The sequence below is a fragment of the Agrobacterium sp. 16-172Ci genome, from assembly GCF_053522725.1.
The window spans coordinates 170041-281466 of the sequence record NZ_JBNWBW010000003.1; the positions used below are offsets into that span (position 1 = coordinate 170041).

Consider the following 111426-nt stretch of genomic DNA (forward strand, 5'->3'; position numbering starts at 1 on the left):
CATGAGGCTTTTCTCATGAAGATTGCCCCACCCTCTTTTCCGGCCTCGTGGAATATCGAGGCCGCGAAACCTATTGCCGATACGCCGGCCGGGGTGGTTTACGAGCTTACGCGCGGCGCCGGTTCCCTCGCCGTCGCCAAGGTTCTGAAACAGAGAGTACTGAAGGACAGCCTTCGCGGCGCGGATTTCATTAAATGGCGCGCCGGCATCGGCTGCGTGGAGCTGCTCGACCGCTCCGACGATATTCTGCTGATGGAACATGCCGGCACGGAGACCCTGCGCGACGTGCTGTTTCGCGACGGCAACGACGATGCCACCACGGAAATCGCCGCCGATGTCCTGCTCAAATATCACCAGCCATCGCAGCAGCCGCCGCCCTCAAGCCTGCTGGCGCTGCCGCTCTATTTTGAGAGCCTGTTCCGCAAGGCCGAACAGGACCGTACTGACGGCGTGGACAGCCCTTATATAGAGGGAGCCGCGCTGGCGCAGGCACTGATCGACCGGCAGCGAGATATCAAGCCGCTGCACGGCGATCTGCATCACGAGAACATCATGCGCAGTGAACGCGGCTGGATCATCATCGACCCGGCCGGCCTGATCGGCGATGCGGCGCTCGATGTCGCCAATATGTTCTCCAATCCGCTTGACCGTTTCGACCTCACCCGCAGCGAGGCGCGCATCGCCTCCATGGCGGCGATTTTTGCGAAGGCTCTGCAGCGGGACGAACGGCTATTGCTGCAATACGCCTTTGCCTATGGCTGTCTTTCTGCCGCGTGGCATGAAGAGGACGGCAATGCGGAGGAACGCGACAACGAACTCGCCGTCGCGGCCACCATCAAAACGGTGCTCGGACAGTTCTAAGCCGCTTCAATCCCTGACTTCGACCGCAACGGGCGCCGGATATTCGCCGATGAAACCGCGCCAATGGGCGACGGCGAAACCAAGCACGATCAGCGCCATGCCCTGATGAGCGAGCGCGACATGAATATCTACATGCATGAGCAGCGTGGTGATGCCGAGCGCCGCCTGAATGGAGACGAGCACGAAGAACAGCACCGCGCGGCGGGCATGCGGTGTATTAGGCAAGGCGCGGGCCATAGACACCATATGCCATAGCGTGGCGGCAAACAGCGTATAGGCGCCGAGGCGGTGGACGAATTGCACCGTCTTGGGGTTCTCGAAGAGGTTGATCCACCAGGGCTGTTGCAGGAAGAGATCGCCCGGCACCAGCGAGCCGTCCATCAGCGGCCAGGTATTATAGGAGAGGCCGGCATTCAGCCCCGCTACCAATGCGCCGAGATAGATCTGGAAGAGACAGAGCACCGTCAGCAGCGCGGCAAAACCCCTGCCCGTCTTTTCGTCGGCGGCATCAGGCGAATGATGCGACAGCCCGCGCAATATCCAAATGCAGCCCGCAAAGATGAGGCAGGCGATGGTCAGATGTGTGGCAAGGCGATATTGCGAGACATCCGTGCGGTTAACGAGGCCGGAGGACACCATCCACCAGCCGATGAAGCCCTGAAAGCCGCCAAGCGCCAGAAGGCCGACCAACGGCAGGCGCAGGCGCTTTTCGACGCGACCGGTGAGCCAGAAGAAGGCGAGCGGCAAAGCGAAGATGACGCCGATGGTGCGGGCAAGCAGTCGATGCGCCCATTCCCACCAGAAAATCGTCTTGAATTCGTCGAGCGACATGCCCTTGTTGATTTCCTGATATTGGGGAATGCGCTTGTAGAGCTGGAATTCCTCTTCCCATTCGGCGACTGAAAGCGGCGGAATGGCGCCGTGGATCGGCTTCCACTCGGTAATCGACAGGCCGGATTCGGTAAGCCGCGTGGCGCCGCCGACGAGGACCAGACAGAAGAGCGTGAAAAGCACGACGCGCAGCCAGATGCGCAGCAGGCGGCGGTCCTTCTCCTGTTTCTGCAGGGCAGCCTCCACCACCATTTCCGCAGAACCATTTGCCATCGTCATGCCGCTCGAACGCATCTTTCAGGTCTCCCTCATACAGTCATGTTGATTAGGCCCAACCGGCACCACAAAACAAGGCCTCAGGGTTTGCGGCATCCGGTCGCGGCGCTATAGTCCCGCAAAGATATTCAATGACGGAAGACTTCATGCACCCTCGCCTCAGATCGTTCATCGGCACCATCGTCATCATCTGCCTCGTCGTCGTTTACGCCGTGGTGGCGACGGCCATTGCATCGGCGGCGCTGGCGCAATCGCCCTGGTGGGTGCATCTCGCTTATTTCGTGCTGACCGGAATCTTGTGGGTTCTGCCGGCGATGCTGATCATCAAATGGATGGCCGGACCCAAAAAGCAGGGTTAAGCGCCGGCCATTGCATGACACCCTGAGGTCGCAATTTTATAAACCGATTGTTTGCCGCTCAGCGATATAGTCCGACCGAAACAACCGGAGAGAGTGGATGGCGGCTGAGGGGCCGGTCTTTATCAGCGAGGAGCAAGCACCAGCCGCCGTGCAAAACGAGCGGCGGAGTGCTGATCGTCTGTTGATCGATCTGGTCGATGACGCCTCCACCATCCGCTCCGACTGGGAGCGATTGGAAAACGACCCGCTCAATTCGCTGCATCAGGGTTTCGGCTGGTGTTCCATCTGGGCGCAGACGCAGGACAGCGCGCTCCTGACGCTTCGCGGCCGTCAGGGCGGCAAGACGATCTTTCTGCTGCCGCTCGAAATCGTACTGGAAGGCGGCATCCGCAAGGCGCGTTTTCCCGGCGGCCGTTTCAACAATATCAATACGGGGCTTTTCGACCCCTCCTTTGCCGAACAGGCCGGACAGGAAATCGCAGCAGCGATTGCCCGCGAGGCGCGCAAGCTGCTGCATGGCCGGGCGGATATTTTGGCTTTGCAGAACATACCGCTGACGTGGCGCAACAGGACCAATCCCCTCTCGCATCTTGCTTCCGTCGAAAACCAGAATCCGGCCTTCCAGCTTCCCCTGTTCGAAAGCTTCGAAGCCACGCTCCGGCAGGTCAATGCCAAGAGGCGACGGAAGAAATTCCGCATCCAGAGCCGAAGGGCAGAGGAAATGGGCGGTTACAGCCATGTGATCGCACGGTCGCCACAGGAAAAGTGCGAATTGCTGCAGGCGTTTTTCCGCCAGAAGGCCGCCCGTTTCGCCTCGCAGGGCATTCCGGATGTGTTTCGGGATCAATCGGTGCGGGATTTCTTCTACGATCTGGCCAATTTTCCCGAGACGGGCACGGACAGTCTGCTGGAACTGCATGCCATTCGCCTGCATGGCGAAAGCGATGGCGTCATTGCCGCGATAGCAGGCCTTTCGCGCAAGCAGGATCACATCATCTGCCAGTTCGGTTCGATCGATGAATCCGTTTCGGAACTCAGCCCCGGTGAATTGCTGTTCTGGCTGATGATCGAACGGGCATGTGGCGAAAAGGCGGCGATCTTCGATTTCGGCGTCGGCGACCAGCTTTATAAGCGCAGCTGGTGCCCGCTTTTCACCGTGCAACACGATATATTCCTGCCGGTGACGTTGAAGGGTCGTGTTGCGGCCTCGGCCTATGTCGCCATCGCCCGGACAAAAAGCCTGATCAAATCCAATCCCGCGCTTTATGCGCTCATTCAGCGTTTTCGCGCTGGACGCTCGAAGTTGGACACTGCCACCGACTGAGCAGTTTTTTTGCCGCGTCTCAGGCCGCGCTCAGATGGTCCGGCTTGCGCATGCCGGTCATCGGCAATGCCTGTTCATAGCCCTCAGCAACCAGTTCACCGAGCGTCTTTTCCAGCAATTCGCTATCCTTACCGGGAACCGAGACGATGATTTCCGCCGGCAGGTTGCGCAGCATTTTCCCGAGGCTCGAAATCTGCACCGCGCCGCATTCGACGAGGACGGTATCATAAGCGTCGGAGAGCGCGCCGAGGATCATCGTCAGACGGTCTATCGCGCGCATGGCCTCACGCGGCTGCGCATTGCCGCGCGGCACGATATGGGCGTCGGACAGGCGGTCGCCGTGAATGGTTTCACCGAAGGCGGCCGCGCCCGCCAGAAGGTCCATGACACCGGGAAGCCCGGCTTCCGGCGCCATCAACCGCGTCGGACAGGCTGACGCCGTCATGTCGACGAGAACGACCGAACGGCCCATTTCGGACAAAGCACGCGCCAGCATGACGGACGTGGTCGAGCCGCTATCACCGGCCGGCGACACGATTGCGGCGACCGGTTTGGCAAGGCGGGTGGCCAGGAAACCTGCGACCGCGTCGATGGAGAAATCGTCATCGGTATCGATTGCCTCCTCTTTCGCAGCCGTGACATCTTCCACCGGCAAGGCCGGCATGGCAGCAGCAGCGACGGCCGGTGCATGCCGTTCTTCCTCTTCGGCAACGGGCTGGTATGCCGCGACCGGCATGGTCCGCGCAGCAGGCTGCACGGTTTCAGGGCGCGCCGCTACAGGCTGTTCCGGCACATCCGTTGTCTTGTCCGGATCGGCTGGAGCACGCGGAGGAGAAGGCGGATCGGAGAGCGGCGGAACCTGATTCCTGCCCATCGGTTTCAAGGCCCGGCCGGTGAAAAGCTCCACCAGCATGACGACGATGCAGGACAGCAGAAACGCCGCCAGCGTCACGACGATGGTGATGGCGCCGGTCTTCGGGAAATAGGGTTCACGCGGCTCCACCGCCGTCGAGATGACGCGTGCATCGGCTGGCGTGGAATCCACCGAGCCGGCGCGCGACGTCGCTTCGCGATAGCGGGCAAGATAGGTTTCCAGAAGCTGCCTTTGCGCCGAGGCTTCCCGCTCCAGATCGTTGAGGCCGACCTGCTGTTCGCCCGCCCGCACGCTTTCCGATTTCAGCATGTTCAGCTGCTGGACCAGCTGTCGCTCCCGCAGGCGCGAAACATTGGCCTCGTTTTCGAGACTTGCCAGCACCTTGCGGGTCTCTTCCTGAATCTGCCGCTGTATGCCGTCGAGCTGGTTGCGCAGCGCGCGGATGCGTGGATGGCCTTCCAGCAGCGAGGACGAGAGATCGGAAATCTGGCTGCGGATGGTCGTTTCGTTTTCCTTCAGCCTCTGGATCGTCGGGGAACCGACGACATCGGGAAAAGTATCGAGCGGGCGGCCGCTTGCAAGCGCGCTGCGCACGCCTTCCGCCCGCGCCTCCGCATTGGCGCGCTCTCCGCGGATACGGCCGAGTTCGGTGGAGATATCGCTGAGCTGGCGGGTGGCGAGCGTTTCGCCCTGCCCCGCCGAGAGAAGATCGGAGGAGGCGCGGTAATCCGCGACCTTCCTGTCGGCCTCGCGCACCTTTTCGCGCAGATTGGCGATTTCCGGCTCCAGCCAGCGCGCCGCTTCCGTGCTTGTATCCAGCTTCGCGCCGCTTTGCAGGGCGATATAGGCCTTCATCATCTCATTGGGGATGGCGGCGGCCAGCTTGGGGTCCTGCGAGGAAAATTCGACCGTGATGACGCGCGAGCTTTCGACCTGATAGACCTGCAGCTTTTCCCGGAAGGCGCTCAGCACCCGCTCTTCGGGCAGCACCTGAAGCGGGTCCTTCTTGACGCCGACGGCGACCAGGAGCTGCGAGATGAGCGAAGGATGGGCCTCCGGATCGAACTCATCCAGCTCGTAAAGCTTCATGTCTTTGGCGACCTGCTTGATGAGGTCGACCGATTGCAGGATCTGCACCTGGCTGGAAACGGTCAATTCGTCGAGCACGGGTTCGGCGGGCGCATTGGACTGCTGCGAGGCACCGAAGGAGGCCGCGCGGGATTCGATAAGCACGCGCGCCTCGCCCTTGTAGGCGGGCGACATCATGCTTGAGATCACGAAGGCGGCGCCCCCGGCAAGAAGCGTGATTGCCGCGATCCGGCCCTTGCGCTGCCAAATGGCCGCGACAAGCTGCGCAAGATCGATATCCACATCCCTGTCGTCAATGCGATCGCCGTTCATGCGGGCTCCGTAACCGAGACAAACCTCGGGCGCTCAAATATAGATGGTCAATTTTCGCGAAGTTTAAGTCTTGCCGGTAACACAACAGTTAATCCCTGCGAATCCGACGAAATAAAGCCGATATTACCAACGCTCGCGCCGGTCGTTTACCGCACATTAACCCTAACAGAACGATAAGAATGATCAAAGTTCGACTCGGAGCCAGATGAGATGCCGCTCGCCGGATCACGACATGTCACCGCACTGACGCTCGCCGTTCTGACGGCCCTTTCCGGCTGCGCGGCATATCAACCCGCTCCGAGGTCGTTCAACGAAGCCGCCCTGCAGCCCTATCATGTCGATAGCGGCGACAGGCTGCGCATCAACGTGTTCGAGCAGGCCGGGCTGACCAACACCTATACGGTCGATCAGGCCGGTTATGTCGCCTTCCCGCTCGTCGGCCAGGTTCCGGCACGCGGCAAGACCCTGCCGCAGCTCGAAGCCGCCATCGCCGCCAAACTGCGCCAGGGTTATCTTCGCGATCCGGACGTGACGATCGAGATCGACCGTTATCGCCCGGTCTTCATCATGGGCGAAGTCGGCCGTCCCGGCCAATATTCCTATGTGCCGGGCATGACCGTGCAAAACGCCATCGCCATTGCCGGCGGCTTCACCCCGCGCGCCAATCAGGCCGATGTCGACATTACCCGCAAGATCAATGCCGAGGTGATGACCGGCCGGATCGGTATCACCGCCCCCATTCTGGCCGGCGATACCGTCTATGTGCGTGAACGCTTCTTCTGAAAACGGAGTGGCGAACGTGTCGGATGACGGCCCTCCCCTGCGCATCATTCACTGCTTCCGCTCCCCGGTGGGCGGTGTCTTCCGCCATGTGCGCGACCTCATCGAAGAACATGTGAAACAGGGCCACAAGGTCGGCATCGTTTGCGACAGCTCCACCGGCGGCGCGCATGAGGAACGGCTTTTCGCACAGATCACCCCGATGCTGGAGCTTGGCCTCACCCGCCTGCCCATCCGGCGGTCAATCAGTCCCGGCGACCTCATGGCGCTGTGGAAATCCTACAAGCACATCAAAAGTTTGCGGCCGGACATTCTGCACGGGCACAGCGCCAAGGGTGGCGCTCTTGCCCGACTGATCGGCTCACTCCTGCGGGCGAACAGGTATCGCGTAGCCCGCCTCTATTCACCACATGGCGGCAGCCTGCATTACGCCAGAAACAGCCTCAAAGGGCAGCTTTTCCTGCGGCTGGAGCGGTTTCAGGAACATTTCACCGATGCGCTCTGTTTCGTCTGCAATTTCGAGCAGGCGACTTACGAGGCCAAGGTCGGCAGGCCGCGCACCCGCACCGCGATGATCTATAACGGCGTGCAGGAAAGCGAGTTCGAAACCGTGCCTGCCCGCGAAGATGCCGCCCGTTTTCTCTATATCGGCATGTTGCGCGACCTCAAGGGACCGGACGTCTTCATCAAGGCATTTGCAAAAATGGAACGCAGCATCGGCCAGCCGATGACCGGCGTGATCGTCGGCGACGGACCGGACAGGGACAAATATGCCGCGATGATCGACAAAGCCGGGCTTTCCCGACGGATTTCCATGCATGCGGCCATGCCCGCCAGGCAGGCCTTCGAACTGGCAACGACAGTGGTAGTGCCGTCGCGCGCCGAAGCCATGCCCTATATCGTGCTCGAAGCGCTTGCGGCGGGAAAAACGGTCATCGCCTCGCATGTCGGCGGCATTCCCGAAGTCCTTGGAAAAGACAGCGAGGCGCTCGTGCCGGCTGGCGACGCCGATGCGCTGGCACGGATCATGGTCAAGGATGCCGAGGATGCCGGCTGGGCGCAGCGGATCATGCCTCGCCCGGACAGCTTCAAGGCGAAATTTTCAACCCCGGTCATGGCGGATGAGATGATGAAACTCTATCGCGACCTGTTATCGACCTGATAGTCATTTCAAAAACACGATTTTTAATTGTATATTCCGGCCGTCCTGTAGAAACTCATCATAAACGTTTCTTAGCATGTTTCGGCTAGTTTTCTGCTCGTAGAGCGCCGCGTGTCCGTTCGGATGCACGAAGGGCGCTCTACCACTTTGAGGTTGCGCATCGTTCCGGTCGAAAATCCAATGCGATTTTAAGGCCGATGCGCTGGAGGGTGCGGACCAAGGCAATGACCAAGACTGACAAGGACAGGCTGCAATTCGATCTGGCGTCATTGCGCAAGAAGCTCTCCGACCATGAAGCCGGCGGGGCTTCGGCCTCCGAAACCGTCGTTCTCAATCCGCTTGCTCGGCAGATCGCCAACCAGCTTCGCGCCGGCAACCATTCGCCCAACATGGTGATCGGGCAATTGCGGCTTCTGGAATTCACGATGCTCGTCGTCATCGCCGCCATCGTCAACGGCATCGCAGCCGATCGCGGTCTCGAAACCTTTCTGTCGGTTTTCGGCGGCGGCGTGCTGGGGGCGGCGCTCTGCGTGTTTCTGTTGCAGGCCGGTGATTGCTATCAGCTTCCGACACTGCGCACGCCGCTGAAGATGTTCGCCCGCATTCAGGGCGCAGTGTGCCTCTCCTTCGTGGGAATTGCCTGTTTCCTTCTCCTCTTCTTTCCCGATGCGCTGCATTCCTGGCAGGCCTTCGGCATCTGGTATGCAACGGGTGCGGTGGCGATCTTCGCCGGGCGGCTGATCCTCGGCTTCGCCATTCGCCACTGGGGCCGTAACGGCGTCATGGAACGCCGTGCCGTCATCGTCGGCGGCGGCGATACCGCCAAGGACCTTATCCGCTCGCTGGAGCAGCAGTCCGATAACGATATCCGCATCTGCGGTATCTTCGATGACCGGAAAAGCGCCCGTTCTCCCGAGGTTGTCGCCGGCTATCCCAAGCTCGGCACCTTTGCGGAGCTGGTGGAATTTGCCCGCCTGACGAAGCTGGACATGCTGATCATCGCCCTGCCGCTCAGCGCCGAGGCGCGCATTCTCCAGCTTCTGCGCAAGCTGTGGGTGCTGCCGGTCGATATCCGCATTGCGGCGCATGCCAATAAATTGCGTTTCCGCCCCCGCGCCTATTCCCATGTCGGCAAGGTGCCGATGCTCGATGTGTTCGACAAGCCGATCCGCGACTGGGATTCGGTGGCGAAACGGGTGTTCGACATCACCTTCAGCCTCATCGGCATCGCCCTTTTATGGCCGGTGATGGTGGGCGCGGGAATTGCCGTGAAAACAACCTCGAAAGGCCCGGTCCTTTTCAAGCAGAAGCGCCACGGCTTCAACAATGAGACCATCAACGTCTGGAAGTTCCGTTCCATGTATACGGAACTCAGCGATCCGACCGCGAAAAAGGCCGTGACGAAGAACGACCCGCGCGTCACGCCCGTCGGCCGCTTCCTGCGCAAATCCTCGATGGACGAACTGCCGCAGCTTTTCAACGTTCTTTATGGCGATCTTTCGCTCGTCGGGCCGCGTCCGCATGCCGTTCATGCCCAGACGGGCGACCTTAAATATACCGAGGTGGTGGAGCACTATTTCGCGCGCCACAAGGTCAAGCCCGGTGTTACCGGCTGGGCGCAGATCAACGGCTGGCGCGGCGAGATCGACCATGGCGACAAAATCAAGTTCCGTACCGAATACGATCTCTATTACATCGAGAACTGGTCGCTGTTCCTCGATCTGAAAATCCTGTTCCTCACGCCGATACGGTTGCTGAAATCGGAAAACGCCTATTGACCCACACCGGCTACCAGCACGCACCGGATTTCGACGCGCCGCTGGCCGCCATGCGGCTCGTCGGTTCGTTCTTCATCGCATTCGGCGTGTTCCTTTCCGGTTTCGTCATTTCCGAGCCGGCGCCCTATGAGCTGATGATGGTGGGACAGGTGGCCCTGTGGTTCCTGCTCGGCCTTCGCCTTTCACGCACCGTCGTCCTGCTTCTGTGCCTGCTGCTTGCCTTCAATGTCGGCGGTTATCTTTCGCTCACCACCATGGCCGATCTGGACGAGGGGCCGCTTTATCTCGCCGTCTCGACCTTTCTGGCGCTGACCTCGGTTTTTTATGCGGCGATCGTCGAGGACAAATACCAGCGGCTGCTTTTGATTTTCCGGGCCTGGCTTGCGGCGGCGCTCATCACCGCCCTGCTCGGCATCATCGGATATTTCCACGCCATTCCGGGTTTCGAGGTCTTCACCCTTTACGACCGCGCCAAGGGCGCCTTTCAGGACCCGAACGTTTTCGGTCCCTTTCTGGTGACGCCCTCGCTTTACCTCATTTACGGCCTTCTCACCGGCAAGGCGATGCATGCGCCCTGGCGGATCGCCGGGCTGCTCATCCTGTCGCTTGCTGTGTTCCTGTCGTTCTCGCGCGCGGCCTGGGGCCTGTTTCTGTTCGCCACCATCCTCCTCGTCTTCGTGATGCTGCTGAAGGAGCGCACGGCCGCGTTTCGCCTGAAGATACTCGTGCTGTTTCTTGTCGCCGCCGGGCTGATGGTCGCGGCGGTCATCATCGCGCTGCAGTTCAAGCAGGTGGCGGATCTGTTCTCCAGCCGCGCTTCGGCGGTGCAATCTTATGACGGCGGCCATCTCGGGCGTTTTGCCCGCCACTATCTCGGCTTCCTGCTCGCCATGGAACACCCGCTCGGCATCGGCCCCATGGTGTTCGACAATATCTTTCCCGCCGCCGAACATAATATCTGGCTGAAGAGCCTGACGACGCATGGCTGGTTCGGTTTCGTGATCTATCTCGTGTTGATCTGCTGGACCATCGCCGCCGGTTTCAGGCACCTGCTGCGACCACGGCCCTGGCAGCCGTTTCTCATCATTTCCTGGGTAACCTTCGTCGGGCATGTAATGATCGGCGCCGTCATCGATACCGACCACTGGCGACACTTCTTCCTGCTGCTCGGCATATTGTGGGGATGCATGGCGCTTGAAAAACGCGAAAGCCTGCGCCGCCGCACGCGTGCCGCATAAACCGCTTACCCTTACGGAACCTTACGCCATTTCATGCGTTTAGCCCCGGATTCTGATTGTCAAACGGGGAGACATCTTAATGACGCAGACCAATAATCTCTATCTCATTATCGGCGCACTCATCGTGGTCATCGCAGGCCTTGGCGTCTATGTCTGGCACGAGGAAAGCAAGCCGAAGGGGATCGAGATGAATATCGGCCCGAACGGCGTCTCCGTTCAGGAGAACTGATCCGCAAGCGTCGCGCAAAGTCCGGCCATTAGGACCGGGTGCATCCCAAGCCGAACACGGCAGGGATTCGCCCGGTCTTCTTATGAGAGGAGACGAAAGGCGGGAGCGATGCCCGCCGAGCCGGTTCGGTACGAATGATGCGTATCGCCCGATCAAGGAAACAGCTAGCGCAATGGTCTCCTCCATCGACCTGTCCACACGCCTCACCGCCACCAGACTGGCCCTCAAGGCCATCAAGGAGCAGGAAGACAATTCCGCCGTCACATCCTCCTCCACAACGCGGACGTCTCTCCTCGATTCCTACGGGCTGGACACCACCTCCTCCTCGTCTTCCACCAACACGCGGCTCACGCAGCTTCTGGCGCAATATGCCCAGACCTCGAACGAGGATACGCAGACCGACGACACGGATACCCAGCTTTCTTCCGGCGATATTACCACGGCCGATTTCATGAAGGAGCTGAAGGAGACGCTGGAAGAACTGACCGCAGATCCGGACAAGGCTTCGCAGGCCAAGGCCATGCTGGAGGCTTTGACGGCCGGCACGCTGACCGTCTCCGATCCCGCCGAGGGTGCGCAAATAAAGGCCTGGGATGTGGCCTCCGATAAAGAAACCACCTCCAGGCCGGCCACGGATATCGCCATGACGGGATGGAGCGACTTTCTGAAAGACCATCTCAAACGCGACGGCTCGGCCTATGCGAGAAGCGAGACCGGCGCCTATGTCGATACCGTTTCCGGCGACAACGCGTTTTTCGGCAGTGTCGGCAGCCGCTATTATTATCTCACCTGGCCGCAGGCGAAAAACGGCACTTTGACCGTATAAGCTGAATTCCCCGATGCCCGAGCGGATGGCCGCGACATGGAAAATGCCGCAGCCTCGCTTTCAACGTCTGCTCAGACGGCAGGTGCGGCAGCCGTTTCGGCTCCGCCGGAAAGCGCCTTCTGCAACTGCGCTTCCTGCGCCGGCGACAGCGACGTCTTGATGACCCGCCCGCGCAGGCCTTCGAATTCCGCCAGCACCTTTTCCGGCTGCACCTTGCGGATCAGCACGAACAGCGCTGAAGAACCGTTGGGAATGGTCTCGCCGAGCGATTTGATGAAATCGTCGTCGATGCCGAAATCCGTTAGCGAACCCGCAAGAGCCCCCGTGCCGGCACCGATCGCGCCGCCGATGGCAAATCCCGCCAGTGGATTGAGGAAAAGCAGGCCGACGAGGCCGCCCCAGAGACCGCCGGACAGGAAACCGGAGCTTGCGCCGATCGCCGTCAGATTGACGCTTTGTTTCAGATGCACCTTGCCATCTTCATCGCGAACGACAACCACGGCATCTTCCAGATCGACCAGATATTCCTTTTTAAGGCCTGCAAGCTTCAGAAGCACCCTGTCGGCCACTTCCGTTCCGTCAAAACCAACAACGACGAGTTCGGACATAGTTCGTCTCCCTGAGTTTCAATTCCGCTGCGATTGAACGCCGAAGCGGGCGGCTTGTTCCGGCAATGATGGAAAGGGGATGTGTCATGCGTTTGACGGCCGCCCATCCGGGCTGCTTAGCCCTCTCTAGGCCATCCACACCCTTTGCTCCTTTTTTTATGAAAAGACCATTTTCCGCTTGCGCCCTAACAGGCTTATATATAAACGGCTTTCAGGTTCGGAGCGTAGCGCAGCCCGGTAGCGCACTTGACTGGGGGTCAAGGGGTCGTGGGTTCGAATCCCGCCGCTCCGACCATTAAAATCAGATAGATAGCCAGTTCCCCCAGAGCTGGCTATATTTGTTTCAGCTATCTGGTAACCTGCGCCATGCGCGAATTTAAAAGCCCGGATTGGGCTATGCGTTTGTCCAGGCCTGAGAATGAGGTGTGCCGAGATGGCCAAAAAAACGAAGATAGAACACTCAGAATTCTCGGGCGAGTTTGAAGACGACGGCATCACGGTTCTGGTTGATATCTACCGGCCCGCTGGCACCCAGCAGGACTGGACGCTCGAAGTCATCAGCGAGCATGACGATGTCACCACCTGGGACGAACCCTTCGCGACCGACAAAGATGCCTGGGAAGAATTCCTGGCAACGTGTGAGAAGGACGGGATTCGCAGCTTTCTGGATGGCGAAGAACCGTTTTTTCACTAACGTTCAATTCCGCAGTGCCGGACTGTAAAGGGCGACGCCCATTGCGTTGTTGACTCTCTGCTAAAATTAGAACATTTAGTGAACAAAAGAGAGGTCATCCACTATGTCCGACGCTGAAAAAACCACCCCCATACGGCCTGACGACATAGCCGGATATGTCATCCAGTGTCACGACGGCGATGCAAAGGCAGCTGTCGAAGCCCTTCTCGGCGAAATCGAGCATCTGCAGGAACAGCTTTCCCTGGCGGTCGCCATTATGGGAAGGGGATATACGCGCGGATGGACGCCGCTGGACGGGATTGGGCGCTGATAAGCCCTGTCATTGCACCAGACCGGAGAAGCCGATAACTTCCCGCAGATAGCGAACCTTCACTGCCAATCGTCGCGAGGTGTTGAATGGATATCGATGAAGAGAAAATCGATGACACGGTGCTTGCACTGTTATGGCTGACCCTTCACAACGACTACTACGCTTGGAAGGGGCATGACTGGGATGTGCTGGAGCGTTTGCACCAGAAGGGCATGATCGATAACCCTGTCAATAAATCGAAGTCGCTAGGGCTGACGCATGAAGGGCGTCAGCGTTCGGAGGCGTTGTTTCGGCAACTCTTTACGCGACAGTGATCGAGTTAAGTCGCCGTCACGCAGTATCGCCTGACAGATTGGAATGGCCGCAGCTTTTCTGAGGCGATGCCGAGTTCACCCGGCATCGTGGTACGTGATTTACCCGATCATGAATCGTATACTATTGAGAGTTGGGACTGGCGCAGCAATCAGCCCTTGTCCGCCAGCTGACCGATTTCGCGGTCGATCAGGTAAAGCGCATTGGGGCCGTCGCCGATCAGCTCGATCTTGCCGAGTATGGTGCGGCAAAGGCTGTCTTCCTCATGCTGCTCATCCACGAACCATTGCAGGAATGAGGTTGTGGCGTGGTCTTTTTCCACTTGGGCAAGATCGACTGCCGCGTTGATGGCGGCGGTGACGCGGGATTCGTGCTCCGTCACGATGCTGAACAGCCCCTTGATGTCGTTTGCCGTGACCTGCGGCGCCGGCAGTTCGGAAAAGGTGACGCGTGCGCCAAGATCGTTCAGAAAGCCGAAGATGCGGTGCATGTGCTCCAGCTCTTCCGCCGCATGGCCGAGCAGGAATTTATAGCAACCGTCGAGATTCCGTTCCGCCGCCCATGCGGCCGCCTGAAGATAGGCGTGGTGGGCGCGCAGCTCGCCATTGAGGAGATCGTTCAGCGTCGTTTCGATAACTTTGTTTGCCATGGTTTCATCCTTGGTTTCGGGGTTGAAGAAGCGGATTTGCGGTGCGGATTGGCGCGGCCTGAAAGGCGGGGCGTTATTGTGCGGGCGTCACCTGCCCGAGCGCCGTCTCCAGCCTTTCGCTCTTCATGACGAGCTTGGGCCGCAGCTTCTCGGCCTTTTGTCTGACGGCTTCGAGATTGACGGGCTTGCCGACCTGAATGATGCCGATCATCGCCATCATCAGATGCGGCGGGCAATAATAGAGATAGACGCCCTCCTTCTCGACAGTGACGGTGAAGGCCTCATCGAGCTTGCTTTTCCAAGGGCTAACGCCTTCCGGAACCGCATAGGACTGCACATAGTGGCTGGAATTTTGCGGCACGAAGGTAATGGTGTCGCCCGGCTCCGCCTTCACGTATGAAGGCTCGAACACCATGCCGCCATCCTTGCCGTAATTGAGCATCAGTATCTTGTGTTCGGCGGCAAGGGATGGCGTGACGGGCAGGATTACGGCCAAAGCCGTGGCAAGCGTCATCAAAAATCGTTTCATGCAATTATTCCTTCAAGGGTTTTGAAATGTTCGAGCGGCGGGTCGCCCGTTGGCTGGATGACGGGATTGCCGCGCCGGTCGCGCAACACCTCCACGGCAACGCCATAGGTCTCGGAAATGAGCTTCGGGGTGACGATATCGCCCGGTGCGCCTGCCGCCTTCAGCGCGCCATCCGAAATCACCAGCAGCTTGTCGGCATATTGGCAGGCGAGATTGAGATCATGCAGCACGACAAGCGTCACCCGGCCATTGACGCGGGTTTCCTGCCGCACCAGATCGAGAAGCGCCACCTGATGCTTGAGGTCCAGCGCGCTGACAGGCTCATCGAGCAGCATCGCCTGCGGTTCACGCATCAGAACCTGCGCAAAAAGCGCCATCTGCCGTTGCCCGCCGCTGAGCGAGGCGATCTCCCTGCCCGCCAGATGGGCTATTCCGGCCTGATGCAGGCGTGTCATCGCCAGATCGAGCGTTTCGTCGTCGATATGAAGCGAAAGCCGGCCGAAGCGGCCGAGCGCCACCACCTCCAGCACACTGAGCGCTATATCGGCGGCCGTGTCCTGCGGCATATAGGCGAAACGATCCCGCCATTCCCTTCTGTGCCGCCCTGCCCTTTCCCCGGCCTGAAGGCGACGATCACCGAGGCTGATCGCGCCTGCAGCGAGCGGCAGGTCGCCGAAGATCGCTCTGAGAAGCGTCGTCTTACCTGTGCCGTTCGGGCCGATGACGGCGTGGATTTGCCCGGGCTCCAGGCGTGCCGAGAGGTCTCTCACAATAACCTGCCCGCCCCGTTCGACGGAAATATTATCCAGAACCATCATCGGCCGCGCCTCTTCGGAGCGAAAATCAGCCACAGGAGAAACGGCACGCCGACAATGGCGGTGACGATGCCGACCGGGAACAGAGCGCCGGGAATGATCGATTTGGAGAGAATCGAGGCTGCCGAAAGCATCAGCGCGCCGCTCAGTACCGACATCGGCAAAAAGAAGCGCTGATCCTCGCCCACCGTCATACGGGCGATATGCGGCGCGACCAGCCCGATGAAACCGATGACCCCGACAAAACTCGTTGCCGTCGCTGTCATGATGGCGACGATGATGAGAACCTTCATGCGCAGCAGGCGCACATTGATGCCGAGGCTGGCTGCCCGCATTTCCCCCATCCTCAGCGCCGTCAGTTTCCAGCAATCCGCCATGAGCAGGGCGCAGCAGAAAGCGGTGACGGCGGCTGTCAAACCAAGCGTTGGCCAGGTCGCCTTGGTCAGGCTGCCGAACAGCCAGAAAAGAATCTGCTGCGACAGTTCCGGCGAGGACAGGAACTGGATGAGCGACAGCAGCGACTGAAACAGGAAAAGAAGCGCGATGCCGCCGAGAATGATGGTTTCGGCCGTCATCTGCCGCATGGAGGCCAGCATGAAGAGAAAGAGCGCGGCGAACATGGAAAAGACGAAAGCGCCGAGCGGAACGGCAATCATGGCATCCAGCCCGAGACCGCCGAGCGAAAGCACCAGCGCGGCGCCAAAGCCCGCCGCAGCCGCCATGCCGAGCGTATAGGGGCTCGCCATGGGATTATTCAGCAAGGTCTGCATCTGCGCGCCGCCGGCGCCGAGCGCCGCTCCAACGGCGAGCGCCATCAGCGCCATGGGCAGGCGAAGGCCGCGCACGATGGAATCGGTCATCGCCGCCCGTTCGCCAAGGCCGGTCAGCGACTTCACCACTTCAGCGGGCGACAGCAGCGAGGGACCGGTGGCGATATCGAGAACGAGGCTCACCGCCATCAGCACGAAAAAGACCAAGACGACGCGCCAGCGACGACGTTCACGCAGCCGGTGCGCACCGATGGCTTCGGCATTGCGGGCGGCAATTGTCATGGAAAACCTGTTTGAAAAAGACGGTGAAAAACGGACGCCGTGCCGTGGCGTCCGCGGAATTTAACCTTCAGCGGCAAGCAAATATGCTTTTCCGCCGCCGGCCACAGAACCATCAATCCTTGACGGCGATGGCAAAGGTGCCTTCAGGCGTGACCGGCAGGTACTTCCTGTAATAGCCGAGATAGTTGGCGATCGGATCGACATCCTTGAACTGCTCGGGATAAAGCTGCTTGGCGATATATTGCACCATGGCGAAATCGGAGAGTGTGCGCGACGCCCCCTGATAGACACCGAACAGTTGACCGTTCTTGATGGCCGGCACTTCACTCCAGCCCTGACGGGTTTCGAAGGCCTTAAGCTTTTCGCGGGCATCCGCTGCCTTCACCGCCTGCCCCATCGGCAGCGCCGCGGGGTTCTTGTTGTTTTCACGGCCGGAAATAAAGATGGCGTCGGGCTTCGAAGCCAGAACCTGCTCGGGATTGATCGGTCCCCACCACTCAACGAAAGGTGCTGCGATATTGTCGCCGCCAGCGGCGGTGGACATGGCGCCCCACATGTTCTTGCCATAGGTGAAGGAATATTCGGCCGGTCCCTTATTGCCGAATTCGACATAGACCTTCGGTTTCGGCTGACCGGATTTCGCCACCCGTTCGGCGACATCCTTCAGAGAACCGGCGTAGAATTCCGCAATTTCCTTGCCGCGCTGCTGCTGGCCGGTGAGTTCGCCGAAAAGCCGGGTGGAGGCGACGTGGCGCTCGACCGTCTGGGCGTTGTAGTCGACGACAACGACGGGAATGCCCTCTTCTTCCAGACGGTCGGCATCGAGACCGAGCGCCTTGTATTGCCAATCCGCCAGAATCACCAGATCGGGATTGAGGCTCAGAACTTTTTCGACTGAGAAGGTCTGGGCTTCGACTTCGCCGACATCGGCAATATCCGCAAGCGAGGCGCGGTGAGCGAGATGCATTTTCCAGTTGGCGGGAACCCAGCCTTCCCACGCTTCGCGGGAAATGCCGACAACGGAATCATAGGCCTTTTCGCCACCCACCGCCATGTAGTCCTCGAAATAGAAACCGAGAACGACGCGTTTTGCAGGAAGATCAACCTTCACCTCGCGTCCGATGACGTCGGTGATGGTCTTCTCTGCAGCGGTGGCGGAAGGTGCGATAAAGAAAACGGATAAGAACGATGCGGCAAGGCCGCCGATAAATGTTTTGCGGGTCATGATGCGATCCAGAAGTTGAAACAATGCCGCTCTATAAAAGGTGACACTACGAGTCAACTTAAATCGCTAGATCACATAAGTTGCTAATATAAAAATGAAAATTGTCATTTCCGGTAAAATGCACACCGGGAAATATCCGCCGGGCGGCGGCGATAGATGCTGCGCCGCCGCGCCCTCAGCCGGCCAAGATCTCTGGGTTGCGCCCGTCCCGATAACCTCCGTCATCCAGACAGGACGCAAGATCCCGTTCAGATCATTGAAGTGTGCCCTGTGGGAAATGCGCCCGAGCCGACTTCAGAACTCGTTGGAGGCGATGGCGAAATCGTCGATGACAGGCATCTTTTCCGCGTTCTCCCAAGTCCGGTCCATGGCGTAAGTTTCCGAGAGATAGGGAATGCCGATATGGCCGAAGCGGAAGGAAAGCTGGCTTTCCGCCTGTTCCTCATCAAGCTTTGCCACGCGGCTGAGATAGAGCGCGGTGGCGAGGCCTGTCCTGTCCGCCCCGGCCTTGCAATGAATGAGAATTGGCTTCGGCGCATCGCGCATGATGGCGACCAGCTCGTTGACCCTGTTCATGTCAAGCTCCTGGCTTGCCGACATGCCGAAATCGATATGATTAAGTCCCAGTTCGCGGGCGGTTTCGACCTCATCGCGATACCAGGCCTTGGATTCGTTCGCGCCGCGCAGATTGATGACCGTCCTGATACCATGGTCTTTGGTATAGCGGACGAGTTGCTCATTGCTCGGCTGGTTGGAGCGATAAAGCTGCCCCGCGACAACCTCGTGAAAATTGCCCAGGAGCTGAATGGCGTAGAGGTAACCGCCTGCGGCAAGCACAGCAATACCCATGCCCCAAAAGGAGCACTTCCAAAATCTTCGCATAATAAAACGGTTCCCTCATTCGACGAGAGAACCGATACAGACGGATTCTGACAGTAAGCTGAAAGTTATGCGACAGTATTGTAAGAGTAGAAAATTTGCGCTTGATCAACGCACGAAAACGTAAACCGCATAGACCGCGATGAGCGCGGCGGCGGCTGCCGCGGTGATGGCGCCAAGGCGTTTTTCGATGAAATGACGCACCGATTCCCCGTATTTCTGCAGCAATCCGGCAAGGATGAAAAAGCGCGCGCCGCGCGTGACGACGGCCGAAAGAATGAACAGGCCAAGGCTGATATTGGCCGCGCCGGAGAGGATAGTCACGACCTTGATCGGCGGCAGATGCGCGAGCCCCGATGTCACCAGCAGGAGAACGATGGTTTCGTAGTCAACGGAGTTCTTCAGATGCTCGAAGCTGTCGAGCTTGCCGTAAAATTCGAGAATGGGCCGCGCGATGCTTTCAAAGGCATAGTGGCCGAGGAACCAGCCGGCGATTCCGCCAAAAACCGAGGCGACAGTTGCCACGAGCGCATAAAACATCGCCTTTTTCGGCCTGGCCAGCACCATGGGCAGGAAAAGCACATCGGCAGGCACAACGAAGATGGAGCTTTCCACGAAAGCCACGATTGCCAGCCACCACACGGCGGTTTTGCGCGCGGCGAGCGCCATCGTCCAGGCATAGATGTTTTTCAGCATGTCGTGTCCCCGGGGAAGAGTGTTGCGGAGTGAAGGAAGGCGGGAGCAAAGGCATATCGGCGGTGATTCATGCGGTTGCCGACGGGCCGGAGAGACCGGCCCCGAATGAGGATTAGAGACAACGCAAGAGAATGGCAAATGTTGGAAAATTTATTTTTGCATCGCAAAAAATCATAAAGACGAGCATTTCCAGCCCTCACCGCAAGCCGGTTGTTGCAATGCGAAATTTCAGCCTGTGGTAGATGAACTCGCCTTTTTGCTGTAGAATAAGAGGTGGAGGAAAGAGGAGGAAGTTATCATGGACTATGTAAACTTCGTTACATCGATCAATCCGGTCATACTTGTCATTCTGCTGGTGGTTCTTCTTGCAGGCGCCTACAGTAGCTGGGTTTCGCACTAATCCAAGCGAACCACGCGACCAAATGAGATGAGGCTCTTTTTCTATCGGCGATAGGCATCGGGCCGGATGGATGTTATCAATCCCGGAGTTAAACAACTTCCGGGAAGCCGCATGACGAACGAATTCGCATTTACTGATACGTCTGAAAAGCTGAGCACGACGCTTGAGAAGCTGATAGGAAAGCTGCAGGGTCAGACGATCACGTTGCGCGAGTTGATGGAAGCGATCGGCGAACAGGGCCTTTTGCTCATCTGCGCAATCGCCTCCCTGCCCTTTCTCATCCCGGTTTCCATTCCCGGCGTCAGCACGGTCTTTGGTGCGGCGATCATTCTTGTCAGCCTGGCAATCACCCTCAACCGCCTGCCATGGCTGCCGGCAAAAATCCTCGACCGGCAGATGGAGACGGCAAAGCTCGTTCCCGCCCTTCAAAAAGGCGTCGCCATTGTCTCCAAGCTCGACGGTTTCATTCGCCCGCGCATTCCCGCGCTGACGACCGGCATCATCGCCAACCGCATAAACGGACTTGCGCTGATGACGGCGGGCGTATTGCTGATGATGCCGCTCGGCTTCATTCCCTTCTCCAACACCCTCCCAGGCGTTGCGATCCTGCTTTTTTCGGCAGGGATGATTCAGAGGGATGGCGTCACCGTGCTCGGCGGCTACCTGTTTCTGGGGCTGACGGCGATTTATTTCGCAGCGCTCGCCTATGCGGCCTTCTGGGCCGGCCAGGGCATCAGCAGTTCCATCGGCGCATAAGACCTATTGCCGGTCGCCATTGCGGGTGTCGCGGCGGTTCTGCCGCGATGCCCACCAGACCGCCAGCCGTCGCCGCTGGCGGCGAACCGCCGGCAGATCGTGGGAAAGCACGACGAGACCGAGCGGAACCATCCAGAAGCCGAGAACGGGCAGGAAACCCAGCGTTCCGCCCACCACCAGCGCCGAGCCCGTCGCAATCCTGCCGACACGCGAACGCGGCATGGCAAAGCTCCATTTTCCGACATGGAGGCGGTGCGTTCTGTGGTCGATACCGAATTTCATTCCATCCTGCCCTTTTGCATCTGGCCTGTGGATAATTTTTTCACCGGCGATAAGCCCGGAAAATCGGGACTCTGGAGGGATAAAACAAGAGGAATGCGTTTTTTTTGAAAAAACCGCTTGGCAAATCGGAAAAGCATTTGTATTACCCCGCTCACACCGCGCCAAGCGGTGGACGTTCCCTGGTAGCTCAGCGGTAGAGCATTCGACTGTTAATCGACAGGTCGCCGGTTCGAATCCGGCCCGGGGAGCCATTTCTCTCAAAAACATGTTTTGAAGAGCGAAGTGCAGCTGCAATTCGCCCCTTTCTTCTGGGGGATTGTCGTGACTTCCCCATCATCCTACGCCAAACGATCAGTTCTTTTTGACCGCCCGCTTCGTCGCCTTCGTGGCGTTGGTAAGCGCCGGAGGATCGCTTGCCGGAAAACTCTCCTCAAGGCTCTCGGTGAGATCGTCTTCCTTGTTCTTATCCGTAGATTTCCGCTCTTTCTCAAGCGATTTTACCGCGGGTGATTTGGCATTTGCCGGAGTTGCCTTTTTCGCTGGCGTCTTCTTCGCAGGCGCCTTCGCGGCAGCAGCCTTCTTCACGCCATTTCCGCTTTTGGACTTCGCCGCTTCCGCATGTGCGGAAAGCTCCCGTTCCGCCTCGATCCAGTGTCTTTCATGGTGCCCGTCGGGTCTTCCTTCCCTCTCCCATATTGCGCGCGCTTTTTCACGGATTGCGGCTTCGCGGTCATGGCTCATAACGGACCTCCCTTTTTACGTTGCACCGGTTTTGATTGTGCCATTGAAAAAACAAAAAAAGCCAGAGTTAGTTCCGCTTTGACCTGCGACGAATGAGCATTTCCGCGAGAAACGGAACCGTCATCGGCCGCCGATCGTTTGGCCTGCAGAAACCAGCAGGAGATCGCTTCATGACCACCCCGCAGAAGCCGAAAACCGAACCGCTTGATATTGAGGACGATGATGTCGCGCGGTTCGAAACAGACAGCGAGCTGAAAGCCAAAGATGTCGAGATTTACCCGGACGAGAGCGTGAGCCTGCGTGCGCGCCGGCAGGCCGCAAGGCAGCACGAGGACGCCTTCATCGTCGCCATAGACCTTGAGGACGACGACCAGCGCGACGCAGCACCTGGCACCAGAGAGCAGCCTTAGGCCCAAACATGGAAAAGGCGGGTCAAAGCCCGCCTTTATCGAAAAAATGCCGTCAAAAATGTCAGGAGATTTATCGGCGGACCGAAACGATGGCCTTGCGGTTGAAGTTCGACACCTGCACCCGGCCGGACTGGTTGCCGCCGAGGATTTGGGCGGTCTTGCCGCTCATGCTCTTCAAAATGCCGGCGTGGTAACCACGGCCGTTGCGAATGACGACGACATCGCCGGGCTTGGCCTGACTGACGGGCACTGCATAACCGAAGGATGTCCAGGACTTCGCAAATCCATAGGATTTGGGAGATTGCCGGCCGGCCTTGCTGGCGACCGCATGCAGGAAAAGGCCGCACCATGGGGTGCTGCGGGGATTTGCGCCAAGAATGTTCTTGAGGCTCTTGTTGTTCTTGGACTCATGCAGTCCGGTGTATTTTTCTGCCTGGTTCAGCATGCCGGCAGAGGCCGATGCAACGACTGTAAAAGACAAGGCAACCGATAGAATTAACGCGGATACTCTCAAACGTCTCGCCCTTATGTTAGAGGGCGCCCGTGTATTGTGACAATTTAGCGACAATTTGACGAGAAATGGGCAGAAATCAGACGCCTATTCATGTGCGCTGATCTGTCATTGCTTCAAAACAGGCTGCCCTGCGCCTCGTCAGTGCGGCTGCGGCCGGCATTTTCGAGATCCAGCATACGCAATTTGGTGGTGGTTCCGCCCGGTGCGGAGAAGCCGCCAAGCCTGCCGCCGGCGGCGAGAACCCGGTGGCAGGGAATGATCAGCGGCACCGGATTTTTCGCCATGGCCTGACCGACATCGCGGGCCTTTTCCATGCCGAGACCGAGGGTCTTTACGATGCCGCCATAGGTCGTCGTGTCACCCCAGCCGATCTGCCGCGCAACGGCGTAAACATCGAGGAAAAAACGCTCCTGCCCGGCGAGATCGAGTTCGACGGCGGTAAAATCGATCTCCTCGCCGCCGAAATAACGGGTGATCATCGCAATCACCTCACGCATGCGTGTTTCGGGAACGGCGATTGAGGCGGATGGCAGGCGCTTCTGGAGAAGTTTTTCGGTCTCGCCGGCATCAGAGCCGGGCAATTGCAGACGCACGATGCCCCGCCCCGCCCATGCGAGACCGCAATGGCCGAGGGCTGTGGGAAAAACAATATAGCCGTAGTGGTTGCTCATTGCCGTCGCTCATCCGCTTTTTCGCATGCACGATGCCATATCCCGCATTCGAAACAACCCGTTTCCTGCTCCTCAACAAACAAGGCCACCCGTTTTTGGCGGGTGGCCTTATACACATCAGTTCCGAAAATCCGTTCAGGACGCGATTTTGCCCGGCTCTTCCACAAGGCACCGTGCCTGCCGGCTGGCGGCAACGAAGGCCGTGCGGGCAATTTCCCCCGCCACGTCGCCCATCAGCGAGGCGCGGCACAGGCGCAGCGCCTGTTCATGCACCTTGTCGCCACGCTCAGGCCATTCGTGCTGGAGAAAATCGAAGGCTTCGTAAACGCCATTGAAAATACGGGGAGCACCGTTTTCAAGGGAGATGGTAACGGGCTTTTCCCACTTAACGTCATTCAGCAACATTGATTGCACTTCCATGCTCTATTAACCCGCGACAAACGCCGGCTCCTCCAGTTGGTTCCCTTTATCAGCGGTTTCAAGGGCGAAAAAATAACCCTCGAAAAACCATGCCCTCCATCTTTCCATTCTAGCCGATTTGCGGAACAAAGCGTTTCAACACTCGTTCAAGCGGAAGTGAACCGGGTCCTTTCATGCCGACAACAGCCTCCCCCGCCATCGTCTGGTTCCGCAAGGACCTGCGCCTTTCGGACAACCTCGCTTTGCTTGCCGCCGTGGAGCATGGCGGCCCCGTCATCCCCGTCTATATCAGGGAAAAATCATGCGGCCCGCTGGGCGGCGCACAGGAATGGTGGCTTTACCACTCCCTCACGTCCCTTACCGCTGCACTGGAAAAAATCGGCAGCCGCCTCGTGCTTCTGAGCGGCGACGCCGGCGAGACATTGCGCCATCTGATATCCGAAACCGGTGCAGAGGCGGTATTCTGGAACCGCCGATACGATCCTGCCGGCATGGCGACGGACAAGGCGCTGAAACAGACGCTTCGGGATGACGGCCTGACGGTCCGCAGCTTTTCCGGCCATCTGCTGCATGAACCATCGAGGCTGCAGACGAAATCCGGCGGTCCATACCGGGTCTATACGCCTTTCTGGCGGGCGCTGGAGGGCGGCGAGGAGCCACATGCGCCGGCGGATGCGCCGAAGGGTCTCAAGGCGCCGAAGACGTGGCCAAAATCGGAAAAGCCTGGCGATTGGAAACTGTTACCCACCAAGCCCGACTGGGCGAAACACTTCAGCGACATCTGGTCTCCCGGCGAAGGCGGGGCGCGGGAGAAACTCGACGATTTCATCGATGGCGCTTTGAAGGGTTATGAAGAAGGCCGCGATTTTCCGGCAAAGCACGCCACCTCTCTGCTTTCGCCGCATCTGGCGTCCGGCGAAATATCGCCTTCTACCGTCTGGCACGCGACGAAGGGGCTTTCCCGCCATATCGCCTCCAACGATATCAGCCGTTTTCGCAAGGAAATCGTCTGGCGGGAATTCTGCTATCACCTGCTGTTTCATTTTCCCGAACTCGATGAAAAGAACTGGAACGACAGTTTCGACGCCTTCCGCTGGCGAGACGATGAAAAATCCTTCACGGCGTGGACCCGCGGGATGACGGGATATCCGATCGTCGATGCCGGCATGCGGCAATTGTGGAAACACGGCACCATGCACAACCGGGTGCGCATGATCGTAGCCTCCTTCCTCATCAAACATCTGCTGATCGACTGGCGGAAGGGTGAGAAATGGTTCCGCGACACGCTTGTCGATGCGGACCCGGCCTCCAACGCAGCCAACTGGCAATGGGTGGCGGGATCAGGCGCGGACGCCTCGCCGTTTTTCCGCATCTTCAACCCCATATTGCAGGGCGAAAAATTCGACGCCGATGGCGATTATGTGCGCCATTTCGTGCCGGAGCTGGAAAAGCTTGAGCGAAAATACATACACAAGCCGTTCGAAGCGCCGAAAGAGGCCTTGAAGAAGGCGGGCATCGAACTTGGCAAGACCTATCCGCTGCCGATTGTCGACCATGGAAAAGCACGGGAAAGAGCGCTTGCGGCCTATGCCGACGTCAAGAAGAACGCATAAAATTGGGTATCGGCAAAATTTTGCGTGGCTAAGCCAAAGCCGGGAAGATAATTTCTTGCCTTGAAGCGGTTGTAACGGGACATAACGGCACCTAATTTCCGCTCAGACAAGAAGGCTCAATCATGACCATTCACTCCTCTGCGCTCAGTGCTATCGGCAACACGCCGCTCATCCGTCTGAAAGCCGCCTCTGAAGCGACGGGGTGTGAAATCCTCGGCAAGGCGGAATTCCTCAATCCCGGGCAATCGGTGAAGGATCGCGCCGCACTCTACATTATCCGCGATGCCGAGCGGCGCGGTCAGCTGCGACCGGGCGGCACCATTGTGGAGGGTACTGCGGGCAATACCGGCATCGGTCTTTCGCTGGTCGCCAATGCACTCGGTTACAAGACGGTCATCGTCATTCCCGAAACGCAGAGCCAGGAAAAGAAAGACGCGCTGAAACTTCTCGGCGCGAAGCTGGTCGAAGTTCCGGCCGCCCCCTATTCCAACCCGAACAATTACGTGAAGGTTTCCGGCCGGCTGGCAAAACAGCTTGCCGCGACGGATGAAAACGGCGCGATCTGGGCCAACCAGTTCGACAACATCGCCAACCGTCAGGCCCATATCGAAACGACGGCCCCCGAAATCTGGGACCAGACGGACGGCAAGGTCGATGGCTTCATCTGCTCGGTCGGTTCCGGCGGAACGCTTGCGGGCGTGGCCGATGGCCTGCGCGACTTCAACCCCGACATCAAGATCGGCCTTGCCGATCCCGAGGGTGCGGCTCTCTATGAATTTTACAAGCACGGCGTGCTGAAATCCGAAGGCTCGTCCATCACCGAAGGCATCGGACAGGGGCGCATCACCGCCAATCTGGAAGGTTTTACGCCTGACTTCTCCTATAGGATTTCGGATGCGGAAGCGCTGCCGGTGCTGTTCGATCTGGTGACGAAGGAAGGGCTTTGCCTTGGCGGCTCCTCCGGCATCAACATTGCCGGCGCAATCCGCCTTGCCCGCGAGCTTGGTCCGGGGCATACAATCGTGACGATACTGTGCGACTACGGCAATCGTTATCAGTCGAAGCTGTTCAACCCGGATTTCCTGCGCTCAAAGGGGCTTCCCATTCCGCAGTGGCTGGCGACGAAAAGCGAGATTGCGGTTCCGTACGAAACCGTTTGAGGACATGCCGAAATGCCTGTGAATGCCCTGTTCCGTGACGATTTTTATCTTTCCACCGCAGAAGCGATCGTCACGGCGGTGCATGAGGATGGCGGCATAGAACTGGACCAGACATGCTTTTACGCCACCTCCGGCGGCCAACCCGGTGATAGCGGTTTTCTCGAGCGGGCCGATGGTTCACGCATCGAACTCGGTATCACCAAAAACGGCGCCGACAAGAGCGTGATCATCCATGTGCCGCTCGAAGGCCAGCCTTCTCCTGAAGTCGGCGAAAAACTCACCCTGCATGTGGACTGGCCGCGTCGCTACAAGCTGATGAGGATGCACACCGCCTGCCATCTGCTCTCCGTCGTCTGCCAGTGGCCGATCACCGGAGCCGCCGTCGGCGAGGATGAATCGCGTGTCGATTTCGACATGTCCGAGACCATCGACAAGGACGAAGTCACGGCAAAGCTTATGGAGCTGGTGAAAGCCAACCATCCCGTCTTCCTGCAATGGATCACCGACGAGGAGCTGCAGGCCAATCCGGGCATCGTCAAATCCAAGAATGTGCGCCCGCCAATGGGCCTTGGCCGGGTCAGCCTCGTCTGCATCGGCGAAAATTCCAGCATCGACAGCCAGCCCTGCGGCGGCACCCATGTTTCCGAAACGCAGGAAGTGGGCGATATTCACATTGCCAAGATAGAAAAGAAAGGCAAGGAGAACAGGCGGTTCCGCATTCGTTTCGGCGCGCCTGAAGCTGTTGCCTGAGATTGGGAGAAACATCGTGAGCACGGATAAGAGCCGTTTCGTCGTTTCGGCGGACTGGGTGGAAAAACAGCTCGGCACGGCCGGGTTTCGTGTCGTTGATGCCTCCTGGTATCTGCCGGCGCACAAGCGCAACGGCGCGGAAGAATATGCGGCGGGTCACCTGCCCGGTGCGGTATTCTTCGATCAGGACAAGATCGCCGATCATACCACCGGCCTGCCGCATTCCCTGCCCTCGCCGGAATTCTTCGCGGAACAGGCCGGTGCGCTTGGCCTCAGCGACACCGATACGATCGTGGTTTACGATGGCCCCGGCTTCTTTTCCGCGCCACGCGTATGGTGGATGCTGCGGGTGATGGGCGTGCGCAAGGCCTATGTGCTGGATGGCGGCCTCGATGGCTGGAAACGCGAAGGCCGCCCGCTCGAAACCGGCACGCCGGAAATCGAGCCGGCAACCTTTACGCCTGATTTCAACGAGAAGCGCGTGACCTCGCTTGACGCCATGCGCGGCATTGTCGACAGCGGCGAAAAACAGATTGCCGACGCCCGTGGCGCCGGACGCTTTACCGGCGACGAGGCCGAGCCGCGTGCTGGCATGCGCTCCGGCCACATGCCCGGCGCGCGCAGCCTGCCCGCGACAGCCTTTTCCGAAAACGGCCACTTCAAGGACCTCACCGCCATCCGCAAGATGGTGACCGATGCCGGCATCGATCTTTCGAAGCCCGTCGTCACCAGTTGCGGCTCGGGCGTCACCGCCGCCGTTATTACGCTTGCGCTGGAATCGCTCGGTCACAAGGATAATTCGCTTTACGACGGCTCATGGTCGGAATGGGGCGGATTGCAGGATACGCCGGTGGTTACCGGTCCGGCAGACGCAATCCCCACATTGTCGCACGGACCGCTGAAGGCGCATGTGACGCAGCTGGAAATGACGGCTCCGCCCAAGGTCAGCCTGCCGATCCCGGTCAACATCCAGACGGCGCTGATGCGGGTCAACAATATTCCCCTGCATTTCTACCGCTATCTCTACTGGCGGGTGGGGAAACGCTGGCACTGGCAAAAGCGCATGCGCATGAGCGATGCGGAGCTTTCCGCCATTCTGCGCGATCCGAAAAACAGCGTTACGGTTCTTTATATGAACGGTGCGCCCGCCGGTTTCTTCGAACTGAACAAGGCGAGCGACGAGGTGACCGAGCTTTCCTATTTCGGGCTGCTCGAAGAGGCGATCGGTGCAGGCGTCGGCAAGTGGTTCCTGTTGCAGGCGCTTTACGCCGCCTGGCAGGACAATCCACAACGGGTGACGGTGACCACCAACACGCTCGACCATCCGCGCGCGCTGCAGCTTTACCAGATGATGGGCTTTTCGCCCGTCGGCACCTATGAGGCCTGGGTGGAGCCGCTTGCCGATACCGAGCTTCTGGAGATATCGCTGCGCAACTGAGTAGCGCCCTTGAGAGCAGCGCTTGCCATTCTCCGATAAGGAGTGCGTGAGGGAAATGTCAGCGCAGGAACCGCTGCGCAATGTTGGTGGGGATACCTTTAACGGCGCAGCATTCATGCCCTGTCGATAATCAGATGGGTAGCGCCCTCGCCCGCAACGGTCCCGGTACAGCGGTAACCGAGCGCGGGCAGGTCCATCCCCTCGAACAAATGTTCACCCTTGCCGAGAAAAACCGGCGCCAGCGCCAGATGCAGCTCATCGATCATGCCCGCCGCCATATATTGCCGGATGGTCGAAACGCCGCCGCCGATGCGGACATCCCTTCCATTTGCCGCCTTCAGCGCCATGTCGAGCGCCGCCTCGATACCGTCGGTCACGAAATGGAATACGGTGCCGCCCTTCATCTCGAAGGACGGGCGCGCATGGTGCGTCATGACGAAAACTGGAACGTGATATGGCGGCTCTTCGCCCCACCAGCCCTTCCAGTTTTCATCCGGCCATGCGCCGCGCACCGGCCCGAACATGTTGCGCCCTAAAATCCAGGCGCCGATATTTTCGAAGCTCTTTTCGGAAAAATCCTCGTCCGTCCCGGTCGAGCCGCCGTCCTTGCCGAACATGCGATGAAAGGTGCGGGTCTTGAAAGCCCATTGGTGCAGCTCCTCGCCGTTCACACCCAGCGGGTTCTGCAGGCTCTGGTCTGGGCCCGCGCCGTATCCGTCAAGCGAGATGGCGAAATTGCGAACGACAACCTTTGGCACGGCACTCTCCTCCCATATCGGGAAGCCAGATTGCCAGCGTTCGGCAATCCGGCTTCAGATTTCCCGTTCCAGATTAGCGGCGGCCGTCGGGATTTGCCCGCCGGCAGCGCCCTTGTCTTCCGTGACGGTGTTTAACAGGTGATCGGCAATCAGTTCCGCCTGGAACTTGCCGAGTTCATAGCAATAGGTGATCTCGCGCTTTTCCGCCGACCAGTAGACGTCGGGACGGCCGCAGGACTTGGCCGTCAGCCTGACGTCCCCCTTCAAGCCATAGCCGCTAAAACTGCGGCTGATGAGATCGAGAACCTTCGATTCCTTGATCATGATGGCGTAGGGCTCAAGCTCCGGGTCGCGCGGCGGCACGTAGCTGACGGAGAATCTGGAAGGGGTCTGGCTGCGGTGGGGGCTCAGAAAATTCTCCCAGGCCGAAGCAACGCCCGGATAGGCGGCGGCGCATTTGTCGAATTCGGCATTGTTGAGCCCCATCATGGCGGCCAGATCGCCATAACCGTCCTTGTCACGGCCGACCATCAGGCAGGCCATGTTGCGATCTCGGCTCCTGTCGGGCACCAGCGCGGAGAAGACCGGGGCTTCATGCTCAGGCAAGGTCTCCGCCTCACGCGCCAGATACCAGCTGTCCGTGGCATTGACGAGCGCGGTGTCGAGCCATTCCTCGTTGGCCTGGAGGATGAGCGTGCCAGCCAGTTGATCGGCCGGCGCCTGCACACTTGCCGTGTCCGCCGTTCCGAAATCCGAGATCAGCATGCGCGCGCCCTCGTGATAAAGCGAGAAGATCGCATTGCCGATGACGAAATTGACCGCCTGCTGAAGCTGTTCGTCGGACAGGCCATCGAGACCGGAAGCGACCTGCGCCTCGGCCTCAAGCGGAGCCGTCAATGAAACGAAAGCCAGCGGAACGGCGGCCAGAAAACGACGGAACATAAAATCAGACCTTCCGGGAACGAGGAGCGTCACTGATTCCCGAAGCTAACGAGTCACGCAATGGGCTGGTTGCATCGCCTGTCAAGAATCGGGTGGATAGTGATCCGTTTCGGGACCATAGCTGCAAAGAAGCAACGCCGAACCCAACCCAGGAGGTCTCCGTCATGACCGATCTCGTTTTCACTGCAATGCCGGCTAAGGAAGCCGAAGCCTACCGGGCGGGAGCCGCCGACGCCTATGGCAATCCGCCGGAGAGAGCCGTTTCTCCCGGCGGCATGCCCTGCCGCCACTGCCTTTCCCAGATCGGGGAAGGCGAAGGGATGCTGATCCTCGCCTACCGGCCCTTTCCCTCGCTGCAGCCCTATGCGGAAACAGGCCCGGTGTTTCTGCATGCCGACGCCTGTGAGCGCTATCCGCAGACGCAGGCCATTCCGCCGATGCTGGACAGCCCCGATTATATCGTGCGCGGTTATGGAGCCGATGGCCGCATCGTCTACGGCACCGGCGCGGTGACGGCCACAGGCGAGATCGTTTCGCGCGCGCGGCACCTTCTGGAGCGCGCGGATGTCGCTTATGTGCATGTGCGCTCCGCCCGCAATAATTGCTATCAGTGCCGTATCGACACAGCATAATCGGCAATTACATGCAATTTTAAGAGAAGAACTAAACGGCTCTCAAGTTTTTCGCGCCATGATGCAGGTATCGGAAACAATTGATTTGAGCAGCAAAATGACAAACAACCTTAATATGGCGACCCGGACCGCGCCCCGCAGCAAGACCAGGATTTTTGCGACCGTGCATTATTTCAGCCAGTCGACCAGAGGGCGTGTGGTCGATCTTTCCGCCACCGGAATGGCGCTCGAGCTGGATGGACCTTTCGCCGCCGCCAAGGGCAGCCGGGTCAAGGTGCAGAGTGAGGATCTCGGCTTCATCGAGGGCGTCGTGCAATGGCAGCACATGAACCGCCTCGGCCTGCAGCTCAAGCTTTCCACCAACACGCTGGCGCAGCTTTCCTCCTATTTCCGCTTCTTCCACGAAGAAGTGAAACCGACGCTGGCCCGCTGATCTAAAGCGCAGCAATGCAAAGAACGTAGGATGCGCATTCTCCGGTGCGGCGACACCTGCGCCGCACGCCCGTGATAAAAAATTTATCAAACGGTTGAAAACCGGTCCATCTGTCACGGGCCTGTCATTTTGGTGATGGACTCCTCTGCGATTGCTTCTACCCTGTCATTTTTTCAAGACAGAGCAAGCTTCATCCGAAGGAGTTCCCATGTCGTCGCTTCTCGCTCTCCACCCCATTACCCGGCGTTCGCTTCTGGGCGGCATCGCAGCCTCCTCGGCGCTGGTGATGCTGCACCCTTTTGCTGCGCGTGCGGCGGCCAACCAGGCGCATCTGCGCATCATGGAAACGACCGATATCCATGTTCACGTCTTTCCCTATGATTATTACGCCGACAAGCCGAACGACACGATGGGACTGGCGCGCACGGCCTCGATCATAGACACCATCCGCGCCGAAGCCGGAAACTCGATGCTGGTGGACAATGGCGACTTCCTGCAGGGCAACCCGCTCGGCGACTATATCGCCTATGAGCGCGGCATGAAGGCCGGCGACAAGCACCCCGTGATCAACGCCATGAACGTGCTGGGTTACGATTGCGGCACGCTCGGCAACCACGAATTCAATTACGGTCTCGACTATATGTCGAACACGCTGGCGGGTGCGGGTTTCCCTTACGTCTGCGCCAACCTCACCAAGGGCCAGCTTGCTTCCGATCCGAAGAACGACGAGCTGTTTTTCAAGCCCTATGTCATTCTGGAAAAGCAGATCCGCGACGGCGGCGGCGTGACGAGCCCTGTCAAGGTCGGCATCATCGGCTTCGTGCCGCCGCAGATCATGATGTGGGATTCCAAGAACCTCGAGGGCAAGGCGCAGACGCGCGATATCGTCGAGGCGGCAAAAGCCTGGGTTCCAGTCATGAAGGAGGAAGGTGCGGATATCGTCATCGCCCTTTCCCATTCCGGTATCGACGGCAAGGGCCAGACCGAGCGCATGGAAAACGCCTCGCTTTATCTGGCGGGTGTCGAAGGCATCGACGCGATCTTCACCGGCCACCAGCATCTGGTCTTCCCCGGTCCGAAGACCTGGGACGGCATTGAGGGTGCGGATGCCGTCAAGGGCACGCTGATGGGCAAGCCGGCGGTAATGGCCGGTTTCTGGGGCTCGCATATGGGCCTCATCGACCTGCTGCTCGAAAAGGACGGCAAGAGCTGGAAGATCGTCGACTTCACCTCCGAAGCCCGGCCGATCTACCACCGCGACGAAAACCGCAAGGTCGTCGCCGATTTCACGGACAAGGCGGAAGTTCTCGCCGCCGCCAAGGCCGATCACGAGGCGGCCCTCGCCTATGTGCGCCGTCCCGTCGGCAAGACCTCCGCGCCGCTCTATTCCTATTTCGCGCTGGTGGCCGACGATCCTTCCGTACAGATCGTCTCCAATGCCCAGACCTGGTACATCAAGGACATGCTGAAGGAAGGGCAATATAAGGATCTGCCCGTGCTTTCGGCGGCAGCCCCCTTCAAGTCCGGCGGTCGCGGCGGTGCGGATTATTATACCGATGTCCCCGCCGGTGACATCGCCATCAAGAACGTCGCCGATCTCTACCTCTACCCCAACACGGTGCAGGCGGTGCTGATCAACGGTGCGCAGGTAAAGAACTGGCTGGAAATGTCGGCCGGCATGTTCAATACGGTCGAGGCCGGCGCAAAGGATGCGCCGCTGCTGAATGCGGATTTCCCGTCCTATAATTTCGATGTCATCGACGGCGTGACCTATCAGATCGACATTTCCAAACCGGCGAAATTCGACAAGGATGGCAAGGCCATCAACCCGGACAGCAACCGCATCGTCAACCTGCAATTTGAAGGCAAGCCGATCGATCCCGAGCAGAAATTCGTGGTGGCGACCAATAATTACCGCGCCAGCGGCGGCGGTAAATTCCCCGATATCGCCGGCGACAAGGTGATCTTCGTGGCCCCCGATACCAACCGCGACGTGATCGTGCGCTATATCATCGATCAGGGCACCATCAACCCGTCTGCGGATGCCAACTGGTCCTTCGCGCCGGTGGCCAATACCACGGCGATCTTCGAAACCGGCCCCAGGGGCCGCCACTACGCGGCCGATATCAAGGGCGCAAAGATCGAGGATGCCGGGGACGGCGCGGAAGGTTTCGCGAAGTTCCGTCTGGTTCTTTGAGGGCTGCGGCCTTTCGGCTGTTGGCGGCAGGGGGAAGCTCTGCCGTCATCCTTGGGCTTGTCCCAAGGATCTAACCACGTCGAATTAAATCAATCCGTAGCAGATCCTCGGGACAAGCCCGAGGATAACGCCGAGTTTGGTCGAAACTATCGGCACTACCGAGGGCTATCCCCTCAATCGCGTCCACCGAGCGCTCGCAGCAGAAGCGGCAGTTCCAATGGCGGTTTCTGCTCTATGCGCCGATAATCGCTGCCATCGCGGTTGCGGCGGATAAGCCTCAGGCCGACCATGTCGCGCCTCAGCATGGCCGCATCCCCGAACAGGTGCAGACTATCCAGAAAGCTGCTGAATTCGCGCTCGGAAAAGCCCCGCCCGGCGGGAATTTTCGCCCATAGATACCAGAGGCACAGTTCCTGCTGCGCGCGGCGGGCCGGCCATTGCATCAGCCGGCCGGCAGCGTCGAAGACACGAACGGTCTTCAGCACCCTGCCCTCATTGGCTGCCGGCAGCATCTCTGGCCGGGATGGTCCGCTGTCATCGGATGGCTCGCGCGAGGCTCGCAAATGCTGGAAATTTCGGAACCCGGCAGCCCGGCTCAGAAGATTGAGCATCTCTACATGGCTTGGCTTTCGGTCCAGCCTGCCGATCTGTTCGCGGACGGATTTGGCGAAAGTCGAGAGGTCTGCGATATCAATGGAAAGGATCGAACGTGGCATGACTTACCCTCAAGTGCCATTCCGAAAAGGTGTCGCTGATCGCCGGCTTCCGACATGGCACGGGATAAGTGCTGTCAAACTTTAAGAATGCAGGTTTAGCTTCCCTTGCGGGACGGCGATGCCTCGGTGAACTGCTGACCGTGGTTTAGGTATAGGCAGGCGACCCGCCCACGTCAATTGGCCTTGCTGGCATAGCGCCGAGGTTGCCGCGCGTTTCTTCTCCCCGCCTTGGAAAAGGTGGCCCCGCTCGGTCCAGACATAGTTAGACAATGTCACTCAGCGGCGACAGAAATGCTCCTCTGCTTGTGTGCCGCAAGCATCCCGTTGAAATCCTTGTGGTTCGGGCAGGCAGAGAGGCGTTGCTGAAATGCTTCGGCAAGCCATTGGCCGGCGGGGCCGGCGGGTGAATCGACCCGCCGCAGCGCAAAGAGCGGATATTCGCCCTGTTCATAGGCCTCGAGTTCAAGCGCCTTGAGGCTGCCATTGGTGATGTCGTTACGAACGATCGATGCGGGCAGGCCGCCCCAGCCCAGACCGCCCTTGATGAGCTGGTATTTTGTGGCGATGTCGCTGACCCGCCATGTCTTGTAAGAAAGCACATTGAAATCGCGGCCCTTGGTCAGGCCGGATGCATCGGTTACGACAAGCTGAACCTCCTCGCGCACATCGGCAAGACCCAGCGGCCGCTCGATCTGCGCCAGCGGGTGATCCGACGCGACGACCGGCAACATGAAGGAATGGCCGACCTTTTCGACGACGAGTTCGTCGTCCTGGCGCAGCATCGCCCCGCCAATGCCGATACCTGCCTTGCGGGAGAGCACCATCTCCATGACCATGCCCAGCTCGCCGACATTGAGGCTGAGGGTGACGGTTGGGAATTGCTGGCGAAAATCCCGCAGCACGGCCACCATGGCCTCCGCCGGCACCATGGTGCTGATGGCGACCGAGAGTTCCGCCTCAAGCCCCTGCTTCAGCCCCTTGGCGCGGGCGCGCATCTCCTGCAGGCCGGCGACGATGCGCCTTGCATCCTCCAGCATGGCGCGGCCTTCATCCGTCAGCTTCGGCTGACGCACGCCGCTGCGCTCGAACAGCGTCACTTCAAGCTGCGCCTCGAGATTGGCGATGGTGTAGCTGACCACCGACTGGGCGCGATTGAGCGCCCGTGACGCGGCGGAAAAACTGCCGGTCTCGGCAACCGTCAAAAACACCTGCAATTGATCGAGGGTCGGGTTCGCGTCCATGTCCCATCCATTTCATCGATAGATTGCTTCCACATTATCACAGTTTTCTTGATGGCAGTAATTTTTCATATAGAGCGCAAAGGAAGGGCATCGTGCTCTCCCGCCCTCCCAAGGCGCCCGTCAATTCATCGCATATGCAAGGAAAGACCATGTCCAACATTCTTCTCATCACCTCCAGCCCGCGTGGCGACGAATCGGTTTCCAACAAGTTTGCCGGTGAACTCGCAAACAAGCTGAAGGCCAAGTCGGCTTCCAACACCCTTGTCCACCGCGATCTCGCTGCTGACCCGATCCCGCATCTCGACACCGTCAAGACCGCCGCCATCCGCAAGGCGCCCGACCAGCGCACCGCCGAAGAAGCGGTTGCCGCCGATTATTCCGACAAGCTGGTGACCGAGCTTCTCGCCGCCGACACCGTCGTCATCGGCACCGGCCTTATCAATTTCAACATTTATTCCGGCCTGAAGTCGTGGATCGACAATGTCGCCCGCGCCGGCCAGACCTTCAAATACACCGAAACCGGCCCGGTCGGCCTCGCCACTGGCAAGAAGGTCTACATCGTTCTGGCTGCGGCCGGCGTTTACTCCGAAGGCCCGGCGGTCTCGATGAACCATGCCGTTCCTTACCTGAAGACCGTTCTCGGCTTCATGGGCATGACCGATGTGGAAGTCATCTATGTCGAAGGCCTGGCATTCGGTCCGGAAGCCGTCGAAAAGGCTGTGGCTGCCGCTGAAGCCAAGGTTGCCGAGCTGGCGCAGGCCGCCTGAGGCCTTTGAATGTCTGGGCGATGCCGGCCAGGGTTGCCGGTATCAGCCGACCCACATTCCGTAACGGCCGTGGACCTGGTCCCGGCCGTTATTTTTTGCCGCATAGAGCCGCGCATCGGCCTCCGATAGGAGCGCGCGGAAAAGCTGTCCATCCTCGAAAGCGGTGGCGACGCCGATACTGACGGTCAGCGGCGAACCGTCCGGTCGCTGCAGGTCCGCAAGGATCGCTGCCCGAAGATTGTTCGAAAATGCCAGCGCCGTTTCATGCGCCATTGCCGGCAGGAGGACAACGAATTCCTCACCGCCAAAGCGGTAGAGATGGCCCAGCGGCTGCACCGCGCGCTTCAGGACGGCGGCGAATTCCCGCAAGATATCATCGCCCTGCAGGTGTCCGAACGTATCGTTGACGGTCTTGAAATGATCGATATCGACAATCAGCACGCTGACCGGCCGCTTTTTCTCCAGGCACTCCACGACGACGGAGGGCGCATCGAGCTCCATGCGGGCGCGGTCCGATACGCCCGTCAACATATCGCGTCCGGAGCGGGACAGAAGCTCCTCGTAACGTTCCCTGAAGGTGAGATCGTTAAAGACATCGGCAACGCTGCGGCGTGTCAGAAAGCGGCCCTTGGCCGATGTCAGCCAGAGATAGGTGGCAAACAGCAGCGAATAGATGCCGACTGCCGCCATCTTCGCCTTCCAGCCATCGTAAAAGACATCGAGAGGGGCGTTGAACAACAATCGCAGCGCCCCATAAAAACCCGCCTGATCGAAGCTCAGGATAACGACACCGCAGATCGCAAAGCGCAGTACGATATGGCGCTGCAAATAACGCCCCAGTTTTTCGTAAAACAGGATGATGGCGATGGCGTCGATATAAAGCAGGCTGGTTCCCCAAACCATCAGCACGCCCATGTCATCCAGAAATGCGGTGCTGACCGACTGCCCGGGAACGATCGCCACCGTCTGATGGAAACGGATGATCTGCGCCATGATGACGGTCACTATATTGCCGAGAAACAGGCCGTAGATCGGCTGTCGAACGACCGCCGCGTCCTCCCGCATATAGAGCATGAGGATCATCATCAGCTTGCCGGCAAAAAGGATCGAGGAGCCGGGCGATGCCACACCGAAAGGCAGCTGCACGTAAAATACGGCCGCCAGGTAGGTTTCCAGAAAATGCATGACGCCCAGCGCGGTGAGAAAAACACCGATGCCGAGAATATGCCGGTAATGAAGGAATGCCGTCATTACCGCGAAATAGACGACGGCTTCCGTCAGAAAGAGGGCGAGATTTGCCCATTGCATCGGCGCATGCCTTACCTATACGCGCCGCGCGGCGTCAGTGGCGCGTGGCTTCACATTTTGAGGAGGATAGGCCGAAGCAAACAACGGAATCTTAATATCCGAGGCAAGAAAGCGTCATCATTTTCCTGGGAAAAGCGAAGCGCCGTTCTGGTCGATGATGAGCTTTGCCTTGCGGATCGTGAACTCAACCGCATCATCCATGCTGGTGAAGACGTCGGCGCGCACGAATTCATGCACCAGCACTTCATCGCCGGCCTTTTTTTCGATGCGGCCCGCCAGGCGGAACTGGCCGCCTTCCTTGATCGGCGTCGCATAGATCAGATAGTCGCCATGCGCATGCGGCTCCGCCTGGGCGACCTTCTGCGGCGCGTCGGAGGACGGCTGGCCGGAGCCGAAGGCCGAGAGGATTTTGGAAAAAAACGATGCCATGGCTTTCACTCCCTCAATCTATGTCAGTTTTGAAGGGCGGAGACGATCCGCCCTTCCCTGCCTCTTCCGATCAGATGATCAGGTTCGACAGGATGTCGTTTTCGGTGATGTCCTCATAACCGAGACCAGCGGCTTCGAAACGTTCCAGCAGGCCGGCGAAATTCTCCTTCGCGCTGGTTTCGATACCGATCAGGATCGAACCGAAATTGCGGGCCGATTTCTTCAGATATTCGAAACGGGCGATATCGTCGTCCGGGCCGAGCAGGTTGAGGAAATCGCGCAGCGCGCCGGGGCGCTGCGGCAAGCGAAGAATGAAGTATTTCTTCACGCCCGTATAACGCATGGCGCGTTCCTTCACATCCGGCAGGCGCTCGAAATCGAAGTTGCCACCGGAAACCACGGCGATGACCGTCTTGCCTTCCAGCCTCTCGCGGCCGAGCTTTTCCAGCGCGGTAATTGCCAGCGCGCCGGCCGGCTCCAGCACCACGCCTTCGAGATTCAGCATCTCGATGATCGTCACGCAGATGGCGTTTTCCGGGATGAGCATGACCTGCTCGGCCGGAAAATCCTTCAGGGCCTTGAAGTTCAGGTCGCCGATGCGGGCGACGGCGGCGCCGTCGACGAAATTATCGACCTTGTTCAGCGTCACCGGTTCGCCGCGTTCAAGGCTTTTCTTCAGGCTCGGCGCCCCTTCCGGCTCGCAGAACACGAAGTTCTCCTTGCGGACCGTGCCGGCCAGAAAGCCCGATAGACCGGCAGAAAGACCGCCGCCGCCAACGGGCATGACGACGATATCCGGCTTCGTGCCTTCCGGAAGCTGATCCATGATTTCCGCGGCGACCGTCGCCTGGCCTTCGATGATGTCCTCATGGTCGAAGGGCGGCACCATGTAGCCGTCATTGTCCTCAACATATTTGCGGGCGGCGGCATAACACTGGTCGAATATATCGCCCACCAGACGGATGCTGATGAATTCGCCGCCGAAGATGCGGGTCTTTTCGATCTTCTGCTGCGGTGTCGTCACCGGCATGAAAACAACGCCTTGAACACCGAAATGACGGCAGGCGAAAGCAAAGCCCTGCGCATGGTTTCCGGCTGAAGCGCAGACGAAAACCTTGCCTTTGCCGGCCTTGGCCACCGCCTTGCGCAGGAAGTTGAATGCGCCTCTAATCTTGTAGGAACGAACCGGGGACAGATCCTCACGCTTCAGCCAAATCGACGCGCCATATCGACGGCTGAGATGTTCATTCAACTGCAACGGCGTTTCCGGGAATATTTCCCGCACTTCTCGCCGCGCTGCTTCCACAAGCTGCTTGTCCACGATAGTCAATCCATTGAAATTCATAATGGCACCCGCTATGCCATAGGAAGACGTCCGAGACAAAGACTCATTTCAGCGCGGCAACAAACTCCGGGTTTCATTTCTTGAACAGCAACCTTCTGCGCTCGGTCATATATGTGGCGTCCATCTTCGGGCTTTACATGGCGACGGCCATGTTCCTGCCGGCGCTCACCGATCTTTATTACGGCAATGACGACTGGATGGTGTTTGCGCTGTCGGGTTTCATGTGCGGGGGCTTTGCGCTTGCCTGTGCGCTGGCGACGCGCGGTCCGATTGCGGCCTTCAACAAACGTTTCGGCTTTCTGCTCGTCAACCTGCTCTGGCTGGTGTTTTCCATTGTCGGCGCGGTTCCGCTTTACCTGTCCGAACTCAACCTGACGCTCGGCCAGGCGCTGTTCGAATCCGTTTCCGCGATTACGACGACGGGGTCTACAGCCATTGCCGGTCTCGACAACGCGCCGCAGGGCATCCTTCTGTGGCGTTCTCTGCTATGCTGGCTTGGCGGTATCGGTATCGTGGCGCTTGGCCTCTTCATTCTGCCGCTGCTGCGTGTCGGCGGCATGACCTTCTTCCGCATGGAATCTTCCGACACCGGCAACGACCGGCCTTTTGCGCGGCTCGCGAGCTTCACCCGGGCTTTTGTGGCCATTTACATCATCATGACGCTTGCCTGTACCATCGCTTACGATTTTGCCGGCATGTCGCATTTCGATGCGCTGAACCATGCCATGTCGACGGTCGCGACCGGCGGTTTTTCCACCCATGACGCGTCTTTTGCCTATTTCAACAATACGGCGCTGCTGTGGATCGCCACCATCTTTCTGATCTTCGGCAGCCTGCCCTTCTCCGTCATGATCCTGCTTGCGGTGCGCCGCCGGCTGGAGACTCTGCGCGACCCGCAGATCGCCGTTTTCCTCGGTTATCTCTGTGCAATCTCGATTGCGGTTGGCGTCTACCATCATTTCAGGAACGGTGTGCCGCTGGATGACGCGCTCAGCCATTCCTTCTTCAATATGACCTCGATCCTTTCGACCGGCGGCTTTGCCAGCGACGACTATACGCTCTGGGGGCCTTTCGTCGTCGTCGTCGCCTTTTTCGCCACCTTCATCGGTGGCTGTTCCGGCTCGACGGCGGGCGGTATCAAGGCCTATCGTTTTCTCATCATGTTCAACGTGGTGCGCGCCGGGCTGAAGAAGCTGATCTATCCGAACGCGGTCTATTCGGTGCGTTACGGCCAGCAGGTGGTCGATCCCGATACGATCCGGACGATCTTCCTGTTCGTCAGCTGCTTCATCGCGCTGTGGATCGCCGGCAGCCTTGCCATGAGCCTTATGGGTTACGATTTCCTGACTGCCACCTCGGCCGTTGCGACCTCGCTCGCCAATGTCGGACCCGGCATCGGCCCGATCATCGGCCCGGCAGGCAATTTCTCCACAATCAGCGATCCCGCGCTTTATCTCCTCTCGGTCCTGATGCTGCTCGGACGTCTGGAAATCCTGACGGTTCTGGTGCTGCTGATGCCGATCTTCTGGCGCAGCTGATGTCGTGGCATACTTGTTGAGCGCCGGCGAATAAAGCGCTTGACCTTCCCACGTTGGAATAGTCCAGGCTCCTCCTGTTAGAATTCCAAACCATGGAGAACCGCCTATGTGCACCGCTCACCAGCATCATGCCGAAACCACCACGGCACCGGTTGATGCAGACCTTTCTTTTCACGTTGAAGACATGACCTGCGGTCACTGCGCCGGAGTGATCAAGGGCGCGATCGAAAAGACCGTTCCCGGCGCTGCCGTGCATGCCGATCCGGCAAGCCGCACGGTTGTGGTTGGCGGCGTCTCCGATGCAGCACGTATTGCCGAAATCATCACCGCTGCAGGCTATACGCCCGAAGCACGCGCCTGATCCGAAGAGATACCGGCGGCGCTTCATCGCTGCGGCCGCCGGATCGCCCCATCTGCCCCGCTTCACGCTGCATTATGTGACGGGTTTTGGACGGCATCCGTCCCTCTTTCCTCCCCGATGGCGAACGCCCTATCCCTTTCAATCAGGGATGACGGAGGAGATTTTTCCAATTTAATGAAGCGAATCATCCACATGCCGTCACACCGGCCTTGTGAACCTGTCTGTTCCCCTCCTCCGTCATTTCGACCTTGAGCCGGAACCAGCCGACGTGCGTATGTACGGCGGGAAGATTCCTTTCAGCCCAAGGACTTGGGCTGGCTGGATTCCGGCTCAGGGCCGGAATGACGGAGGAGAGGTTCAAGGGCCTTATCGCAAGAAAGACCCGGCTCTTGCGAGCCGGGTCCCTCTCAATCAGCACCATCGCACCAACTTACTTCGTCGCCAGATCCTTGGTCATGACAAAATAGTTCAGCGGATGCGGCTTGTAGTTTTCGAGCTTTGCCGAATAGGCATCGAACACGGTCTCATGGATGAGGAAGACGGAGACGGCTTCGTCATAAATCTTCTTCGCCGCTTCGCCGTAAATGGCGTAACGCTTGGTGGGTTCGCCCGCCGAATAGGCGGATTTGATCAGCTTGTCCGTCTCCGCATTGCAATAGTGCGAGATATTGTAGCTGCCGCCGCAGGTATAGTCGGCATTCAGGAAACCGGCCGGTTCGGCGACATCGGTGGCGTAACCGCGAGACAGCAGCGCCATGTCGAAGTTGCCGGCCAGCATGTCGGGCTCAATGGCGCTGTAATCGGCAACGCGAACATCGACCTTGATGCCGATTTCCTGCAACTGCGCCTGGATGATCGCCGCGACGTCCTTGAGTTCGGTCTTTGCGGTATAGGCAAGGAGCGTCACCTTCAGGCTGCCGGGTGCAACGCCGGCCTCTTTCAGAAGGTCCTTGGCTTTTTCCACGTCATAAGCGGGTTTGGTTTCCTTTGCAGCCCACGGTTCGCCGGCCGCAAAAGGCATGGTCGCGCCCTTGACCACGCCTTCATAGATACTCTCGGCGATACCACCCGTATCGATGGCGGCCTGGATCGCCTGGCGCACCTTGATATTGTTGAAAGGCGGCTTTGAATTGTTCAGCAGCAACTCGGTGATACGCGGCGACGGGATTGGCGCAACCTTGACGCCATCGGTGGATTCGATAGTCTTGACCGTCCATGGCGGCACGAGCCGCGAAACCTGCGCTTCCCCGGTTCGGACCTGGGTGGCGCGTGTGTCGGCATCGGGCACGAAATTGACACGGCCGCCGGAAAGTTTCGGCATGCCGTCCCAATAGTCGTGATTGGCCGTCAGAACCATATGCTGGCTGGGATCGACCTCGGTGATCTTGAAAGGTCCGGTGCAGGTTCCGATCGGATCGACCTTGCCGTCCTTATAGGCGGATGGAGCGAGGATGGAGGTGGCGGGGCTTGCCATTTGCGCCGGCAGCAGCACGGAGGGTTCGATCGTCGTAATCTTCACCACATCATCGCCGCCAGCTTCGACGGCGGCAATCAGCTTCGGAGAGAAGGCACGGGCGGGCACGGGTGCTTTCAGGAGATTGCTGAGTGCATTGACCGCGGCCTTGGCATCGAGCGGTTCGCCGTTCTGGAACTTGACGCCCTTGCGCAGCTTGAATTCCCACACCTTGGGATCAGACTGCTTCCAGGACTCGGCAAGGCTTGGCTCCAGCTTCATGTCATAACCGACACGCACCAAGCTTTCGAAACAACCCGCACGCGAGCCGAGATAGGCGTCGTCGGAAGCCATCTGCCAGCCGGTCTTCACACCGAAATTATCGTCGTAGGTAATCGTGGCGGCCTCTGCCGCATGCGTTCCAAACGAAACCACAATGGCGCATGACGCCAAAAGTGCGTGCTTCATCATAGAAGATTCCCCTTTTATTTTTGATGACAACGCTCACAATTCGTATATTTTCACGAAATTTCACTCAATCACTACAAAGTCAATAAGAATACCCTATGGATATCTCTCGATTATCCATTCGAATATTATCTATTTTACGTTTTGTACTCGGAATTTTATTCCGATATTAATCCGTAAACACACAATTCATCTGTTTTTACGGCAACAGAAAACTGTAACTGCGTTGTCCGTCAGCCCCATTCCCGCCAGCGATGGCAGCGCGCGAAATGCTCGCCGGAAACGCCTTCCAGAACGGGTTCCACCTCGCCGCATATCTCGGTCGCATATTTGCAGCGGGTGTGGAATTTGCAGCCGTTCGGAGGATTGAGAGGGCTCGGCAGATCGCCGTCCAGAAGCATCTCCGGTGCATATAACCCCGTCTCGTCCAGCATCGACGATGCTATGAGAGCCTTGGTATAGGGGTGCTTCGGCGCCCGGAAAAGCTCCTCCCGGTCGGCGATTTCAACGACACGTCCGAGATACATCACCGCGATGCGATCGCAGAGATAACGCACTACGCGCAGATCGTGGGAAATCATCAGAACCGTCAAACCGTGACGGCGCTTCATGTCCATCAGAAGGTTCAGGATCTGCGTGCGCATTGAGGCGTCGAGCGCCGATGTCGGTTCGTCGCAGACAAGGAAGCTCGGATTGAGAAGCAGCGCGCGGCCGATGACGACGCGCTGCAACTGGCCGCCGGAACACTGGCTCGGATACCGATCGTAAAAAGAGCCGTCGAGGCCGACCTCTTCCAGCATCCGGAAAACCCGGGCCGTGCGCTCCTCGCGCGTGCCGATGCCATGCTGGGCAAGCGGCGCTTCCATGCTCTGGCCGATACGCATGCGGGGATCGAGTGCGGAATAAGGGTCCTGAAACACCAGTTGCACGACCCGGCGCATACGCCGAAGCGCCTCGCCCTGCATGTGCAGCATATCGTTCTGCCCAATGCTGACCTCGCCTTTCGTTGCGTGGGTCAGCCGCGTAATCAGCCCGGCAACCGTGCTTTTGCCGCATCCGGATTCACCGACGAGACCAAGCACTTCCCCCTCGCCGATCGTCAGGGAAACATCGTCGACGGATTTCACCACACGGTGACCGAGACCCGATATGGGATAATATTTGCAAAGGTTTTTCGCGACCACGAAGGGTCGCTTGCTGTTTTCCGCCGATGGCGGGGTCTGTGTCGTCGCTGTCGCTAGCATCGTCGCCCTCCCTCAGCAGACCGTGTGACTGGCATGGTCGTGGCTGGCATGATCGTGGTTGGCATGGTCGTGGCCGACCGCCCAGCACCGCGCCTTGCGTCCTTCGGGCAAGGCATTCAGATCCGGTTCCGAGGCCATGCAGCGGCCTCTCATGCCTGCCGAATTGGCAAGCGCGCAGCGCGGATGAAACCGGCAGCCGCAGGACATGTCATGGGCCTGCGCACTGGAGCCGGGGATCGTCAGCAGCTGCCCCTCGCTGTCGGTGGTCAAAAGCGAACAGCTGATGAGCGCCCTGGTATAGGGGTGCTGCGGCGCCTTGAGGATCGCCTGGGTCGGCCCCTCCTCGACGATGCGGCCGGCATACATGACCGCGATCCGGTCCGCGAAGGCGGCGACGACCGAGAGGTCATGAGTGATGAGCAGCGTGGCAAGCCGGCGCTTGCGGCGCTCGTCGTCGAGCAGTCGCAGGATTTGTGCCTGAACGGTGACATCAAGCGCCGTCGTCGGTTCGTCGGCGATCAGAAGCTGCGGATTGCCGGAGAGTGCGGCCGCAATCATCACACGTTGCGCCATGCCGCCGGAAAGCTCGTGCGCGAAGCACTGCGCCCGCGCCGATGGATCGGGAATGCCGACATCCGACAGAAGGCCGACGACCCGGTTAAGTGCGGCGTGCCGGCTCATTTTACGGTGGATCCAGAGCGGCTCGGCCACCTGCGTCCTCACCCGGCTGGTCGGGTCGAGCATGGCCTGCGGCTGCTGGAACAGCATGCTGATATCTGCGCCGCGCAGCGCATCGAGTTCGGAGGATGAAAGAGCGAGAATATCGCGACCGGCAAAGGAAATGCGGCCGGAATTGATTTCCGCGCCATGCGGCAAAAGCCGCATCAGTGACAGCGCCGTCATGCTCTTGCCCGACCCGGATTCGCCGACGAGAGCGACGACTTCTCCGGCGTTGACGGAAAGCGTCAGGCCCGAAATAACAAACTTGCGGCCATTTTGCGCCGGCACGGAAACGTGCAGGTCCTCTATCTCCAGAAGCGGTGCGCATTCAGGGGACATGGCCGTATTGGCAAGCGTTTGTCCTTCGATATTCATAAGAGTTCCCCTTATTTTTATTGAATCGGAGGCATTGCGTATTCTTCATGCGGCTTCAGACGATATTACTCTCCTTCCGGTTCCGTTGCGTCATCTATGTTTGACGTTGTCAAATCGACCATTGCCCGTTGGCAGGCGTCAATGACCGTTGGTTTTCTTCGTTTCCAGGTTCAGGCCATGGCCGATCCACGTCACGCTGAGCGCCGCCAGGAAAATCGCCAGACCCGGTGCAATGACGAGAACGGGCATCCGTTCCGCATAAGCCTGCGCATCGGCCAGCATCAGCGCCCAGTCGGCGGCCGGCGGCTGTACGCCAAGGCCCAGAAACGACAATCCGCCCACCGTTATCAGCTTGTGGCCAAAGCGCAGGAACGCCACGGCCGCGATGGGCCAGATCGTGTTGGGAATGATATGCCGGAAGATGATGAAGCGCCGTGTGCAGCCGAGCACCTCTGCCGCGCGGATATATTCGCGGGAATTGATCGACAGCGTCAGCCCCCGCGCCAGCCGCGCAAAAGGTGTCCAGCCAACGATGGTCAGCGATGCGATCAGCGTGCCATATCCCGGACCGAAGATTGCGACGAGGAAAATCGCGATCACCACGTCCGGTATGGCGATGAGCAGGTCCACGATGCGCATCAGCACTTCGTCGAGGATGCCGCGGCTGCGGCCGCTGATGATGCCGATGAAGGTTCCGATCACCACCGACAGAATGACGGTGATGGCGGCAATCGTGACCGTGAAGCGGCCGCCGATCAACAGCCGGCTCAAGACATCGCGCCCGAGATGGTCCGTCCCAAGCCAATAGGCAGCGCTCGGCGCATTCAGCCTGAGCCGAAGGCTCTGCTTTGCCGGATCATAGGGCGAAATCCACGGCGCGATCACCAGCAGGAGGATGATGACGAGAAAAATCGCCGATCCCGCATAGAAGGTCCAGTGCCGGCGGCGGATGAAATCCGTGAAGCGGGCGAGGTTCGAAGGGCGCTTGGGCGTGGTCATCGGCATGGCGGCGGCAGACGCGCTCGGGAAATGGCTAATGGTCATGGTGAGCTCGCATTGCTGGATTGATCAGGACATAAAAGCTGTCGGCGAGGGTATTGATCAGGATGGAGAGCGCCACGATGCAGATGAAACCGCCCTGCAGCATCGGAATATCGCGATTGACCACGGCGTCGTAGAGAAGCCGGCCCATGCCGGGAATGGCGAAGATCACTTCCACCACCACAGATCCGCCAAGCAGGCCGGCAAGCCACAGGGCGAAGAAGGTGACCACCGGCAGCGAGCCGTTGCGGATGCCGTGACGCATGACCGTGCCATGCATGCCGAGACCGCGGCTGCGGGCCGCGGTGATATAGGGCGCGCGCAGAACCTCGGCCATTGCCGCGCGCGTCACCTGGGTGAAATAGGCAAGCGGCCGCAGCGTCAGGGTCAGCGCTGGAAGCACCAGCGAACGCCAGCTATCCCACCCGGCCGAGGGCAACCAGCCGAGATAGAGCGCGAAGACCAGCGCCGACATGGGCGCAAACCAGTATTCGGGCGTTGCAACGAAGGTCTGGATCATCAGCGTCGCGAAATTGTCCAGCCGACCGCCGGGACGCATCGCCGCCAGGGTGCCGAGCGGCAGCGCGACGGCCACCGCGACCGCCAGCGCCGTCAGCGCCAGCGTCACCGACACCCAGAGCGACCGCAAAAGCTCGGCGGCGACCGGCTGGCTGCTGGTGAAGGAAAAACCGAGATCGCCCCGCAGCGCGCCCGACAACCATGCGAAATATTGCACATAGAGCGGGCGGTCCAGTCCGAGGCTGACCCTGAGCGCCTCGACCGCGTGAGGATCGAGCGCCGTATCGCGCATGCGCGACATGAGAATGGTGCGGGCCGGATCGCCGCCCGCCATATAGGGCAAAAGAAACGCGATGACGGACACGATCGCCAGCATCAGGCACAGAATAAGGAAGCGCTGTATTATCTGTATCCACATGGCTTGGTCTCCTTCACCACAATTGGCGTCTGCACTGCAATCCACGCCCGTTTCCCAAAGGAAAACGGCCGCTTATTTCACCGGGCGCTGTAGATCCATCACCGGACCGGAGGTGCCCTTCAGCATTCCGGTGCGCTTGGGCACGATGGCCACGGTCGTAAAATCGATATCTTCGGCATGGGCGAGATCATGGATGATCGGGCAATCCGGCTCACCATTGTCAGGGCAATAGTTTGCGAGATTCCGCAGCGTGTCGGCCATCTCGCGAAGCGTATGCATCTTCGCTTCCAGATCGACGACATGTTCCATGACGATGCGTTTGACATCGCAGGAGGCGCCGCCCGGATCGCGCCAGAGCGTCATGAGCTGCCTGATCTTTTCGATGGAAAAACCGAGATCGCGTCCGCGCCGGATGAAACGCAGCGTTTCCAGATCATTGGCCGTATAGACCCTGTATCCGGACTCCGTGCGGTTTGCCGATTTGATCAGGCCGATTGTCTCGTAATGCCTGATCATCTTCGCAGAAACACCGGATGCGGTGGCGGCTGTGCCAATATTCATCGATCCTGCTCCTATCTTTCCGGGGTGAAAAACACGTCTGCATGAATGTCGGCGGTGCGCATGCCGCGCGCCAGAAGCTGCGGCACCGTCGCCTCGATCATGGCCGGCGGGCCTGCAATATAGGCTTTCCAGCCATCGAGATCGTCGAAATCATCCGCCACGGCCGCACCGACATAACCGCACCGGATATTGGCATGTTCCTCATGCGAGAGAACCGGAACGAAACTCAGATTGCCATGCCGCGCGGCAAGATCGCCGAAGCGGTCGAGCATATAGAGATCACGCTCCGCGCGCGCGCCGAAATAGACATGAACCGGTCGTTCGCGGCCCGTTGCGAGCGCCGCCTCTACAACGGCCTTGACGGGAGCGAGCCCCGAACCGCCGGCAATGCCGAGGATCGGCCCGCAATGTTTTTCCCGCAGGAACGAAGAGCCGAAAGGCCCGACTATCGTGACGGGGTCACCCGCGCTTGCGAGCGAAAAGATGCGGCCGCTCGTCATGCCGCCGGGAACATGCCGGATGTGGAATTCAATCAGCTCCTCATCCACCCTGCTGGCAATGGAATAATCGCGCGGCGAGCAGTCGGGATAAAGCAGGCGCACATATTGTCCGGGTTTGAACGTAAACTGCCCGCGATCGTAAAGCCGGATGCGGATGAGCTTGATATCGTGCGTCATATCCAGAGCTTCCGCAACCACGCCCTCAAAGCGGCCGGTCGGAATATCGGCGATCTCATCCGCCCCGTCGAGCCAGCTGATCGTCATGTCGCTCAATGGCACGGCCCGGCAGGCGAGCGTCAGGCCATCGGCTTTTTCCTCTTCGGTCAAGGAGAAGGGCGTATGCTTGAGGAGATCGATTTCGCCGGAAATGAGATGCGACTTGCAGGCGCCGCAGCGGCCCATGCGACAGCCATGCGGATAAGTAACCCCTGCGGCCAGTGCGGCCTGAAGCACGGTCTCACCCTGCGCCGCCATGATGCTGCGTCCGATCTGCGGCAGATAGATTGTGTTACCGGGCGTCATCATGTCCGCCTCCTATTCGGCCGCTGCGAGCTGCATGCCGGACGATCTGTCCACCAGCGGCGCGCGGAAGCTTTTCAGGCGCAGCGCGTTCGTCAATACGAAGACGCTGGAAAGCGCCATGGCTCCGGCGGCAAGGACAGGCGACAGCAGAACGCCGTTGAGAGGATACAATATTCCGGCCGCCACGGGAACGAGAGCGGCATTGTAAGCGAAGGCCCAGAACAGATTCTGGCCGATATTGCGGATCGTGGCCTTGGAGAGCGCGATGGCGTTGGCGACGCCGCGCAGATCACCGGACATCAGCACCACATCGGCGCTTTCAATGGCGACATCCGTGCCCGTGCCGATGGCAAGGCCGACATCGGCGGCGGCCAGCGCCGGCGCATCGTTGATGCCATCGCCGACAAAGGCAACACGTCGCCCGCCGGCAGCAAGCCTCTTGACGGCCTCCACCTTGCCGTCGGGCAGGACTTCCGCCACCACCTCGTCAATGCCGAGCCGACGGGCGATGGCTTCAGCGGTGCGGCGATTGTCACCCGTGATCATCGTGACCTTGAGGCCGAGCGCATGCAGCGCCGCAATCGCCTCCGGGGTCGTCTGCTTGACCGGATCGGCGACCGCGATGATCGCGGCCAGCCTGCCATCAACGGCGGCATAAAGCGGCGACTGCCCTTCCCTGCCCAGCCGCTCGGCATCGTCTGCGAACATCGCGACATCGTAACCGAGTTTGGTCATGAACCGGTCCGCGCCCGCTTCCACCCTGCGGCCGTCGACCATGGCTGCAACACCAAATCCGGGGGTCGCCTCGAAGCCTTCCGCATCGGCAAGCGTCAGGCCGCCATGTTTCGCAGCCTCGACGATCGCTTCGGCAATCGGATGTTCGGAATGGTTCTCCAGCGAGGCGACGAGGCGCAACACCTCATCCGCATCGAAGCCCTCTGTCGTGGTAAAATGCACCAGTTTCGGTTTGCCGAGCGTAAGGGTGCCGGTCTTGTCGACGGCGATCACATCGGCATCCCGGAGCGTCTGGAGCGCATCGCCCCGGCGGAACAGCACGCCCATTTCGGCAGCGCGGCCGGTGCCGACCATGATCGAGGTCGGCGTGGCAAGGCCCATGGCGCAGGGACAGGCGATTATGAGCACCGCAACCGCATTGACGAGCGCAAAGGTCAAGGCCGGATCGGGCCCGAACATGAACCAGATGATGAAGGTGGCGAGCGCTGCCAGCATCACCGCCGGCACGAACCAGTTGGTTACCTTGTCCACCAGCGCCTGGATGGGCAGTTTGTCGGCCTGCGCCTCCTCGACCATGCGGATGATTTGAGCGATCAGCGTATCGGCGCCGACCTTGGTGGCGCGGAAGGTGAAAGAACCGTTACGGTTGACCGTGCCGCCGACGACTTCGGAACCCGCCGCCTTGGTGACCGGCACCGGTTCGCCCGTGATCATCGATTCATCGACATAAGAAGAGCCGCTGAGGACCAGCCCGTCGACCGGCACTTTCTCGCCGGGCCGAACCACGATCACATCGCCGGTGCGCACATCCTGCAACGGCACATCGATGGTTTCGCCATCGCGCAGCATGCGGGCGGACTTGGCCTGCAGGCCGACCAGCCGCTTTATAGCCTCGCTGGTGCGGCCTTTGGCGCGCGCTTCCAGAAAACGTCCGAGAAGGATGAGCGTGACGATGACCGCCGCCGCCTCGTAATAGACATTGGCCGTGCCGCTCGGCAGGACTTTGGGCATGAAGGTTGCGACAACCGAAAATCCCCAGGCAGCGGCGGTGCCCAGCACGACGAGCGAATTCATGTCCGGCGCCAACCGCAGAAGTGCGGGTATGCCCTTTTTGAAGAAGCGCAGGCCGGGCCCGAACAGAACCAGCGTCGTCAGCGCAAATTGCAGATACCAGCTTTCCTGCATGCCGACCGTTTCCATCACGAAATCATGGATGGCAGGCACCAGATGCGACCCCATTTCCAGCACGAAAACGGGTAGCGTCAGAACAACGGCGACGGCGAGGCTGATTTTGAGGCTGCGCAGTTCCGCCTCGCGCTTGTCCTGCTCTCCATCTCTGGCTTTGTCGGCAACAACCTCGTTCGCCTTATAGCCCGCCCGCTGGATGGCGTCCGCCAGATTGGCCGCAGAGGCGGCGTTGCCGGCGACGCGGACGGTGGCGCGTTCCGTCGCGAGATTGACGCTTGCACCGGAAACACCGGAAACGGCCTTCAACGCCTTTTCGACACGTCCGACGCAGGAGGCGCAGGTCATGCCCTCAATATCGAGTTCGATGGTTTTCTCTTCGACGCTGTAACCGGCCTGCCGCACCGCCTCGATAACGGCCGGCACATCCGGCGGCCCGGAAAAGGAAATGTCGGCACGTTCCGTTGCCAGATTGACCGAAGCTTTCAGAACGCCCGGGACCTTGGCAATCGCCTTTTCAACGCGGCCGACACAGGAGGCGCATGTCATGCCATCGATCGCAATCTGATGACTCGCCCGGATCTCCATTTGTGACATGCGTATGACCCCTCTTTTCTTGTGTTAAAAAAAAGATAGGGCTTCCCATCGTGGCAAGGTCAATAGGTTCTTTTTGATGATTTTCAGGTGACGATGCAGTGCACGTGAACGGGCGTTTTCCTGCCCGCAATGATGGAAAAATGGAAGTATTCCAAAGAGAAACGGCTGCGACGGAAGGTTTCTTTAGCGCCATGCGGGAACAATCCTTCCGCACCTCGGTTGGAAATGCCTCTAACCATCAGGAGGCAGATTGATGAAGAACACCATTTTCTCGTTAGCGCTCGCGCTGGTCGCCAGCACCGCCATGGCACAGTCCGCAACGGAGTCCACGGGCGTTAATTCCGCGCTCGGCGTTGCGCCCAAAACCGAAGACTTCATCCTGCAGGTTTCCGCAAGCGATCTCTTTGAAATCGAATCGAGCAAGCTTGCACTGACCAAAGGCGATGAGGCTATCAAGGCTTTCGCGCAGCAGATGATCACCGAACATGAAAAGACCAGCGCGGAGTTAAAGGCTCTTCTTACCGGCGGCAAAGTAACGGGAACGCCCACGACCGCTCTGACTGACGATCACAAGGAAGAAATCGACGATCTGGCCAAACTCAACGGCGCGGAATTCAACGAGGAATACGTCGATGATCAGGTCGATGCGCACGAGGATGCGGTGGATCTTTTCAAACGATACGCTGACGGCGGCGAGAATGTCGAGCTCAAGGCATGGGCGGCAAAAACCCTGCCGGCACTGCAACACCACCTGGAAATGGCCCAAGGTCTGGATAAGAAGTAAGGATGAGAGGTGGTGCGGACGGCGGGACTTGAACCCGCAAGACCAATGGTCGGCAGATTTTAAGTCTGCTGCGTCTACCGATTTCGCCACGTCCGCATTACCGCGCCTTACACCTTGCAGGCAAGCGCTGTAAAAATCCGTCGTCTCCACGGCAGTCGGCCCAACGGCCGATCCCAAACGCGACGGAGCCTCATCTACACAGGCCGGGCGGTTTCGGTCAACGGGGCCTTAGCCACACCAGGACTGATTTTTTGCGGAGATCGGATGCGCCAGCCCCTCCCGTATTAGCTGATCGGCGAAGGATACGCCCGAACGCGAAAGCCGTTTGCGTTCCGTGGCTTGTCCGTCTGCAGCAGTGGACGACGCCACATCGAAGGCGCCGGCGTTCAGCATATCGCGAAGCCTGACCTTTGCAATGAAACCACGCTGGCGTTCTTCCATACAGCGCGCTCGGTCGATTTGCGGAACGTCGATGCCGGCGATCTGCATCTTCACACCCTTCATCCAGAACGTGTTGCCATCAGCCACGCAATTGTTGAGGCCGGAACGACCGCAAAAGGCAAAAGTACCGCTTTTTTCACCGAGCGAGATTTTTTCGACCGAAGGGCGCGTTTCCGGCAGGATAGCGGCAATCTGGCTCGGCTGCGAGGCGGATGGCATGGCGATCGGGCGCGGCGGCACCGGGCCGTTGCCGGGCAGAGCCGGCGATGCGGGGCGAATGGACGCCACTTTCTCCGGCGTGACGGAATCGCGCTTGGCCGCCGTCGCTACTTTCGGAGAACTCGTGACCGGGGATGTCGCCTTTGCAACATGCCGTTGCGGCAAAAGGCTGTCGCGATGTTCGTAAGCCTGAATGCCGCCGGCAACGACGCCCAGCATCAGCACCCATGGCCAAACGCTGCCGCCACCCGATTTCTTCGCCGTGCGGCGTCGTGCTGTCGATTTTCGATTGCTCACAATCGGACTCCTTTTTACGGAGCCGCATTATCGGCCAAAGGAGTTTCCGAAAGGTTGGCATTGCCGGGTGTTTTCGTTTTTCGGAGAATCGGGAAAACGACCTAACCCCTTGTTTTTTCGATTTCCCGAATGGAAAGCACGGAAATGAGCTGTGGATAAACCCTCAGCGAACCTGATCGAGAAGGCGCTTGCATTCGAGGAGATCGAACAGGGCTTCCTGCAAAAGCGCCTGATCATCCTTGCCGATGCTCGACTTGCCGACCGATATTTCCGCATCGCCGCCGCCACCGCCGAAGCCGAAAAAACGGCCGCTTGGCTTGGCCTTCGGACGGCCGACGACCTCGTCCCCATCGGTATCGACGACACGCGGTTCGGCGACTTCCTTTTCACCGCTCGCCGCCATGATGGCTTCCATGGTCGCGAGATCACCGGAGGCGATGGCCGCCACGAAGCGGTTGCCATTGGCTTTCAACAGCTTCTGTACGCCCTTGATGGTGTAACCATGGTCATAAAGAAGGTGACGAATGCCCTTCAGGAGATCGATATCGTCAGGACGGTAATAACGGCGGCCCCCGCCCCGTTTCATCGGCTTGATCTGCGGAAAGCGTGTTTCCCAGAAACGCAGCACATGCTGCGGCAGGTTCAGCTCATCCGCCACTTCACTGATCGTCCGAAACGCGTCGGGGCTTTTATCCAAATTTCCACTCCCATCCGAACCGGAGCGCCATGCATCCGGCCGGACACTGAACGAGAACGCTTTTCTCCCGCCGGTCAAACACCGCGCAAAGTCGGTTACGACCCCGCGCCGACGCCGTTGCGGCGAGATACAAATCACTAAAATTGATTATGATGTGAGTCGACCGGATTTCAACGGCTTGCACGTTGAAATTCAAGTATGTTCACAAGAAGAATGGGGAAAAAGGCTTGCGATACGGCAAAAAAGGCGTGTTGCTTAGACCTTGAGAGAGGGATTATGCCCCGGCCTTCTGGCCCTTCTGCTTGGCCTTGCGGGCCGTATGGGCCTTCAGAATGCGCTGCTTCAGCACGTTCGAGGCCTTGAAGGTCATGACGCGACGTGGGGAAATCGGAACTTCCTCACCCGTCTTCGGGTTGCGGCCGATACGCTCGTTCTTTTCCCGGATCTGGAATGTCGCGAAGGAAGAGAGCTTGACGACTTCGCCGCGGGTGATCGCGTTGCATATTTCGTCAATGATCGTTTCGACCAGTTCGGCGGATTCGGTGCGGGACAGCCCGACTTTACGAAACACAGATTCTGCAAGATCTGCGCGTGTCACTGTCTTCCCGGCCATTTTTCCCCGCAAACCGTGTCTGAACTCTTCTCTAGGAGCCGCCGAGATTATTTCCCTTGTGGCGACCGGTCAAGGGATTGTTCCAGATTCATTTGAGGCTTTCGGCAATCAGTGCAAGGGCTTAGAGCGAGTGATACGGTTTTGACACAGGCTCCGGCCGCTCCGGCGCTTCCGATCAGGGCGTGAGCGCGAAAATCACAACCGATTTCGCGCCAGCGCCCCGGCAAATGCGGAAATCAGGCCTTTACCAGCGCAGCAGCACCGCGCCCCAGGTGAAGCCGCCGCCCATGGCCTCCAGCATGACCAGATCGCCCTTCTTGATGCGTCCGTCACCAGCGGCAACGGCGAGCGCCAGCGGAATGGAGGCGGCCGAGGTATTGCCGTGCTGATCGACGGTTATCACGACCTTCTCCGGATCGATGTTGAGCTTCTTTGCAGAGCCGTCGATGATGCGCTTGTTCGCCTGATGCGGAACCAGCCAGTCGAGATCGTCGGACGTCGTGCCCGTTGCCTCGAAGGCCTGTTCGATGACGTCGGTGATCATGCCGACGGCGTGCTTGAACACTTCCCGGCCTTCCATGCGCAGATGACCGACGGTGCCTGTGGTGGAAGGTCCGCCATCGACATAGAGCTTTTCCTTGTGCGAGCCGTCGGAGCGAAGCTGCGCCGTCAGAATGCCGCGATCGGCAGAAGTGCCCTCGCCTTCGCCGGCCTCCAGAACCAGCGCGCCGGCGCCGTCGCCGAAGAGAACGCAGGTGGTGCGGTCCTTCCAATCGAGGATGCGCGAGAAGGTTTCGGAGCCGATCACCAGAACGCGCTTGGCCATGCCGCCGCGAATATAGAGATCGGCGGTCGATACTGCATAAACGAAACCGGAGCAGACGGCCTGCATGTCGAAGGCGAAACCATGGGTCATGCCAAGGCGGTTCTGGATGTTCACCGCCGTTGCCGGAAAGGTGTTATCCGGGGTCGAGGTGGCCAGAATGATGAGGTCGATATCGTCGGGCGTCAGGCCGGCATTGTCGAGCGCGGCGCGCGCCGCCGCTTCGCCGAGAGACGCGGTGGTTTCACCTTCGCCGGCGATATAGCGCTGCTTGATGCCCGTGCGCTGCACGATCCATTCGTCGGAAGTCTCGACGACCCCTTCAATTTCGCTGTTGGTCATGACACGCTTCGGAAGCGCTGCCCCGAAACCACGGACTATAGAGCGGATCATTCCCTTATTCCTCGTCAGCCACGAGAGCTTCGGGCGCCGGGGGCGGAAGCCGTCTTGCGTGGTAAATCTTCAGATCATTTTCAATCTTGGCCGTCAGGCCGTTGTGGACCATGTCGTAGCCGACATCGACGGCGGAGGCAAAACCGATGGCATCCGTGCCGCCATGGCTCTTGATGACAATGCCGTTGAGGCCGAGAAACACGCCGCCATTGACCTTGCGCGGGTCCATCTTTTCACGAAGCACATCGAAGGCGCTTTTCGCGAGAATATAACCGATCTTGGCAAAGAAGCTGCGGGAGATCGCCTCACGCAAAAGCGTGGTGATCTGGCGGGCGGTGCCTTCGGCGGCCTTGAGCGCGATGTTGCCGGTGAAACCTTCGGTCACCACCACGTCCACCGTGCCCTTGCCGATATCGTCGCCTTCGACGAAACCGCGATAATCGATGGTGGCGAGATCGGCCTCGCGGATCAGCCGTCCGGCCTCGCGAACCTCTTCCTGACCCTTGACCTCCTCGACGCCGACATTGAGCAGGCCGACGGTCGGACGGTCGATATCGAAAAGCGCGCGCGCCATGGCGCCGCCCATCAGAGCGAAATCCAGCAGCTGCTGGGAATCGGCGCCGATGGTCGCGCCGATGTCGAGCACGATGCTTTCGCCTTTCAGCGTCGGCCAGATGCCGGCGATTGCCGGGCGTTCCACCCGCGCCATGGTGCGCAAACAGAATTTCGCCATGGCCATCAGCGCGCCGGTATTGCCGGCGGAAACGGCAACATCTGCCTCGCCGAGCTTCACGGCCTCGATGGCGCGCCACATGCTGGAGACGTAGCGGCCACGGCGCAGCGCCTGGCTCGGCTTCTCGTCCATGCTGACCGAGACTTCACAATCGTGAAAGACCGACTTTTCCCGAAGTGCGGGATATTGTGCCAGAATGGGGTCGCATTTGCTCTTCTGCCCGTAGAGCAGAAAAGTTACATCGTTGTGCCGTTCAAGCGCCTTGGCGGCACCGGGTATGGCAACATCTGGGCCGAAATCGCCACCCATGACGTCAATTGCAATTCTGATCACTCGTCCCTTATCCTTCTTCCCGCCAATCAGCGGTTTTGCGCGAAAATACCTTTTCCGGCCTTCGTTACAATAAAATTATTTCAGCCCAACGGGGCCATTCAGTCTTTTTTCCAATCTTTGAGCACGGCAAAGGGCGACGGGCGCTTTTCTTCTTCAGGCTCTTTTTCGGCCGCTTCGGGAAATTCCGCATCCGCTTTGCGCGGATAGGGATCGATCGCGAGTGCCGCAAATTCGGCAACCACCGCGCCGACATCGATGCTGTCGCCGGTGAACTGGTCGGGAATATCCGGGCCGTCGGGGTCGAGCACGATCTCGCCTTCCTCATTGGTCACCATCCGCGCCAGTTTCGAACCTTCCGGAACGAAAATCTGCTCGACTGGCTCGTCGATCTTGCTCGAGACCGGCTCCAGCGTGACGACGCAGGATTGCGTTACCGCCGCATGCACTTCGCCCTTGATCTTCACGCCATCCTTCTTCCAGCGGGAAACCTGCAGCTCCGCCTTCAGATATTCGACGGAAACCACATTCCAGAATTTCGCCAGCGCCTTCAGTTCCTCGGCACTGGCTTCGAGACCAATCCTGACCGGATTGGCGGAAATATGGCCTACCTTTACGGGATAGGAAAAAGGCAGGTCGTCATTTGCAGGGTGTCGCGCGTTCATCGTGAACCTCATCGTCCAGGCAAGGGCAGCGTCAGGCTTCCGGTTGCTATTGTGTCTTCGGACTGGGTGGCAAGTTGCGTGGATGCGTCCATCATCCAGCCTGCCAGCCCCTCCATATCGGGCGCCTTCTCATCTACCTGCGGATATATATTGCGCCGGAGCGCCGCGGCAAGGGCAACGCGGTCGGAAGCATCCAGCGCCGCCGCATAGGATTCGAGCCTCCCATAAAACATGCCGGCGAATTTCTTCATGCGCTTCGGCACGCCCTGATCGCCGATTCCCAATTCGCGAATGGAATGATCGAGGTCCTGAAAAAAAGCGTCGACGATCTCCTGGGCGATCTCCTGACCGCTTACATCGGAGGATTTGGTGCGGCGGAAATAGAGAATCATGATGACCGACAGCATCTCGAAGCGGCCCATGACCGTATCGGGAACACCGAGATCGAGATAGAAAGCGGGCGTGCGGGCAGCGGCGGTCAAAGTCGCATATTGCCGGTCGACAATGGCGCGATTGTTGTTTTTCTTCTTGAACAGCCCGAATATCATCGTTTTTTTTCCGAACGGGACGGGTGAATTCGCTTACCGCCCATCGCACTTGTTGCATGATCGTCAAAGCTGGTTTACCGAAGCATCCACGAATTGCAATGCTGTCGCGGTCACGTTCGTCTTTCGCCTGAAACAGTCGAAGAGAACCGGAGGAGTTCCAAAAGACCGGGAAAGCATTGAATTTGGGGAGTGACCGGGATTTTCCGTCCCCGGATTGACACAATCATGTGCACAGACACTGTGCACCACGCAATGCCGGAAGGTGCCATTCATGATCGCAGTCGGGGAAAAGCAGTTGAGCAAGCAGAAATCCGCAAGTCACGGCAATGTTCTGAGCAAGACCGCCATCGCAATCGTGCTCGCATCCGGCCTGCTTTCCGCCTGCAGCAGCACGACCGATGTGTTCCATAACGGCTACGTCATGGACGAGCAGTCGCTTCAGCTGATCCCGGAAGGTTCGAGCCGCGAGCAGGTTCTGCTGACCATGGGCACGCCCTCCACCACCGCGACCTTCGGCAACGAGGTTTTCTATTACATCTCGCAGAAGCGCGTGCGCCGCGCGGCCTTCATGAAGCCGGCGCTGGTCGAGCAGAACATTCTCGCGATCTACTTCAACAAGGACGGCGTGATCGAGCGCAAGGCCAACTATACGCTGCAGGACGGCAAGGTCTTCGACACGATTTCGCGCACCACGCCGACGGGCGGCAAAGACCTCACCTTCCTGCAGCAGCTGCTTTCCGGCGGCACCTCGGGCGCCAATATCGCCAAGAGCATTCTCGGTCAGGGCAACAACACCCCCTGATCGGAAGAAGAAACGGAAAATTCAAAGGCCCGGGGATCGCTCCCCGGGCCTTTTTCATTGGCCGGAACCCAAGCCCTCAGTGGGCAAGAACCGCAAGCAGCAGCAGCGCCACGATATTGGTGATCTTGATCGCCGGGTTGACGGCTGGACCGGCGGTATCCTTGTAGGGATCGCCGACCGTATCGCCCGTCACCGACGCCTTGTGGGCGTCCGAACCCTTGACGTGGCGCACGCCGTCCTTGTCGATGAAACCGTCTTCGAAGCTCTTCTTGGCATTGTCCCACGCACCGCCACCGGAGGTCATGGAAATCGCCACAAAGAGGCCGTTGATGATGACGCCAAGCAGCGATGCGCCAAGTGCCGCGAAGGCCGACGCCTTGGAGCCGGAAATGGCCAGCACGCCGAAATAAACGACGAGCGGCGCCAGAACCGGCAGGAGCGACGGGATGACCATTTCCTTGATCGCCGCCCGTGTCAGCAGGTCCACGGCCTTGCCGTAATCAGGCCTTTCCGTTCCGGCCATGATGCCGGGCTTTTCGCGGAACTGGCGGCGGACTTCCTCGACAATCGAGCTTGCCGCCTTGCCCACCGCCGTCATGGCGATACCGCCGAAGAGATAGGGGATGAGGCCGCCGAACAGCAGGCCGGCAACCACGTAAGGATTGGCGAGGCTGAAGGAAATCTCGCCAATGTCCTTGAAGTAGGGATAGGTATCGCCGTTGGCGGCGAAATAGGAGAGGTCATTGGCATAGGCGGCGAACAGCACCAGTGCGCCGAGACCGGCCGAACCGATGGCATAACCCTTGGTGACGGCCTTGGTGGTGTTGCCGACGGCGTCCAGCGCATCGGTCGCCTTGCGAACGTCAGGATCGAGACCGGCCATTTCGGCGATACCGCCGGCATTGTCCGTGACCGGGCCGAAGGCGTCGAGCGCCACGATCATGCCGGCAAGGCCGAGCATGGCGGTGACCGCGATGCCCGTGCCGAACAGCCCGCCGAGCTGATAGGTGCCGATGATGCCGCCGACGATGACGATGGCCGGCAGCGCCGTCGATTCCAGCGAGACCGCAAGGCCCTGGATGACATTGGTGCCATGACCGGTGACAGACGCCTGGGCGATGGAGTTGACCGGCCGCTTGTTGGTGCCGGTATAATATTCGGTAATGACGACAATCAGCGCCGTCACGACAAGACCGACCAATCCGCAGAAGAAGAGATTGGTGCCGGTGATTTCCATGCCGGCCACCGTGCCCACCACTCCCCAGCCGACCGTCGCATGAGTGGCGAGTGCAAGACCCGCAACCGAGAAGACGCCGGTGGCGATGAGGCCCTTGTAGAGTGCGCCCATGATGGAATTGTTGGTGCCGAGCTTCACGAAGAAGGTGCCGGCAATCGAGGTCAGAATGCAGGCGCCGCAGATCGCCAGCGGATAGACCATGGCGCTTTCCAGTATCGGCGTTCCGGCAAAGAATATCGCGGCGAGAACCATGGTTGCGACGACAGAGACGGCATAGGTCTCGAAGAGGTCAGCCGCCATGCCGGCGCAATCGCCGACATTGTCGCCGACATTGTCGGCAATGGTTGCGGGGTTGCGCGGGTCGTCCTCGGGAATGCCGGCCTCCACCTTGCCCACGAGATCGCCGCCGACATCGGCACCCTTGGTGAAGATGCCGCCGCCGAGGCGGGCGAAGATGGAAATCAGCGATGCGCCGAAGCCGAGCGACACCAGCGCATCGATCACCTCACGCGATCCGGCCGGATGGCCCATCACCGAAGTGAGGATGAAATAATAGATGGAGACGCCGAGAAGCGCGAGACCCGCCACCAGCATGCCGGTGATGGCGCCCGACTTGAAAGCGATATCAAGACCGGCAGAAAGGCTGTGCGAGGCGGCCTGCGCGGTGCGCAGATTGGCGCGCACGGAGACATGCATGCCGACGAAGCCGGCGACACCGGACAGAACCGCGCCGACGAGAAAGCCGATGGCCGCCATGGATGACAGAAGATACCAGGCCAGAATGGCGACGATCAGTCCGACGATGGCGATGGTGAGATATTGACGGGTGAGATAAGCCTGCGCACCTTCACGGATAAAACCTGCTATTTCACGCATACGCTCGTTGCCCTGATCGGCATCGAGAACGCTTTTGGTGGCCCATACCGCGTAAACGACGGACAGGACACCGCATAAAATTACTATGGGTATTACGGTCATGCGCACTTACCTCCCAAAAGGCCGGGTCTCACTCCCTCCCCGGCGTGGCGAAACCTTGTGCAGGGAGATGCGGACGGCCTGTCCCAAATCCCGTCTTGGGCATTTGTTCCCCTCCCAAGGAAAAATGTCCTCTGAGCGGAGATTGCGTTGGCGCGAGGTGCCGCGTCAAGCCCACAAATTTGCCTGAAACTTGAAAGGAGTAGAGTGCGGCGCGCGACTCAGGCTGCTTTTTTGCGGCTTGTCAGGACGAGCGACAGGACAAGCAGAAGGCAAAGCCCGGCAACCGGCCAGATGACGAGGTTCATCACCGACCAGCCCCAGGCCGTAAACACCTTGCCGGAAGAGAAGGATGACAGCGCCACGGTGCCAAACAGCACGATATCGTGGAAACCCTGCACCTTGTCCGCCTCATGCGGGCGGTAACTGGAGGTGATGATGGCGGTTGCGCCGATGAAACCGAAATTCCAGCCGAGGCCGAGCAGGATGAGCGCCGCCCAGAAATTCCACAGCTCTATGCCCATATGGGCAACGATGGCGCAGGCCATCAGCACGATCAGGCCGACTGCCACGATTTTTTCCGCACCGAATCGGGAAATCAGCATGCCGGTGAAGAAGCTCGGGCCGAACATGGCGAGAACGTGCCACTGGATGCCGAGCGTGGCGAGTTCGGTGGGGAAACCGCAGCCGACCACCATGGCAAGCGGTGCGCCGGTCATCATGAAGGTCATCAGGGCATAGGAACCGATGCCGCAGATCATGCCGGTGACGAAACGCTGCGTGCGGACGATTTCCGACAGCGGCCTTACCGATTCGACATGGGCGGCGGCCGCCTTGGGGTCGGGCAGTTTCAGAAACGCCAGAATGGCGATGGAAACGAGGCCGAGCGGAACGAGCGCCAGAAAAGCGCCGGCAAAGGTGACCGGCGCAAGCAAATCCTTGCCGAAGATGGCGAGTTGCGGCCCGACGATGGCGGAAATGATGCCGCCGGCGAGTATCCAGGAGATCGCCTTCGGCTTGTAAAAGGATGGAGAGGCGTCGGCCGCGGCAAAACGGATTTTTTGCGTAAAGCCGCCGGAAATGCCGATCAGCAGCAGGCCGACGGCAAATAGCCAAAAATCCGAACGGAAGAGCGCCACGGCGGCAATGCCGCCGCCAATGGAGCACATCAGCGCGCCGACCATGAAGCCTGCCTTGCGGCCGAGAAAGCGGGATGCGGCCGCCACGCAGATCGCGCCGAGCGCAACGCCGATATTGAAGCCGGTGAGAGGCGCGGTCGCCAGCGACTTATCCGCGCCGAGCAGCTGATAGCCGGCAAGTGCGCCGACCGAAAAGCTTAAGGGCGCAGCCGATCCCATGATCGCCTGCGCGATGGTGAGGAGGAAGACGTTGCGCCTCGCCTCGTCCAGTTGAACTTCAAGTCCGGGGACGGAAACCGCGCTCATCTCTTCCTCACCTAACGTATTTTAGCGTTTTGCCTCGCCGCGCACCTGCTTGGCAATGCGGTCCAGAACCGCATTCACCAGCTTCGGCTCGTCATGCTCGAAGAAAGCACGGGCGATTTCAACATATTCCGTGACGATGACGGCGACCGGCACGTCCTTGCGCTCGAGAATCTCGAACGTGCCGGCACGCAGGATGGCGCGCACGGTGGCATCGAGGCGCGACAGCGGCCAGTCTTCCAGAAGCGCGGAGCGCACCAGCGGGTCGATCTTCGTCTGATCTCGGACGACACCGGAAACGATGGAACGGAACCAGGACGGGTCGGCCTTCAGATAGGTATCGCCATCGACTTCCTGCCCGAGACGGTGCGCTTCGTATTCGGCCACGACTTCCATGACGCCGGTTCCGCCGACATCCATCTGGTAAAGCGCCTGCACGGCCGCAAGGCGGGCCGCGCCGCGCTGGTTGGCGGGCTTTACCGAAGGCTGGCGCGGTTCGCCGCCATTTTCAACATTCGACATGCGCTCAGCCACCCAGCTTCTTCTTCAGCTCGATCATGGTCAGCGCCGCACGCGCCGCAAAACCGCCCTTGTCCTTGTCGGAACGACGCACGCGCGCCCATGCCTGCTCGTCATTCTCGACTGTGAGGATGCCGTTGCCGATCGGCAGCGATTCGCTGACGGCAAGATCCATCAGGGCGCGGGAGGATTCGTTGGCGACGATATCGAAGTGATAGGTCTCACCACGAATGACCATGCCGAGCGCAACGAAACCGTCATATTCCGAGCCGTCATTGTCGGCACCATCAAGCGCCATGGCGATGGCGGCGGGGATTTCCAGCGCACCGGGAACGGTGATGACGTCATAGGTGGCGCCGGCTTCATCAAGCGCGAACTTCGCGCCTTCGAGAAGAGCGTCGGCCATATCATCGTAAAAACGTGCTTCCACGATAAGAAGATGGGGTTTGGACATGTGAGGGTTCCTGGGGATTTTCCCGAAAAGCTTGACGCCGGATCACACCGGCATTTGCGGCGGTCAAACCACGGCTGGCCGTTTTTGGCAAGTAATTTCATGTGTCGGCGGCGCAAGCGGCCGCGTTTGCAGGGCATTTGGCCGGGTTTCGCGCTCCCGGCTCGGCTCCCCGTGAATCAGGTTTTCTGGAAGGCGAGATGGACGCCGAGCCCCATCAGCACCGTTCCGGCAGCGCGGCGGGCAAACACCTGCACCGCGCTGGAACGCTTCAAGCGCCCGATCATCGCGCCTGCAAGAAGCACGCCGACGAGATCGGCGGAGGAAAAAATGAAATTGACGGCGATGCCGAGGATCAGGAACTGCAGCCAGACGGGGAAAGCGGCCGCCGGATCGACAAATTGCGGCAGGAAGGCCAGAAAGAACAGCGCTGTCTTCGGATTGAGCACATCGACGATGATGCTGTCGACAAAGGCGCGGCGGGCCGATTTCGGCTCGATGGCCAGATTGACCGCCTCGCCTTCGAGCTTGCTGCGCAGCATCGAGAAGCCGAGCCAGACGAGATAAAGCGCGCCGCAGAGCTTCACGGCGAGATAAAGCCACGGCACGGCCTGAAACAGCACCGAAAGCCCTGCCGCAGAGGCAAAGATGTGGAAATAGCAGCCGACATGGATTCCAAGCACCGCCATCAGCCCGGCAAACCGTCCGCGCGCCATGGTCTGCGCCGCCGCATAAAGCATGGCCGGACCGGGGATATAGGCGAACAAGGCGGTGGTTATGAAAAAGGCTGTCAGCAGTTCGAAGGACGGCATGATGTATTTCCCCTACCCCGTTTGGCTCGCGGTCGATATCAAACGGCCTAAAAAGTCCTATAGCGTTTCCAGCTTCATCGGAAGCGGTGCATGAGAACAATTGCAATATGCCGCGATTTCAGGTGTTGGCCACTCCCTTTCCGTCATTCCGGCCTTGAGCCGGAATCCAGTCAACGCGCGTCTGTGCGGCGGGAAAAGTTCTTTCAGCCCAAAGACTTGGGCTGGCTGGATTCCGGCTCAAGGCCGGAATGACGGAGGAGGCGTCGGTGCGCCTTCCTCTCCAAAGCATCGTCACATTACGCTGAGGGAAATTCCGCAAGCCTAGCGGCATAACGCGCCATGGTATCGACTTCGAAATTCACGAAATCGCCCGGCTGGCGTTCGCCCCAGGTGGTGACGGTCAGCGTATGGCGGATCAGCAGAACGTCAAAATCCGCGCCTTCGACGGCGTTGACGGTCAGCGAAGTGCCGTCGAGCGCCACGGAACCCTTGGGCGCCACGAATTTCGCCAGATGCTCCGGCGCGCGCAGGCGAATGCGCACCGCCTCACCTTCCGGCTCCACCGAAAGGATTTCCGCCCTGCCATCGACATGGCCGGAAACGATGTGGCCGCCAAGCTCATCGCCGATCTTGAGCGCCCGCTCCAGATTGACGTGGGTGCCCTTTTGCCAGCCGGCAATCGTCGTCAGGCGCAGCGCCTCTTCCCATGCCTCGACCTCGTACCAGCGCTCATTGCTGCCATCTTCCGGCAGTCTCGTCACCGTCAGGCAGACGCCGCCATGGGAGATGGACGCGCCCATATCGATGGTTTTGGGGTCGTAATTTGTCGCCACCCGCAGACGCACGCCTTCGGCCAGAGCTTCGAGCTCGGAAACGGTTCCGACGTCGGTGACAATTCCGGTAAACATCAAATCGGCCTTTCATAATCGAAGCAACGATCCCGCCCATAGGCGGTCTCGCTGACCAGAGCATAGTCACCCGGAATATCGGCACGTTTGAGCGGCGTTTCAATGCCGCCCTCACCGATCACCACCGGGCTTTCGAACAGCATGATACGGTCCACCAGCCCGGCTTCAAGGAATGATTTTGCGGCAAAGGCGCCGCCTTCGACCAGAAGTTCCGACATGCCGCTTTCGGCGAGGATGTGGAGGAGGTTTTCGAGCGTTGGGGCTTCGAGAATCTGGACGCCGGCGTCGGTGAGAAGTTGGCGGCGGTGTTCGGGGCTACCCCCCTCTGCCCTGCCGGGCATCTCCCCCTCAAGGGGGGAGATCGATGGGGCGCTGCCTTGCCTGACCTTGAAGGTTGACGAATGAGAGGTGGAGTCGAAATTTGAGCGAGCGGCCAGCCCCTTGCCGATCTCCCCCCTTGAGGGGGAGATGCCCGGCAGGGCAGAGGGGGGTAACGCCGCAACGATCACCGGCACCTCCCGCGCTGTCTTCACCAGCTTCGATGTCAGCGGCAACTCAAACTGCCGATCCAGCACGATGCGAACCGGCGAACGATCCCCGAGACCGGCTATTCGCACCGTCAGCTCAGGATCATCCGCAATGGCGGTCCTGATACCGACGAGGATGCAATCACAACGCGCCCTAAGCTCATGCACGGCATGGCGAGCCTCGGGACCGGTAATCGCCACCTGCCCCTCGCCTTTCCTGCCGATCATGCCATCGGCGGAAACGGCAAGCTTCAGAATCACATGCGGGCGTTTTTTCACCTGACGCGTGAGGTAACCGACCAGCGCCCTCTTACCCTCATCCCGCAACAGGCCGGTTTCCACGACAATACCGGCATCCCGTAAAATCGTATAACCACGGCCTGAAACACGCTCGTCCGGGTCATCCACCGCCACCACGACGCGGGCGACGCCGTATTCCACCAGGGCATTGGCGCAGGGCGGGGTTTTGCCCCAGTGCGAGCAGGGTTCGAGCGTCACATAGGCGGTGGCGCCGCGCGCCGCTTCCCCGGCGATTTCCAGCGCCTGCCGTTCGGCATGGGGGCGGCCGCCAATGGCGGTCACGGCTTCGGCGATGATTTTTCCGTCTTTGACGAGCACGCAGCCGACGGAGGGATTGGTAAGCGTCTGACCCTGATGGCGGAGAGAAACCTCGATTGCCCGGGCCATGAATCTTTCGTCATCGGCACGGGTGGTCACGGCTAGACTCCGGCGTCCGTATCGCGGGCGATCTTGGCGTTGATTTCGGCAATCACGTTTTCGAAATCCTCGGCATGGCTGAAATCGCGATAGACCGAGGCGTAACGCACGAAGGCCACGTCATCGAGGCTCTTCAGCGCTTCGAGAACCTGCAGGCCGATTTCTTCCGAGGGAATTTCCGTCTCGCCCGAACTTTCCAGGCGGCGAACGATGCCGGAGACGGCACGCTCGATCCGGTCGCGATCGACCGGGCGCTTGCGCAGCGCAATCTCGAAGGATCGCACCAGCTTTTCCCGGTCGAAGGGCAGCTTGCGGCCGCTTTTCTTGATGACCATCAGCTCGCGCAACTGCACGCGCTCATAGGTCGTGAAGCGGCCGCCGCAATCGGGGCAGATGCGCCGCCGGCGGATGGAGGTGTTGTCCTCCGCCGGGCGCGAGTCCTTGACCTGTGTGTCTTCGGAACCGCAGAATGGGCAGCGCATCGTGTTCTTTCCTTACATGTACGGATACATCGGGAAACGGTCCGTCAGGCCGACGACCTTTTCACGCACCGCAGCCTCGACGGCGGCATTGCCCTCATCCGAATTGGCAACCTTCAGACCATCGAGAACCTCGACGATCAGCTTGCCGATTTCGCGGAATTCCGCTTCCTTGAAACCGCGCGTCGTGCCGGCCGGCGTGCCGAGACGGACACCGGAAGTGACGAAGGGCTTTTCCGGATCGAAAGGAATGCCGTTCTTGTTGCAGGTGATGTAAGCGCGGCCGAGCGCTGCTTCCGCGCGCTTACCGGTGGCGTTTTTCTTGCGAAGATCGACCAGCATCAGGTGGTTGTCGGTGCCGCCGGAGACGACATCCAGACCGCCTTCGACCAGCGTTTCAGCCAGCGCCTTGGCGTTCTTGACGACCTGAGCGGCATAGTCCTTGAACTCGGGCTTCAGCGCTTCGCCGAAGGCGACCGCCTTGGCGGCGATGACGTGCATCAGCGGGCCGCCCTGCAGACCGGGGAAAACGGCCGAGTTGAACTTCTTGGCCAGATCCTCGTCATTGGTGAGGATCATGCCGCCGCGCGGGCCGCGCAACGATTTGTGCGTGGTGGTGGTGGCGACATGGCAGTGCGGGAACGGCGACGGATGCTGGCCACCGGCGACGAGACCGGCGATGTGGGCCATGTCGACCATCAGGTAGGCGCCAACTTCATCGGCGATTTCGCGGAAGCGCTTCCAGTCCCATACACGCGAATAGGCGGTGCCGCCGGCGAGAATGAGCTTCGGCTTGTGTTCCTTGGCCTTGCGCTCCACCTCGTCCATGTCGAGCAGGTTGTCGCCTTCACGCACGCCGTAGGAGACCACGTTGAACCACTTGCCGGACATGTTGACCGGCGAACCATGCGTCAGGTGGCCTCCCGAGTTCAGATCGAGGCCCATGAAGGTATCGCCCGGCTGAAGCAGCGCGAGGAACACGGCCTGGTTCATCTGCGAACCGGAATTCGGCTGCACGTTGGCGAAGTTGACGCCGAACAGCTTCTTGGCGCGTTCGATGGCGAGTTCTTCAGCGATATCGACGAACTGGCAGCCGCCGTAATAACGCTTGCCCGGATAACCTTCCGCATATTTGTTGGTCATGATCGAACCCTGCGCTTCGAGCACGGCGCGGGAAACGATGTTTTCCGAGGCGATCAGTTCGATCTCGTGGCGCTGGCGACCCAGTTCCTTCTCGATCGCGCCGAAAATTTCCGGATCGACATCGGCAAGCGGACGGGAGAAGAAAGCATCTGTGTTCGACATGGTGAAGGCTCCTGAAACAGTAATGCGATGGCGTCTTAGCGCCCTGCCCCGACAAGAGCAATACGGGCAGCGAGATTTGCCCGTCAAACTGCGACGTTGCGACAAAAAACGACAGATGTTTTCAGAAAATCGCCAAGAAAAAAGCCGCACCCGAAGGTGCGGCTCATGATGATGGAATGAAATAGCGGTAAAGCCGGATCAGTTGCGCGGCAACAGATCGTCATCCACCGGGCCGGCGGGCTGTTCCATGCCGCTCGTGGTGTTGAGCGCCAGTTCGGCGTTGCCGTCCTTTTCATAGATGTCGTCGCGGAACTGCACCACGCCGTCCTTCGCCGACCAGGCGGTGATGTAGACGAAATAGACCGGGATTTCCTGCGCCAGCTTGATCGGCGTGTTGACGCGGGTGGCGATGACGCGCTCCATTTCCTGACGCGACCAGCCGGGCGTGTCGCGCAGCAGCCAGCTCGTCAGGTCGCGCACGTTCTGCACGCGCACGCAGCCGGAGGATTCGAAACGCATCAGCTTGTTGAACAGGCCCTGCTGCGGCGTGTCGTGCATATATTCGTTGTTCGGATTGTGGAAGTTGATCTTCGTGGACGACATGGCGTTGATCTTGCCGGGGTCCTGACGGAACATCAGGTTCGGAGCCTTCGGCGCGAACCAGTCGACCGCAGTCGGCGAAACTTCCTGCCCCTTGCCGTCGATAAGGCGGATATTGTTCCGCTCCAGATAGGTCGGGTCCTTCTGCATCAGCGGCACGATGTCCTTTTCGACGATCGAGCGCGGCGCGGTCCAGTAGGGGTTGAGGATGACTTCGTAAATCTTGGAATTGATCACATGCGTCGGGCGGCTGGCGCGGCCGACGACAGCCGTGTTGCGCAGCACGACGCGTTCATTTTCAACGGCTTCGATGGCGGCAGCCGGGATATTCACCATCAGGTGACGCTGGCCGAGATCGCCGGACATGGACTGGATGCGAACGAGGTTGGTCTGCAACTGCGCCAGACGGATCTGCGCGGAAACATTGAGCGCCTTCGTGGTGTATTCGCCGCTGACGCCATCTGCCGGAAGGCCATGACGGGCCTGGAAACGCTTCAGCGCGCCATCGACGTAACTATCGAAGGCGCTGGAAATGCCGGCTTCACGCGGCAGGTCGCCGGACACCATCAGTCGCTGGCGCAGCGCCTGTACGGAAGGATCGGAGACGCCGATCTGGAGACGCTGCTGGGACGCGGGCACTTCCGGCCAGCCGCCATTCTGCACGATCTGCTGATATTGCATGATCGCCTGCTGCATGTAGACCGGCGCTTCGCGTCCGAGAACCGGATTGTTGGAAACGACGCCCACGGCCGAACGCGACGTATTGGCATCGAACTGGTCATCCCAGTTGCCGCGGCGCGAAGAGCCCATGAGATCGTTGAGCGCGTTCTGCGCAAAGGCCGGCGCGGCAAGCGCGGCAGCGCCAACGGAAACGGCCGAACGCAGAAGCGCGCGGCGCGATACGGGATCGGAAACGGATTTCTTTGTCATTCTACCTACCAGCCACTCTCTTCGGCATTCTCAACAATGCCTAAATCAATATGATTAACAAACACGTACAACGTGTCTGCCGGCTGGTAATACTCAACACCCATTCGTTGGGCGCCATTGTCTGGCAGAACAGTCGGGACTTGCCGCGACAGCAGGAGAAACAGCCGGCTCCTTCAACCTTGCGGGTCCCATATCAATATGGCCGATTCGTGTCACGGCTCTCATCTCACGAAGCTTTGTTCGCCTGAAAAACAGGGCGAAGGCCCGAAGAGGGGCTGGGCTTGACACGCAAAAAGGCACAACGCGGAATCCGCAAGCCGGGAGCAAAAACATGCCCCCGGCTTAAACAGTGAAACCGTCGCGATATTACAGGCGGTAAGCGATCGAGTCGTTCCAGAAGCGATCGAGGCGCTGCAGCAGCTTGTTCATTTCGGAGAACTCGCCGGTGCCGATGCCGCCGACCTTTTCGATCGAGCCGACGTGGCGTTCATAAAGGCGGGCAACCGTTTCGGCGATTTCCTGGCCCTTTTCGGTCAGGCTGATGCGAACCGAGCGGCGGTCGACACGCGAGCGCTGGTGGTTGATGAGGCCGAGATCGACCAGCTTCTTGACGTTGTAGGAGACGTTCGAGCCGAGGTAGTAACCGCGGGAACGAAGCTCGCCGGCCGTCAGTTCGGAATTGCCGATGTTGAACAGCAGCAGGGCCTGAACGGCGTTGACGTCATCACGACCCTGACGGTCGAACTCATCCTTGATGACATCGAGGAGGCGGCGGTGGAGACGTTCCACCAGATGCAGCGACTCCATGTAGAGCGAGCGGATGGTATCTTCATGTGCATCGGCAACAACGGCCTGGGGCTTAACTTTGCTATTGATCATGACTGCCTCACTGTTTTGTTTGGCGGTGTGTTTGTTTGTCTCCCGCCTTGAGTGAGAACCTAATCAATGCGCATAAAATTCTACTTAAAAGCTACGATTAACAAATGGTTACCTGCATTTTCCCCGGAGGGCCCAACTTGTGGCGAAGCGGGAATGGTCCAAGGTCATCTATTATAAATCAATTACTTAGCCATTAAATACGGCCCAAAATCAGGCCGAATTGCTTTATTCTTATGGTAAATCAATTCTTGCGCGTTCTTCATTCTGGCGCTGATCCAGCCAGAAAGCGACCAGGAATAGTATATAAATGGTTGCCACAAGGCCGTGCATGACGGGCACCAGCGTGTTGGCGCCGAAGATATGCGGCCAAACCTTATACATGGCGATCTGCGCACCCGCGCCCATGACCCACATGACCGCGCCCCAGGAGGCCCCGAGCCAGAGACCGAGTGCCGCGACAGGGAAAATAACGGCCAGCGCGCTGCCGGCCACGCGCCAGGGCAGGTTCAGCATATCGAACCGCCCAAGGCCCCCAAGCGAATAGCCCGTCAGCATCGCCCAATATTGCAGGCCGAACCAGAAACAGGACACCGCGACCAGCCTCATGAAGACCAGAAAGAGGATTTCCGTAAGCGGGCGTTTCGGCAGAGGTTGAGAATCAGGTTCCATGGCCGGAAGATACGGTCTCGACGAACGGGCGACCAGCCCATATTGAATCCCGCCGCCTGCCTTGTCAAAGCATCATCGTCATCGCAGGACGCCGATGAGGGAAGATTGTCGCATTCGCATGGGCCGAGCTTCATGCTATGCAGCTTTCCAAATTTGATCGAAGGACATTCTTACATGCAGGACAAAACGCATCTGGTCGACGAGATCACGGGCCATCGTCGCATGCGGCGCAATCGCAAGGCGGATTGGACGCGCCGTCTGGTGCAGGAAAGCCGCCTCACCGTCGACGATCTCATCTGGCCGGTCTTCATCGTGCCGGGCAGCAATATTGTCGAACCCATTCCGGCGATGCCGGGCGTCAACCGCATGAGCGTCGACAAACTGGTCGAAGCCGCGAAAGAGGCCGCCGATCTCGGCATTCCGGCAATTGCGACCTTCCCGAACATCGAAATGGAACTGCGCGACGAGACCGGCTCCAATGCGGTCGAGGCGAATAACCTCATCAATCAGGCGACTATCGCGGTCAAGAAAGCCGTTCCCAATATCGGCATGATCACCGATGTCGCGCTCGACCCCTTCACCAGTCACGGCCATGACGGCATTCTGCGCGGCGACGAGATCGTCAATGACGAGACGGTGGAACAGGTCGTCAAGGCGGCGATCCTTCAGGCGGAAGCGGGATCGGACATTATTTCTCCATCGGAAATGATGGATGGCCGTATCGGCGCCATCCGTCGCGGTCTCGATGCCGCCGGGCACCAGAATGTCGGCATCATGTCCTATGCGACAAAATTCTCTTCCGGCTATTACGGTCCCTATCGCGAGGCCATCTCCACGGCCGGCCTGCTGAAGGGCGACAAGAACAGCTATTACATCAGCCCTGCCAACGGCATGGAGGCAATCCGCGACGCGGCGCTCGACGTGGAGGAAGGTGCGGATATGCTGATGGTCAAGCCCGGCCTGCCCTATCTCGACATCTGCTGGAGACTGAAGGAAAATTTCGGCCTGCCGACCTTCGCCTATCAGGTGTCTGGGGAATATACCCAGATCAAGGCTGCGGCCATGAATGGCTGGATCGACGGAGAGCGGGTGATGATGGAAACGCTTCTCTGTTTCAAGCGTGCCGGTTGCGATGGCGTTCTCACCTATTTCGCTATCGAGGCCGCACGCAAACTGGCAAAGGGCTAAGACCCGCACTTATTGTATTCGGTCGTTTTCTTCCCATATTGTCTGCTGACACGGCACTCATGCCGCGCTGTCACACCCTCTCAGGAGAAAACGACCGATGAGCCTCGAACAGAACCCCACTTATGCCGCACCGGATGACTGGCGCGCCTATAGCGGCGTCCTGAGCCGGCGTGTCTTCGCGTTCCTGATCGATTATGCGATCGTTCTCCTGCTGTGCATTCCGGCGGCTGTGATCGTGTTCTTTCTCGGCGTGATTACCTTCGGCCTCGGGTGGTTCCTCTTCCCGGCGCTGTTCGTCATCGTTGCGGTGCTTTATTTCGGCATGACGCTTGGCGGCCCCTCGCAGGCGACCCCCGGCATGCGGGCGATGGGGATCGCGATGGCGCGGATGGACGGGCGGCGAATCGATTTCCTGCTGTCGACCGTTCACATCGTGCTTTTCTGGGTCATCAACTCGGTTTTGACGCCGCTGATCCTGCTTGCAGGCCTGTTTACCGAGCGTTCGCGCCTCGTTCATGACTTCCTGCTCGGCACCGTCATCGTCAGAACGCGCTGATATTGCGGAAAGCCACGCAAACGTGGCTTTCAAACCCCGCAAATGCCGCATCTCGCAGTTGACGTTTTCCGGCATTTTGCCATTCTGTGACATTATGCATGTCGCTTGAAGCGCCGCCGCCAACCCCGTGAAATCGCGGCGCGCTTTCATAACAGACGCAGGAGGCGATCACGGTTCGATGAACACGCAGGCGACGCCCTCTCCCCAATTCTATCTTACGGCGCCGGCCACCTGCCCCTATCTGCCGAACCAGATGGAGCGGAAGGTCTTCACCCATCTGGTCGGCCCGCGCGCTTCGGAAATGAATGATCTTCTGACCCAGGGCGGTTTCAGGCGCTCGCAGAACATCGCCTATCGCCCGGCCTGCGAAAACTGCCGCGCCTGCGTCTCCGTGCGCATCCTGACCGAACAGTTCCAGCCGACGAAATCCATGCGGCGTGTTCTTGCCGCCAACAGGGATGTCGTGGCCACCGTTCACGCCGCCGAGCCTTCCACCGAACAATTCGCCCTGTTTCGTCGCTATCTCGACCACCGCCACCAGTCGGGCGGCATGTCCGACATGTCGGCGCTGGACTATGCGATCATGGTGGAAGACACGCATGTGAACACCCGCATCATCGAATACCGTGTGCGCGAACCCGGCTCCGGCATCGATTCCAGCAAGCGCGGCGAATTGCTGGCCGTGGCGCTGAGCGACGTGATGAGCGACGGCCTGTCGATGGTCTATTCCTTCTTCAATCCCGAGCTCGAAAAACGCTCGCTCGGAACCTTCATGATTATCGATCACATCACCCGCACCCGCGCGCTTGGCTTGCCGCATGTCTATCTCGGCTACTGGGTCGATGGTTCGGAAAAGATGGGCTACAAGACCCGCTACCATCCGCAGGAGCATCTGACGCCGCGCGGGTGGGAGGTTTATACGCCGGAAGAAAAGTAACGGGCTGGTCTAACCGTCAAAATCGCATGCTAAATTCCAATCAAACTTGGAGTATTTCAGATGAAAGCAACCACTTGCGAGTTCGGTGAAGAGGCAGGCGTTGTAATCCCAAAGGATATGCTTGAACAGCTTGGCTGGAAGATTGGCGACGTTCTCAGTTCAAGAACTGACGGCAACGTACTTGAATTGCGAACTGCTGAGAGCCCGAACGAAGAAGCAACAGGTGACTTTGATCGTCAGCTGGAACATGCACGGCAAGTGATGCGCAAGTACCACGTTGCTTTAAAAGCGCTCGCGAAGTCATAAGCACTCGGTGGTTTGATTGCCAAACACATGAGATTGAAAACGTCCCGGGACAGCCCCGGGACGTTCAAATATCAGCCGCCAAATTTCCCGCTGCGCGGAAAGCCCTTCGGCACAGTTCGGCCCGCCGTTGCGCGGTCGGCCAGCCATTCGCGCAGTTCTTCGCCCACCTTGTTGAAGAGACGCCCGGCCGTGTCGGACCATGACAAGCCCTCGGCAAGCGCGAAACATTTCACGTCGACGACGCCGCCATCCTTGTAGCGTTGCAGGCGCACGCCCTTGCCGCGCGACATTTCCGGCACCTGCGCCAGCGGGAAGGCGAGCAGCTTGCGGTTTTCGCCCACGACGGCGACATGGTCGCCCGTGACCGGCACCGCGAGCTTGGCTTCATCCGGCATCGAGACATTCATGATCTGCTTGCCCTTGCGGGTATTCGCGACCATTTCGCTCTCGGCCACGATGAAACCGTTGCCGGCCGTGGAAACGAGCAGCAGCTTGCGCGATGGGTCGTGCACGAAGGCGGTCAGGATGTCCTGATCGTTCTCCATGTCGACCATGATGCGGATCGGCTCGCCATGGCCGCGACCGCCCGGCAGCTTGTCGGCGCCAAGCGTATAGGCCTTGCCGCCCGTCGTCAGCAGCAGCAGCTTGTCCGTCGTCTGCGCCGGGAAAGCGAGTTTCGGTCCGTCGCCTTCCTTGAAGGTCAGCGACGAGGTGTCGGACATGTGCCCCTTAAGCGCCCGGATCCAGCCCTTCTGCGAGATGACGATGGTAACCGGTTCCTTTTCGATCATCGCCTGCTGGATGGCCTCGATATCGGCATCCGGCGCATCCGCGAACTGCGTGCGGCGGCGGCCGATCTCGGTTGCCTTGGCATATTTCTTTTTGACCTCGCCGATTTCCCAGGCGACGGTCTGCCATTGTTTGTCATCGGAAGCGAGCAGCCCCTCGATTTCAGCCTTCTCGTTGCTGAGGTCGTCGAATTCCTTGCGGATTTCGAATTCCTCGAGCTTGCGCAGGTTGCGCAGCCGCATGTTGAGGATGGCTTCGGCCTGATTGTCGGTGAGCGACCACTTGGCCATCATCACCTGTTTCGGCTCATCCTCTTCGCGGATGATACGGATGACCTCATCGAGATTGAGATAGGCGACGAGCAGGCCGCCCAGGATTTCCAGCCTGCGGTCGATGGCGGCCAGACGATGGCGGGAACGGCGGACCAGCACATCCTTGCGGTGCGCCAGCCACTCGCTCAGCACCTCGTTCAGCGCCATCACCTTCGGCACCTTGCCGAGCGACAGCACGTTCATGTTGAGCGGCAGGCGGCTTTCGAGGTCCGACAGGCGGAACAGCGATTCCATCAGCAGCGTCGCATCGACGGTACGGCTCTTCGGCACCAGCACGATGCGCACGTCTTCGGCCGATTCGTCGCGAATATCCTCGAGAAGCGGCAGCTTGCGGGCAATCAGCAGCTCGGCGATCTTCTCTATCAGGCGCGATTTCTGCACCTGGAAGGGAATTTCGGTGATGACGATCTGGTAACCGCCACGGCCGAGATCTTCCGTTTCCCACTTGGCGCGCACACGGAAACCGCCGCGGCCGGTCTTATAGGCATCGAGAATATTCTCGCGGCTCTCAACGATCACGCCGCCCGTCGGCAGGTCGGGGCCGGGAATGAATTCCACCAGCTTTTCAACCGTCGCATCGGGATGCTTGATGAGGTAAAGCGCCGCGTCGCAAATCTCATGGGCGTTATGTGGCGGGATCGACGTCGCCATGCCCACTGCGATGCCGGAGGCGCCGTTGGCGAGCAGATTGGGGAAAGCGCCCGGCAGGACGACCGGTTCCTCGTCTTCCTCGTTATAGGTGGCGCGGAAATCCACCGCATCCTCGCCGATGCCTTCAAGCAGCAGCGCCGCAACCTCGGTCATGCGCGCTTCGGTGTAACGATAGGCGGCGGCGCCGTCGCCATCGATATTGCCGAAATTGCCCTGCCCGTCGACGATGGGATAACGCTGGGAGAAATCCTGTGCGAGACGCACCAGCGCGTCATAGACAGACTGGTCGCCATGCGGGTGGAATTTACCGATCACGTCACCGACGATACGGGCGCATTTCTTGAAGGCCGAGTTGGGGCGAATGCCCATTTCGCTCATGGCGTGAATGATGCGGCGGTGAACCGGCTTCAGGCCGTCGCGCACATCCGGCAGCGCACGATGCATGATCGTGGACAAGGCATAAGCGAGGTAGCGCTCTTCAAGCGCCGCCTTCAAATCGACCGGATGAATGTTATCGTCTCCGCCGGACGGAGGTACAAGATTTTTTCCCATGGTGCTTGACTAGCGGAAATGCCGATTCCCGGCAAGAAATTCGGGGGGCGCGCCTGTGGATGAACGCAACCCTTTCATGCTGTTTTTTGTTAACCGCGTTGCAAATGCCGCAATGCCGCCGTCATGGGAATCGATCTAAATCCTATAGACCTTTGAATAATCGCGAATATAAGTATCAGCATTCGAATTCGAACACGGTGCACAGCCGTACGTTGAGGGAAGAAACATCATGAGACTGAAATCCACCCGGCAGGTTCTTTTCGCGAGTGCCGCGCTTCTTACGCTTTCGGCGCCGGCTTTCGCGCTGGATGGCGGGGATGTGCTGAAGAAGATCAATGCGGCCTATGCCGCGCAGGGCGGTGAGATCGCCGCCGGTTCCGTCGCCGTCAACGGCTCGACGGTGACCCTGAACGACGTGACCTTCAACGCGGCCGCAGATCCGGCCAAGAAGATCCCGGTCGGCAATGTGACGCTCGAAGGCGTCGAGGAAAACAACGGCGGCTACAAGATCAAGAACGCCCGCTTCGACAATATCGACTACAAGCAGGAAAATGTAGAGATCAAGGCAAGCGACATTTACATGTCCGGTCTCGTCATTCCCGCAGACTCCACCACTGGCACCGTCGATGCGCTGATGTTCTACGACGAAGCACATAGCGGTCCGGTTTCCGTTTCCATCGACGGCAAGCCGGCTTTCTCGCTTGAGGAAACCAGCGCGACGATGTCGGTCAGCGATGACAAGAACTCTATCGGCTTTGAACTCGACGCTTCCGGTTTCAAGGCCGATCTCAGCGAAGTGACCGATCCTGCGACCAAGGACGCGATCGAAAAGCTGAAGCTGCAGGCGCTCTCCGGCGACATGACCATGAGCGGTAGCTGGGAAGTGGCCTCCGGTACTATCGATGTTGAAGAATATGCCATCGACCTCGATGATGTCGGCCGCCTGAACATGTCGTTCGGTTTCTCCGGCTACACGCTCGCCTTCATCAAGTCGATGCAGGAGACGGTGAAGGCGCAGGCCGCCAATCCGAACAAGGAACAGGCGGACCAGGCAGCAAGCCTTGCCATGCTCGGCCTGATGCAGCAGCTCTCCTTCATCAACGCTGAAATCAGCTTCGAAGACGCCAGCATCACCAAGCGCGCCATCGACTATGCGGCAAGCCAGCAGGGCATGACAGGCGATCAGCTTGCCCAGACCATCAAGGGCATGGCCCCGATCATGATGGCCTCGCTCAACGTGCCGGAATTGCAGAACATGGTGTCGGCGGCCGTCAACGCCTATGTCGACAATCCGAAGAACTTCTCGATCATGGCAGAGCCGGAAAAGCCGGTTCCGTTCCCGATGATCATGGGCGCTGCGATGGGCGCGCCGAACACCCTGCCGAAAATGCTCGGCGTCACGGTGACGGCAAACGAATAAAACTAAAAAAGCCCCGGTCATGCCGGGGCTTTTCTTTTGCGCTCAGTGCAGCGGCGCGGCAGCGCCATCCTGTTTATCGTGCAGGGCGAAGCGGTCGATCATGTGGGCGCTCGCCTCGTTGACACCGATCACCTCGACCCGCCTGCCGGCCTTGCGGAATTTCAGCACCACCTTGTCCAGAGCGCCGACTGCGGAAATATCCCACAGATGCGCCTGCGTGACATCGATCGTCACCGCCTCAACCTCCTCGGCGAAATCGAAGGCGGCAATGAAGCTTTCCGTCGAGGCGAAGAAAATCTGGCCGTCGACACGATAGATCCGCTCCCGGCCATCGGCTGAAAGCTCCGACCGGACATGGAAGAGTTTCGACACCTTGCCCGCGAAAAACACGCCAGAGAGAAGGACGCCGGCCAGCACGCCCTTTGCAAGATCATGGGTCGCAAGCACCGTGCCGACCGTGACCAGCATGACGATGCTGGAGGATGGCGGGTTGCGGCGCAGATCGAGGATGGAGCGCCACGAGAATGTGCCGATGGAGACCATGATCATCACCGCCACCAGCGCAGCCATGGGAATGATCCGCACGAGATCATCCAGCACCAGTATGAGGAAGAGCAGGAACGCGCCCGCGACGAAGGTGGACAAGCGGCCACGACCGCCGGAGCTGACATTGATGACGGACTGGCCGATCATGGCGCAGCCGCCCATGCCGCCGATGAGGGCGGAGGCGATATTGCTTGTGCCCTGCCCGATGCATTCCCGGCTCTTGTTGCTGCCCGTATCCGTCATGTCGTCGACGATCTGCGCTGTCAGCAGCGATTCCAGCAGACCGACGGCGGCGAGCGCGACGGAATAGGGAAAGATGATCTGTAACGTCTCGAAGGTCAGTGGTACCTGCGGCAGCGCGAATATCGGCAGCGTCGAGGGCAATTCACCGAGATCGCCGACCATGCGGATATCCATGCCGGAGAAGACGGCGACACAGGTGAGAACGATGATGGCGACCAGCGGCGATGGCACGATCTTCGTGACCAGCGGGAAGAGATAGATGATCGCAAGACCGGCCGCGATCATGACGTAGGTTTCGACCGGCACGCCGATCAGCTCGGGCAATTGCGCCATGAAGATCAGGATCGCCAGCGCGTTGACGAAGCCGGTCATGACCGAACGCGAGACGAAGCGCATCACCCGGCCAAGTTTTACAAGGCCCGCCAGAATTTGCAGCACGCCCATCAGAATGGTGGCGGCGAAGAGATATTGCAGCCCGTGTTCCTTGACGAGCGTGACCATCAGGACAGCGGTGGCGGCGGTTGCCGCCGAGATCATGCCCGGTCTGCCACCGGTAAAGGCGGAAACGCAGGCGATGGCGAAGGAGGCGAACAATCCCACCTTCGGATCGACCCCGGCGATGACGGAAAAGCCGATGGCTTCTGGAATGAGGGCGAGTGCCACGACGATGCCGGAAAGGAGATCGCCGCGAATATTGGAAAACCACTCACGTCTGTAAGTCTGAAATTTGTTCATCTGATTTTTTCGCAAAGAATGACGCACCGGCCGGAGCCATGTCCGGTAGATTGAAATGAAATGTCGGTGCTTTGCGTTGTCTGGCGGATCGGCGGCCAGAAGAGCCACCCGGAATTTCACCGGGTCCGTGGTGAGTGGATATCTTATATTAGAATACTATTTGGCATTTCAAGGCACGGCGCACTTTTTCTCGCGAATGTTCAGCGGCCCAAAATCCATGTCACTATTGCAACGATAACTGCGCCCAAAAAAGTGTAAATAACGGGATGGGTTTCGATATGCCTAATGAGCGAGAACTTGTCCTTTGCGGCTGCGCGTTCTGCCCCAACAGTCGGCAAAACAGGCATCGTCGCTATCGCCTGCCGATCCTTGTGATTCTTGCCCGTTGCGGAGTTATGGATATCAAGTAACTGCACGGCAAGATGACTGTTTATGAGTTCTTCAAGGTCACTCAAGTCAAGCTGACCCTGGCTAAAAGCTTTGTCTGCAGCCTCGAGCGCCCTATAGTAAGGAGCCTTATCTACCGCGATTTGGTCTGGAATTGTTTTTGTGCCCGGTAAACGGTATCCAAGCCCTGCACACATAACGAGATATGATACGACACGCGCAGTACGTCCATTGCCGTCCACAAACGGGTGAATCCAGTTTATTTTCCACAAGACATACGCGGCCAAGTGGCTAGGACTCTTCAAGCGCCAGTTTTCATTAACGTAATCACACAGCTGCTCCATTAGCTCGGGAACAGTATCCGCGTCGGGAGGCAAGTGCGTACTACCGGTAATTTTTATGTCACCAGGACGAAAAACGCCTGCATATTTACTTAAACGTTGTAGAGCAACTCTGTTAAGCTGCATTATTTTGGATGGTTTAATTTTATAATCATCTGGTTTGAGCCATTTATCAAGCTCTACCATCGCCATATCAAACTGACGAAGAGTGTTTTCAGCTTCAATGTGAGCGACCTGTTTCGGATCGCTCACTAAAACAGGCTCGCCAGCCTCACTTGAACGATCAACGCTCATCGCGCTCCTTACCGAGTTTAGAAGCTGCTTCGTCAATCATCTCGCGTGTTATATCGTTATTTTCAATTTTGGCAGATCCATAAGCAAAGCTGCGTCTCTGCTCCTCGAAATGCTCAACACTGGGCTTTATTTTTCGTGCTTTTTCAATAAGTTCCTGAAGTTGCGGGCTCATTTTATCCTCCATCGAATCTGATTGTAACAGAAGCGATAACTTTTAATATAGCAGCTTGCTCCAAGCTGGTTAAATTTCTTCAGTCCTTCTTGGACGGAACGACGCGCAGCGCCAGCTCACGAAGCTGCGTCGGCGTTGCCGGCGACGGCGCGTTCATCAAGAGGTCCTGCGCCTGCTGGTTCATCGGGAACAGCGTGATTTCGCGCAGGTTCTTGGCGCCAACCAGCAGCATGACCACGCGGTCGATACCGAATGCGCAGCCGCCATGCGGAGGCGCGCCGTACTGGAAGGCGCGGTAGAGACCGCCGAAGCGCTCTTCAACGTCGGTCTGCGACAGGCCAACCTTTTCGAAGGCCTTGACCATCAGCTCGGGCGACTGGTTACGGATCGAACCGGAGGCGATTTCGAAGCCGTTGCAGACCGCGTCATACTGGAACGCCTTGATGGAGAGCGGATCCTGCCCTTCCAGCGCTTCCAGACCGCCCTGCGGCATCGAGAAGGGGTTGTGGGCGAAGTCGATCTTCTTTTCTTCCTCGTTATATTCGAAGAAGGGGAAATCGACGATCCAGCACATTTCGAAACGGTCGCGGTCGATCAGGTTCAGTTCGTCGGCAGCTCGGGTGCGCGCCTCGCCTGCGAATTTGTAGAACTTGGCCGGATCGCCGGCGACGAAGAAGCAGGCATCGCCCGCCTCAAGGCCGAGCTGCTGGCGCAGCGCCTCGGTGCGTTCCTCGCCGATGTTCTTGGCGAGCGGACCCGAGCCCAGCACTTTACTAGACCAAGCGTCAGTCATCTTCGCAACGCGCTCATAATGGTCGTCCTTACTTTCACCAGGTCGAGCGGGGTGGGCTACCGCATCGAAGACGAATCCATCTTTAATGCCCTCTTCCTTCCAGAAGATGTAGCCGAGGCCGGGCTGGCCCTGAGACTGCGCCCATGCGTTCATGCGGTCGCAGAAAGCGCGCGAACCACCGGTCTTGGCCGGGATTGCCCAGACCTGAACCTTGGGGTTGGAAGCGATCATGTTGGCGAAGACCTTGAAGCCCGAACCGTCGAAATGTTCGGTCACGGCTTCCATGACGATCGGGTTGCGCAGGTCCGGCTTGTCGGAACCATATTTGCGGATCGCCTCGTCATAGGGAATGCGCGGCCACTCTTTGGTAACCGGCTTGCCTTCGGCGAATTTCTCGAACACGGCCGTCATCATCGGCTCCATCGTGGTCCAGACATCTTCCTGGGTCACGAAGCTCATTTCGACGTCGAGCTGGTAGAATTCGCCCGGCAGGCGGTCGGCGCGCGGGTCTTCATCGCGGAAGCACGGCGCGATCTGGAAATAACGGTCGAAACCGGCCACCATCAGAAGCTGCTTGTACTGCTGCGGCGCCTGCGGCAGCGCGAAGAACTTGCCTTCATGGATGCGCGACGGCACGAGGAAGTCGCGCGCGCCTTCGGGCGAAGAGGCCGTCAGAATCGGCGTCGTGTATTCGGCAAAGCCGGCATCCGCCATGCCGGTGCGCATGGCGGAGATGATCTGCGTACGCTTGACGATGTTCTTGTGCAGCGTTTCGCGGCGAAGATCGAGGAAGCGATATTTCAGGCGAACGTCTTCAGGATAATCAGGCTCGCCGAAGACCGGCAGCGGCAGTTCCTTGGCAACGCCGAGAACCTCGATTTCCTGCGCATAAAGCTCGATCTCGCCGGTGGCCATGCCCTTGTTGACGGTGTCTTCCGAACGCGCCTTGACGAGGCCGTCGATGCGGATGACCCATTCGCCGCGAACCGTCTCGGCAACCTTGAAGGCCGGGCTGTCCGGATCGGCGACGACTTGGGTGATGCCGTAATGGTCGCGAAGGTCGATGAAGAGAACGCCGCCATGATCTCGCACGCGATGAACCCAACCGGAAAGGCGAACGGTTTCGCCGACGTCGGACTTGCGGAGAGCGGCACAGGTGTGGCTGCGGTAACGATGCATTTTTTTATCCTGGAACGTGTCGTGGGCCTGATGGAGGCCAGATGGGCGGCACTGTCGAAATTTGCCGGAAAAGCGCATGGCCAGCCTGATTTGTCAAGGCAAAGCACAACAATGTCGCCTTCAGCCTGTCCTTTCCCCTGCCTTCGCTTTAGATAGGACTAATCCAGCCCGCCAAACCGAGTCGGCCCGCAATGAGCCAGATCAGACCTCTTATCCCGCTTCTCGTCACCGCCGGCATCCTGATCGGCGGCAACGGCCTGCAGGGAACCTATATAGCGCTGCGCGGTCTCTCCGAAGGGTTTTCCGCCAGCACCATCGGCCTCATCAGCGCCGCCTACAGCTTCGGTTTCGCGCTTGGCTGCATTTCGGTGACACGGCTTCTGCGTAAGATCGGCCATATCCGCACCTTCGCCACCATGGCGGCCGTCGCATCCGCCGCAGCGATCGCCATGCCGCTCCTTATCCATCCCCTGTTCTGGATGCTGATGCGCTTCGTCACCGGCATTGCCGTCGCCTGTCTTTTCGCGGCCATCGAAAGCTGGATCAACGCGCAGGTCACCAATTCCAATCGGGCGCGCACGCTCTCCATCTATCGTTTCGTCGATCTCGGCTCCGTCACGCTTGCGCAATATATCATTCCCGTCGCCGGCATCGACGGACCGGTGGTGTTTTCGCTGATCGCCATGGCGCTGACGCTGTCGCTGGTGCCGATCTCGCTTGCCGACAAATCCAACCCCGCACCGCCGAAACAGATACCCTTCAATCTCTTCGCGGTGTGGCGCATCTCGCCGCTTGCCGTGGTCGGCTGCGTGGCCGTCGGTCTCAGCATGGCGGCGTTTCGCAATATCGGCCCGATCTATGCCGAACAGATCGGGCTTTCCGTCACCGCCATCGCCACCTTCATGAGCGCCGGCATCATTGGCGGCGTGGTGCTGCAATATCCGCTCGGCGTCTATTCCGACCGTTATGACCGGCGCATCATCATTCTCGCCACCACGGCGGGCTCGGTCGTCGTCGGCCTGTTTCTCGCCTTCTTCGCCGGAACCGATGAGTGGAGCAACATCATCGGCGTCTTCATCTTCGGCGCCTTCGCCCTGCCGCTTTATTCGCTGAGTTCCGCCCATGGCAACGACCATGCCAGGGAAGGCGAACATGCGATGATGTCGGCCGGACTGCTGTTCTTCTGGTCTGTCGGGGCGACGGTCGGGCCGCTTCTCGCCTCCGTGCTGATCGACCAGTTCGGCCCGAAGGCGCTATTCAGCTATACGGCCGCGATCCAGATCGTTTTCATCGCCTATACCATCTACCGGCTGCAGGTGCGCGAAGGTGTGCCCGTGGAGGAGCGGAACTGGCGGTTCAGCTCGCTTTTGCGCACCTCAGCCTATTTCCAGAAGCTCGCCGCGGCTTCGCCACCCAAAAAGGATGAAGCGGAGCCCCATCCGCCCGAGAAAAACGATCCTTGAGCCTTCAAAAGCGGGCTTTGTATTGACATGCGCCCGGCAAAGGGAAAGTAAGACGGATAATTCTCACGATTGGCCAATAACAATGATTGAAACGACTGCCGCCCTCGCCGAAGCCTGCACGGAACTGGCGAAATCGGAATTCATCACCATCGACACCGAATTTCTGCGGGAAACGACCTTCTGGCCGGAACTCTGCCTCGTGCAGATGGCAAGCCCGACGCTCGAAGTGCTGGTCGATCCGCTGGCGAAGGGTCTCGATCTGACCCCTCTTTTCGAACTGATGGCCAATCCCGATGTCGTGAAGGTTTTCCACGCGGCGCGACAGGATATCGAGATCATCTATCATCTCGGCGGGCTTATTCCGCACCCGATCTTCGACACGCAGGTCGCCGCCATGGTCTGCGGTTTCGGCGATTCGATCTCCTACGACCAGCTGGTGCAGAAGATCAAAAACGTCCAGATCGACAAATCCTCGCGCTTCACCGACTGGAGCCGCCGTCCACTGACCGAAAAGCAGCTGGATTACGCGCTGGCCGACGTGACACATCTGCGGGATGTCTATCTCTCGCTGAAGGCCCAGCTCGAGCGCGAAGGCCGCTCGCTGTGGCTGACCGAAGAGATGGACATTCTCGAGTCTCGCGACACCTATGACATGCATCCCGACGATGCCTGGTTGCGGCTGAAATCGCGCCTGCGCAAACCGACGGAACTTGCGATCCTCAAATTCATCGCCGCCTGGCGCGAGCGTGAGGCGCGCTCCCGCAACGTGCCGCGCTCGCGCGTGCTGAAGGACGATGCGATCTTCGAAATCGCCCAGCAGCAGCCGAAGGACGCCGAGGCGCTGTCGCGGCTTCGCACCATCCCCAAGGGCTGGGAGCGCTCCGCCTCCGGCACCGCCATCGTCGAAACGGTGAATGCGGCGCTGGCGCTGCCGAAAGAGGAAATGCCGAAGGCGCCGCGTCACAGCCACGCACCGGAAGGCTCCGGTGCTGCCGTGGAACTTCTGAAAGTTCTGCTGAAGCTGACGGCGGACAAGCATGGCGTCGCCGCCAAGGTCATCGCCAATAGCGACGATCTGGACAAGATCGCCGCCGAGGGCGAAAAGGCAACCGTGGCGGCGCTGACCGGCTGGCGGCGGGAACTCTTCGGCGATGTGGCCCTGAAGCTCATCAATGGCGAAGTGGCGCTGCGTTTCGCTGGCAAGAAGGTCGAGGCGGTGGAGGTTGCGGCAGGCGAGCCGTAACGGCCCGCCGCTTTCCACGCCAACGGCCACGTCGTCGGCCGCTATAATCGCGACCCGAAAGGCATGGGCTGCGGCTTGAGCGGCTGGAGGGAGAACACTCCCTTCGACGTTGATGGCCGCACCTGCGCCGCCATCATCTTCGCCCGCAAGGGAGAAACTCGGTTCGACCGGGCCTGGATCGACGGCAACCGGCTGCGTTTTTCCGCCTTCCCCGTCAAATGGTCGAACCGCTCGCCAAATGACCGGCCGCAATCCCCGCTTGAAACCGTCTATTACAGAACATCCTATCAGGCGTAGAACGGCGGCAACGCCGATTTTGCTGCAACAGCGCAACAGCCTCACCAATCCTTCATGCAACCTTACCGATTGCTCACTTTTTGCGGCGCTTTTTCCACATTAATGTCGCATATGACCTGAACAGAAGCTTCGACCGAAGGGAGCGGCCTGCCCTTCTTTCCCAAGACCAAAGCCTCCCCTTCCCGAGACCCAAGAACCGACATGAGAAAATTGCTGCCCATTCTGGATTACGTGGTGCTCTTCGTTGCCGTGGCCGGCAGCGGCGTGGCCTACGCCTTTCTGGAATATGGCGGCGGTGCATTGATTGGCGCTACCTATGCGCTGTTTGCCTGCGCACCCATCCTCGCCTTCGAGCGTGGTTATATCATGCCCGGCCTGTCGCGGCAGGTGAGCGCCCTGCCGACGCCGGCCTATATCGCCGTCGGCCTCGTCATCTATGCCATCCTCGTCTTTTGCGGCTTCGGGCTTGGCGGCACGATCCTGTGGTTGAGCGGGATATTTCCCGGCACCTGGAAACGCGCCGTCCATGCCGAGGTGCAGACGCTGATCTTTACCCTCATTGTCTGCGGCATCATCGTCTTCATCATGCGGGTGCGCGAGCTTCTCGGCCGCGATATCTTCATCGACCTCATCCTGGGGCGTTACCGCCGGCCGGTCAGCGAAGACCGCGTCTTCATCTTCATCGATCTCGTCGGCTCCACCTCCTTCGCCGAAACCCATGGCGACCTGAAGGCCCAGGAATTTCTCGGCGAAATTTTTGCAAGTTATGCCGCACCGGTCAGAAAACACGGCGGCGTCATCGACGACTATATCGGCGACGCCGCCATCATCACCTGGCCCTATCACATGGCGATCCGGCGGGCGGCCTGTGTGCGCTGCGTCTTCGATATTCAGGCGACCATTGAAAACACCCGCGACATGTGGCTCGCCCGCTTCGGCGAGGTGCCGCGCCTGCGCTTCGCCATTCATGGCGGGCCGGTCATCACCGCGGAAATCGGTGTCGATCACCACAAGATTACATATTTCGGCGATACGGTGAACACGACCTCAAGGCTCGAATCGCTGAGCAAGATGCTCGGCCACCCGGTGCTGATTTCCGCTGATCTTGCCCATCAGCTGGTGCTTCCGAAGGGCGTGCGCAGCGAATATCTGGGCGAACATGCCGTCAAAGGCCGTGGCCAGACGCTGGGCGTCTGCACGCTCAGCCAATATCAGGCGCCCGCCGCATAAGGGCAATCGACGGAAAAAAGCCGTGCGGCCCATCTGCCGACGATGGCCGTCATCAAAATTCATCAAAGCTTCAAACGGCAATCACCTGCCTGTCATGCGACGACCCTATCGCGTCAATCCTGTCTTCAACATGTATTGAGAGGGGTCTCCATCATGAAGCACATTGTTTTTGCACCTTTCGCGGTTCTCGCGCTCGCCGGCGCGGCACATGCGGCGGAAAAGGAGTTTCCGGCAAAGCTCGTTTCGCACGCCATTCTGCCTGCCAACACCATGATCGCCGCACCTGCCGATGCGCCGGAGCACCTCAAGACCTCCGCCAAATTCACCACGGCCGACCGTAAGCGCGCCGAGGGCCTCGGCACCGTGCCCGGCAAGGACGGCGTGCGCCTGACCGGCCTTTCCATGCCGTTCAACGGCCAGCCGATGCAGGGCTTTTCCGGCATCAGAGCGATGCCGGACGGCAGCTTCTGGAGCCTTTCCGACAACGGTTTCGGTTCCAAGCTCAATTCCAGCGACGCCATGCTGATGCTTCACCATCTGAAGTTCGACTGGGACGCGGGCAAGGTCAACGCGCTTGAAACCGTCTTCCTCTCCGATCCCGACATGAAGGCGCCCTTCCCCATCGTTCTGGAAGGCTCGAGCAAGCGTTACCTGACGGGTGCGGATTTCGACGTCGAATCCATTCAGCCGGTCGCTGACGGTTTCTGGGTCGGCGAGGAATTCGGCCCCTACATTCTGAAATTCACCCGCGACGGCAAGCTGACCGATGTGATCTCGACCAAGGCCGGCGACATCGAGGTGAAGTCTCCCGACCATCCGGCTCTTGCCCTGCCCGGCAACCCCACGCAGAAAATGCCCGCTTTCAACCTGAAGCGCTCCGGCGGTTATGAGGGCATGGCGCTCTCCAAGGACGGCTCGAAGCTCTATGGCCTGCTGGAAGGCCCGCTCTACATGGCCGACGGCCAGGTGGAAAAAACCGAAGACGGCGCGACTGCGCTGCGCATCATCGAACTCGACACCGCCAAGAAGGCGTGGACCGGCCGTAGCTGGCTTTATCCGCTGGCGGAAGGCGGCGAGGCAATCGGCGACTTCAACATGCTGGATGACAGCACGGCGCTGGTCATCGAACGTGACAATGGCGCCGGCACGGCCGACAAGGCCTGCGCCGATCCGAAGAAGCCGGAAGCAAACTGCTTTGCCGTGCCTTCCAAGGTCAAGCGCATCTACAAGATCGAGTTCAATGACGCCAATGTCGGCAAGGCCGCCCGCAAGATCGGCTATATCGATCTTCTGAAGATCTCCGATCCTGACAACAAGAAACGTCAGGGCGGCGGCAACGGCTATTACGACATGCCTTTCGTCACCATCGAGAATGTCGACCGCGTCGATGCCACCCATATCGTCGTCGGCAACGACAACAACCTGCCCTTCTCCGCCGGCCGTGCGCTGGACAAGGCTGACGACAACGAATTCGTCCTGCTGGAGGTCAAGGACCTGCTCGAGGCGAAATAAGACCAAGGCTGCTGTCACTTGCTTTGACGGCTGCGAATGATCCGGACGGAGCGCCCGGCAGACACAAATGTCTGCATGGCGCTCCGTTCCGATTTTCCAGAGCTAGCGGAAAAGAAGACGTTTCATGCAGGACCATGCAGAAAGACTTTATTACGCCCTGAAGAAAAGCTGGTCGGGCGAGACGAGCGGCCTCTGGTCGCGCGAAAACCCCGCCAAGGGCCAAGGCAGCGTCACCGCGCTGGTGGTACAGGATATTTTCGGCGGAGAGCTTGTCAAAACCGCTGTCAGCGGTGCCGACCATTTTTACAATATCGTCGAAGGCACCCGCTGGGATTTCACCTTCAGCCAGTTCGATATTCCGGTCGGCTATCAGGACAGGCTTGCCAGCCGCACGGAAGCCATGGCGACGATAACGCCGCTGCAATATGCCTATCTCAGCGCCTGCATCCGCAAGGCGCTCGGGCACGGCTGAGCCGTTAGCAAAAGCGCATCGCGGCACGGTGGCCAGCCAGGGTGTCACGCTCCGAGACCACGATGTCAATCTTTCCCGCAAAGCGGACACATTCCTTGCGATAATATCGCCAGGTGGAATGGTTGCACCGGCAGGAGAGATATTCGATGAGTGAAAGTTGCCCGGTCCTGACACCGGCGGAACGGCAGGTACAGGCCATATTGGAGCGCACGGGGGCAGTGATGATGGCCACCATTCACGCAGCGCTCGAACGTGCCAGCAAAGAGGTCGCTGACGCATTCCGGGCCGTCGATTCAGACATGCAGCCGCCGCCCCACGACTATTTTACCGCTGTCGCCCATCAGCAGCTCTTCCTGATGTTATGCGGGGCGGACCCGAAAACCTTCGAGGGCGGAGACCCCGAAATCGCCGGCCACATCATTCGGAATGCGCAAAACATATCCGACCACTACTGGAAGAAAACGCCTGCCGCGGCGGATGTCCCCGGCAAGTGATACATTCCGAGTGAAGACAGGATTTCGCGTCACGCGGCATCGCGCGCGATCTGCGTTTTAGAGAGGATGCCCAGCCCGGCCGGACCCCTATCGCCATTTCACGTCACAGCACCTTCATCATCGCCGTTTAAGCAGGCGCAAATCCGGAGGCTGGAATGGATTCGACCGCACAGATCAAGCGCCCGAAAATCGCAGAGACCGTCATCCATGCGACGGCGAGCATAAGAGATTCCAATATCGGCGAATGCTGCGAAATTCTGGCTGACACCTCCCTGCACAATGCCGAGCTCGGCAATTACTCCTATCTTGGCCCCCGTTGCATGGTGGGCGATGCAACGATCGGAAAATTCTGCGCCATCGCCGCAGAGGTCAGGATAGGCGCTCCGAACCATCCGATGGACAGGCCATCCATGCACCGTTTCAGCTATTGCCCTGAATATTATTCTGCGGATGCCGTGCGCGATAACGCCTTTTTCGACCGGCGCAGGGAGGACTGCGCCGTCATCGGTCACGATGTCTGGATCGGTCACGGCGTTATCGTCTTGCCGGGTGTCACGGTTGGAGACGGGGCAGTGCTCGCCGCCGGCGCGGTCGTCACCAGAGACGTGCCGCCCTACACCATCGTCGGCGGCGTTCCCGCAAAAATCATTCGCGAACGATTTTCGCGGCCCATCGCGGAAAAGCTTGCATCAATCGCATGGTGGGATTGGCCATTCGAAACGATCATGGCGCGGCTTTCCGACTTTCAGTCGAGCGACATAGAAGCCTTTTGCGAGCGCTGGTCCTAGCGGACGCAAGAACCGTCCTGTCGCGAAACAGAAACGCGCCGTTCGTTATTCGAACACGAATGCCAGCCGCTTGCCCGTCAGCTTCGCCAGTTGCTGCAAACGCCCGTCCAGCCGCTCGCCGGCGAAATCGCAATAATCGTGCGGCACGACGAATTCCAGATCGAGATCGGGATTGCCGGATTTGCGGAATTTGAGGTGGTCGACGACGCCCGGCATCGAGGCCGAGAAGAGATAGACGACGCGCAGCAGGCCGCCGAGCAATTTACCGAGTTCCTGCAACCGGTCACCCGCCATGGCGGCGAGGGGCTGCGTGGTGCCGTTGTCGTTCAGACCTTCGAAGCGATAATAATTGGCGAGCGCAATATAGGCGCGGCCGGGATGGGTGATCGCCACGAAGGAGGAATGGGCGATGATGTTGAGCGCCTGCAATCCGCGATAATCGGGATGGGCGCGCCAGCTGATATCGGCAAGAAGGCAGGCCGCCTGCCGGTAACGGCTCTCCTCTTCGGTCTCGTCAACGCCGAAGACCGGGAAGGTGCGGCCGCTCCAGTCCGCCAGTTCGCGCGCATGTTCCGGCGAGCGGGCACGCAGAATGGCAAGTTCATCGGCGGCAACCAGCAGCGGATCGGAATCCCGCTCTTCTTCAGTCAACAGCGAATAAAGATAACCTTCGCGCACGCCCTGCGCCGAAAAGGCGATCCTGGCCGGCTTCATCATTTTCAGAACTTCGCGCATGGCGATGGCGCCGAATGGCAGCAGCGAGCGGCGGTTCTTGGAGACCGCCTGCCAGGCCGGATCCTTGCTATCCCGGGAGACGATGACCTCTTCGAGAAAATTCAGCATTTCCTCCAGCGGCAATTCATAGCCCTGCATCATATGCAGCGGATAGCCCGATATCTCCATATGCAGCTTGGCGATGTTTCGCCAGGTGCCGCCCACCGCGTAAAAGGTGCGCCCCTCACCCGCCGCCAGAAGCTTGGCGAAGGATTTGACGTGTTTTCTGGCAATCGTCGCCGCTTTTTCCAGCGAGCCGTCCGACTGCTCCGACAGCCGCAGGCCGCCGAGCGGCAGGGTGATGCCCTCGCCGCAGCTCTTGCCCTTGATGTCGATGAGCTCGAGCGAACCGCCGCCCAAATCGCCGGCGATGCCGTCTGGATCATGGAAACCGCTGATCACGCCATAGGCGGAATAAAGCGCTTCCTTTTCGCCTGACAGTACCTCGATCTCGCAGCCGAGAATGGCTTCTGCCTCGCGGATGAAATCCGGGCCGTTTTCCGCCTCACGCGCCGCAGCCGTCGCCAGCACATAGAGCTTCTGCGCCTGCGCCTGCTCGGAAAGGACATGGAAACGCCGAAGCGCCATCAGCGCCCGGCTGACGCCTTCCTCATGCATACGGCCCGTCAGCGCCAGTCCCTTGCCGAGGCCACACAGGACCTTTTCGTTGAACAGCACCGCAGGCGCGCGGGAAAGACCTTCATATACGACGAGACGAACGGAGTTCGAACCAATATCTATGACGGAAACGGGGGCAAGGCCGGTCAGCCGCCCCTGTGCTTCTGATCGAGTCATTCAGCCTGTTTCTTGCGGGACGAAATCAACCCGGCAATCAATTTGGGCGCACTGGATTTCAAGGCTTCACCACGTCCGGAAAGGCTGGGATTGGTCATGAAATAGTGCTGCGCGTTGAACGGTTCTTCGCCTTTACGCACCTCGATGCGCCTCGACGTTCCGTCCGCAAGTATCTCGTAGCTCTGCTGGTTGTCAATGAGATTGCCAAGCATAATCTGTGAAAGAACCTGCTCATGCACGGTGGGATTGGTGAGCGGAACCAGCGTTTCCACGCGCCGATCAAGGTTGCGCGGCATCATGTCGGCCGAGCCGATATAGACCAGCGCCTTGTCCGACGGCAGGCCGAAACCATTGCCGAAGCAGAAGATGCGGCTGTGTTCGAGGAAGCGTCCGACGATGGATTTGACGCGGATATTATCCGACAGACCGGGCACCTGCGGGCGCAGGCAGCAGATGCCGCGCACGACGAGATCGACCTCCACGCCCGCCGCGCTGGCGCGATAGAGCGTATCGATGATTTCAGGATCGACCAGCGAATTCATCTTCATCCAGATCGCCGCCGGCGCGCCACGCTTGGCATGTTCGATCTCTTCGTTGATGTGCTTCACGATGCGGGCGCGCAGCGTATAGGGCGAAACGGCCAGCTTCATGCCCTCTTCCGGTTCGCCGTAGCCCGTGATGAAGTTGAAGATATTCGCCATGTCATGGGCGATCTTCGGGTTGCAGGTGAAGAAGGACAGGTCCGTATAGATTTTGGCGGTAATCGGGTGATAGTTGCCGGTGCCGAGATGGCAATAGGTTCTGAGCTTGCCGTCCTCGCGGCGTACAACCATCGACATCTTGGCGTGGGTCTTGAGTTCGATGAAGCCGAAGACGACCTGCACGCCGGCGCGCTCCAGATCGCGCGCCCAGCGGATATTCGCCTCTTCGTCGAAACGCGCCTTCAGCTCGACCAGCGCGGTGACGGATTTCCCGGCTTCGGCCGCATCGATCAGCGCGCGAACGATCGGGCTGTCATTGGAGGTGCGGTAAAGCGTCTGCTTGATGGCGAGCACTTCGGGATCGCGCGCGGCCTGCAGCAGGAACTGCACGACCACGTCGAAGCTTTCATAGGGGTGGTGAACCACCATGTCCTTTTCGCGGATGGCGGCGAGGCAATCGCCGGCATGTTCGCGCACGCGCTCGGGGAAACGGGCGTTGTATGGTTCGAATTTCAGGTCGTCGCGCGGCGCGCGGACGATTTCCGAGATGGTGTTGAGCGCGAGAAGACCGGGCAGAACGGCAACACGATTATCAGGCACGCCAAGCTCATGCACCACGAATTGCCTTAGCGACTGCGGCATTTCGCTGTCAGTCTCGATGCGGATAACGGAACCGCGGCGGCGGCGCTTCAGCGCGCTCTCGAAGAAACGGACCAGATCTTCCGCCTCTTCCTCCACCTCGATATCGCTGTCGCGGATGATGCGGAACGTACCGGAACCGCGCACGGTATAACCGGGATAGAGCCGGTGGATGAACAGGCCGACCACATCTTCAAGCGTGATGTATCGGATGGCGTTCTTTTCGTCAGGCAGGCGCACGAAACGGTCGAGCGCGGGCGGCAGGCGCAAGAGCGCCGTCATCGGCTCGCGGCCGTTGACGCTATCGAGCTGCAGGCCCATGGAAAAGCCGAGATTGGGAATGAAGGGGAACGGGTGCGCCGGGTCGATGGAGAGCGGCGTCAAAACGGGGAACATGCGTTCCTCGAACTCCGTTTCCAGCCAGGTGCGGTCCGCATCCGAAAGTGCGGCCGGCCGCACGATGAAAATTTCTTCCTTGGCGAGATATTGTTGCAGAACGGCGAGCGATGCCTGCTGCTCCATCTGCAGATTGTCGATTTCCTTCAGAATATCTTCGAGCTGCTCGGCCGGTGTCTTGCCGTCCGGCGTCTTGACGGTGATCTTCTGGCGCACCTGCCCTTCCAGGCCGGCGACGCGGACCATGAAGAATTCATCGAGGTTGGCGGCCGAGATGGAGAGGAAACGCAGCCGCTCCAGCAGCGGATGATCCGTGTTCAGCGTTTCTTCGAGAACGCGGCGGTTGAACTGGAGCCAGGAGAATTCGCGGTTGATGAAACGCGCCGGGCTGTCCCACAGGCTCTCGCCTTCGGTCACCGGCTGAACCTTGTTGAAGTCTTCCTGCGCGATAGCGTCCATTCCCTGTTCCATCCCCTGACCGATTTCCGTCCCGTGATCCTGCTGCATCGCGCGATCGTCCTTCTTGCCCGTATAACAGTTTGACGACGGAACTGTGACAGTCAATCGATGTCCAGTCCGCTGCCCGCTGCTGCGTTGTCCATCGCATTGAGGACCTCCGCCACCAGAGGACGTGTAATTCTCGTTCCACGCGAAAGCGCCAGCCGGTCGATACGGTCCACGATCGTCTGGGCCGTATCGAGCGAACGCTCCATTCTATTGACGATGTAACCTATGAGTTTGTCATCCATGTAAAGCTGCCGGTCGGCGAAGAGTTTCACCAGCACCTGCGCCAAAAGCCCCTCGTCCGGCTCGCCGGTTTCCACCACCGTTACGGCTTTGAGGCGCGAGCGCAGATCCGGCAGCGTCACCTGCCATGCGGCCGGCCATTGCCGGCTCGTCATCAAAAGCGTGGTGCCGTGCTGGCGTACGCTGTTGATGACATGGAAGAGTTCGGTCTCGTCAAAACCGCGCCGGTCGGCGTCCTCGAAAAGAACCGGTCCTGTTTCGGCCGCACGCGCGGCATCGGAGCCCGTCTCGGGGTGAATGTCGCGCGCGTCGCTGATATTTTTCCAGATATTGGCGAGATGCGATTTTCCCGAACCCGGCGGCCCGGCCAGCACGACGACGGGCGAGCGCCAGGTCGGCCATTCATCGACGAGGCTGACGGCAGCCGCAAGGGAGGCGGAGACGAGGAGATCATCCCTGCCGGAAGCGGACTGGTGCGAGAATGCGAGCGGCAGCTGCTCGGCCTTCGACCGGGCGTTGTCGGTTTTGATTTGGTCAGTCATCGTCAGCTCTGAGAGTCAACCTTGCCGGAGGACGTTTTCCCTTCTTCCAGGGCAGGGTTTGTGTCCCAGGGAAGGTTGGCGGCATGCCCATGGTAAAGATCGCTTTCAAGATACCGCGACAAGGCGAAGCGGACAAGCACACCGACCGCCGCCGCAGCTGGCACCGCGACGAGAAGCCCGACGAAACCGAAAAGTGCACCGAAGGCGAAAAGGGCGAACATCAGCCAGACCGGATGCAGGCCTACGCTTTTGCCGACAAGCTTCGGCTGCAGGATGTTGCCTTCGATGAACTGGCCGGAAAAGAACACGACGAGCGTCAGAAACACATAGATGTAATCCGGCCAGAACTGCACGATGGCGACGCCGACGGCGAGGATGAGGCCGACCATGGAGCCGATATAGGGAATGAAACTGATGAGGCCTGAAAAAAGGCCGATCAGCAGGCCGAAATTCAAGCCAACCAGTGACAGGCCGACGGCATAATAAACGCCGAGAATGATGCAGAGCGACCCCTGCCCGCGCACGAAACCGGCAATGGTCTTGTCCATGTCGCGGGCGATCTGCCGGACGGTATGGACATAGTCGCGCGGTATCCAGCTATCGACCTTGTCGATCATCCGGTCCCAGTCGAGCAGCAGATAGAAGGCGACCACGGGCGTAACGACCAGCAGCGACATGACATCGACCAGCGATTTGCCGGAATTCCATATCTGCGTCAGCAACGTGCCGATGAAACCGGCACCTTCGGTCAAAAGCTTTGAAAAATTCTCCTTCACGGCGTCGATCTGGCTGCTGACCCAATCCGGCAGGAGATTGGTGTCGGCGCCGGCAATCAGCTGCTGCAATGACGAGATATATTGCGGGATGCGCGTGATGAATTCCGAGGCCTGGGCGGCGATCAGCGGGATGATGATGATGAGCGACAGCGCAAAGATCAGCACAAAGGAGACGAGGATGACGACGGTCGCCATCAACCGGCTCAAGCCGCGCCGTTCCAGCCAGTCGGCAACCGGATCGAGAAAATAGGCAAGCGCCATGCCCGCCACGAAAGGCAGGAGAATGGAGCTGAAGACCATCAGGAAAAGGACAAAGACGGCAAGCACGCCGATCCAGAAAAAAACCTGCCGGCGCAGGCTCGTACCGCTTACATGGGGTTGCATCCGTTCATCCTTTATCGCCGCACCGTCACCGCCCGTGATGGAGATAGGATGCGTACATGCACATGGTCAAGACCGGCGCTTTCGCGCATGGGCAGAAGGAGGCTGCCCGCACAGCGGCAAAATCCCTCATTTCCGGCCAACCCCTCGCAACGGCAGGTTGACCGACGGTAAATATTAGACAACTATCAAATATTGCCGGGCGGGCCAGCGGCGCTCCTTCATCTCCGGCGGCCGGGGGGGCACGATGCAGAGCACCAGTGAAAATGGCATCGCGGAATATAATGCCGGTCTCTTCGATAATCCCGAAGTTGCCGAATGGTATGACAACCAGCAGCTTTACCCGGCCGAACGCATCATTCTCGACCAGTTCCGCCATGCCTATGCGGGCAAGCGGCTGCTTGACCTCGGTGTCGGCACCGGCCGAACGACGAAGCCGCTTCTGCCGCTGGTGGGAGACTATATCGGCATTGACCGTTCGCAGCCGATGCTTGCATTGGCGCGGCGCAATTTTCCAGCCGCCACGTTTCTCGATATGGATGTGCGGGCAATCGGCCAGTTCGGTGCGGAGCGTTTCGATTGCGTGCTCGGCGCGCTCGCGATTCTAAGTGCCTTCGACCATGAGGACCGGCTTGCCATCATCCATGCCGTGCGAAGCATTCTGTCACCGGGCGGGTACTTCATCTTTTCTTTTCATAACCGGCGATGGAAGCGGGCCGGCGGCATGCCGCTGCACCGCCGCTCCTGGCACCCGCGCGAGGTGGTGAATTCGCTGCATCCGCAAAGCTGGATCAACTATCTGCGACTGCAACCTTCGACACGGCGGACTCCGGAATATGCCATTCTCGCGGATCAGGCGCATCGCTGGAGCGGCCTGTTTTATTTTATCGACCTTGCCGCCCAGACCCGCCAGCTGGAAGCGGCGGGCTTTAAGATCGCCGCACGTTATGGCGAGAACGGACGGCCGATAGAGGAAAATTCCGATACGTCCAACGACGGCCTGCTCAATCTCGTCTGTCGCGCCGCGCCGCAGCCATCGTGAGCACCCAATTCGGTAAGCCCCGCCAAAGCCGTTAAAAACCGGAGCTTTTGCCACTCAAACCCTTGCATCAGGCCCCGTCCCGTGCGAATGGCGACGCCAAAGGAACCAGCGGAGACGAGAGCCATGAGCCAGTCGGGCAAGAACGGTCTTACCTATAGTGATGCAGGTGTGGATATCGACGCCGGCAACCTGATGGTCGAAAAGATCAAACCGGCGGTGCGCTCGACGCGGCGTCCCGGTGCGGATGGCGAAATCGGCGGCTTCGGCGGCCTGTTCGATCTGAAAGCCGCAGGCTTCACCGATCCGGTTCTGGTGGCCGCCAATGACGGCGTCGGCACCAAGCTGAAGATCGCCATCGATGCTGACTATCACGACACCGTCGGCATCGATCTCGTCGCCATGTGCGTCAACGATCTCGTCGTCCAGGGCGCAGAACCGCTGTTCTTCCTCGATTATTTCGCGACCGGCAAGCTGGATCCGGACCAGGGTGCGGCCATCGTTTCCGGCATTGCCGCCGGCTGCCGCGAATCCGGCTGTGCGCTGATCGGCGGCGAAACCGCTGAAATGCCCGGCATGTATTCCGATGGTGATTACGATCTCGCGGGCTTTGCCGTGGGTGCGGCCGAACGCGGCCAGCTTCTGCCGGCCGGCGATATTTCCGAAGGCGACGTCATTCTCGGCCTCTCCTCTTCCGGCGTTCACTCCAACGGCTTTTCGTTGGTGCGCAAGATCGTGTTGATCTCCGGCCTCGACTGGAACGCCCCTGCCCCCTTCGCGGACGGCAAGAAGCTCGGCGAAGCGCTGCTGACGCCGACCCGCATATATGTGAAGCCGCTTTTGAAGGCGATCCGCGAGACCGGCGCGCTGAAGGCGCTGGCGCATATTACCGGCGGCGGTTTCCCGGAGAATATTCCGCGCGTTCTGCCCAAGCATCTCGCTGCCGAAATCGATCTCGATGCGATCAAGGTTCCCGCCGTCTTCTCGTGGCTGGCGAAAACCGGCGGCGTCGAAGCGAAGGAAATGCTGCGCACCTTCAATTGCGGCGTCGGCATGATCGTCGTCGTTTCGGCCGAAAATGCCGAAAAGGTCACCGAGGTTCTGACCGCCGAAGGCGAGACCGTCTTCCCGCTCGGCCGCATGGTCGCCCGCGAAGAAGGCGCGCATGGCACCATCTATAAGGGCGCTCTCGGCCTATGATGAGCGCCGCCTTCCCGTCCGGCCGCAAACGCGTCGTCGTTTTCATTTCCGGCAGCGGCTCCAACATGGTGTCGCTGGCCAAGGCCTGTCAGGCGGCGGATTTTCCGGCGGAAATCGTCTGCGTCATCTCGGACAAGGCGTCTGCGGGCGGGCTGGAAAAGGCACGGGGCATGGGCATTCCCACGCTGGTCTTCGAGCGCAAGACCTATGCCAGCAAGGCCGAGCATGAGGGCGCCATTCTGGCCGCACTTGGCGAAATCGCGCCCGATATCATTTGTCTCGCCGGTTACATGCGGTTGATATCGGGGGATTTCATTGCTCCCTATGAAGGGCGCATCATCAATATCCACCCTTCCCTGCTGCCGCTTTTCCCCGGCCTCAACACCCATCAGCGCGCCATTGACAGCGGCATGAAGATTTCCGGCTGCACCGTGCATTTCGTCACCGAAGGCATGGATGAAGGTCCGACCATCGCGCAGGGTGCGGTGCCGGTCATTTCCGGCGATACGGCCGAAACTCTGGCGTCGCGGATCCTGACAGTCGAGCATCAGCTCTACCCGCTTACCCTGAAGCGGCTTGCCGAAGGCAAGGTTCGAATGGAAGATGGCAAGGCGGTCTCCACGGATGGCGACAGTAAAACTGAGTATTCCAACCTCATCTCCGCCTCCTGATAAAGCTATAACTAAAGTACAAAAACAATCATAATGGTATTTTTCGGAAAATAAACCGATCGTTTACCATAATCATCTTTAATGCCCGCAACGGCCCTTATTTCGGGCCCTCCGGTCATTCAGGAGCGATTATGCCATTGTCGAGATTTTCCCTGCCGCTTTCGGCTGTTCTGATGGCGGGCGCCAGCCTGCCCGTCGCGGCTGAGCAAAGTGGCATTACAGCCTCAGTTGATGCCGGCGTTCTCAATCTCCGCGCGACGGAAACCGTCCATATCGGTGGGCGCAAGCTGAGCGAACTCGAATGGGAAACCAAAAACGCCGTGGCATTGCGCGGCTCGCTCGGACTTGAACTTGCGCCCGGCTGGCGCGTCAAGGCGGAAGGCCGCGTCGGCTTCGAGGGCGACGGCTATATGACCGACTATGACTGGGTTTGGCCTTTTTCCAGAGATAGCTCCAAGGACAATTGGAGCCACCGTTCCCAGCATGACGACACGCGGCTCGACCATTATTTTTCGGGAAGCCTCGAACTCAATCGCATGTTGCTGGACGATCCGCAGCAATATCTAAGCGCCGGTGTGGGTTTTCGTTATACGGATGTTCAATGGTCGGCTTATGGCGGCAACGCCGTTTACAGCGTTTTCTCCCGCCGCGATTTCTCCGGCAAATTCAAAGATGGCCTCAAGGGGATCACCTATCGCCAGCAAATCCCGGTTTTCTACGGCAACCTGACGGGCGGCCAGAGGTTCGGCAACTGGTCGCTCAATCTGGGCCTCGAAGGCGGCGCCATGGTCTATGGCAAGGCGACCGACGATCACTGGCTGCGTGACATGCGCTTCACCGACAAATTCGACGTCGCCGGCATGTTCGGGGTGAAGGCCGGCGTCGCCTATGACCTGACCGAGAATGCCTCGATCTATCTCGACGGCGCATATGACTATACCAGCCTCGGGCGCGGAGACACCCACTACAGCGGCGCAGGTGCCGGAAACCTGTCATCGGAAAAGAATGCCGGCGGCGGTGACTTGCAGTCGATTTTCGTGGGGATGGGTGTGAGAGGCAGGTTTTGATTTGGCAGTGCGGTTCGTGGTAATAAGCCCAGTGACCAAGCCAGCCCCCTCTCCTATTCTCGTATAAATATAGGCGAGGCTGAGCTGCAATTTTATCATACTTGGAAAGGAGATCGCCGTGCGTGTTGTGAAGACAATTGATTCCCAAGCCCGGCGAAGTCTCATCGCCAAGATAAGGAAAGAGCGGGCACAACGAAAACAAGCAACCGCGGATCAGGTCACTAAATGGAAAAATGTAGGGCGCAAGTAACCGCGTCCACTACGAAGGCCTTGACCGTCACTTTCCGAGTCCGGCGCGATTTAACATCGCCCATTGCAGCAGAATGATCGTCTTGGAATCGGTGATTTCACCCGATGCGATCATCGCGAAGGCTTCGTCCAGCCCGTAGGTCAGAACCTCCAGATCCTCGCCTTCGTCCTCCAGTCCGCCGCCGCTGCCGGCCTGCACGTCAAGATCGATGCGGGCGACGAAGAGGCTGACTTTCTCCGTCAGCGTGCCGGGGCTTGCATACATGTCGAAGAGATACTCGACCTTCTCAACAGCGTAACCGGATTCTTCCATTGCCTCACGGCGGATGGCGACGGCTGCGTCGTCGTCGTCGAGAAGCCCCGCCGGTACCTCGATCATGAAGCTTTGATCGCCGTTCACGAAGGCGGCGGGGCGGAACTGGCGCACCATCACCACGCTGTCGCGCTTCGGGTCATAAAGAAGAATGGCGGCGGCGCTGCCATGGTCGTGGACTTCCCGGACGATGCGGATGGTTCTGCCATCCGGCATGCGCTGGTCGAAAACGAGCTTCTGCATATGCACGAAGCCCTTCCAGACGGTTTCTTTTTCCACCAGCCGGATTCTGCCCGCATCCGTGTCAGCCGGAATGTTTTTCGCCTGCGTCTGTGTCACCGGATATGTCCTTGCCTGTCGTGGAATTTCAGCCTGCCCGTGTTGCGGCGCAATATCAAGCCTCGCGGGCCTCGTCATCGCGGCGGAGCCACACCTTGTTGTCGTGAAAAGCCGCACCGCCGTAGGGAGCGACGGCATCGGCGCCGGTCAACACATTGATGCCTTCGCCATCGAGATGCGCCCTGTTTGGCCACAGCCCTTCGGCGATCAGCACACCCGGTCTCGCACCCTCCACGATTTTCGCATGGAGGCGCACTTCGCCGCGCGCATTGCCAATGCGGACGATGTCGCCATCGGCGATGCCGTTGCCGCTCGCATCCTCGGGACAGATCATCAATTCCGGACGGCCTTCCTTCTGCACGGAGGTCTTCGTTTCCGCGAAGGTGGAGTTCAGGAAGTTGCGCGCCGGTGAGGTCGCCAGCCGGAAGGGATGGTCACCGTCCACGGTTTCGATGACGTCGACCTGATCCGGGAATTTCGGAAATTGTGCAACAGGCCCCATCACACCGATATTTTTCGGCGGCTTGTTCGGAGACGGTCCAGTCGCCCATTCGGGACTGAAGCGGAATTTGCCATCGCCGTAACCGAAGCCTTCGAGATAATGCGCCACCTCGAAGGACGGCTGCGCATCGATCCACTTTTCTTCAGCCAGCGTGTCGAAATCGCCCCAGCCGCTGACTTTGAGCATACGGTCGACATGGTCGCGGGCCGAAAGGCCGAAGCCCGGCATATGGTCGACGCCGAGGCGTTTTGCCAGTTCCTCGATGACGAAGAGATTGGTACGCACCGTTTCCGGCGGCTCCACCAGTTTGGGCCCCAGCAGAATGTGGTTCTGGCCACCGGCGCGGTAGATGTCGTCATGTTCGAGGAACATGGTGGCGGGCAGCACGATATCGGCCACATCAGCCGTTTCGGTCATGAACTGCTCATGCACGGCAACGAAAAGATCGTCGCGCAGGAAACCCTGTTTCACCAGCCGCTGCTCGGGGGCGACATTGACGGGATTGGTGTTCTGGATGAGCAAGGCCGTCACCGGACCGCCGTGGCGCAGCGCCTCGGCGTCCCCCGTCAGCACACGGCCGATCTGCGACTGGTCGAGCTGGCGCACCTCAGGGTCGGCGTAAGAACTGCCCATCAGCTCCGCTTTGTTCAGCCGGAAGATATCGCCATTGTTGTGGAACGCGCCGCCGCCCTCATATTGCCAGGAGCCGAGAACCGTGGCGATGGAAAGCGCCGCATGCATGGCGACCGCGCCGTTGCGCTGGCGGGCAAAACCATATCCGAGCCGGAAGAAGGTCTTCTTGGTGGCGCCGACCAGCCTTGCGAAATCCTCGATCTCATTGACCGAAAGGCCGGTGATTTCGGATGCCCATTGCGGCGTCTTCGTCTTCAGATGCGCCTCGAGCCCGGCCGGATCGTCGGCGAAGCGCGCCATATAATCACGGTCGGCGTAACCGTCGCGGAAGGCGATGTGCATGACGGCGCAGGCAAGTGCGGCATCCGTGCCGGGGCGGACGACGAGGCGCGTATCCGCCTGCTTCATGGTCGGATTGTCGTAGATATCGACGACGACGATCTTCGCGCCGCGTTCCTTGCGGGCTTTCACCGCATGGGTCATGACATTGACCTGTGTGGCGACCGCATTGGTGCCCCAGATGACGACGACATCGGCCTTGGCGATCTCGCGCGGATCCGGGCCACGCAATGCGCCGGTGCCCATCACATAACCGGTCCAGGCCATGTTGGTGCAGATCGAGCCGAAAAAGCCGGAATATTTCTTGGCGTGGCGCAGCCGCTCGATGGAATCGCGCTGCACCTGCCCCATGGTGCCGGCATAGAAATAGGGCCAGATGGCCTCAGTACCATGCCGCGCCTCGGCCTTGACAAAAGCGTCCGCCACCTCGTCCAGAGCCGCTTCCCAGGAGATTTCCTGCCAGTCGCCGGCGCCTTTCGCACCCTTGCGACGCTTCGGGGTCAGAAGACGGCCGGGATGATAGATGCGCTCAGAGTAACGCGCCACCTTGGCGCAGATCACGCCGGCGGTGTACGTATTGGCGTTAGCCCCACGCACGCGGCCGATGCGGCCATCGGCATTGATGTCGACCTGGAGCGCGCAGGCGCTCGGACAGTCATGCGGACAGACCGTGTGTCCGATACGGACTTCGGACTTCGGGGCGGCTTTTTCAGCGGAAATCGGGGTCGCAACGTTCATGTCTTTTGTATATTGCATCAACGATGCGGCAAAAAGGCCGAAGTGACGTCCATCAAGAATATTCATCCTGACCATTCACTCGGGTAAACGGCAAGCGAGACACATCCATGAACTACCGCCACATCTATCACGCCGGCAATTTCGCGGATGTCCTCAAACATGCCGTTCTCGCCCGCCTCGTGCGATACCTGCAGAACAAGGACAAGGCCTTCCGCGTGCTGGACACCCATGCCGGCATTGGGCTTTACGACCTGACCTCGGAAGAGGCGCAGAAGACCGGCGAATGGCAGACCGGTATCGGCAAGCTGATGGAGGCCGATCTGCCCGCCCCCATCGCCGAACTGCTGGAGCCTTATCTTGATGCCGTGAAGGAACTCAATCCGGAAGGTGGCGTGAAATTCTATCCCGGCTCACCGAAACTCGCGCGCATGCTGTTTCGCCCGCAGGACCGGCTTTCGGCCATGGAACTGCACCCGGATGACAGCCGGGCGCTCGCGCGCCTGTTCGAAGGGGACTATCAGGTGCGTGTCACCGAGCTGGATGGCTGGCTGTCGCTCGGCGCGCATCTGCCGCCGAAGGAAAAGCGCGGCCTCATCCTCGTCGATCCGCCTTTCGAGCTTGAGAATGAATATCAGCGTCTGGCCGATGGCTTGAACAAGGCCTATCGGCGTTTTTCCACCGGCACCTATTGCCTCTGGTATCCCTTGAAGAAAGGCGCTCCGATCAAGGACTTTCACGAGCGGCTGCAATCATTCGACATTCCGAAGATGCTGTGCGCGGAGCTTTCCGTCAGAAGCGACCGGCTGGATGGCCTGAGCGGCTCCGGCCTCATCATCGTCAATCCGCCCTATACGCTGAAGGACGAGTTGCATACGCTGCTGCCCTATCTGAAGACAACGCTGGCGCAGGACAGGTTCGCCTCGCAGCGCGCCTTCTGGCTGCGCGGCGAGGAAAAAGCGGAAGAGATTTGAGGGGCTATCTCAGCCCTTCCCGCCTCTGCGCCTGCGCCAGCTGTGACCGTTCGAAGAACAGGATCACGAACAGGGCCATGATGAAGGGAATGATGAGGTAGAACAGCCGGAAGACCAGAAGCGCCGCGATGACATCCGCCGGGTTCATGTCCGGCAGGCCGGTGACGAAGACCAGTTCCAGCACCCCCAGACCGCCCGGCGCGTGCGAGATGAGCGCCGCCGAGAAGGAAACCAGAAATATGCCGAGAATGACCATATAACCAGGATTTCCGGCTTCCGGCAGCGCGAAATAGATGATGCCCGCCGCACCGATCAGCTCGATGGGACCGATGACGAGTTGCTGCGCAACAAGCTTCGGCGCGGGGTATGGCAGCACGAAGGAACCGATTTTCAGGGGCTTCAGCCTTAGCAGGCTGCCAAGAATATAAAGACCGACGAAAAGAAGCAGCACCACACCTGTGGTGGTGGAGGCTTCGACGGGCAGAATGCCGGTAAACCGTTCGGTGATGTCAGGCTCGTAAAGCAGCACCAGCCCGATGAGCATGATCGTGCCGATGAGGAAGGTGAAGGAGCAGAGGCCGACGAGCACGCCCACTTCCGCCACACTCAGCCCCTTGGACGTATAGGCCCTATATCGCACCACGGCGCCGGAGAATACCGAGGCCCCGACATTGTGGGACAGCGCATAGGTAGTGAAAGAGGTGAGCGTGATGAAGAACCAGTTCACTTTGCGGCCAAGATGCTGCAACGCGATGCGGTCGTAACCGGCGAGCGCGGCATAGGCCAGCAGGGTTGCAAGGCCCGAACACAGCCAGTCCCGCACGCGAATGGCTTTCAGACTGTCCCAGAGATCATCGAGCGACAGGCCGCGCAATTCGTGAAAGAGCAACCAGGCGGAAAAACCGATCGTCGCGAAGCCAACGACGGGCCAGATATATTTCTTGAATTTCATGCGGTCATGCCCGCCTATTTCCTCCAGCCTCACCCCAGCCCTGTTCCGTCTTTGCGGAAGATTCGTTCGACTTTATTCGTTATGCGGCAAAGCTTTCAACCTTTTCATCAAAGATTGGCGGTTTGCCCCGTTCACAAGTTGATGTAAGACCGGATCGTCGCCCGCCAGCGATGTGAGGTCGTCCATTTTCCGGAGAACGTACACGGAATGAAGCGTTATGCCGGTTTCATCGCCCTGGGCCTTCTGTCGCTCGGCGCATTGTGGTTCGCGCGGGAAAATCCGGCTCCGACCAGCCCCGCCGGCAACCGGCAGACACAATCCCAATCGCAGACCGTCGGCAACTCCCGGCCGGACGCTCCAGGGCGCGACGTTTCCCGACAGGAGACGGGCAAGAACCCTGCGCCCCGTGGAAACGGGTTCGATTTTTACGTGCTGTCGCTCTCCTGGTCACCGGCGTTCTGCGCCAGTTCCGAAGGCTCGGGCAACCGCCAGCAATGCGGCAGCGACAGACGTTACGGTTTCGTGGTGCACGGGCTGTGGCCGCAGAACGAAAACGATTATCCTGAATTCTGCCAGAGCGGTGAGCCCGACCGTGTTCCGGACGCGATCGGCCGCACCATGTTCGATATCATGCCGTCCATGGGCCTGATCGGCCACCAGTGGCGCAAGCACGGCTCCTGCTCCGGCCTGTCGCAGAGGGACTATTTCTCGGCGACACGGGCCGCCTTCGAAGCCATCCGGCTGCCGGGAAAGATCGCCTCCGGCGCCGAAGCCGCCACTCTCTCCGCCGACGCCATAGAAACCGCCTTCACCGACGCCAATCCCGGCCTGTCGAAACGCGGCATCTCCATCAGCTGCGACGGCAAGCGCCTTGAGGAAGTGCGCATCTGCCTCAACAGGGACATGACATTCCGCGACTGCCCCGAGCTTGACCGTAAGGGCTGCCGCGCCAACGCCACAGAAATCATCCCCATTCGCTAGAGCGCATCGAATGCTCTCGATTGCACTCTTCTACACATTTTCCAGACATAAAACCGCTATGCAGCTTTATTGACTATTCCAGTCCCCAGACGACAACCCACAGGACCCGACCATGGAACTGCTCTACTCGCCCGCCTCCCCCTACTCCGCCAAGGTCCGTATGGCCGCGCGCCATCTCGGCATCGACATTACCTCCGTGCGTGTCGATACCAGTGCCGAGCCCGCAACGCTGATGGACAATAATCCGCTCGGCAAGATTCCGGTCCTGCTTCTGGATGAAGGCGGCTCGGTCTATGACAGCGTGGCGATCATGCATTATCTCGACCGTCTTTCGGGCGGCAAGCTCTACCCGAAAAAGAACGGCAAGCGCACGGATGTGGAAATTCTCGAAGCGCTGTGCGACGGCATCATGGATTGCCTGCTCGCCATCGTTTACGAGCGCCGTTTCCGCCCGGAAGAGAAGATCCACCAGCCCTGGATCGACAAGCAGTGGAGCAAGGTGGTCCGCGGGCTTGATTATCTCAACACCAACCTGCCGAAAACCGGCAAGAAGCTGCATGGCGGCCATTTCGCCCTTGCCGCGATGATCGGTTATCTCGACCTGCGTTTCGCCGGGGAATGGGCCGAAGGTCGCGATGCGCTGGCCGCCTGGCCGGAAACCTTCGGCAAGCGTTTCGAAGCCTATGCGGAAATGAAGGCCGCCGCCTGAGGCGGATGCAGAAGGACGCCTGGCCGGAAGGCCGGGCATTCATGCCGACGCTTAAGAGCGAAAAACAAAAAAGCCGGGGCAAAACCCCGGCTTTTCCAATAGCGATCCTTGAGGGATCAGAACTTGACGCCGATACCGGCCTTGACGGAGTGGTCGTCATAACCACGCGAGAAGGCGTCGTTGCCGAGCGTGTAGTCCTTCTTCTGGTAGTCGCTGTAGCGATATTCCAGACGAGCGGTGATGTTGTCGGTAACCATGGCTTCAACACCGGCACCAACCGTGTAACCGAGAGCCGTGGCGCTGTCCTTGTTGACGCCGTCGCGAACCTTGTTGTCGGAAACAGCAAGACCGGCCGTACCGTAGAGCAGGAACGGGTTCATGTCGTAACCGACGCGGCCACGCAGCGAGCCGTTGACGCCCTGCTTGCCTTCGACGGCGCGACCTGCGACCGTACCGGCGGAACCGCGCTCGTCACCGAGGTTGACGTCTGCTTCCGCACCGTAAACCAGCTGGCCGTTCTGCCAGTTGTAACCGCCGTAGAGACCGCCGCCAGCGCCCTTGGCGTCACGACCGTCGTTGCTGGAGCTGAAACGGCCCCAATCATAGTTGACCGTACCACCGAGGTAGGCGCCGGACCAATCCTTGACCGGCGCGGGCTGGTCGTAGGAAACCGGTGCCTGCGGCACTTCATTTACGGCGTCAGCGGCGTGAGCAGCCGAAAAGCCGGCGGCTGCCATGGTCGAAGCCATAAGGGTTGCTACGAAAATACGCATGCTATTCTCCTTTCAGGACCGCTCTGTACTCAAAACTATTGTTCTCAGACGCGGTGTAAACTCGTCGGGTTAATCGCCCCTCTGGAAACTGAATTTGATAGGAGAATGCGGAGATCAAAGAGCCAAAATGTGAATTTTTTGGGGCAGCGACGTGACTAGAATTAGACGTTGCCTAATTGCCACAAGGGGTTTATTAACCCTAACAGAAGCCTAACCAGCAATAGATCGCCTTTAAACTTAGTTATATTCAAATTAAACCGAAATTGCATTGTGAATAAAAAATCGCCCAATTCTTTTGGGGCCGATGGACAGCTTGCGATTTGCATTTATATCCAGCAAATAGGACGGATATGAGCAAATGCAGGTCAGCCGTGAAAGAAAATATACAAAAGACAGTCTTGATAACGGGAGCCGCCCGCCGGCTCGGGCGGGCAATCGCCACCGATCTGGCCGCCCATGGCTTCGCCATCGCCGTCCATGCCAATACTTCCATGGCCAGCGCCGAGGAATTCGCTAACGAAATAAGGCAGAAAGGTGGCAAGGCTGTAGCCGTTCAGGCGGATCTGACACAATCCGGCCCTGCTTCGGGACTCATCGAACAGGCTGCGTCAGCACTCGGGCCTATCGGCGTCGTTATCAACAATGCGTCGGTTTTTCTCGACGACTCGGCGGACAAGCCCGATCCGGCGATCTTCGACGCACATTTCGCCGTGCATGTGCGGGCGCCCTCCCTCATCGCCGCCGCCTTTGTCGAGCAACTGCCTGCCGATAAATCCGGGCTGATCGTCAATATCATCGACCAGCGCGTGCTTGCGCTCACGCCACGGTTTTATTCCTATACGCTTTCGAAATCGGCGCTCTGGACGGCCACGCGGACGATGGCGCAAAGCTTTGCGCCGCGTGTGCGGGTCAACGCCATCGGGCCGGGTCCGACATTCAAAAGCGAAAGACAGGCGCCCGAGGACTTTCAGGCGCAGATCGACGGCCTTATATTAAAGCGTGGTCCCGCACCGGACGAGTTCGGGCGGACGATTCGCTTTCTTTTCGACACGCCGTCGGTCACCGGACAAATGATCGCGCTCGACGGCGGCCAGCATCTTGGCTGGGAAACCCCTGACGTGGCGGAGATAAATGAATGAACGGAAAGAAGCTGCCTGATGGCGGTATTCTCTTCGATGAAACCGACGACGAAGACGACGATGCAAACCTTGCCGCGACCGATGCGGCCCAGGCATCGAGCGACGTTGCCGGCATGGACTGGAATGCGGGCTGGAAGAACGAATCCGGCCTGAAGGGCATGGATCTGATCGGCGAATTCGTCAAACACCTGCCGAATGCGCCGGGCGTCTATCGCATGTTCAACGAGGCGGGCGACGTGCTTTACGTCGGCAAGGCGCGCTCGTTGAAGAAGCGCGTCGGCAATTACGCGCAGGGCCGCGTGCATTCCAACCGCATTGCCCAGATGGTGCGTTTTACCACCCATATGGAATTCGTCACCACCCGCACGGAGACGGAAGCGCTTCTGCTTGAAGCGAATCTCATCAAGCGTTTGCGGCCGCGCTTTAATGTGCTTTTGCGCGACGACAAGTCCTTTCCTTATATCCTCATTACCGCAGACAACCGCGCGCCGGCGATTTTCAAGCACCGTGGGGCGCGGGCGCGCAAGGGCGATTATTTCGGCCCCTTTGCGTCGGCCGGCGCGGTCGGGCGCACCATCAATTCGCTGCAACGCGCCTTTTTGATCCGCACCTGCACCGACAGCGTGTTCGAAACCCGCACGCGTCCCTGTCTTCTTTACCAGATCAAGCGCTGTTCCGGCCCCTGCACGCATGAGATCAGCGATCAGGGGTATGAAGAACTCGTCAAGGAAGCCAAGGATTTCCTGTCCGGCAAGAGCCAGAGCGTCAAGACCGCGATTGCGCGGCAGATGAACGAGGCGGCCGAGGACCTCGATTTCGAGCGCGCCGCCGTCTATCGCGACCGGCTGGCCGCACTGTCGCATGTCCAGAGCCATCAGGGCATCAACCCCGCCGGCATCGAGGAGGCGGATGTATTCGCCATCCACCATGAAGGCGGCATCTCCTGCATTCAGGTGTTCTTTTTCCGCACCGGCCAGAACTGGGGCAACCGCGCCTATTTCCCGAAGGCCGACCCTTCGCTGCCCGGCTCGGAAATCCTCAATGCATTCCTGGCGCAGTTTTATGACGACAAGCCGGTGCCTAAGCAAATCCTGCTTTCCGAAACGGTGGAGGAGCAGGAGCTGCTGGCCGCAGCACTCGGCGAAAAGGCCGGGCACAAGGTGACAATCAGCGTGCCGCAGCGTGGCGAGAAGAAGGACATCACCGACCATGTGCTTGCCAATGCCCGAGAGGCGCATGGCCGCAAGCTGGCGGAAACCTCGTCTCAGGCGCGGCTGCTGAAGGGTTTTGCGGAAACCTTCGGTCTTTCCTATGTGCCGCGCCGGATCGAGATTTACGATAACTCCCATATCATGGGCACCAATGCCGTGGGCGGCATGGTGGTGGCGGGCCCTGAAGGTTTCGTGAAGAACCAGTACCGCAAGTTCAACATTAAATCGACCGACATCACCCCCGGCGATGACTTCGGCATGATGCGCGAGGTGATGACCCGTCGCTTCTCGCGCCTGCTGAAGGAAGAGGGAAAGCCCGACCGTGGGCAGACGCAGACGCCGACGCCGGAGGAAGCCGCCGATATGCCCTTCCCCGCCTGGCCCGATGTGGTCCTGATCGATGGCGGTCAGGGCCAGATGACGGCGGTACGGGCCATTCTCGATGAACTCGGCATTCGCGACTGCGTGACCGCCATCGGCGTCGCCAAGGGTGTGGACCGCGAGGCGGGCCGCGAACGCTTCTTTGCGGATGGGCGCAGCGATTTTTCGCTGCCGCCGCGCGATCCCGTGCTCTATTTCATTCAGCGCATGCGCGACGAAGCGCACCGCTTCGCCATCGGCTCGCACCGGGCGCGGCGCAAGAAGGAAATGGTGCGCAATCCGCTCGACGAAATCTCGGGAATCGGTCCGGGCCGCAAGCGCTCCCTGCTGCAGCATTTCGGCACGGCCAAGGCGGTTTCCCGCGCCGGCCTCAACGACCTGATGGCTGTCAGCGGCATTTCGGAGACGGTTGCGCGGCAAATCTACAATCACTTCCACGAGAGCGGCAGCGATTGACGCCGCGCCGTCGTGGCGAACTGCTAAAAAAACATAATCACGTGTTGACGCTATGCCCTGGCGGCGGCATCAAGGCAGCTAATCTTAGACTGACAGGTTTCCCATGGCTTCGCGCGCATACAGCATTCCCAACCTCCTCACCTATGGCCGCATCCTCGCGGTTCCTGTCATCGTTTTGTGCTTTTACATCGAAGGGAAACTGGAAAGCTCGGATTTCGCGCGCTGGACGGCATTGTGGCTGTTCATCATCGCCTCGCTGACCGATTTCCTCGATGGTTATCTCGCGCGTATCTGGAACCAGACGTCGAATATCGGCCGCATGCTGGACCCGATCGCCGACAAGCTGCTGGTCGCCTCCGTCCTGCTTCTGATGGCGGCGGATGGCACCATTGCCGGCTGGTCGCTCTGGGCGGCCATCACCATTCTCTG

Annotated in this window: 111 protein-coding genes, 3 tRNA genes, 1 pseudogene and 1 other annotated feature (2 of these 116 cut by a window edge); of the genes and pseudogenes, 52 read left to right on the forward strand and 63 right to left on the reverse strand. The window is 59.4% G+C overall.

What is annotated here, in order from left to right; genetic code table 11:
- Both argC and ACQZ40_RS05565 read left to right on the forward strand, forming a co-directional pair.
- Positions 1-5, forward strand: the final stretch of a protein-coding gene (argC, locus tag ACQZ40_RS05560) for an N-acetyl-gamma-glutamyl-phosphate reductase (protein WP_065654001.1). Its footprint begins 928 nt before the window's first position; the window shows 5 of its 933 coding nt (coding positions 929-933); its start codon lies off the left edge, out of view; its stop codon occupies positions 3-5.
- Between the two features lie 10 nt (positions 6-15).
- Complete coding sequence (locus ACQZ40_RS05565) at positions 16-861, forward strand: aminoglycoside phosphotransferase family protein (RefSeq protein WP_448747539.1); 846 nt, start codon at positions 16-18, stop codon at positions 859-861.
- 6 nt (positions 862-867) lie between these two features.
- Here the strand turns inward: ACQZ40_RS05565 and ACQZ40_RS05570 are convergent, their stop codons facing one another.
- On the reverse strand, positions 868-1971 hold the full coding sequence (locus ACQZ40_RS05570; RefSeq protein WP_338811076.1) for a COX15/CtaA family protein: 1104 nt from the start codon (positions 1969-1971) through the stop codon (positions 868-870).
- A 143-nt stretch (positions 1972-2114) separates the two neighbouring features.
- Between ACQZ40_RS05570 and ACQZ40_RS05575 the strand changes: the two genes are divergently transcribed.
- Both ACQZ40_RS05575 and uppA read left to right on the forward strand, forming a co-directional pair.
- Positions 2115-2327, forward strand: a complete 213-nt coding sequence (locus ACQZ40_RS05575) for a DUF2842 domain-containing protein (RefSeq protein WP_271045068.1) — start codon at positions 2115-2117, stop codon at positions 2325-2327.
- A 97-nt stretch (positions 2328-2424) separates the two neighbouring features.
- Positions 2425-3651: a polysaccharide biosynthesis GNAT family N-acetyltransferase UppA gene (gene uppA, locus ACQZ40_RS05580; protein WP_448747540.1), complete on the forward strand. Its 1227-nt coding sequence runs from the start codon at positions 2425-2427 to the stop codon at positions 3649-3651.
- 19 nt (positions 3652-3670) lie between these two features.
- Here uppA and uppB read toward each other — a convergent pair whose 3' ends face one another.
- The gene (gene uppB / locus ACQZ40_RS05585) at positions 3671-5926 is read right to left on the reverse strand and encodes a polysaccharide biosynthesis protein UppB (RefSeq protein WP_448747541.1); all 2256 of its coding nucleotides are present in this window, start codon (positions 5924-5926) and stop codon (positions 3671-3673) included.
- 210 nt (positions 5927-6136) lie between these two features.
- On the opposite strand from uppB, the gene uppC reads away from it, so the two are divergent.
- The 6 genes from uppC (at position 6137) to ACQZ40_RS05615 (ending at position 11939) form a co-directional block, all read left to right on the forward strand.
- Positions 6137-6709 (forward strand): polysaccharide export protein UppC, encoded by a 573-nt coding sequence (gene uppC, locus ACQZ40_RS05590; RefSeq protein ID WP_003502309.1) that lies wholly within the window; start codon positions 6137-6139, stop codon positions 6707-6709.
- 16 nt (positions 6710-6725) lie between these two features.
- Entirely contained in the window at positions 6726-7868 is a 1143-nt protein-coding gene (gene uppD / locus ACQZ40_RS05595) for a polysaccharide biosynthesis type 4 glycosyltransferase UppD (protein WP_448747542.1), read from the forward strand.
- 224 nt (positions 7869-8092) lie between these two features.
- Positions 8093-9646, forward strand: a complete 1554-nt coding sequence (uppE, locus tag ACQZ40_RS05600; RefSeq protein WP_080852228.1) for a polysaccharide biosynthesis glycosyltransferase UppE — start codon at positions 8093-8095, stop codon at positions 9644-9646.
- A complete protein-coding gene (gene uppF / locus ACQZ40_RS05605) occupies positions 9643-10884 on the forward strand; it encodes a polysaccharide biosynthesis O-antigen ligase family protein UppF (protein ID WP_448747543.1) in 1242 nt (413 codons plus the stop codon). Before uppE ends, uppF begins: the two co-directional genes overlap by 4 nt.
- A 79-nt stretch (positions 10885-10963) precedes the next feature.
- Positions 10964-11113 carry a hypothetical protein gene (locus ACQZ40_RS05610; protein ID WP_104679367.1) on the forward strand — a complete coding sequence of 50 codons (150 nt, stop codon included), beginning with the start codon at positions 10964-10966 and terminating at the stop codon, positions 11111-11113.
- Between the two features lie 172 nt (positions 11114-11285).
- A complete protein-coding gene (locus ACQZ40_RS05615) occupies positions 11286-11939 on the forward strand; it encodes a hypothetical protein (RefSeq protein ID WP_448747544.1) in 654 nt (217 codons plus the stop codon).
- Between the two features lie 71 nt (positions 11940-12010).
- Here the strand turns inward: ACQZ40_RS05615 and ACQZ40_RS05620 are convergent, their stop codons facing one another.
- Positions 12011-12547, reverse strand: a complete 537-nt coding sequence (locus ACQZ40_RS05620) for a DUF1269 domain-containing protein (RefSeq protein WP_080856241.1) — start codon at positions 12545-12547, stop codon at positions 12011-12013.
- 218 nt (positions 12548-12765) lie between these two features.
- Between ACQZ40_RS05620 and ACQZ40_RS05625 the strand changes: the two genes are divergently transcribed.
- The 4 genes from ACQZ40_RS05625 to ACQZ40_RS05640 all read left to right on the forward strand — a co-directional run bounded on the left by ACQZ40_RS05625 (position 12766) and on the right by ACQZ40_RS05640 (position 13865).
- A tRNA-Pro gene (locus ACQZ40_RS05625) sits at positions 12766-12842 on the forward strand.
- Positions 12843-12980: 138 nt separating this feature from the next.
- On the forward strand, positions 12981-13241 hold the full coding sequence (locus ACQZ40_RS05630) for a hypothetical protein (RefSeq protein WP_448747545.1): 261 nt from the start codon (positions 12981-12983) through the stop codon (positions 13239-13241).
- A gap of 103 nt (positions 13242-13344) precedes the next feature.
- Positions 13345-13551 carry a hypothetical protein gene (locus ACQZ40_RS05635; protein WP_125145982.1) on the forward strand — a complete coding sequence of 69 codons (207 nt, stop codon included), beginning with the start codon at positions 13345-13347 and terminating at the stop codon, positions 13549-13551.
- 86 nt (positions 13552-13637) lie between these two features.
- Complete coding sequence (locus ACQZ40_RS05640) at positions 13638-13865, forward strand: DUF6429 family protein (protein WP_125145983.1); 228 nt, start codon at positions 13638-13640, stop codon at positions 13863-13865.
- Between the two features lie 149 nt (positions 13866-14014).
- Here the strand turns inward: ACQZ40_RS05640 and ACQZ40_RS05645 are convergent, their stop codons facing one another.
- From ACQZ40_RS05645 to ACQZ40_RS05675, 7 genes are all read right to left on the reverse strand, one after another.
- Positions 14015-14512, reverse strand: a complete 498-nt coding sequence (locus ACQZ40_RS05645; RefSeq protein ID WP_125145984.1) for a ferritin — start codon at positions 14510-14512, stop codon at positions 14015-14017.
- Positions 14513-14585: 73 nt separating this feature from the next.
- Entirely contained in the window at positions 14586-15041 is a 456-nt protein-coding gene (locus ACQZ40_RS05650; protein WP_078054034.1) for a pseudoazurin, read from the reverse strand.
- Positions 15038-15859: an ABC transporter ATP-binding protein gene (locus ACQZ40_RS05655; RefSeq protein WP_448747546.1), complete on the reverse strand. Its 822-nt coding sequence runs from the start codon at positions 15857-15859 to the stop codon at positions 15038-15040. Before ACQZ40_RS05655 ends, ACQZ40_RS05650 begins: the two co-directional genes overlap by 4 nt.
- Positions 15856-16908: a FecCD family ABC transporter permease gene (locus ACQZ40_RS05660; RefSeq protein ID WP_448747547.1), complete on the reverse strand. Its 1053-nt coding sequence runs from the start codon at positions 16906-16908 to the stop codon at positions 15856-15858. Before ACQZ40_RS05660 ends, ACQZ40_RS05655 begins: the two co-directional genes overlap by 4 nt.
- A 112-nt stretch (positions 16909-17020) precedes the next feature.
- A complete protein-coding gene (locus ACQZ40_RS05665; RefSeq protein WP_174056652.1) occupies positions 17021-18133 on the reverse strand; it encodes an ABC transporter substrate-binding protein in 1113 nt (370 codons plus the stop codon).
- 294 nt (positions 18134-18427) lie between these two features.
- Complete coding sequence (locus ACQZ40_RS05670) at positions 18428-18982, reverse strand: dual specificity protein phosphatase family protein (RefSeq protein WP_271045058.1); 555 nt, start codon at positions 18980-18982, stop codon at positions 18428-18430.
- A gap of 138 nt (positions 18983-19120) precedes the next feature.
- Positions 19121-19708 carry a YqaA family protein gene (locus ACQZ40_RS05675; protein ID WP_080856238.1) on the reverse strand — a complete coding sequence of 196 codons (588 nt, stop codon included), beginning with the start codon at positions 19706-19708 and terminating at the stop codon, positions 19121-19123.
- Positions 19709-20219: 511 nt separating this feature from the next.
- Here ACQZ40_RS05675 and ACQZ40_RS05680 point away from each other — a divergent pair.
- Positions 20220-20864 (forward strand): exopolysaccharide biosynthesis protein, encoded by a 645-nt coding sequence (locus ACQZ40_RS05680; protein ID WP_003521567.1) that lies wholly within the window; start codon positions 20220-20222, stop codon positions 20862-20864.
- A 3-nt stretch (positions 20865-20867) separates the two neighbouring features.
- On the opposite strand, the gene ACQZ40_RS05685 is transcribed toward ACQZ40_RS05680, so the two are convergent.
- Positions 20868-21146 (reverse strand): hypothetical protein, encoded by a 279-nt coding sequence (locus ACQZ40_RS05685; RefSeq protein WP_125145988.1) that lies wholly within the window; start codon positions 21144-21146, stop codon positions 20868-20870.
- Positions 21147-21322: 176 nt separating this feature from the next.
- On the opposite strand from ACQZ40_RS05685, the gene ACQZ40_RS05690 reads away from it, so the two are divergent.
- Positions 21323-21397 (forward strand) — tRNA-Asn (locus ACQZ40_RS05690).
- Positions 21398-21497: 100 nt separating this feature from the next.
- On the opposite strand, the gene ACQZ40_RS05695 is transcribed toward ACQZ40_RS05690, so the two are convergent.
- Positions 21498-21887 (reverse strand): DUF2934 domain-containing protein, encoded by a 390-nt coding sequence (locus ACQZ40_RS05695; protein ID WP_448747548.1) that lies wholly within the window; start codon positions 21885-21887, stop codon positions 21498-21500.
- Between the two features lie 170 nt (positions 21888-22057).
- Here ACQZ40_RS05695 and ACQZ40_RS05700 point away from each other — a divergent pair, with 170 nt between their 5' ends.
- A complete protein-coding gene (locus ACQZ40_RS05700) occupies positions 22058-22297 on the forward strand; it encodes a hypothetical protein (RefSeq protein WP_448747549.1) in 240 nt (79 codons plus the stop codon).
- A 70-nt stretch (positions 22298-22367) separates the two neighbouring features.
- Here the strand turns inward: ACQZ40_RS05700 and ACQZ40_RS05705 are convergent, their stop codons facing one another.
- From ACQZ40_RS05705 to ACQZ40_RS05715, 3 genes are all read right to left on the reverse strand, one after another.
- Positions 22368-22811, reverse strand: a complete 444-nt coding sequence (locus ACQZ40_RS05705; RefSeq protein ID WP_080817213.1) for a TIGR02594 family protein — start codon at positions 22809-22811, stop codon at positions 22368-22370.
- 113 nt (positions 22812-22924) lie between these two features.
- Positions 22925-23482 carry a methylated-DNA--[protein]-cysteine S-methyltransferase gene (locus ACQZ40_RS05710; RefSeq protein ID WP_080856235.1) on the reverse strand — a complete coding sequence of 186 codons (558 nt, stop codon included), beginning with the start codon at positions 23480-23482 and terminating at the stop codon, positions 22925-22927.
- Positions 23483-23617: 135 nt separating this feature from the next.
- Positions 23618-23887: a DUF982 domain-containing protein gene (locus ACQZ40_RS05715; protein ID WP_065654016.1), complete on the reverse strand. Its 270-nt coding sequence runs from the start codon at positions 23885-23887 to the stop codon at positions 23618-23620.
- 188 nt (positions 23888-24075) lie between these two features.
- On the opposite strand from ACQZ40_RS05715, the gene ACQZ40_RS05720 reads away from it, so the two are divergent.
- The 4 genes from ACQZ40_RS05720 to sseA all read left to right on the forward strand — a co-directional run bounded on the left by ACQZ40_RS05720 (position 24076) and on the right by sseA (position 28863).
- On the forward strand, positions 24076-25515 hold the full coding sequence (locus ACQZ40_RS05720) for a cryptochrome/photolyase family protein (protein WP_448747550.1): 1440 nt from the start codon (positions 24076-24078) through the stop codon (positions 25513-25515).
- Between the two features lie 122 nt (positions 25516-25637).
- Positions 25638-26675: a cysteine synthase A gene (locus tag ACQZ40_RS05725; protein WP_003521575.1), complete on the forward strand. Its 1038-nt coding sequence runs from the start codon at positions 25638-25640 to the stop codon at positions 26673-26675.
- A 12-nt stretch (positions 26676-26687) separates the two neighbouring features.
- Positions 26688-27425 (forward strand): alanyl-tRNA editing protein, encoded by a 738-nt coding sequence (locus tag ACQZ40_RS05730; RefSeq protein ID WP_065654018.1) that lies wholly within the window; start codon positions 26688-26690, stop codon positions 27423-27425.
- Between the two features lie 16 nt (positions 27426-27441).
- Positions 27442-28863, forward strand: a complete 1422-nt coding sequence (gene sseA, locus ACQZ40_RS05735; protein ID WP_078054044.1) for a 3-mercaptopyruvate sulfurtransferase — start codon at positions 27442-27444, stop codon at positions 28861-28863.
- A 113-nt stretch (positions 28864-28976) separates the two neighbouring features.
- Here the strand turns inward: sseA and ACQZ40_RS05740 are convergent, their stop codons facing one another.
- Positions 28977-29621, reverse strand: coding sequence for a dihydrofolate reductase family protein (locus tag ACQZ40_RS05740; protein ID WP_174035893.1), 645 nt, complete (start codon positions 29619-29621; stop codon positions 28977-28979).
- A gap of 54 nt (positions 29622-29675) precedes the next feature.
- The gene (locus ACQZ40_RS05745; RefSeq protein ID WP_448747551.1) at positions 29676-30563 is read right to left on the reverse strand and encodes a DUF4344 domain-containing metallopeptidase; all 888 of its coding nucleotides are present in this window, start codon (positions 30561-30563) and stop codon (positions 29676-29678) included.
- A 164-nt stretch (positions 30564-30727) separates the two neighbouring features.
- Here ACQZ40_RS05745 and ACQZ40_RS05750 point away from each other — a divergent pair, with 164 nt between their 5' ends.
- The 3 genes from ACQZ40_RS05750 to ACQZ40_RS05760 all read left to right on the forward strand — a co-directional run bounded on the left by ACQZ40_RS05750 (position 30728) and on the right by ACQZ40_RS05760 (position 33825).
- The gene (locus ACQZ40_RS05750) at positions 30728-31195 is read left to right on the forward strand and encodes a DUF1203 domain-containing protein (RefSeq protein ID WP_271045054.1); all 468 of its coding nucleotides are present in this window, start codon (positions 30728-30730) and stop codon (positions 31193-31195) included.
- 97 nt (positions 31196-31292) lie between these two features.
- Positions 31293-31628: a PilZ domain-containing protein gene (locus ACQZ40_RS05755; RefSeq protein WP_003502271.1), complete on the forward strand. Its 336-nt coding sequence runs from the start codon at positions 31293-31295 to the stop codon at positions 31626-31628.
- A gap of 208 nt (positions 31629-31836) precedes the next feature.
- Positions 31837-33825 carry a bifunctional 2',3'-cyclic-nucleotide 2'-phosphodiesterase/3'-nucleotidase gene (locus tag ACQZ40_RS05760; protein WP_448747552.1) on the forward strand — a complete coding sequence of 663 codons (1989 nt, stop codon included), beginning with the start codon at positions 31837-31839 and terminating at the stop codon, positions 33823-33825.
- Between the two features lie 173 nt (positions 33826-33998).
- On the opposite strand, the gene ACQZ40_RS05765 is transcribed toward ACQZ40_RS05760, so the two are convergent.
- Complete coding sequence (locus tag ACQZ40_RS05765; RefSeq protein WP_271045052.1) at positions 33999-34541, reverse strand: DUF2087 domain-containing protein; 543 nt, start codon at positions 34539-34541, stop codon at positions 33999-34001.
- Between the two features lie 272 nt (positions 34542-34813).
- The gene (locus ACQZ40_RS05770) at positions 34814-35782 is read right to left on the reverse strand and encodes a LysR family transcriptional regulator (RefSeq protein ID WP_003521584.1); all 969 of its coding nucleotides are present in this window, start codon (positions 35780-35782) and stop codon (positions 34814-34816) included.
- 149 nt (positions 35783-35931) lie between these two features.
- On the opposite strand from ACQZ40_RS05770, the gene ACQZ40_RS05775 reads away from it, so the two are divergent.
- Positions 35932-36549 (forward strand): FMN-dependent NADH-azoreductase, encoded by a 618-nt coding sequence (locus ACQZ40_RS05775; protein WP_003521585.1) that lies wholly within the window; start codon positions 35932-35934, stop codon positions 36547-36549.
- A 42-nt stretch (positions 36550-36591) separates the two neighbouring features.
- Here ACQZ40_RS05775 and ACQZ40_RS05780 read toward each other — a convergent pair whose 3' ends face one another.
- From ACQZ40_RS05780 to ilvA, 3 genes are all read right to left on the reverse strand, one after another.
- Entirely contained in the window at positions 36592-37857 is a 1266-nt protein-coding gene (locus ACQZ40_RS05780) for a GGDEF domain-containing protein (RefSeq protein ID WP_125145920.1), read from the reverse strand.
- A 117-nt stretch (positions 37858-37974) separates the two neighbouring features.
- On the reverse strand, positions 37975-38286 hold the full coding sequence (locus tag ACQZ40_RS05785) for an HlyU family transcriptional regulator (RefSeq protein ID WP_065654027.1): 312 nt from the start codon (positions 38284-38286) through the stop codon (positions 37975-37977).
- A 70-nt stretch (positions 38287-38356) separates the two neighbouring features.
- Entirely contained in the window at positions 38357-39631 is a 1275-nt protein-coding gene (ilvA, locus tag ACQZ40_RS05790; protein ID WP_065654028.1) for a threonine ammonia-lyase, read from the reverse strand.
- A gap of 80 nt (positions 39632-39711) precedes the next feature.
- On the opposite strand from ilvA, the gene ACQZ40_RS05795 reads away from it, so the two are divergent.
- Together ACQZ40_RS05795 and ACQZ40_RS05800 are read left to right on the forward strand one after the other, a co-directional pair.
- A complete protein-coding gene (locus tag ACQZ40_RS05795) occupies positions 39712-41169 on the forward strand; it encodes a TrkH family potassium uptake protein (protein WP_448747553.1) in 1458 nt (485 codons plus the stop codon).
- Positions 41170-41275: 106 nt separating this feature from the next.
- Positions 41276-41530 carry a heavy-metal-associated domain-containing protein gene (locus ACQZ40_RS05800; RefSeq protein WP_003521591.1) on the forward strand — a complete coding sequence of 85 codons (255 nt, stop codon included), beginning with the start codon at positions 41276-41278 and terminating at the stop codon, positions 41528-41530.
- A 430-nt stretch (positions 41531-41960) separates the two neighbouring features.
- Here ACQZ40_RS05800 and ACQZ40_RS05805 read toward each other — a convergent pair whose 3' ends face one another.
- The 8 genes from ACQZ40_RS05805 to ACQZ40_RS05840 all read right to left on the reverse strand — a co-directional run bounded on the left by ACQZ40_RS05805 (position 41961) and on the right by ACQZ40_RS05840 (position 51868).
- Positions 41961-43454 carry an ABC transporter substrate-binding protein gene (locus tag ACQZ40_RS05805; protein WP_271045050.1) on the reverse strand — a complete coding sequence of 498 codons (1494 nt, stop codon included), beginning with the start codon at positions 43452-43454 and terminating at the stop codon, positions 41961-41963.
- A gap of 230 nt (positions 43455-43684) precedes the next feature.
- The gene (locus ACQZ40_RS05810; protein WP_448747554.1) at positions 43685-44695 is read right to left on the reverse strand and encodes an ABC transporter ATP-binding protein; all 1011 of its coding nucleotides are present in this window, start codon (positions 44693-44695) and stop codon (positions 43685-43687) included.
- Between the two features lie 12 nt (positions 44696-44707).
- Complete coding sequence (locus tag ACQZ40_RS05815; RefSeq protein ID WP_448747555.1) at positions 44708-45790, reverse strand: ABC transporter ATP-binding protein; 1083 nt, start codon at positions 45788-45790, stop codon at positions 44708-44710.
- A 138-nt stretch (positions 45791-45928) separates the two neighbouring features.
- The gene (locus ACQZ40_RS05820; protein ID WP_020810437.1) at positions 45929-46834 is read right to left on the reverse strand and encodes an ABC transporter permease; all 906 of its coding nucleotides are present in this window, start codon (positions 46832-46834) and stop codon (positions 45929-45931) included.
- Positions 46824-47768, reverse strand: coding sequence for an ABC transporter permease (locus tag ACQZ40_RS05825; RefSeq protein WP_020810438.1), 945 nt, complete (start codon positions 47766-47768; stop codon positions 46824-46826). Before ACQZ40_RS05825 ends, ACQZ40_RS05820 begins: the two co-directional genes overlap by 11 nt.
- 72 nt (positions 47769-47840) lie before the next feature.
- The gene (gene cueR / locus ACQZ40_RS05830; RefSeq protein ID WP_065654034.1) at positions 47841-48329 is read right to left on the reverse strand and encodes a Cu(I)-responsive transcriptional regulator; all 489 of its coding nucleotides are present in this window, start codon (positions 48327-48329) and stop codon (positions 47841-47843) included.
- A gap of 11 nt (positions 48330-48340) precedes the next feature.
- Positions 48341-49351, reverse strand: coding sequence for a 2Fe-2S iron-sulfur cluster-binding protein (locus tag ACQZ40_RS05835; protein WP_448747605.1), 1011 nt, complete (start codon positions 49349-49351; stop codon positions 48341-48343).
- Between the two features lie 12 nt (positions 49352-49363).
- Positions 49364-51868, reverse strand: a complete 2505-nt coding sequence (locus tag ACQZ40_RS05840; protein WP_448747556.1) for a heavy metal translocating P-type ATPase — start codon at positions 51866-51868, stop codon at positions 49364-49366.
- A gap of 253 nt (positions 51869-52121) precedes the next feature.
- On the opposite strand from ACQZ40_RS05840, the gene ACQZ40_RS05845 reads away from it, so the two are divergent.
- Positions 52122-52652 carry a DUF4142 domain-containing protein gene (locus ACQZ40_RS05845; RefSeq protein ID WP_448747557.1) on the forward strand — a complete coding sequence of 177 codons (531 nt, stop codon included), beginning with the start codon at positions 52122-52124 and terminating at the stop codon, positions 52650-52652.
- 10 nt (positions 52653-52662) lie between these two features.
- Here ACQZ40_RS05845 and ACQZ40_RS05850 read toward each other — a convergent pair.
- The 8 genes from ACQZ40_RS05850 to ACQZ40_RS05885 form a co-directional block, all read right to left on the reverse strand.
- Positions 52663-52748, reverse strand: a tRNA-Leu gene (locus ACQZ40_RS05850).
- A gap of 132 nt (positions 52749-52880) precedes the next feature.
- Positions 52881-53609 (reverse strand): nuclease, encoded by a 729-nt coding sequence (locus ACQZ40_RS05855; RefSeq protein ID WP_448747558.1) that lies wholly within the window; start codon positions 53607-53609, stop codon positions 52881-52883.
- 163 nt (positions 53610-53772) lie between these two features.
- The gene (locus tag ACQZ40_RS05860; RefSeq protein WP_003520813.1) at positions 53773-54306 is read right to left on the reverse strand and encodes a MerR family transcriptional regulator; all 534 of its coding nucleotides are present in this window, start codon (positions 54304-54306) and stop codon (positions 53773-53775) included.
- A 274-nt stretch (positions 54307-54580) separates the two neighbouring features.
- Entirely contained in the window at positions 54581-54919 is a 339-nt protein-coding gene (locus tag ACQZ40_RS05865) for an integration host factor subunit alpha (RefSeq protein WP_003502236.1), read from the reverse strand.
- 244 nt (positions 54920-55163) lie between these two features.
- A complete protein-coding gene (locus tag ACQZ40_RS05870) occupies positions 55164-56135 on the reverse strand; it encodes a beta-ketoacyl-ACP synthase III (RefSeq protein WP_059752548.1) in 972 nt (323 codons plus the stop codon).
- A gap of 4 nt (positions 56136-56139) precedes the next feature.
- The gene (gene plsX, locus ACQZ40_RS05875; RefSeq protein WP_035261625.1) at positions 56140-57201 is read right to left on the reverse strand and encodes a phosphate acyltransferase PlsX; all 1062 of its coding nucleotides are present in this window, start codon (positions 57199-57201) and stop codon (positions 56140-56142) included.
- A 98-nt stretch (positions 57202-57299) separates the two neighbouring features.
- Entirely contained in the window at positions 57300-57863 is a 564-nt protein-coding gene (locus tag ACQZ40_RS05880) for a YceD family protein (RefSeq protein WP_078054281.1), read from the reverse strand.
- Between the two features lie 8 nt (positions 57864-57871).
- Positions 57872-58411: a ubiquinol-cytochrome C chaperone family protein gene (locus tag ACQZ40_RS05885; RefSeq protein ID WP_448747559.1), complete on the reverse strand. Its 540-nt coding sequence runs from the start codon at positions 58409-58411 to the stop codon at positions 57872-57874.
- 271 nt (positions 58412-58682) lie between these two features.
- Here ACQZ40_RS05885 and ACQZ40_RS05890 point away from each other — a divergent pair, with 271 nt between their 5' ends.
- A complete protein-coding gene (locus ACQZ40_RS05890) occupies positions 58683-59213 on the forward strand; it encodes an outer membrane protein assembly factor BamE (RefSeq protein ID WP_003520808.1) in 531 nt (176 codons plus the stop codon).
- A 76-nt stretch (positions 59214-59289) separates the two neighbouring features.
- Here ACQZ40_RS05890 and ACQZ40_RS05895 read toward each other — a convergent pair whose 3' ends face one another.
- From ACQZ40_RS05895 to ACQZ40_RS05950, 12 genes are all read right to left on the reverse strand, one after another.
- A complete protein-coding gene (locus ACQZ40_RS05895; protein ID WP_448747560.1) occupies positions 59290-61428 on the reverse strand; it encodes a sodium-translocating pyrophosphatase in 2139 nt (712 codons plus the stop codon).
- A gap of 218 nt (positions 61429-61646) precedes the next feature.
- The gene (locus tag ACQZ40_RS05900) at positions 61647-62870 is read right to left on the reverse strand and encodes an MFS transporter (protein WP_448747561.1); all 1224 of its coding nucleotides are present in this window, start codon (positions 62868-62870) and stop codon (positions 61647-61649) included.
- A 21-nt stretch (positions 62871-62891) separates the two neighbouring features.
- The gene (gene nusB, locus ACQZ40_RS05905) at positions 62892-63389 is read right to left on the reverse strand and encodes a transcription antitermination factor NusB (RefSeq protein WP_004441180.1); all 498 of its coding nucleotides are present in this window, start codon (positions 63387-63389) and stop codon (positions 62892-62894) included.
- Between the two features lie 4 nt (positions 63390-63393).
- Positions 63394-63840, reverse strand: a complete 447-nt coding sequence (gene ribH / locus ACQZ40_RS05910) for a 6,7-dimethyl-8-ribityllumazine synthase (protein WP_448747562.1) — start codon at positions 63838-63840, stop codon at positions 63394-63396.
- Positions 63841-64016: 176 nt separating this feature from the next.
- The gene (locus ACQZ40_RS05915; RefSeq protein WP_448747563.1) at positions 64017-64649 is read right to left on the reverse strand and encodes a LysE family translocator; all 633 of its coding nucleotides are present in this window, start codon (positions 64647-64649) and stop codon (positions 64017-64019) included.
- Between the two features lie 296 nt (positions 64650-64945).
- Positions 64946-65557 carry a riboflavin synthase gene (locus tag ACQZ40_RS05920; RefSeq protein WP_220318383.1) on the reverse strand — a complete coding sequence of 204 codons (612 nt, stop codon included), beginning with the start codon at positions 65555-65557 and terminating at the stop codon, positions 64946-64948.
- Entirely contained in the window at positions 65557-66801 is a 1245-nt protein-coding gene (ribD, locus tag ACQZ40_RS05925) for a bifunctional diaminohydroxyphosphoribosylaminopyrimidine deaminase/5-amino-6-(5-phosphoribosylamino)uracil reductase RibD (RefSeq protein ID WP_448747564.1), read from the reverse strand. The genes ACQZ40_RS05920 and ribD overlap by 1 nt, the downstream gene beginning before the upstream one ends.
- Positions 66802-66803: 2 nt before the next feature.
- Positions 66804-67283 carry a transcriptional regulator NrdR gene (nrdR, locus tag ACQZ40_RS05930; RefSeq protein WP_003496675.1) on the reverse strand — a complete coding sequence of 160 codons (480 nt, stop codon included), beginning with the start codon at positions 67281-67283 and terminating at the stop codon, positions 66804-66806.
- 12 nt (positions 67284-67295) lie between these two features.
- Positions 67296-68585, reverse strand: a complete 1290-nt coding sequence (gene glyA / locus ACQZ40_RS05935; RefSeq protein ID WP_020809946.1) for a serine hydroxymethyltransferase — start codon at positions 68583-68585, stop codon at positions 67296-67298.
- Positions 68586-68783: 198 nt separating this feature from the next.
- A complete protein-coding gene (locus ACQZ40_RS05940) occupies positions 68784-70115 on the reverse strand; it encodes a L,D-transpeptidase family protein (RefSeq protein WP_448747565.1) in 1332 nt (443 codons plus the stop codon).
- A gap of 366 nt (positions 70116-70481) precedes the next feature.
- Complete coding sequence (gene ldtR, locus ACQZ40_RS05945; protein ID WP_026363448.1) at positions 70482-70991, reverse strand: transcriptional regulator LdtR; 510 nt, start codon at positions 70989-70991, stop codon at positions 70482-70484.
- A 234-nt stretch (positions 70992-71225) separates the two neighbouring features.
- A complete protein-coding gene (locus ACQZ40_RS05950) occupies positions 71226-71663 on the reverse strand; it encodes a DUF6163 family protein (protein WP_448747566.1) in 438 nt (145 codons plus the stop codon).
- Positions 71664-71837: 174 nt separating this feature from the next.
- Here ACQZ40_RS05950 and hemB point away from each other — a divergent pair, with 174 nt between their 5' ends.
- From hemB to ACQZ40_RS05970, 4 genes are all read left to right on the forward strand, one after another.
- Entirely contained in the window at positions 71838-72851 is a 1014-nt protein-coding gene (gene hemB / locus ACQZ40_RS05955) for a porphobilinogen synthase (RefSeq protein ID WP_448747567.1), read from the forward strand.
- A 97-nt stretch (positions 72852-72948) separates the two neighbouring features.
- A complete protein-coding gene (locus ACQZ40_RS05960) occupies positions 72949-73407 on the forward strand; it encodes an RDD family protein (protein ID WP_065654043.1) in 459 nt (152 codons plus the stop codon).
- Positions 73408-73585: 178 nt separating this feature from the next.
- On the forward strand, positions 73586-74344 hold the full coding sequence (locus tag ACQZ40_RS05965) for an arginyltransferase (protein WP_104679357.1): 759 nt from the start codon (positions 73586-73588) through the stop codon (positions 74342-74344).
- A 60-nt stretch (positions 74345-74404) separates the two neighbouring features.
- The gene (locus ACQZ40_RS05970; RefSeq protein WP_448747568.1) at positions 74405-74650 is read left to right on the forward strand and encodes an AbrB/MazE/SpoVT family DNA-binding domain-containing protein; all 246 of its coding nucleotides are present in this window, start codon (positions 74405-74407) and stop codon (positions 74648-74650) included.
- Between the two features lie 71 nt (positions 74651-74721).
- Here ACQZ40_RS05970 and parC read toward each other — a convergent pair whose 3' ends face one another.
- A complete protein-coding gene (gene parC / locus ACQZ40_RS05975) occupies positions 74722-76974 on the reverse strand; it encodes a DNA topoisomerase IV subunit A (protein ID WP_065654046.1) in 2253 nt (750 codons plus the stop codon).
- A gap of 229 nt (positions 76975-77203) precedes the next feature.
- Between parC and ACQZ40_RS05980 the strand changes: the two genes are divergently transcribed.
- Positions 77204-78394, forward strand: coding sequence for a hypothetical protein (locus ACQZ40_RS05980; RefSeq protein WP_448747569.1), 1191 nt, complete (start codon positions 77204-77206; stop codon positions 78392-78394).
- A gap of 42 nt (positions 78395-78436) precedes the next feature.
- Here the strand turns inward: ACQZ40_RS05980 and ACQZ40_RS05985 are convergent, their stop codons facing one another.
- From ACQZ40_RS05985 to aspS, 4 genes are all read right to left on the reverse strand, one after another.
- Positions 78437-79918, reverse strand: a complete 1482-nt coding sequence (locus ACQZ40_RS05985) for a SulP family inorganic anion transporter (RefSeq protein WP_448747570.1) — start codon at positions 79916-79918, stop codon at positions 78437-78439.
- 74 nt (positions 79919-79992) lie between these two features.
- Positions 79993-80048 (reverse strand) — a sequence feature (sul1 is cis-regulatory element that is thought to sense ions involved in sulfur or methionine metabolism; They are found in Alphaproteobacteria).
- A gap of 70 nt (positions 80049-80118) precedes the next feature.
- Entirely contained in the window at positions 80119-80940 is an 822-nt protein-coding gene (locus tag ACQZ40_RS05990; protein WP_271045036.1) for a Fic family protein, read from the reverse strand.
- Entirely contained in the window at positions 80930-81112 is a 183-nt protein-coding gene (locus ACQZ40_RS05995) for a hypothetical protein (protein WP_271045035.1), read from the reverse strand. The genes ACQZ40_RS05990 and ACQZ40_RS05995 overlap by 11 nt, the downstream gene beginning before the upstream one ends.
- Before the next feature lie 79 nt (positions 81113-81191).
- Positions 81192-83162: an aspartate--tRNA ligase gene (gene aspS, locus ACQZ40_RS06000; RefSeq protein ID WP_448747571.1), complete on the reverse strand. Its 1971-nt coding sequence runs from the start codon at positions 83160-83162 to the stop codon at positions 81192-81194.
- A 113-nt stretch (positions 83163-83275) separates the two neighbouring features.
- On the opposite strand from aspS, the gene ACQZ40_RS06005 reads away from it, so the two are divergent.
- The 8 genes and pseudogenes from ACQZ40_RS06005 (at position 83276) to ACQZ40_RS06040 (ending at position 90583) form a co-directional block, all read left to right on the forward strand.
- Complete coding sequence (locus ACQZ40_RS06005) at positions 83276-84547, forward strand: MFS transporter (protein ID WP_125145900.1); 1272 nt, start codon at positions 83276-83278, stop codon at positions 84545-84547.
- An 82-nt stretch (positions 84548-84629) separates the two neighbouring features.
- Entirely contained in the window at positions 84630-85790 is a 1161-nt protein-coding gene (gene rnd / locus ACQZ40_RS06010; RefSeq protein ID WP_125145899.1) for a ribonuclease D, read from the forward strand.
- A 30-nt stretch (positions 85791-85820) separates the two neighbouring features.
- Positions 85821-86087, forward strand: a pseudogene (locus tag ACQZ40_RS06015) (hypothetical protein); the annotation flags it as partial.
- 201 nt (positions 86088-86288) lie between these two features.
- A complete protein-coding gene (locus ACQZ40_RS06020; RefSeq protein ID WP_125145898.1) occupies positions 86289-87317 on the forward strand; it encodes an adenylate/guanylate cyclase domain-containing protein in 1029 nt (342 codons plus the stop codon).
- Between the two features lie 153 nt (positions 87318-87470).
- On the forward strand, positions 87471-88829 hold the full coding sequence (locus ACQZ40_RS06025; protein WP_174044191.1) for an esterase-like activity of phytase family protein: 1359 nt from the start codon (positions 87471-87473) through the stop codon (positions 88827-88829).
- A 124-nt stretch (positions 88830-88953) separates the two neighbouring features.
- Positions 88954-89301: a YunG family protein gene (locus ACQZ40_RS06030; RefSeq protein ID WP_174044188.1), complete on the forward strand. Its 348-nt coding sequence runs from the start codon at positions 88954-88956 to the stop codon at positions 89299-89301.
- Positions 89302-89447: 146 nt separating this feature from the next.
- Positions 89448-89795, forward strand: coding sequence for a hypothetical protein (locus ACQZ40_RS06035; RefSeq protein WP_078054072.1), 348 nt, complete (start codon positions 89448-89450; stop codon positions 89793-89795).
- Positions 89796-89950: 155 nt separating this feature from the next.
- Positions 89951-90583: a DapH/DapD/GlmU-related protein gene (locus ACQZ40_RS06040; protein ID WP_448747572.1), complete on the forward strand. Its 633-nt coding sequence runs from the start codon at positions 89951-89953 to the stop codon at positions 90581-90583.
- A 45-nt stretch (positions 90584-90628) separates the two neighbouring features.
- On the opposite strand, the gene ppx is transcribed toward ACQZ40_RS06040, so the two are convergent.
- From ppx to ACQZ40_RS06060, 4 genes are read right to left on the reverse strand one after another with little or no spacing between them, the layout of a single operon-like run.
- Positions 90629-92152: an exopolyphosphatase gene (ppx, locus tag ACQZ40_RS06045; RefSeq protein WP_003520777.1), complete on the reverse strand. Its 1524-nt coding sequence runs from the start codon at positions 92150-92152 to the stop codon at positions 90629-90631.
- The gene (locus ACQZ40_RS06050) at positions 92149-94452 is read right to left on the reverse strand and encodes an RNA degradosome polyphosphate kinase (RefSeq protein ID WP_423748604.1); all 2304 of its coding nucleotides are present in this window, start codon (positions 94450-94452) and stop codon (positions 92149-92151) included. The genes ppx and ACQZ40_RS06050 overlap by 4 nt, the downstream gene beginning before the upstream one ends.
- Positions 94449-95177: a DnaA regulatory inactivator HdaA gene (gene hdaA, locus ACQZ40_RS06055; RefSeq protein ID WP_448747573.1), complete on the reverse strand. Its 729-nt coding sequence runs from the start codon at positions 95175-95177 to the stop codon at positions 94449-94451. The genes ACQZ40_RS06050 and hdaA overlap by 4 nt, the downstream gene beginning before the upstream one ends.
- 2 nt (positions 95178-95179) lie before the next feature.
- The gene (locus ACQZ40_RS06060) at positions 95180-96337 is read right to left on the reverse strand and encodes an AI-2E family transporter (protein ID WP_065654058.1); all 1158 of its coding nucleotides are present in this window, start codon (positions 96335-96337) and stop codon (positions 95180-95182) included.
- Between the two features lie 244 nt (positions 96338-96581).
- On the opposite strand from ACQZ40_RS06060, the gene ACQZ40_RS06065 reads away from it, so the two are divergent.
- The 4 genes from ACQZ40_RS06065 to ACQZ40_RS06080 all read left to right on the forward strand — a co-directional run bounded on the left by ACQZ40_RS06065 (position 96582) and on the right by ACQZ40_RS06080 (position 100311).
- Positions 96582-97376: a class I SAM-dependent DNA methyltransferase gene (locus ACQZ40_RS06065; RefSeq protein WP_448747574.1), complete on the forward strand. Its 795-nt coding sequence runs from the start codon at positions 96582-96584 to the stop codon at positions 97374-97376.
- Positions 97377-97499: 123 nt separating this feature from the next.
- Positions 97500-98573 carry a phosphoribosylformylglycinamidine cyclo-ligase gene (gene purM / locus ACQZ40_RS06070; RefSeq protein WP_448747575.1) on the forward strand — a complete coding sequence of 358 codons (1074 nt, stop codon included), beginning with the start codon at positions 97500-97502 and terminating at the stop codon, positions 98571-98573.
- Positions 98570-99244 carry a phosphoribosylglycinamide formyltransferase gene (gene purN, locus ACQZ40_RS06075; protein WP_338810238.1) on the forward strand — a complete coding sequence of 225 codons (675 nt, stop codon included), beginning with the start codon at positions 98570-98572 and terminating at the stop codon, positions 99242-99244. Before purM ends, purN begins: the two co-directional genes overlap by 4 nt.
- Positions 99245-99375: 131 nt before the next feature.
- Positions 99376-100311: an omptin family outer membrane protease gene (locus ACQZ40_RS06080; RefSeq protein ID WP_065654062.1), complete on the forward strand. Its 936-nt coding sequence runs from the start codon at positions 99376-99378 to the stop codon at positions 100309-100311.
- Positions 100312-100588: 277 nt separating this feature from the next.
- Here ACQZ40_RS06080 and ACQZ40_RS06085 read toward each other — a convergent pair whose 3' ends face one another.
- Both ACQZ40_RS06085 and ACQZ40_RS06090 read right to left on the reverse strand, forming a co-directional pair.
- Positions 100589-101212, reverse strand: a complete 624-nt coding sequence (locus tag ACQZ40_RS06085; RefSeq protein ID WP_065654063.1) for an NUDIX domain-containing protein — start codon at positions 101210-101212, stop codon at positions 100589-100591.
- Positions 101213-101267: 55 nt separating this feature from the next.
- Positions 101268-103490: a molybdopterin-containing oxidoreductase family protein gene (locus tag ACQZ40_RS06090; RefSeq protein WP_448747576.1), complete on the reverse strand. Its 2223-nt coding sequence runs from the start codon at positions 103488-103490 to the stop codon at positions 101268-101270.
- A 41-nt stretch (positions 103491-103531) separates the two neighbouring features.
- Here ACQZ40_RS06090 and ACQZ40_RS06095 point away from each other — a divergent pair, with 41 nt between their 5' ends.
- Positions 103532-104395, forward strand: coding sequence for a 23S rRNA (adenine(2030)-N(6))-methyltransferase RlmJ (locus ACQZ40_RS06095; protein ID WP_271045025.1), 864 nt, complete (start codon positions 103532-103534; stop codon positions 104393-104395).
- A gap of 4 nt (positions 104396-104399) precedes the next feature.
- On the opposite strand, the gene ACQZ40_RS06100 is transcribed toward ACQZ40_RS06095, so the two are convergent.
- A complete protein-coding gene (locus tag ACQZ40_RS06100; protein ID WP_065654066.1) occupies positions 104400-105347 on the reverse strand; it encodes a lysylphosphatidylglycerol synthase domain-containing protein in 948 nt (315 codons plus the stop codon).
- 207 nt (positions 105348-105554) lie between these two features.
- Here ACQZ40_RS06100 and ACQZ40_RS06105 point away from each other — a divergent pair, with 207 nt between their 5' ends.
- The gene (locus ACQZ40_RS06105; RefSeq protein WP_448747577.1) at positions 105555-106328 is read left to right on the forward strand and encodes a ribonuclease T2 family protein; all 774 of its coding nucleotides are present in this window, start codon (positions 105555-105557) and stop codon (positions 106326-106328) included.
- Positions 106329-106440: 112 nt separating this feature from the next.
- A complete protein-coding gene (locus ACQZ40_RS06110) occupies positions 106441-107037 on the forward strand; it encodes a glutathione S-transferase (RefSeq protein WP_065654068.1) in 597 nt (198 codons plus the stop codon).
- A gap of 116 nt (positions 107038-107153) precedes the next feature.
- Here the strand turns inward: ACQZ40_RS06110 and ACQZ40_RS06115 are convergent, their stop codons facing one another.
- Entirely contained in the window at positions 107154-107810 is a 657-nt protein-coding gene (locus ACQZ40_RS06115; protein WP_035261664.1) for an outer membrane protein, read from the reverse strand.
- Positions 107811-108160: 350 nt separating this feature from the next.
- Between ACQZ40_RS06115 and ACQZ40_RS06120 the strand changes: the two genes are divergently transcribed.
- The 3 genes from ACQZ40_RS06120 to pgsA all read left to right on the forward strand — a co-directional run.
- A complete protein-coding gene (locus ACQZ40_RS06120) occupies positions 108161-108949 on the forward strand; it encodes an SDR family oxidoreductase (RefSeq protein ID WP_125145889.1) in 789 nt (262 codons plus the stop codon).
- Positions 108946-110997, forward strand: a complete 2052-nt coding sequence (uvrC, locus tag ACQZ40_RS06125; protein ID WP_443407035.1) for an excinuclease ABC subunit UvrC — start codon at positions 108946-108948, stop codon at positions 110995-110997. The genes ACQZ40_RS06120 and uvrC overlap by 4 nt, the downstream gene beginning before the upstream one ends.
- 103 nt (positions 110998-111100) lie before the next feature.
- Positions 111101-111426, forward strand: partial view of a CDP-diacylglycerol--glycerol-3-phosphate 3-phosphatidyltransferase gene (gene pgsA / locus ACQZ40_RS06130; RefSeq protein ID WP_003520759.1) — the 5' portion only. It continues 262 nt past the right edge of the window; only the first 326 of its 588 coding nucleotides appear in the window; its start codon is at positions 111101-111103; the stop codon falls past the right edge of the window.

Excerpts from the sequence above, each read along its gene's own strand:
- ACQZ40_RS05565 (WP_448747539.1), top strand. The coding sequence starts at position 16 with ATGAAGATTGCCCCACCCTCTTTTCCGGCCTCGTGGAATATCGAGGCC.
- ACQZ40_RS05570 (WP_338811076.1), bottom strand. The coding sequence starts at position 1,971 with ATGACGATGGCAAATGGTTCTGCGGAAATGGTGGTGGAGGCTGCCCTG.
- ACQZ40_RS05575 (WP_271045068.1), top strand. The coding sequence starts at position 2,115 with ATGCACCCTCGCCTCAGATCGTTCATCGGCACCATCGTCATCATCTGC.
- uppA (WP_448747540.1), top strand. The coding sequence starts at position 2,425 with ATGGCGGCTGAGGGGCCGGTCTTTATCAGCGAGGAGCAAGCACCAGCC.
- uppB (WP_448747541.1), bottom strand. The coding sequence starts at position 5,926 with ATGAACGGCGATCGCATTGACGACAGGGATGTGGATATCGATCTTGCG.
- uppC (WP_003502309.1), top strand. The coding sequence starts at position 6,137 with ATGCCGCTCGCCGGATCACGACATGTCACCGCACTGACGCTCGCCGTT.
- uppE (WP_080852228.1), top strand. The coding sequence starts at position 8,093 with ATGACCAAGACTGACAAGGACAGGCTGCAATTCGATCTGGCGTCATTG.
- ACQZ40_RS05610 (WP_104679367.1), top strand. The coding sequence starts at position 10,964 with ATGACGCAGACCAATAATCTCTATCTCATTATCGGCGCACTCATCGTG.
- ACQZ40_RS05615 (WP_448747544.1), top strand. The coding sequence starts at position 11,286 with ATGGTCTCCTCCATCGACCTGTCCACACGCCTCACCGCCACCAGACTG.
- ACQZ40_RS05620 (WP_080856241.1), bottom strand. The coding sequence starts at position 12,547 with ATGTCCGAACTCGTCGTTGTTGGTTTTGACGGAACGGAAGTGGCCGAC.
- ACQZ40_RS05630 (WP_448747545.1), top strand. The coding sequence starts at position 12,981 with ATGGCCAAAAAAACGAAGATAGAACACTCAGAATTCTCGGGCGAGTTT.
- ACQZ40_RS05635 (WP_125145982.1), top strand. The coding sequence starts at position 13,345 with ATGTCCGACGCTGAAAAAACCACCCCCATACGGCCTGACGACATAGCC.
- ACQZ40_RS05640 (WP_125145983.1), top strand. The coding sequence starts at position 13,638 with ATGGATATCGATGAAGAGAAAATCGATGACACGGTGCTTGCACTGTTA.
- ACQZ40_RS05645 (WP_125145984.1), bottom strand. The coding sequence starts at position 14,512 with ATGGCAAACAAAGTTATCGAAACGACGCTGAACGATCTCCTCAATGGC.
- ACQZ40_RS05650 (WP_078054034.1), bottom strand. The coding sequence starts at position 15,041 with ATGAAACGATTTTTGATGACGCTTGCCACGGCTTTGGCCGTAATCCTG.
- ACQZ40_RS05655 (WP_448747546.1), bottom strand. The coding sequence starts at position 15,859 with ATGATGGTTCTGGATAATATTTCCGTCGAACGGGGCGGGCAGGTTATT.
- ACQZ40_RS05660 (WP_448747547.1), bottom strand. The coding sequence starts at position 16,908 with ATGACAATTGCCGCCCGCAATGCCGAAGCCATCGGTGCGCACCGGCTG.
- ACQZ40_RS05665 (WP_174056652.1), bottom strand. The coding sequence starts at position 18,133 with ATGACCCGCAAAACATTTATCGGCGGCCTTGCCGCATCGTTCTTATCC.
- ACQZ40_RS05670 (WP_271045058.1), bottom strand. The coding sequence starts at position 18,982 with ATGGGTATTGCTGTGCTTGCCGCAGGCGGTTACCTCTACGCCATTCAG.
- ACQZ40_RS05675 (WP_080856238.1), bottom strand. The coding sequence starts at position 19,708 with ATGCTGAAAAACATCTATGCCTGGACGATGGCGCTCGCCGCGCGCAAA.
- ACQZ40_RS05680 (WP_003521567.1), top strand. The coding sequence starts at position 20,220 with ATGACGAACGAATTCGCATTTACTGATACGTCTGAAAAGCTGAGCACG.
- ACQZ40_RS05685 (WP_125145988.1), bottom strand. The coding sequence starts at position 21,146 with ATGAAATTCGGTATCGACCACAGAACGCACCGCCTCCATGTCGGAAAA.
- ACQZ40_RS05695 (WP_448747548.1), bottom strand. The coding sequence starts at position 21,887 with ATGAGCCATGACCGCGAAGCCGCAATCCGTGAAAAAGCGCGCGCAATA.
- ACQZ40_RS05700 (WP_448747549.1), top strand. The coding sequence starts at position 22,058 with ATGACCACCCCGCAGAAGCCGAAAACCGAACCGCTTGATATTGAGGAC.
- ACQZ40_RS05710 (WP_080856235.1), bottom strand. The coding sequence starts at position 23,482 with ATGAGCAACCACTACGGCTATATTGTTTTTCCCACAGCCCTCGGCCAT.
- ACQZ40_RS05715 (WP_065654016.1), bottom strand. The coding sequence starts at position 23,887 with ATGTTGCTGAATGACGTTAAGTGGGAAAAGCCCGTTACCATCTCCCTT.
- ACQZ40_RS05720 (WP_448747550.1), top strand. The coding sequence starts at position 24,076 with ATGCCGACAACAGCCTCCCCCGCCATCGTCTGGTTCCGCAAGGACCTG.
- ACQZ40_RS05725 (WP_003521575.1), top strand. The coding sequence starts at position 25,638 with ATGACCATTCACTCCTCTGCGCTCAGTGCTATCGGCAACACGCCGCTC.
- ACQZ40_RS05730 (WP_065654018.1), top strand. The coding sequence starts at position 26,688 with ATGCCTGTGAATGCCCTGTTCCGTGACGATTTTTATCTTTCCACCGCA.
- ACQZ40_RS05745 (WP_448747551.1), bottom strand. The coding sequence starts at position 30,563 with ATGTTCCGTCGTTTTCTGGCCGCCGTTCCGCTGGCTTTCGTTTCATTG.
- ACQZ40_RS05750 (WP_271045054.1), top strand. The coding sequence starts at position 30,728 with ATGACCGATCTCGTTTTCACTGCAATGCCGGCTAAGGAAGCCGAAGCC.
- ACQZ40_RS05755 (WP_003502271.1), top strand. The coding sequence starts at position 31,293 with ATGACAAACAACCTTAATATGGCGACCCGGACCGCGCCCCGCAGCAAG.
- ACQZ40_RS05760 (WP_448747552.1), top strand. The coding sequence starts at position 31,837 with ATGTCGTCGCTTCTCGCTCTCCACCCCATTACCCGGCGTTCGCTTCTG.
- ACQZ40_RS05765 (WP_271045052.1), bottom strand. The coding sequence starts at position 34,541 with ATGCCACGTTCGATCCTTTCCATTGATATCGCAGACCTCTCGACTTTC.
- ACQZ40_RS05770 (WP_003521584.1), bottom strand. The coding sequence starts at position 35,782 with ATGGACGCGAACCCGACCCTCGATCAATTGCAGGTGTTTTTGACGGTT.
- ACQZ40_RS05775 (WP_003521585.1), top strand. The coding sequence starts at position 35,932 with ATGTCCAACATTCTTCTCATCACCTCCAGCCCGCGTGGCGACGAATCG.
- ACQZ40_RS05780 (WP_125145920.1), bottom strand. The coding sequence starts at position 37,857 with ATGCAATGGGCAAATCTCGCCCTCTTTCTGACGGAAGCCGTCGTCTAT.
- ACQZ40_RS05785 (WP_065654027.1), bottom strand. The coding sequence starts at position 38,286 with ATGGCATCGTTTTTTTCCAAAATCCTCTCGGCCTTCGGCTCCGGCCAG.
- ilvA (WP_065654028.1), bottom strand. The coding sequence starts at position 39,631 with ATGAATTTCAATGGATTGACTATCGTGGACAAGCAGCTTGTGGAAGCA.
- ACQZ40_RS05800 (WP_003521591.1), top strand. The coding sequence starts at position 41,276 with ATGTGCACCGCTCACCAGCATCATGCCGAAACCACCACGGCACCGGTT.
- ACQZ40_RS05805 (WP_271045050.1), bottom strand. The coding sequence starts at position 43,454 with ATGATGAAGCACGCACTTTTGGCGTCATGCGCCATTGTGGTTTCGTTT.
- ACQZ40_RS05810 (WP_448747554.1), bottom strand. The coding sequence starts at position 44,695 with ATGCTAGCGACAGCGACGACACAGACCCCGCCATCGGCGGAAAACAGC.
- ACQZ40_RS05815 (WP_448747555.1), bottom strand. The coding sequence starts at position 45,790 with ATGAATATCGAAGGACAAACGCTTGCCAATACGGCCATGTCCCCTGAA.
- ACQZ40_RS05820 (WP_020810437.1), bottom strand. The coding sequence starts at position 46,834 with ATGACCATTAGCCATTTCCCGAGCGCGTCTGCCGCCGCCATGCCGATG.
- ACQZ40_RS05825 (WP_020810438.1), bottom strand. The coding sequence starts at position 47,768 with ATGTGGATACAGATAATACAGCGCTTCCTTATTCTGTGCCTGATGCTG.
- cueR (WP_065654034.1), bottom strand. The coding sequence starts at position 48,329 with ATGAATATTGGCACAGCCGCCACCGCATCCGGTGTTTCTGCGAAGATG.
- ACQZ40_RS05835 (WP_448747605.1), bottom strand. The coding sequence starts at position 49,351 with ATGACGCCCGGTAACACAATCTATCTGCCGCAGATCGGACGCAGCATC.
- ACQZ40_RS05840 (WP_448747556.1), bottom strand. The coding sequence starts at position 51,868 with ATGTCACAAATGGAGATCCGGGCGAGTCATCAGATTGCGATCGATGGC.
- ACQZ40_RS05845 (WP_448747557.1), top strand. The coding sequence starts at position 52,122 with ATGAAGAACACCATTTTCTCGTTAGCGCTCGCGCTGGTCGCCAGCACC.
- ACQZ40_RS05865 (WP_003502236.1), bottom strand. The coding sequence starts at position 54,919 with ATGGCCGGGAAGACAGTGACACGCGCAGATCTTGCAGAATCTGTGTTT.
- ACQZ40_RS05870 (WP_059752548.1), bottom strand. The coding sequence starts at position 56,135 with ATGATCCGCTCTATAGTCCGTGGTTTCGGGGCAGCGCTTCCGAAGCGT.
- ACQZ40_RS05880 (WP_078054281.1), bottom strand. The coding sequence starts at position 57,863 with ATGAACGCGCGACACCCTGCAAATGACGACCTGCCTTTTTCCTATCCC.
- ACQZ40_RS05885 (WP_448747559.1), bottom strand. The coding sequence starts at position 58,411 with ATGATATTCGGGCTGTTCAAGAAGAAAAACAACAATCGCGCCATTGTC.
- ACQZ40_RS05890 (WP_003520808.1), top strand. The coding sequence starts at position 58,683 with ATGATCGCAGTCGGGGAAAAGCAGTTGAGCAAGCAGAAATCCGCAAGT.
- ACQZ40_RS05895 (WP_448747560.1), bottom strand. The coding sequence starts at position 61,428 with ATGACCGTAATACCCATAGTAATTTTATGCGGTGTCCTGTCCGTCGTT.
- ACQZ40_RS05900 (WP_448747561.1), bottom strand. The coding sequence starts at position 62,870 with ATGAGCGCGGTTTCCGTCCCCGGACTTGAAGTTCAACTGGACGAGGCG.
- nusB (WP_004441180.1), bottom strand. The coding sequence starts at position 63,389 with ATGTCGAATGTTGAAAATGGCGGCGAACCGCGCCAGCCTTCGGTAAAG.
- ribH (WP_448747562.1), bottom strand. The coding sequence starts at position 63,840 with ATGTCCAAACCCCATCTTCTTATCGTGGAAGCACGTTTTTACGATGAT.
- ACQZ40_RS05915 (WP_448747563.1), bottom strand. The coding sequence starts at position 64,649 with ATGCCGTCCTTCGAACTGCTGACAGCCTTTTTCATAACCACCGCCTTG.
- ACQZ40_RS05920 (WP_220318383.1), bottom strand. The coding sequence starts at position 65,557 with ATGTTTACCGGAATTGTCACCGACGTCGGAACCGTTTCCGAGCTCGAA.
- nrdR (WP_003496675.1), bottom strand. The coding sequence starts at position 67,283 with ATGCGCTGCCCATTCTGCGGTTCCGAAGACACACAGGTCAAGGACTCG.
- glyA (WP_020809946.1), bottom strand. The coding sequence starts at position 68,585 with ATGTCGAACACAGATGCTTTCTTCTCCCGTCCGCTTGCCGATGTCGAT.
- ACQZ40_RS05940 (WP_448747565.1), bottom strand. The coding sequence starts at position 70,115 with ATGACAAAGAAATCCGTTTCCGATCCCGTATCGCGCCGCGCGCTTCTG.
- ACQZ40_RS05950 (WP_448747566.1), bottom strand. The coding sequence starts at position 71,663 with ATGGAACCTGATTCTCAACCTCTGCCGAAACGCCCGCTTACGGAAATC.
- hemB (WP_448747567.1), top strand. The coding sequence starts at position 71,838 with ATGCAGGACAAAACGCATCTGGTCGACGAGATCACGGGCCATCGTCGC.
- ACQZ40_RS05960 (WP_065654043.1), top strand. The coding sequence starts at position 72,949 with ATGAGCCTCGAACAGAACCCCACTTATGCCGCACCGGATGACTGGCGC.
- ACQZ40_RS05965 (WP_104679357.1), top strand. The coding sequence starts at position 73,586 with ATGAACACGCAGGCGACGCCCTCTCCCCAATTCTATCTTACGGCGCCG.
- ACQZ40_RS05970 (WP_448747568.1), top strand. The coding sequence starts at position 74,405 with ATGAAAGCAACCACTTGCGAGTTCGGTGAAGAGGCAGGCGTTGTAATC.
- parC (WP_065654046.1), bottom strand. The coding sequence starts at position 76,974 with ATGGGAAAAAATCTTGTACCTCCGTCCGGCGGAGACGATAACATTCAT.
- ACQZ40_RS05980 (WP_448747569.1), top strand. The coding sequence starts at position 77,204 with ATGAGACTGAAATCCACCCGGCAGGTTCTTTTCGCGAGTGCCGCGCTT.
- ACQZ40_RS05985 (WP_448747570.1), bottom strand. The coding sequence starts at position 79,918 with ATGAACAAATTTCAGACTTACAGACGTGAGTGGTTTTCCAATATTCGC.
- ACQZ40_RS05990 (WP_271045036.1), bottom strand. The coding sequence starts at position 80,940 with ATGAGCGTTGATCGTTCAAGTGAGGCTGGCGAGCCTGTTTTAGTGAGC.
- ACQZ40_RS05995 (WP_271045035.1), bottom strand. The coding sequence starts at position 81,112 with ATGAGCCCGCAACTTCAGGAACTTATTGAAAAAGCACGAAAAATAAAG.
- aspS (WP_448747571.1), bottom strand. The coding sequence starts at position 83,162 with ATGCGCTTTTCCGGCAAATTTCGACAGTGCCGCCCATCTGGCCTCCAT.
- ACQZ40_RS06005 (WP_125145900.1), top strand. The coding sequence starts at position 83,276 with ATGAGCCAGATCAGACCTCTTATCCCGCTTCTCGTCACCGCCGGCATC.
- rnd (WP_125145899.1), top strand. The coding sequence starts at position 84,630 with ATGATTGAAACGACTGCCGCCCTCGCCGAAGCCTGCACGGAACTGGCG.
- ACQZ40_RS06020 (WP_125145898.1), top strand. The coding sequence starts at position 86,289 with ATGAGAAAATTGCTGCCCATTCTGGATTACGTGGTGCTCTTCGTTGCC.
- ACQZ40_RS06025 (WP_174044191.1), top strand. The coding sequence starts at position 87,471 with ATGAAGCACATTGTTTTTGCACCTTTCGCGGTTCTCGCGCTCGCCGGC.
- ACQZ40_RS06030 (WP_174044188.1), top strand. The coding sequence starts at position 88,954 with ATGCAGGACCATGCAGAAAGACTTTATTACGCCCTGAAGAAAAGCTGG.
- ACQZ40_RS06035 (WP_078054072.1), top strand. The coding sequence starts at position 89,448 with ATGAGTGAAAGTTGCCCGGTCCTGACACCGGCGGAACGGCAGGTACAG.
- ACQZ40_RS06040 (WP_448747572.1), top strand. The coding sequence starts at position 89,951 with ATGGATTCGACCGCACAGATCAAGCGCCCGAAAATCGCAGAGACCGTC.
- ppx (WP_003520777.1), bottom strand. The coding sequence starts at position 92,152 with ATGACTCGATCAGAAGCACAGGGGCGGCTGACCGGCCTTGCCCCCGTT.
- hdaA (WP_448747573.1), bottom strand. The coding sequence starts at position 95,177 with ATGACTGACCAAATCAAAACCGACAACGCCCGGTCGAAGGCCGAGCAG.
- ACQZ40_RS06060 (WP_065654058.1), bottom strand. The coding sequence starts at position 96,337 with ATGCAACCCCATGTAAGCGGTACGAGCCTGCGCCGGCAGGTTTTTTTC.
- ACQZ40_RS06065 (WP_448747574.1), top strand. The coding sequence starts at position 96,582 with ATGCAGAGCACCAGTGAAAATGGCATCGCGGAATATAATGCCGGTCTC.
- purM (WP_448747575.1), top strand. The coding sequence starts at position 97,500 with ATGAGCCAGTCGGGCAAGAACGGTCTTACCTATAGTGATGCAGGTGTG.
- purN (WP_338810238.1), top strand. The coding sequence starts at position 98,570 with ATGATGAGCGCCGCCTTCCCGTCCGGCCGCAAACGCGTCGTCGTTTTC.
- ACQZ40_RS06080 (WP_065654062.1), top strand. The coding sequence starts at position 99,376 with ATGCCATTGTCGAGATTTTCCCTGCCGCTTTCGGCTGTTCTGATGGCG.
- ACQZ40_RS06090 (WP_448747576.1), bottom strand. The coding sequence starts at position 103,490 with ATGAATATTCTTGATGGACGTCACTTCGGCCTTTTTGCCGCATCGTTG.
- ACQZ40_RS06095 (WP_271045025.1), top strand. The coding sequence starts at position 103,532 with ATGAACTACCGCCACATCTATCACGCCGGCAATTTCGCGGATGTCCTC.
- ACQZ40_RS06100 (WP_065654066.1), bottom strand. The coding sequence starts at position 105,347 with ATGAAATTCAAGAAATATATCTGGCCCGTCGTTGGCTTCGCGACGATC.
- ACQZ40_RS06105 (WP_448747577.1), top strand. The coding sequence starts at position 105,555 with ATGAAGCGTTATGCCGGTTTCATCGCCCTGGGCCTTCTGTCGCTCGGC.
- ACQZ40_RS06110 (WP_065654068.1), top strand. The coding sequence starts at position 106,441 with ATGGAACTGCTCTACTCGCCCGCCTCCCCCTACTCCGCCAAGGTCCGT.
- ACQZ40_RS06115 (WP_035261664.1), bottom strand. The coding sequence starts at position 107,810 with ATGCGTATTTTCGTAGCAACCCTTATGGCTTCGACCATGGCAGCCGCC.
- ACQZ40_RS06120 (WP_125145889.1), top strand. The coding sequence starts at position 108,161 with ATGAGCAAATGCAGGTCAGCCGTGAAAGAAAATATACAAAAGACAGTC.
- uvrC (WP_443407035.1), top strand. The coding sequence starts at position 108,946 with ATGAACGGAAAGAAGCTGCCTGATGGCGGTATTCTCTTCGATGAAACC.